Below are 115,343 nucleotides of genomic sequence, written 5' to 3' on the forward strand. Positions count from 1 at the left end.
GCGGCGGGTCTGTACTACGTGGTGATGGCGGTGCGCCTGACCATCGTTGACATCAAGCACAAGCTGCTGCCCAACCGCATTGTGTTCCCCTCGGCGGGCATCGCAGGGGTGCTGTTGCTCTCGGCCAGCCTGTTCATGCTCGACGGCGGCACCGCCTTGCGCACTGTCCTCGGCGCCGTGGTCATGTGGGCCGTTTACGTGGTGCTGCGGTTGATCTCCCCGTCCAGCATGGGCTACGGCGACGTCAAGCTGGCCTTCGTGCTGGGGCTGTACCTGGGCTTCATTGGCTGGTCGGCTGTATTTTGGGGGACCGTCCTGGCATTCCTGTTTGGCGCCGTCTGGGGGCTCGCCCTCATCGTGACACGCAAAGGCACCGGCAAGACCCAGATCCCGTTCGGACCCTTCATGCTTGCCGGTGCCTTGGTAGCGATGGTGGCGGGCTAGAGACCGCCGCTAAACATCTTCACGATGCCGATGACGGCCGGGCTGAGGATCACAATGAACAGCACCGGGAGGATGGTGAAGATCAGCGGGAAGAGGATCTTCACCGGGATCTTCATTGCTTTTTCTTCGGCGCGTTGGCGGCGCTTGATGCGCAGCTCGTCTGCCTGGGTTCGCAGGACCTTGGAAATGGAGATGCCGTACTTGTCCGCCTGGATGATGGCCCGAACGAACGTTTTCAAGTCCTTGACATCAGTACGTTCCACCAGTGCCAGATAAGACTCCGCACGGTTTCGGCCCATCTGGATGTCTTGCAGGGTTCGTCCCAGCTCATGGGCCAGTGGCCCCTTGCCAGTTGATGCGGCCCGTGCCATGGCCGATTCAAAGCCCAAGCCGGCCTGGACTGCAATCAACATCTGGTCCAGGGTGTTGGGCAGCTCCATAGTTATGTTCTCTTGGCGGTCCTTCGCCCTGGAATCGAGAAGAACGTCCGGCACAAAATAGGCCAAAACGGTGGCAACGATCAACAGGACAAACCCCAATTTTCCTGGAGCCCTCACAACAATCAAGAGTCCCATAAGAAAGATTGAAAGCGCCAGCAGCGGCTTAATGACCAGCAAGCGTTCCAGCGGCATCCCGGCCGGCCTGCCGGCACGGCTCAACAGCCTGAGCAGCCAGGCAATGTAGGACTTGGGAGCCAATTTGCGGCCCAGTTCATTCATTCGTTCATTGCTGGTCTTGGCGGATTTTGCCTTAATGGCAGAAGGGCCTTCCACAAGATTCTGGCGGATCTGTTTGCGGGTGCCGGTGTCGGCCGCCAATGTGGAGAACAGCAAGAATGAAAGTGGAAGGGTGATCAGCAGGACAGCGAGCAATGCTATTGGTGACATGACATTCCCCTAGAACTTAATCTTGACAACGGCTCGGAGCCACAGTCCGCCGAGCCCCATGAGAACCAAGGACACTACGAGCACAACAAGACCGAATGGCGATTTGAACAGCGGGGCAAAATAGCTGGGGCTGATGAGGGCCATGGCTGTTGAAAGGACGACCGGCAGACAAAACAAGACCAGCGCAGATGTTCTGCCCTCCGCACTGAGGGAATTCACTTGCCGTCGGATCTGGTTGCGGTCCCGGATGGTGTTGCCCACGTGGTCCAGGACTTCCGCCAAGTCGCCGCCCACCTCGCGGTTGATTTCAATGGCTTGGGCAACCCAGCTGAAATCTTCGCTGTGCATTCTTGCCGCAGTCGCCATGAGGGACTCTCCGGTGTCCCGCCCAAGCCGCGTTTCATTGACCACCCTGGCCAATTCTTCGGACATGGGCGCGTCCGAGTCCGCGGCAGCGGCGTCGATGGCATGCATCATGCTGTGTCCGGCGCGCATGCCGCCGGACAGCAGTTGCAGCGTGTCACCAAGTTGATCGTCAAAGGCGGTCTGCCGGCGTTCGGTGCGGAACTTGAGGAAGGCCCAGGCCAGGAGCGGGACCACGCCCAGCGCCAAGAATGCCAGGATTGGCAGTTCCAACAATGTCAGCATCACTGCTGAAAGCGCAGTTACCGCGGCCACCCATATGATGAAATCAGCCGGCCGGGCCTTGACCCCGGCCAGTTCAAGCGTTGTGCCAAGGCTGTAGCGCACGCCTCGTCGCTCAAGGAGGCCGTTGATAGCTTCAGTGGCGGAACTGGTTGCCTTGGAAAGGGTTCCGGCGGCAGCATCACCTGTTCCTGTCGCCTTGATGGTGACAAGCTGGGAGCGGGGAACCTTGCTCTGCCGTGGCCGGAACACCACAAACAGTGCCACCAGGAGGGCGGCGAGGCACAGAAACACCCCCAACAAGATGACTCCGGCATTCATCGTGGGCTCCTGGAGGTGGGAACGTCGAAGATGCTTGGGGAAATCTTGATGCCAAGTTCCTCGAAGCGCTCCACAAAGCGTGGCCTTACGCCGGTGGCAACAGGCCTGCCCAGGAATCGGCCGTTGGCATCCACGCCCGCCGAATAGTCGAACAGGAATGCGTCCTGCAGGGTCACCATGTCGCCCTCCATTCCCTGGACTTCGGTTACGTGTGTGACCCTGCGCGTGCCATCGCGGAGGCGGGTGATTTGGACGATCAGGTCCACGGCAGAAGAAACTTGTTCCCTAATGGCTCGCAGGGGCAGTTCCATGCCGGCCATCATGACGAGTGTTTCCAGGCGGGCGATGCAGTCGCGCGGGGAGTTGGCGTGAACGGTTGAGATGGAGCCGTCGTGGCCTGTGTTCATGGCCTGGAGCATGTCCAGGCTTTCCCCGCCGCGGACCTCGCCAACCACAATCCTGTCGGGGCGCATGCGCAGCGAGTTTCGCAGCAGGTCCCTGATGGCGATTTCACCTTTGCCCTCAATGTTGGGGGGACGGCTTTCCAACCGGATCACATGCTCCTGCTGCAATTGCAGTTCCACGGAATCCTCGATGGTGATGATCCGGTCGCCTGGGGGGATGAAAGAGGACAAGACATTGAGCAGGGTTGTCTTTCCTGTTCCCGTGCCGCCGGAGACGATGATGTTCATGCGGGCCCACACGCACGCATGGAGCAATTCAGCCATTTCGGTGGACAGGGTGCCGAAATCAATCAGGTCCTGGACGGTCAACGGCACATGGCTGAACTTGCGGATCGTCACGGTGGGGCCATTGACCGCCAGCGGCGGAATGATCACATTGACACGGGACCCGTCGGGAAGTCGTGCATCCACCAGGGGGGAGGACTCGTCGATCCGGCGGCCTACCTTTGAGACAATCCTGTCAATGACGCGCCGCAACGTGGCTTCATTGCTAAACCGGAAATGGGTTTGTGAGATTTGGCCCTGCCGCTCAATGTAGATGGGGTCGGTCCCATTTACCATGATCTCGGTGATGGTGGGGTCGTCCAACAGGCGCTGAAGCGGACCATAACCCAGAACGTCGTCCGAGACTTCCTTGATCAGTCGGCGGCGTTCTTCTTGGGAAAGAGCTGCCTGTTCGTCCTGGATGATGCTGGCCAATTCCTCAGCGGCAAGCTTGTTCAGCTCTTCCTCAGCCATGTTTGGATCGCTCAACCGAGCACCCAGCCGCTCGAACAGGGCCTCGGAGGCGCGCTGCTTGAGTCCGGCCAGGCCGTCAGTGAGCGGGCGGGAAGGGTCCGCCTCCAGACTGCCTCCGGGTTGGCCCGGACCCTGTGGATTGGGGGGAAGCATCAGGCCGGGATGCGTGTACTGTGCCGGTCCCGTGGATTCCACGGGGGGCTGGGGTGCGGCATGGCTGGGCGACGCGCCGCGAACTGCGGCCAGGCGTTCCGTGAGGTTCATGAGATGACCACCCTCCTGTGTACTTGCTTGTGCGGTTTGGATTGGCTTGCCGGGTCAAACCGGGCCACGAGCTTGCGCAGGCCCTTGGCTGCTGCATCACGGACATTGTCCTGCAACAGCGGAACGCCCCTGTTGGTGGAAAGGGGGATGGTTTTGGACCTGGGCAGGATGACGTCCACGGGGACGCCTATCGTCTCCTCCACGTCCTGGACCCGCAGGCCGCTGTACTTGTCGGCGAAATTCAACACAACATGGCGTCCGGGCGGCAAAAGGTTGATCTCGTGAAGAACTCCCAGCCCAGCCCGCAGTCCCTTGATGCTGGGGATGTCCATTCCACATACCCAAACCACATCAGTGGCCTGTTCCAAAGTTGCAAGCACATGCTCTCCCAGGCCGGGAGACGTATCCACCACAACAAAAGCAAACTCGGAGGCCAACTGGGCCAGTACATGCCCCACCTGCTCGCCGGAGATGTGTTCCGAATCGGCCGGATTTGATGGGGCAGCCAGCACGTAGATGCCTGCCGGGTGAACAGTTAGATACGCTTTCAGCACCATGGAGTCGTTGGCTGCTGAGCCCCCGACGGCGTCGGAAAGATTGTGTTCCGGGTTGAGCTGCAGCCCGGAAGCCACATCGCCAAACTGGACATCGAAATCAACCAGCACCACAGACATCGGAGCAAACTTGGCCAAGCCAATTGCCAGATTGGTGGCCACGGTAGTCTTGCCGACTCCTCCCTTGGGCGACATGACGCTGATAATCCGGCCAGTCTGGCGCTCCGGCTCATTGGGCGGGACCAAGCCCCGCCGCCGGCTTGCAGCAGCGAGGCAGGCCCGCTCCAGCATGACCCGAATGGCGTCGGCGTCGGCGTCGGGGCTCAACAGGTCCCGCACACCGCTGCGCATGGCCTGCACCGCCACTTTTTCTGTCGTTTCATGGACCAGGATCACGCTGATTTCCGGGTACATGAGGTCGAACACAGAAGCCAGCTTGATGGCCTTGTCCACGGGGATGCCGGGCCCCAGAACCAGAACCTCCAGTGGCTCTCCGGTCTGCCGGGCCAGGATTTCCTCGGGGCCTGCCGGGAAGGGGACGCTGGGGATTGACTGTACATTTCCCGTCAGGGTCCCTCCCGCCGCAGTCCTGAGCTTGCGTTCAAACTCTGGAACAGTGGTGACCACATTGAAGCGGCTCATTTGAACACATCCCCCTTGAAGAGCGGTGCCGGAGTGTTGCCTGCTGTTGTAGCTTCCTTGGCGACCCAGATGTGGCCGAATTCGGCGGCATGGACGAGTTTGATGCCGTCCGCCGGAGCCAAGGCGACCGTGACCACCCAACTGTCCGCCGCCACCGTCTTGGGTGCCAGGCCGGTGTCCGGCGACGTTGATGTCCCCGGGGCCTCAGTCTGGGTCTGACCCGATGCCTGCATGGAGACCACCAAGGCCTTGCGGAGCGTCAACTTGCTTGCAGGTACCTCTGCGGTCCCCGGTTCGATGCCGGCGTTGTAGGACAAAAACAAGGCTGCGTAATCGCCTGGTTGGAGTTGTCCACCTACCACGCGATCGGAGGTGACGGAGAAACTGAGTTGCTGCATGGTGTCCGGCACCTTGACAGGATTGGAACCCTTGAATGTGGCAGCATCTGAAAGCCGTGCCGCCGAGAGCTGGTCTCCGGGCAGAAGTGGCATGGCCGCGACCTTGCCCTCAACATCCCCCAAGTTGGCAAGGGCACCCTCAACCACCATTGCGGCGGGTACCTGCTTGGTTTGCACGGAGTCACCGAATTTGGATACTTCGGTCCCAGCTGCGATGTCCTTTGAGACGACAAGGACCTCTTTGGTGTCGGTTCCAGCCATCGCTCGGCTGTCGGCACCGCCTACATAGTTAACCAGCAATACTGTGCCAATAATGGCAAGGAGGATAGCTGCAATGCCCCCCAGAAGGCGTGCTTTCACGGTACATCTCCTTCAATTTGATTATTTGATGAGTTTCACTTGAGTGAGGCCATACTCAGTGGGTCCGCCCCAGGTGAAACCGTCCTCGAAACTGATTTGCTTGGTGAAATGGCCGTAGAGGCCTTTTACCCCGCTCCCAAAAGACCAATTCTCTGTACTGGAGGGGAAATTCCAGCCTTGGATAATGAACACTCCCCATCCCAAAATCTTGTATTTGCCGCTGGCGCCGGTTCCATCGGCGAAACCAAATATTGGCACCAAGACGGTTTTGCCCTTGAGCGAGGGGACAAACAAGTCCTTGCAGTCCTTGGGAATGTTGATTCCCGTGTCGGAGTCAACCCAAGGATCAGAAATTGTGATGTTGGGATGGCATTCACTCGTGGCGTCGAGCCAGCCGAAGCCGCCCGGCATGTTTAGGCCGGCCGAAGGATTCCAGGAATCACACTTGACTTCCTTGTCAGGCCCGCTCTTCTTGGTCCCATGAGAAATAAGCAGCCTGTCGGGCGGGCCCATCGGGTGTTTCACAGGATCCAGTTCGCAGGCTCCGAAGGTCAACGGCAGAATGGGGGCCCCGGATTTGACGCCGCCCCAGGAGGCTTTGGCCACGGCCTTTATTTCGGCAGTGTCAAAACCTGTAAGGGTCGCCAGAGGAAGGGACAGGAAATGCTTTCCGCCACTGATGGTTGACGTTGTTGCCGTGATGACGCCAGCGCTGTTATTCAGAACTACTTGGCTTTCGTCGTCGTTTGAATTGCCGTTGGCCAGATTGTGGGCGATCAACTGCTGGGCTGAACCCAGACCGCTTCCGGGGCAGGCGCTGGGCGTGCCGACTTTCTTGCCGCAGTCGCCGGCGACCGCCATTGCCGCTGCATCTGCACCGTTTTGGAGCTGGGCCTTCTCGGCGTAGGCTAGGCCAAAGTCAGCCACCATGGCCACCATTACCAGCAGGACAACCATGCAGAGCGCAGTGAGCACCGTAATGGCGCCTCGTTCCTGGTTCTGGGAAGCAGCTGGGACGGACGTCCCTCGCTTGCCGAAATCTATCCGCCGCATCGCATGCTCGCTTTGCTGCTTATGGGGATGTCAGGAATGACCCAAAAGCCGGTCAAGTTGTATGAAACCGTAACCACCATGTCCAGATCCTTTGCACAAGAAGTCGGAGAATAGGAAAATCCGGCTGAATCGAGGCCAACAATGTTGAGTCGGCCCGCTGCTTCGGCGCTGGCCTGCGAGTTCTCCACGGCCATGCTGCGGGCTGCTGCCCGGGCTGCCTGCGTCAGGCTGATCTGGACGGAAAATGCGTGGCCAAACAAGATGATTCCAAAGATCAGGGTTAACAACAGCGGTACGACCAAGGCAAATTCAACGGCCGCCGCACCCTTTTCCTTGTTTTCTGCATTCACGGTTCCCTGCACCCCCTTCGTTTCTTCATTACTTCAGGTGGGCCGCGGTGAAACGGTCCGGAAAGTCGTGTGGCTGGTGTGGCGAAACCCTCGACCACACCAGCCACACGGTACTGCGAGACTTCGGAGACTTAGGACGTCGGCCAACCACCAACGGTGGTGGCAAGTCCATCGAAGAAGTCGTTCAGGGCCCCGCCAAAGGCCGTGACACCGAGGATGAGTGCGAAGGCGATGAGGGCCACGAGGAGTGCGTACTCCGTTGCGGTTGCGCCGCGCTCGCTGTCGCCCTTGAGACGGTCGGCGCCGGCGATGAACATGGTCTGCATGGTTACGAAGAGCTTCAACATTTTGATGTTCCTAACATTCATAAGGGTGGATAGGAACCCAAAAGCCCGCGACAAAAGAACCAAATGGTGCGCTTGAAGTGAGACCTTCGGGCGAAACCCCGGTGAAATATTTCCCCCGGCTGATGACAACTAAACGTCACGCCGGCATACGGATTCTAGAGTGGTGACACTCTAATTTTCGAAGATTTTTTGGGGCGTCGGGATCGCCCAAATTTTCCGCTAGAAATCAGGGATGACCAGCGCTTTTGGACGCTGCACTCGAGTGGTCCCGGGGCTGTCACACGTTCCAAGTGCCGCAATGTGAAAAATAGACGATTTGCTACTTGTTTTTGTATCCGAGTACTCACTTTTCGTGCATGTGAGTATTGCCTTGGTGGTCCTGGGACCGCCAAGAGGCCTTTGTTTGCCTAGTTTTTGCCCACTCCATGGCGCTGCAGCTGGGCGCGAACGTCGGCGGCGCGGACGGCTGCGGCGTCCATTCGACGGAGCTCACGCTCACGGCGCTCGGCGATGAGGGACGCAAGAAAAACTGTCGGATCCGTTCCAGGTGCCGGCAGGGGAGCAACGAATTGGCTCGCCTCGGTGGCCAGCTCCACGCCCATGGAATGGCGGGACGCCGGCGCCATGGCCGCACCCTGCCGCAGGAACATGGAAATGCGGCGGGCCAGCGGATCCGGCAGCCTGCCGATGTCGGCCAGTGCCGCCCATGACGCCAGTTGCGGGGCTACGGAAACCTGCAGCGGCCTGGTCTTGGGCGCACGGTCGCGGATTGCATAGGTCCCGGCAAGCATGTCGCCAAGCCGCTTGGACTTCTCGTTGAACAGCGAGACCAGGCACGCCACGGACCCCAGTGTCATGTAGATCTCCAGCACAGCCAGCAGCGCCCGGATCATGGCGTGGCGGAAGCGGATGGAACCGCCGTCGTCCCGCACAATCCGCAGCCCCATGGCCAACTTGCCCAGGGATTTTCCGCGGCTCAGTGTCTCCACAGTTATGGGAACCACCACCAGAAGGCCCACCAGCACGGCAATCACAATGGCCCTCACGGCGGCCCCGTCAATGACAAAGGGAAGCGCGCCCAACAGCAGGATCAGGCCGATGCCAACCACCAGCGTCACGGCAACGTCAATCGCCGTCGCCAGTGAACGGGCGGCAAAGGAAGCCGGTCGGAGCTCCAGGACAACGGCTTCGCCGGTGATGATTGCGGACATGTTTTCAGTCTATCGACGCCGCACCCCTTGCGGACGCTAGGCTGGGTCGGATGGACATGGATGCGTTTACAACGGTGCACGGGCCCCAGTGGGAACGGCTAAAGGTGCTCGGCCGGAAGAGGCGCCTGGACGGGGCAGAGGCCGACGAACTTCTGGAGCTGTACCAAAGTGTTTCCGCCCAGCTCTCGCTCATTCGGTCCGTGGACGGCGAAAGTGCCCTGTCGGCCTCCCTCTCGGCAATCCTGGCCACGGCGCGCACCCGCTTCACAGGCGCCAGGTCCAATGTATTCGTGGACATTGCCCGCTTCTTCGCCATCTCCCTGCCCGCCGCGTTCTACCGCCTGCGCTGGCTGACGGTGGCGGTCGGCGCCGTTTTTACCCTGATTGCCGTGCTTTTCGGCGTGTGGACGGCCGGCAACCCCGGGGTCATGGCTGTCCTGGGCAGCGACGCCGATCTTCAGCAGCTCGTCAACCACGACTTCGTTGACTATTACTCGGAAAACCCAGCTGCCTCATTCGCCGGCGCCGTATGGACCAACAACGCCTGGATCGCCGCCCAGTGCGTGGCCTTTGGCATCACAGGCGTCTTCGTTCCCTATGCGGTGTTCGCGAACGCCCAGGGTGTCGGCATGACGGCCGGCGTCATGTTCGCCTACGGAAAGGGCGACGTCTTCTTCAGCTATATCCTCCCGCACGGCCTCATGGAACTGACGGCAATCTTCATCGCGGCTGCCGCCGGGCTGCGGATCTTTTGGTCCTGGGTCAGCCCTGGACCGCGCACGCGCCTAGACTCGCTGGCACGCGAGGGGCGATCGCTCATCACAGTCGCCGGCGGGCTTGTCCTTGTCCTGCTTGTCTCCGGCCTGGTCGAGGGTTTTGTCACGCCCAGCCCGCTGCCCGTCTGGGCCAAGATCAGCATCGGCGCACTGGTCCTTGCCGCGTACTGGACCTATACGCTGGTTTTGGGCGGCCGTGCCGTGCGCGCCGGCGAGGTCGGCGACCTTTCCGAGGACGACGCCGGAGCCTCCGTCCGCTCAGCCTGAGGCTTGCGCCGCTGGTCCAGCCTGTGCCGGCGGTCGATCCTGCCCCGTTGGTCGAGTTTGTCGAGACCGTGCCCCCGGTCGTCGAGCCTGCCCAAGCCACTACCGACGCCGCATCACTTGATGCTGGTTTTTTGCCAACGCCGCATCACCTTTGACGTGGAATTGGGTGTCCCTGTCGCCGTCGCTTCGACGCCGGGCGCCCCGGTGGTCGAGCCTGTCGAGATCCCTTTCCTGCCCCAGAACTCAGAAGAGGCTGCCTGAGGTGTTGAGCTGGAAGTACATGAGCCACGCAACTCCACCAGCAAGCAGCAACGTGTAGGCCCAGCCGATGATGACGGCTGCCAGGGCCAGTCCACGCCCATCCTGCCCTGTCCGCTTGATCTGGGCCAGGGCAATGTGGCCCATGACCAGCCCGGCAATGTTGACGAAGAAGACCGTGATGAAGGCTGCGATCGCTAGCCCGTTCGTCCCGGACGGTGCCCCGTACACCTGCTGGGAAGGATACGCGGCCAGATACGCCTTACGGGATCCTTGTTTCCGGCGCACTGCGCGGTCGACCATGCAGGCGATCCAGCATCCCGGGACAACGCTCACGGCCGTCACAACGGTCAGCCAAGCCAAGTGCCGTACCAAACGGGAGGATTCGCCGTCAGCAATGAACGCATTTTGCATTGCAACAACAGCCAGTGAGGCTATATCCGTGGTGTGCATGGCAACGAACAGGACGATGGTGGCCGTGCCGCCAGCCAGCACGCCAAAGATATGGCGCTGCCGGCCTACGGCCCAAGCGGCCGTGAAGAGTGCGAAGAACAGGAAGCCAAAATACTCCTGAAAGCCATAAGGCTGCATGGACCACAAGAGAATCTGCAGACCTGCCAGGCCAGCGGCCAGACCCCGGTGCCGGGTCGTGGCTGGCAGAACGAATGCCGCGAGGAGGGCCACCAGCAAGGGGATGCAGGCTGCCACCAGTGGGCGGTTCAGTTCTAGCGGATTGGCCAGTGTCAGCATGACCAGCAGCCCCAGCAGCACGGCCAGCGATTGGCGCAGCCGCCATGAACCCCACTTGAGTTGGACCAGCTTGCTGGTCTCCAGTTCCGCCGCCTGGGTGGGCCCGGCATGGAGATAGGGAAGTTTGGGAGGCGGAGGAGGTGCGTAATATGCCTTCGACGATGCCACGTGTCCGCCTTGTGTTAGGTGGGTTGGATGCTGCTGTTGCTTCAAGATAGCCAGCAGACAGCTCTGGCGCGGTTTGTGGTTCCCGGAATTGCCTACTTGTCACCTCAATAGGGGACATGCCCGCCCGGTGGTTGGGCCTTTCGGGAGCCAGGCGTTGCCCGGGGGTCGAGCCTGTCGAGACCCGCTCGTCCCATGCTGGGAAAATATGTATGTGAGTTTATCAACAACCCTGTTTTTACTGGTCTTTCAGTTCTATAATGGGTGTATGGGCGGTTCGGTGAATTTCCCGGTCAACCGGGAGGGTTTCTCCACCACAGATGCTGTGGCGGAACTACTGAATGCCTTTACCTTTCCTTCCATCATTCCCTTGGGGTCTGACATTGCGGCCCTGGCTGATCTGCCCGAGCTGCCCACGCCCGTGCCGGCACCTGGGGTTGCCGCCGAGCAAGACGAACCCGGGCAGGGCCCTGGCTCCCGATTGCAGGGTGTCCGTGCCCTTCAGGACAGCACCACCACGGCCCTAGCCGCGGTGCACCGGCACAAGAACCAGGGCGCAGCCCTGACAGCCGTGTTGGTCGAACGCATGGTCTCCGCCGCCGAGGCCGAAGCCACCTTGTTGGGGCTGGATCCGTGGCAGCGCGAAATCAGCAAGGCCGGGGTGCGGGCCGAGATCGCCGGGTTGTTCACCATTACGGAGGGTTATGCCGGGGCGCTGATGATCGATGCGGCCACCCTGGTCCGGAACCTCCCCGCCACCCTGGCCCAACTGTCGGAGGGGGTGTTGGGGTGGGAGCATGCGGTCATCATCGCCGAGGAAACCACCCTCCTCCGCCAAGCTCACCTGCCCCAAGACACCATCGACGCCTTCGAACAAGTGTTGTTGGGTAAGGCGGAGCATGCCACGCTGCCGAGTTTCAGGGAGAAGGCCCGCCGGGCCCGGGAACGCTCCTACCCGGAAACCCTGGCACCCAAAACGAGGCGGGCGTATGAGTACCGGCGGATAGGGATCAGCCGCTCCCGGGACGGCATGTCCTGGTTCAACCTCTACGGCCCCTCACCCACCATTGAAGCAATCTGGGCCCAATGCACCGCGACCGCGCAGGCAGCCCAAGGACCCCACGAAGACCGCACCCTGACCCAGCTCCGTGCCGATATCGCCGCCGCCCTCCTCCTCTGCCAAACCCTCGAGGCCAACAACATCCACGCACCCGCGCCCGCACCCGCACCCGCCAGTGACAGCGCCACCAACACCCCGGGCGGCAGCACCGAAAACGGCACCGCCAGTGCCAGTGACCCCGTCGCTGGCGTAGGTACCGGACGGGCCTTCACGGCAGGCGCCACAGCAGGCTCCTGCACCGTGCCGCAAAGTTCCTGGTTCAGCCGAGTCGAGCAAGAACCCGACCTCTGCCAGGGCGGGGGCTTCCCCGACCCCGACACCCTCGGCCCGTACTTCTACTCCTGGCAACTCCCCACCTTCGACGACCCCGATTACGAGAATCCATACTTCAGGGAACCGGACCCTAGGAACCAGCCCGACTGGCCGGTCCCCGGCCAACCACCCACGCTCACCCCCACAACCACCAACAGCGCAGCCGCGCCCGAAACCAATTCGAAGGGGAGCAATGTGTCCGGAACCGGTTCTGAGACGTGGCCTCCGCTGCCCACCGTGACCCCAATACTGTTGGTGCCGGCGTTGTCACTGCTCGGGTTCACGGACGAGCCCGCGTGGATGTCAGGAGCAGGACCCATCAGCATTGAGGTCGCCAAATACCTCACCGCCAATGCGCCGAGTTTTTACCGGGTGTTGGTGGATCCGATATCGAACCAGCCCCTGGACGCCGCTCCGGATGTCCACCGCCTCACACAGGCCATGAAAACCAGGCTGCTGATCCGGGACGAGTACTGTGTGTTCCCGGGCTGCAACGCCAGGGCGGTGAACTGCGAAGATGACCACATCCAGGCGTTCGCCACCGGCGGGCGGACGATCCTGGAGAACCTTGAGATTTTGTGCAGCTTCCATCATCGGCTCAAACACCACGGGGACGATAGAACCCGCACCGGCGGAGTGCGCACCGACCAGTCCTTTGAACGCCAGCTCGTCCACCCCCGCGCCTGGACACCCCGCATGACCGAGAACGGGATCGAATGGACCAGCCCCGCCGGCTACCACTACCCACCCGAGCAACAAGACACCCAACCACCGGTCTACCCTGATTCACTCAAGATTCTCATCGACACCGTCCTGAAAGCACTCGAGCAGCGCCAAGACCAGGACAATGCCCAGGACAGTGACAGTGACAGTGGCGGTGAGGGAACGCTCGGAGACTGCCCCTGCGAGCAATGCCAAGGAATCTGCGACACACCCGACCCATACCAAGACCAGGACCATGACTCCGACCCCGAAGCCCACCCCGACTGGATCTTCGAAGAAGACATGGACCCCCAGGACCCCCGCTGGGACAGCTACCACTGGGACCGAGGCAACCTCCCCGAACCACCAGCCCGCAGCCAGGAAGAGGAAGAAATGCTCGGGCGTATGTCCATCGAAGAATACCTACGCCGCCACCACGGCGAGGCCGCCTGACAAGCTTTCCGCGGGACCACAGGGTTGGCACACATAGACTTCAATGAACATTTGTCCATCCGGGGGAGAACAGTGGCAATCCGCAGGCGCCGATCATGCGGCCGGCACAACAATCAGAGCAGGCACATCAAGCAAAACCGGCACGGCATCATGGCCTGGCTGGCAACCATCCAGCTGGCATTGGTGCTTGCAGTCACCGCTTGCGCCGGGCCTCCGTCAACGTCGTCGGACTACGTACCAGCAGACGCGCAAGCTGCGGCCCAGGAAGTGGCGGACCGCGCCCGGGGTGTGGACGGCATCACCGGCACAGAATTGAGAGTCTCACCGCCGAGTGAGGCCAGCCGAAACGGCATCCGGACCGCCCGCCGGGGCATCTGGGAAATCACGCTCAAGGTGCAGCTTGTCTCCGGCACCGCGGACGCCCGCCCGCTTCCAGCTGGTGGAGATCCCGGACATTGTGGACGGAACCGAGATCAAGGTCTCCGCCTGGTCCTGGCCGGACGCGGCGGCTTTTAGATAAGTTGCCCGGCCCTTGCCCACGGCCCACCACTTGGGTGCAGTATGGGGACATGGGACTCCACTTTGAACCCGGAAGCAATGGACTGCCACAAGCGGTCCCGGCGCAAAAACAGCCAGCACGTGCAAACTCAACCGAGCTGGCAGCAACCCAGGCAGGCGCTCCCTTGCCTGCCCCGCCGCATCCGTGGCAGCGGTTTGTGGTGCTGGGCGACTCCTTCTCGGAAGGCTTGGATGACCCCGAACCGCGCAGTCCCGGCGGCTACCGCGGCTGGGCGGACAGGGTCGCCGAGGAGCTCGGAGTTGGCGTCCCGGATTTCGCCTACGCCAACCTGGCAGTACGCGGCCAGGTCCTGCACCAGGTGGTCGAGTCCCAGCTGGGCCCGGCGCTCACGCTAAAGCCCGACCTGGTTTCCATTCAGGCCGTTGGCAACGACCTTCTCCACCCGGGCGCCGATCCGGACAAGCTGGCTGCCATTCTGGAACGGGCCGTGGAAACGCTGCGCTCCCAGGGCATCACGGTGATCATCTTTGCGGGGCCGGACTCCGGCCGCTCCACTGTGCTGGGCCAGTTCCGCACCAAGATCGCCATCTTCAACGAGAACATGCGCAGCATCGCAGAACACCATGACGCCCTCATTGCGGACCTGTGGGCCATGACGGAATTGCACGACCCCCGCATGTGGAGCCCGGACAGGCTCCACCCGTCGTCCCTGGGCCACCACGCCGTGGCCGGCATGGTGCTCAATGCCCTCAACGTCCCCCACACCCTTGTCCCCAATGTGCCCAAGCCGCTGCCGGACAAGGGGTGGCGGGAGGCCAGGGTGGGTGACATTCTGTGGGCCCGGGACTACCTGGTTCCCTGGGTGCTTCGGGGCATCCGCAGGGAATCGCCCAGCGGCGGCTTTGGCGCCAAGCGGCCGGTGCCGGCACCGGTTCAGCCCGAGCTGCGGGAGTCCGGGCCACGGGAGCCGGTGTCCGGGCGGATTTTCGGCAATCCGGTCCCGCCTGCTGCGCCTGAATCCGGCATGGTGCCGGGCCGCAATAGCTAGTCAATCAAAGGGCACCTTCATTTCTGGGCATCCGATGTCAGTTTTGCATCAACCCGGGGTGGCACACGGCCGGTGTGGGGGCCTGCCGGTAGGGTTTCGTTTTGTGAGCGAGAATTCAAAGCAGCAGGATCCAGAGCGCACCGCCGGACAGCCGTCCCAGCCAGACACGGTGGCCCATGCAGCGCCAGCACCGGCCGGCCCCGTGCCCGAAAGTGCCGGCGCGGCTGATGCTGCAGCCACGGCCGAGCACGCCACGTTGGGGGGAAGGCCCGGGCCCCGTCGGGCCGCCGCGCCGCTGTGGGCAACCCCGGCCAGCAAGGTCAAGCTTGACCCCGGATTCGACCCCGAGAGGGACCCCATGCGCCCCGCAGCCCGCCTGCCGCTGCTGCCCAGCGACGAGGAAATTGCCGAGTCCCTGTCTGCCACCGACGGCCAAGCGGCCGATGACGTCCATGTGGAGCCAAGCCCCACAGCCATGATCAGCATGCGCCCCCCGGCCGAGGAGGTTGCCCGTCGTCAGGCGGCCATGGAAAAGGCGGCAAACACCAAGCCCGTGCTGACCCGCGTCTTCCAGGTCCTCATCGCAGTGTTCTACCCGATCGTGATCCTGGTGCTCGCCATCCGGCTCGTGACCTCCTCGGTGTTCCTGTGGGTTGAATACCACCGCCCCGGCTTCCCCGCGGATTCCTTCGGTTTCAGCACCGAGGACCGTCTCACCTACGGCTCCTACACAGTTGACTACCTGCTGAACTTTGCCCCGCCCAGGTACCTGGGCGGCCTGGTCAACGACATTGGAAACCCGCTGTTTCTGGCTCGCGAGGTCCAGCACATGGCGGACGTGAAATCCGTGATCGTCATGGCCTTCCTGGCCGGGCTGGTGCTCGCCGTCGTCATGGTCATCGGCATGGTCTACCTGGCCCGCCGCAGCTTTGGCGGAATCCGCCGCGCCCTGTTCGCCGGCTCCATCGCCACCCTGGCCGTCATCATTGGCCTGGGCGTGTTTGCCGTGACCGGCTGGGAAGCCTTCTTCACCGAGTTCCACAAGATCTTCTTCAAGGACGGCACCTGGACGTTCTACACCGACGACACCCTCATCCGCCTGTTCCCGAGCCAGTTCTGGATAGACGCCGGAATCTTTATCGGCGCGTTCGTCCTGGTGGTCTCCTCACTGACCCTGGCCTTCACCTGGCCCACCCGGGAACGCCGCCAGGCCGTTGCCGCAGCCCAGCACCCGGGCCGCCGCGCCGCATAGATCGGCCCTTAAAGCAGTACGACGGCGGCCGCGTTGGCCGCCGTCGTACTGCTTTAAAAACGCTAGATCCAACTGGGCATCCACATGTGCTGGCGCCAGTACGTCTCGGGGATCATCTCCGCAGCCCACAGGGGGTAGAAGTAAGCGCTGAGGGCAACGGCCAGGACCAGGAAAATGCCCACGAACAAAGCTCCCTGCTGGCGGCGCCACGGGGGATCGGCCAGCTTGCCCATGACCATGCCAAGGACCAGCACAATGGCCAGGATCATGAAGGGCTCGTAGGCAATGGCGTAGAAGAAGAAAATGGTGCGTTCGGGGTAGAACAGCCACGGCACAAAGCCGGCCGCGAAGCCACACAGGATGGCACCGGCACGCCAGTCGCGCTTGGCGATCCACACGCCGATGATGAACAGGATGGCCAGTGAGCCGGCCCACCAGATAAGCGGGTTGCCCAGGCTCGTGATGGCCGCCGTGCACTTGTCCACAGCGCAGCCGCCATCGCCGTTCTCGTAGTTCTTCACGTAGTAGGACGTGGGCCGGCCCATGACAAACCACGACCACGCATTGGCCTTGTACGGGTGGTCGGAGCCCAGTCCCGTGTGGAAGTTGTACGCCGTGGAATGGTAGTGCCACAGTGAACGCAGGGAATCCGGGACCCAGCCCCAGGGGCCCGCGGGGTTTTCCGCCGCCCAGTTGCGGTCGTAGGCGTCCTTGGACAGGAACCAGCCGGTCCAGGTGGCCAGGTAGGTGGCCCCCGCAGCGGGCACCATGCTGATGAATGCCAGGATCCCGTCCTTCCAGACGGCCCCCAGCACCCAGTACTTGATGCCGGCAATGCGCCGCGCACTCATGTCCCACAGGACACTGAGCAGGCCGAACGCGGCCAGGAAGAACAGCCCGGACCACTTGGTGCCGATGCACAGGCCCAGGGCCACGCCGGCGGCCAGGCGCCACCAGCGGATGCCGAGCCACGGCCCGTACAGCAGTTCCTTGGCCGGGACCCTGCCGTCCGGGCCGGTGAGGGCCGACAACTTCGCGGCCAGCCGGCGTCGTCCGTCATCACGGTCCATCAGCACCGCACCAAAGGCGAGCAGGGCAAAGAACATGACAAAGATGTCCAGCAGGGAGGTGCGGGACTGGACAATGGCGTGCCCGTCGACGGCGAACAGCAGGCCGGCGGCGACGCCCAGGATGGTGGAGCGGAACATCTTCTGGGCAATGAGCGCCAGGATGAAGACCGAGAGCGTGCCCACGAGGGCCGCCGTGAAGCGCCAGCCAAAGGTGGAGTCCGAGCCGAACAGCCACATGCCGAAGGCAATCATCCACTTGCCCACTGGCGGGTGGACCACGTATTCGGCGGTGGATTCAAGGCTCGTGAAGATGCCCTGGTTGAAGAGGTCGTTGGCCTTCTCGGCCCAGTTGCGTTCGTAGCCGCTCTGCAGGTAGCTGTAGGCGTCCTTGACGTAGTACGTCTCGTCGAACACGAGCGACGGCGGCTGGCCCAGGCGGACGAACCGCAGCAGCCCGCCCACCACTGCCGTCAGGGCCGGGCCCAGCCAGAACCACAGACGCAGGCTGGCCGGGGTGGTGGAAAACGAGAAGCGGTTCCCCAGGAGCCGGGCCGTCAGCGCCGCACGGGTGAATGCCTCCGCGGGGTCGCGCACCCACCGCAGGGGCGCCGGTCGGGAGGGTTCCGGCGTGCCGGTTCTCCCGCCGTCGGGCACGGGCGGAGTGTCTGTTTCCGGGGCCGCCGGGGCGGTGTCCATGGGGTGGGGTTGCACGCTGTCCATGCTACCCAAGTGGGCCCCCGATGCCGCGGCCCACTACGCTGGTGTCATGGAAGATGACTTTGGCCAGGACGCTGCAACACAAGACGATGCCACGGAAGCGGCCGAAGGACCCCTCGACTCGAGCCTCGCGCCGGCACGCACGCCCGGAGAGGGCTGCATAGTCCTCGCCGCAACCCCCATTGGAAACATGGGCGACGCCACCGCGCGCCTGATCACCTGGCTGGAAACCGCTGACATTGTGGCCGCCGAGGACACCCGCCGCCTGCACCGCCTGGTCACGAGCCTTGGCATCAAGGTGGGCGGGCAGATCATCAGCTACCACGAGCACAACGAGGCCGTGAAGACCGCCGAGCTGCTCACCCAGGTGCAGGCGGGAAAGACCCTCGTCATGGTGACCGACGCCGGCATGCCGTCAGTCTCGGACCCCGGCTTCCGCCTGGTGTCCGGCGCCGTGGAAGCGGGCGTGCGCGTGACCGCCGCCCCCGGGCCCTCCGCCGTGCTGACGGCACTGGCCCTGTCCGGGCTACCCACGGACCGCTTCACCTTTGAGGGCTTCCTGCCGCGCAAGTCGGGGGAGCGCTCCGCCAGGCTGCACGACCTTGCCCTGGAAAAGCGCACCATGGTGTTCTTTGAGGCCCCGCACCGGCTCGAGGCCATGCTGCGCGCCCTGCACACAGCGTTCGGCCCGGCCCGGCAGGCTGCCGTCTGCCGCGAACTGACCAAGACGTATGAGGAAGTGGTGCGCAAGCCGCTCTCCGGGCTGCTGGAATGGGCCGAGGAAACCCAGATCCGCGGCGAGATCGCCATTGTGGTGGGCGGCGCGCCCGACTCCGACCCCGGCACGCCCGAGGACCACGTGGCCGCCGTCAAGGAGCTCATGGAGCAGGGCATGCGGATGAAGGAAGCCGTGGCCGTGGTGGCCCACGACCTCCACCTCAGCAAGCGCGAGCTGTACAGCGCGGTGCTCGCGGCCCGGTAGGCGTTCGACGGCGCCAGCCGCTGCCGCCGGTTGTGCAGCTGCACAGCGAAACACGCGGCGGCAGTGCGCACATGCCTAGACACCCTTGTTTGCCGGGAACTACCGTTCTTCTATTAGCAAGATTCGCCGCCGCACCGCCAGCTGGCCGCGCCAATCCCCGGCGCTCAGGGCCAGCCATGGCAGCGGCACAAGACAAAGGAGTCGCCATGACCGCGAGCCCAGCCACCGAACTCAACGAAGCCGTTGTCACGCTGCTGGCCAGTGTCCCCACCGGGCTGTTGATCGACGGCCAATGGCGCCCCTCCGCCTCGGGGAAGACCTTCGAGGTGGAGGACCCCTCCACCGGTGAGGTGCTGCTCAGCGTAGCCGACGCCGGTGCCGCCGACGGTGCCGCCGCCCTCGACGCTGCCGTTGCCGCGCAGGAAGAATGGGCCGCCACCTCGCCGCGCTTCCGCGCCGAGATCCTGCGCCGCGCCTTTGACATGGTCATTGCCCGCGCCGACGACTTTGCCCTCCTGATGACCCTGGAAATGGGCAAGCCGCTGGCCGAGGCCCGCGGCGAGGTCACCTACGGTGCCGAATTCCTGCGCTGGTTCTCCGAGGAAGCCTCACGCTCCTTCGGCCGCTACTCCTCAAACCCCGAGGGCACGGCCCAGATCCTGGTCCAGAAGAAGCCCGTGGGCCCGTGCCTGCTCATCACCCCGTGGAACTTCCCGCTGGCCATGGCCACGCGCAAGATCGCCCCGGCCATCGCCGCCGGCTGCACCATGGTGCTCAAGCCCGCCAACCTGACCCCGCTGACCAGCCACCTCTTTGCCCAGGTCCTGATCGAGGCCGGCCTGCCGGCGGGCGTGCTCAACGTTGTCTCCACCACCGACGCCGGGGGAGTCACGGGGCCGCTGATCCAGGACAACCGCCTGCGCAAGCTCTCCTTCACCGGCTCAACCCCCGTGGGCAAGCGCCTGCTGGCCGACGCCTCCGCCAACGTGCTGCGCACCTCCATGGAACTCGGCGGCAACGCCCCCTTCCTGGTCTTCGAGGACGCCGACCTTGACGCCGCGGTCGACGGCGCCATGGCCGCCAAGCTGCGCAACATGGGCGAGGCCTGCACGGCCGCCAACCGCTTCCTGGTGCACGAATCCGTTGCGGATGAATTCGCCACCAAGTTCGCCGCCAAGATGGCTGCCATGACCCTGGGCCGCGGCACCGAGCCGGAGACCAAGGTTGGCCCGCTCATCGACGCCAAGAGCCGCGACAAGGTCCACTCCCTGGTCAGCGACGCCCTGGCCGACGGCGCCCGCGCCGTCACCGGCGGCGCCCCGGCTGACGGCCCCGGCTACTTCTACCAGCCCACAGTGCTGGCGGGCGTCGAGCCCGGTGCCCGCATCCTGACCGAGGAAATCTTCGGCCCCGTGGCCCCCATTGTCACGTTCAAGAACGAGGACGAGGCTGTGGCCCTGGCCAACGACACCGAGTACGGCCTGGTGGCATACGTCTTCACCAAGGACCACAACCGCGGCCTGCGCATGGCCAACCGCATCGAGACCGGCATGATGGGCCTGAACGCCGGCGTCATCTCCAACGCCGCCGCGCCGTTTGGCGGCGTCAAGCAGTCCGGCCTGGGCCGCGAGGGCAGCCTGGAGGGCATCGAGGAATACCAGTACACGCAGTACATCGGCTTCCCGAACCCCAACAACGCCTAACAGCCAAACAACACGAAACCCCCGGGACCACTGGTCCCGGGGGTTTCCTGCATCCAGCTCAGCGTGTGAAGAACGACGCCGGCACCAGGGTTGCGCGCAGCCGCTGCCACGGCGTGGCCCGGGTCCGCAGGCGGGCGTGCACGGTTTCCACGGCGTCCGCGAGGTCGTCGCGGCCGGTGCCGGCGGCCGCATTGCTGTACACGGCCTCCTCATAGGCGCCGCGCACCAGCGCCAGCCCGGGCGGTGCGCCCGTGCCGAGCATGGCGGCGATCCGTTCGGCGTGGAGCGCCGGGGTCAGTGACGGCTCCGCAATGTAGCCGTAGTCAATGGCCGTGGCGAGCAACTCCCTCCAGGCCAGCACTCCGGGCACCCGCCCAGGGTCCGGTGCAGCGCCGGCCACAGCCCCGGTGCCGCGGCGCACCAGGGCCAGGCGCCGGCGTCGTCCGGCCGAGCGCACCAGGGCCGGCGCACCCAGCAGCAGCAGGACCAGCAGGCCCAGGCCCGCGCGCAGCAGCCATTCGCCGCCGGTGGGGGGAGCCGCGGCCCCGTCGTCGGCCGCGCCCGTGGTGGTGGGCGCGGCACTCGTGGCAGTTTCCGGTGCCGTGGTCCGGTTGGGCAAGGGGATGTTGCCCGGGTCCGTGCCGGAGTCGGACTCCTCCTGCGCATAGGCGGGGACGGAGCCGCGGGAGGGCGTGGGCTCGAAGGGGACCCAGCCCAGCCCCTCAAAGTACAGCTCGGGCCAGGCGTGCGCGTCGCGTCCGGCGGCCTGGTAGCCGAACAGGGTCACGCCGTCGCGCTGCACCACCTCCAGGTTGGCGGCACCGGGCGCGTAGCCCACAGCGATGCGGGACGGGATGCCCAGCTCTCGCGCCATGACGGCCATGGCGGCGGAGAAGTGCACGCAGTAGCCGCTCTTGACCTTCAGGAACTCGGCAAGGACCTGCATGCCCGAGCCGTCGTAGCCCTCTGCCGCGGGGGTGTCCAGGCTGTAGCTGAACGCGTCCGAGCGCAGGTACTCCTGCAGCGCCATGGCCTTCTTGTACGGCGTGGCCGCCTTCCCGGCCACCTCCTGGGCGGTGGTGCGCACCAGCTGCGGGACGTCGTTGGGCAGGGTGGAAAAGACGGGATTCAGCGTGGCCCGCGGCGGCAGGGTTGCGGCCTCCAGCAGCGCCGGGGTCAGCACGGGCATTTCGCTGCGCACAGTGTATTCCTGTCCCTCAGTGGAGGCCCCCTGGCCCAGGATGGTCTGGGTGGACGGGTTCCACAGCCACCTCCCGTTCACGTCGCGCACCTGCGTGGGGGAGAGCGGCGCGGGCAGCCACTCGCTGTCCAGGCTGCGCGCCGTGACCTGTGTGATCGTTTCGGTGCGGGGCACGGCGGCGTTGGCATCGGCGGCGGGCTTGAGCGCGTCCAGCGAGGAACTGAGCCCGCCGGGCAGCGGGGTGGGCTGCCACGACTTGCCCGTGAAATCCTCCAGCGTGCTCAGGCGCAGGTACTGGGCCGTGTTGGTGTTGGACAAATACGTCAGGTTGATCCGGCTCGACTGCGTGCGCAGGTCCGAGCCCAGCGCGATCATGGGATCGAGCCTGGTGGGGCCGTTGCTGCCGTTCAGCCGCGACCCCTGGGGGAAGCTGCCCTGCGTGAAGCCGGGCACGGCCGCCGGGACAATCGCCATGAGGAGCACGACGGCGGCACCCAGGGCCGCGCCCCGGGCGAGCGTGCCGCTGGGGGCGGCATTCCCGCCGTTGCGCAGCCTCCCCTCGGGGGCGTACCAGCGGCAGCAGCCCAGCAGGAGCAGGTACCCGGCGGCGGCGCCCACGAAACCCGCGGTGCCAATGCCCTTGTCCGTCATGAGCGCCGCCGGGAGCATGATGAGCACAATGCCCAGGGCCCCGGCGGCCGGCATGGCCACGGTGACGGCCACGGTGTCGATCAGGAGCGCGGCAAAGCCCAGCCCTGCGGCCGCCAGGAAAATCATGGGCAGCACCGTGGGGGCCGGGGCCACGCTGCCCATGACCACGGCGGAGGCTTCGGCGGAGAGGTCCAGCGCGGCGCGCACGGTGCGGGTGGTGGGGATGAAGCCAAGGATGGCCGTGCCGGGAAAGAACATGAGGGTCAGGCCGAGGAGCCAGCCAGCCAGGGCGCCCAGGGGTGCGAACGGGCCCAGCCCGGGACGGCGCCGCAGCAGGGCCGGGATGAACAGGGTCACGGCAACCACAATGGATGCCCGCGGGAACCAGCCTGAGTTCGCCAGCACCCCGCCCAGGCTGAGCGAGGCGCCCATGACGGCACCGAACACGGCCACGGCCAGGACCCAGCGGGCCGGGCCCGTGCTGGGTTCGCCCAGGGCCCGGGTCAGTGACCGGCCGCCGCTCACCGGACCACCCCCGCGGTGCGGGTGCGACCCAGTTCCGCCCAGGCATCCTCGAGCGGGGTCTTCGGGGTCAGCGCCGCAGCCTGCCACCCGGCCTGGCGCAGGATCTCCAGCGCCGCCGCGGCCTCGGCGGGCTCGTAGCAGACAAGGATGGCGTAGGCGCTTTGCGTCGATTCGGCAATGCCTGCCAGCTGCCGGGCCTCGGCGGCACTGAGCATCCCGGCCACGGCCACGAGCGGCCCGCGCCGCCTGCCGTGGTGCAGCTTCTCCGCAAGCGATTCGCCGAAGGCGGAAGGGCGTGGGGAGCCCGGCGGCGGGGTGCCCGCCCCCGGCGTGGCCTCCGCGGGGGTGGGCACATCGGCGGCACCCGGCCCGCCGGCGTCGTCAGTGGCATCCGCAAGCTCCAGCGCGGCCAGGGCCGCAGCCACCTCAAACACGCCCTGCGGGCCGCTGAAATCCTCCACTGCGGGGTCCAGCGCCGAGGGGGAGGAGGCGAAGCCCGGCCGGCCCCGGTGGTCCAGCACCCGGACGGCGTAGCCGCGCTCCAGCAGGTGCGTGGCGATGGAAACCGCCGCAACCACGGCCTTTTCAAACGCGGCAGTGGTCCGCATGGGCTGGGCAGCGGGCGTGCCCTGTGAATGGCCGGCGGGGAAGGGCGTGTGGAAGGCAAAGCGCGACGCCTCGCCAAACGCGAGCCGGCGCTGGTCCAGGACCAGGGCGGCCTCGGGCGCGGTCACCGATTCCTCGGCGCGCACCATGAGCTTGCCCTGCCGTGCCGTGACAGGCCAGTGGACGCGGCGCAGCGGGTCCCCGGGGCGGTACTCGCGCGTCATGGCGTCGTCGTGGCTCGCGTGGGCCAGTTCGGCGGTGCTGCGTGTGCCGTCCTGGCCGCGGCCGTCCGACAACGGGATGGCGGGCAGCTCCACGGCGGCCGGGGCCACCGTCAGCTGGTCACCGCCGTCCAGGGCACGGCGCAGGAACGCCACATCAAAAGGGTCGGCAAACAAGCCGCGCAGCGGGCCCACCTGGACAACGCCGCGCTGGGTGGGCAGCGCCCGGTACTGGTAGCGGCTCAGCAGGCCGTGCGGCACCGCGGGGTGCGGGTGGCTGAAATGCGGATTGTCGTGGAAGCTGGGCGGCAGCTCCTCCGTCAGGGCCGTGCGCGTGCCAGCCGGGCCGTGCCCGCGCACTTCCAGGACCACCGACACGGGTTCGCCCACGCGCGCCAGCCGCGGCGAGACCAGGCGGCGGACAGTGAAGCCGGACTTGAAGCCGTACAGGCCGGCGCAGGCCGCCGCCGGCAGGGCCGCGCAAAACACCGCCAGCACCAGCAGATCCCGGCGGCCCAGGGACCAGGCCAGAAGAAGGGCAAGCGCGGCTGTACCCAGTAGCACCCAGCCGCGGGGGCGGAAGGGCCGCAGGAATTGCATCGCGGGCCCCTAGGTGTTCCGGGCGCCCTTCACGGCGCGCCCGTCCGGCGGGCCCGGGACCGCCACCGTGGCCAGCAATTCCCCAATCACTGAGGCAGGCGTTGCCCCGGCGCTCGCAGCCCCGCGCTCCACGAGCAGGCGGTGGGCCAGCACGGGGACGGCCAGGGTGCGGATGTCATCGGGCAGCACAAACGCGCGGCCGGCCAGGGCGGCGGCGGCCTTCGCGGCACGCAGCAGCTGCAACAGGGCACGGGGGCTGGCCCCGAGCCGCAGCTCCGGGCTGGTGCGAGTGGCCTGTCCCAGCGCCACCGTGTAGGCGCGGACCGCAGGTGCCACGTGAACGGCGGCAACCGTGGCCACCATGGCCGCGACGTCGGCCGTGGTGGCCACGGCCTCCACGGCGTCCAGCGGGTTGGCCGACTGGTGGGTTTCCAGCATGGCCAGCTCGGCCTCGGTGTCGGGGTAGCCCAGGGAGATGCGCGCCATGAAGCGGTCCCGCTGCGCCTCGGGCAGTGGATAGGTGCCCTCCATCTCAATGGGGTTCTGGGTGGCAATCACCATGAACGGCTCCTGCAGGTGGTACGTGGTGCCGTCCACGCTGACCTGGTGCTCGGCCATGGACTCCAGCAGGGCCGACTGGGTTTTCGCCGAGGCCCGGTTGATCTCGTCGCCTATGACAATGTTGGCGAAAATGGCGCCGGGGCGGAACTCAAAGGCACGCGAGGACTGGTTGAAGATGGAGACGCCCGTGATGTCGCTGGGCAGCAGGTCCGGGGTGAACTGGATGCGGTTGACGGTGCAGTCCACCGTGCGGGCCAGCGACTTCGCCAGCAGCGTCTTGCCCACGCCCGGCACATCCTCCAGCAGCAGGTGCCCGCCGGCCAGCAGCACTGTCAGCGCCAGGCGAACGGCCTCCTCCTTGCCGTCAATCACAGTGTTCATGACGGCCATGATCCGCCCGCTCAGCCCGGCGAAGGTCTCGGCATCCATGGGCTGTCCCCCCTCCGGGCCATCCTGGCCTTCCGCGCCGGAAAGCGGCACGCCGTTGCTGCTCGTGCGCGGCCGGACCGCCGGTGCAGGCGGCCCCGAGGCGGCCTCGGTCCCTGACAGCAAGGTCTCCTGAGGGTGCATGCGCCACCTTTCCGTATTTCCCCAATATGGTGCCGGGCGCATGGCGCACCGGCTGCTGTGACCTACGCTACTATCTTGGGCGGGCAAATGCCCGTCCCCGGCCGGGAAAAGTCCCACCGGGCGGCGGTAAACTGGGGAACCATGTGCACCGACGCTGTCCCGTTCCCCTACCGCCCCGATTCCGTCGCCACCAACGACGCCGCCGCCCAGCGGGGTGCCTACGCCGCGGCCCCGGAGCCGCTGCCCGTGCCGGTGTACGACAACCACACGCATTTTGACTTTGGCGACACCCCCGTGGAGCTGGGCGCGGCCCTCGATGCGGCAGCAGCCGTGGGCGTGGCCGGGGCGGTCCAGGTGGGCTGCGACCTGCCCTCCTCCCGCTTCACGCTCGAAGCTGTCGACGCCGATCCGCGCCTCCTGGGCGCCGTTGCCATCCACCCCAACGACGCCCCCGAGCTGGCCGCGGCCGGCGAACTTGAGGACGCCCTGGCCGAGATTGACGCCATGGCCGCCCACCCCCGGATCCGTGCCATCGGCGAAACCGGGCTGGACTATTTCCGCACGGGCCCGGACGGCATGGCCGCCCAGCACCACTCCTTCCGCGCCCACCTGGACATTGCCAAGGCCCGGGACCTGTCGCTGCAGATCCACTGCCGCGACGCCCACCCCGACGTGCTGGACATCCTGGCTGAGGTGGGGGCGCCCGGGCGCCTCGTGTTCCACTGCTTCTCGGGCGACGCCGAACTGGCCCGCATCTGCAATGAAAAGGGCTGGTACATGTCCTTCTCAGGCACCGTGACGTTCAAGAATGCGCACAATTTGCGCGAGGCGCTGGCCGTGGCCGATCCCGCCCTGGTCCTGGTCGAGACGGACGCCCCGTTCCTGACCCCGCACCCGTTCCGGGGCCGCCCCAACGCCAGTTACATGCTGCCGTACACGGTGCGCGCCATGGCGGAATTGACGGGCCGCGACGTGGCTGCCATGGGCCAGGTTCTGAACCGGAACACGGAAGCCGTCTACGGTACCTGGTCCTGATCCGGCTGTACCTTTGGTCACCAATTTGTGATGAAACCTTGTCCAAAAGGTCACGATCAGGTTACGCTGGGGAACTATTAGCCGTGGTCGGGGAAGGCCAACGGATTACTGGCTGCCGGGCCCACCGTTCAAAGGGGCCCGGCGGCAACCGTTCGCAGGAACAAGCCCTTGGTGGTGCCCGCCGCAATATTTTGCGGCCGGAAACGCTTGGGGGTTTGCTCTTTGCTTCCCCGTGCCCGGGTGCTCTAGTAGTTACGGGAACCCGTGTTTTCAACTTTCACCTCCAAGGGCAAGCTGAGCTATTTGACGCTCGCCTGCCAGGCCGCCGTCCTGCTGGCACTCGTCGCAGGCCTTGTGGCATTCGCCACCGCCAACAAGTCCCTCACCCTCGTGGTTGACGGAAACTCCACCTCAGTCTCCGCCTATGGCGGATCAGTGGCCGATGTCCTCAAGGGAGCAGACGTATCCGTCACCCCGGCCGACCACATCACCCCGGCACTTGACATCCCCGTGGCAGACGGCGGAACCATCACCGTCAACAAGGCTAAGAACATCACAGTGAGCCTGGACGGGGCGGAACAGACCGTCACCACCACCTCCACCCGCATCAGCGGCTTGATCAGCCAATTGGGCATCGCCGCAAACGCCAAGATTTCAGCCCCTGCCGACGCACTCCTTGCGGCCAGCGGCAGCATCAGCATCATCACTCCCAAGACGGTCACCCTCGTGGCCGACGGCAAGAAGACTGTCACCACCACCACGGCCCGCAACGTCGCGGACCTGCTGGACGAGTCGTCACTGACCCTCGCCGCCACCGACCTGGTCTCCGCCCCCAAGACGGCCACCGTGGTTGAAAACATGGTCCTGAAGGTCACCCGCGTCAACACGGCCGGAACCGCAGACCAAACCGTCGCCGTGCCTTTCGAGACCGTGCAGAGCGTTGACGCGAACTTGTTCAAGGACGAGAAGAAGACCGTCCAGGCAGGTGTTGCCGGCAGCGTGAAGAAGACCTTCCGCACCGTCTCCGTCGACGGCGTCGTGGTCAGCCGCACCGAGACCGGGTCCACCCAGACCCTGGCACCCGTTGCGGAAAAGATCTCCGTGGGCAGCAAGGAACGGCCCGCCGAGAAGCCGGCCGCCGCTGCCGCCGGTTCCAACACCGGTGCCGCCGCCCCTGCCATGTCGAATGAGGCCATGTGGGACGCAATCGCCCAGTGCGAGTCAACCGGCAACTGGTCCATCAACACGGGCAACGGCTACTACGGCGGCCTGCAGTTCGACATCCCCTCATGGCTGGCCAACGGCGGCGGTGCCTACGCACCCAACGCGAGCCTGGCCACCAAGGCACAGCAGATTGCCGTGGCGAACACGTACTACGCCAAGGCCGGCCTGGGCCCCTGGGGCTGCGCCCACGTGGTTCAGTAACCACGGTTCCAGCCTGGCCAGCGACACGGACCGCGGGATAGCGGATACCATTGTTGCGTGAGCAGCCCAGAACCGAGCCCCGCCACCCAGCCGCTGCTGGGGGCCACCGAAATCCGCCGACTTGCGGAGGAGATCGGTGTCCGCCCCACCAAGACGCTGGGCCAGAACTTCGTCATTGACGGCAACACCATCCGCCGGATCGTGGCTGCCGCCAACGTCGACCCCGGGGAAACCGTCCTGGAGGTGGGCCCCGGACTGGGCTCGCTGACCCTGGGCCTGCTCGATGCCGCAAAGCATGTGGTGGCCGTGGAGATCGACCCCGTCCTGGCCGCCAAGCTGCCCGAAACCATCGCAGCCTTCCGGCCGGAGCTGACCGGCAACATCGACGTGGTGCTCTCCGACGCCATGCGCGTGCTGGAACTGCCCGCCGAGCCCACCGCGCTGGTGGCCAACCTGCCGTACAACGTGGCCGTGCCCGTGGTGTTGCACCTGCTGGAACATTTCCCCTCGCTGCAGCACGGCCTGGTCATGGTCCAGGACGAGGTCGCGGACCGCATGGTGGCCGGCCCCGGCTCCAAGACCTACGGCGTGCCCTCCGTCAAGGGCGCCTGGTACTCCGAAATGCGCAAGGCCGGCGTCATCGGCATGAACGTGTTCTGGCCGGCACCGAAGATCTCCTCGGGCCTGGTGGCCTTCACACGGCGCGAACCCCCCGTGACCCGGGCAACGCGCGAACAGGTGTTTGCCGTGATCGACGCCGCCTTTGCCCAGCGCCGCAAGACCCTCCGGGCAGCCCTGGCCGGCTGGGCCGGGGGAGCGGCCGATGCCGAAATTTACCTGCGCAAGGCCGGCGTTGACCCCAGCGCCCGCGGCGAGACCATTGACGTGGCAGCCTACGCCCGCATCGCCGAAGCCAAGCTCCCGTTCACGGCCTGAGATGACATCCATGGAGACGGCGGGATCCACGCCGGGCGGTCTGGACGCAAGCGATCCCCTGTGGCAGGCCGCCCCGCGCCGCGTGAAGGTCCGCGCGCCCGGGAAGATCAACGCCTTCTTCAAGGTGGGGCCGCTGCGCGAGGACGGCTACCACGCCGTGGCCAGCACCTACCTGGCCGTGTCCCGGTATGAGGAAGTGGCTGCCACCGCGCGCCCCGGCACGCCGCCCAGTGACATCACGGTGTCCATCGGGGCCGGCAGTTCCCTGGACCCCGAACAACTTGCCGGCATCCCGCTGGACGGGAGCAACCTGGCCGTCCGGGCGGCCCTGCTCGTGGCCGACATTGCCGAGAACCCCACCGGCGTGCACCTGGAGATCACCAAGCACGTGCCCATTGCCGGCGGCATGGGCGGCGGCTCGGCTGACGCCGCCGCGGCCCTCGTGGCGTGCGACGCCCTCTGGCACACTGGCCTGTCCCGCGAGGAGCTGTCACATCTCGGCGCGGAACTCGGCGCGGACGTGCCGTTCGCGCTGCTGGGGGGTGCCGCCGTCGGGCTTGGCGTGGGGGACCAGCTGACCGCGGCCCTGGCGCCCACCCCGCTGCACTGGGTCCTGGTCCCCGCGGACTATGGCCTGTCCACGCCCGTTGTCTATGGGGCGCTGGATGCGCTGCGTGCCGCCGCCGGAACCGTCGCGGACGAGCCCGGACAGGTGGAGGCCGGCGTGCTGGCCGCCCTGCGGGCCGGCGACGCCCGGGCCCTGGCGCCGTGGCTGCACAACGACCTCCAGGCCGCAGCCGTGTCACTCGCACCGTCGCTGGCGGACGTGCTGGCCGAAGGTGATGGGCTTGGGGCGCTGGCGTCATTGGTGTCGGGTTCCGGCCCCACGCTGGCCTTCCTGGCCGCCGATGCGGACCATGCGCAGGAACTGGCCGATGCACTGTCCGGCCGCGGCCACCGCGCCTGGGCCGTGGAGGGCCCCGTGCACGGCGCCCACATCGTGCCTTAAATTTTTTTGCATTCAACAGTTCTAGGAAAGTGGTACCACGTGGCTCATCTGCTGGGCGGGGAAAATCTAAGCATTTCCTTCGCCACCCGAACCGTGCTCGACGGCGTCAGCGTCGGTCTTGAGGAAGGCGACCGCATTGGCATTGTGGGGCGCAACGGCGACGGCAAGTCCACGCTCATGCGCCTGTTGTCAGGGCGTCAGACCGCCGATTCCGGCCGTGTGACCGTGCGCGGCGGCGTGCACGTGGGCTACCTGGACCAGTCGGACGTGCTGGACGGCGACCACACAGTGGGCTTCGCCATTGTGGGTGAGGCGGCCGACCACGAGTGGGCCTCCAACCCCAAGATCCGCGAAATCATGGGCGCCCTGGTGGGCGAGGTGGACTGGCACGCCAACATCCACTCGCTCTCCGGCGGGCAGAAGCGCCGCGTGGCCCTGGCCAAGCTGCTCATTGGCGATGACGACGTCATCATGCTAGACGAGCCCACCAACCACCTGGACGTGGAAGGCGTGGCCTGGCTGGCCCGGCACCTGAAGGCGCGCTGGCGTGCCAATGAGGGCGCCTTCGTGGTTGTCACCCACGACCGCTGGTTCCTGGATGAGGTGTGCACGCGCACCTGGGAAGTCCACGACGGCATCATTGACCCGTTCGACGGCGGCTACGCGGCCTATGTGCTGGCCCGCGCCGAGCGCGACCGCATGAACTCCGTCATTGAGTCCAAGCGCGTCCAGCTGGTCAAGAAGGAACTGGCCTGGCTGCGCCGCGGCGCCCCGGCCCGCACGGCCAAGCCCAAGTTCCGCATCGAGGCCGCCAACGCGATCATCGCCGACGTCCCCGAGCCCCGGGACACCGTGGCACTGTCCAAGATGGCCACGGCCCGCCTGGGCAAGGACGTCATCGACCTTGAAAACGTGTCCCTGAACTATGGCGAGAAGGAGATGTTCAAGAACATCACCCTGCGCCTGGCCCCGGGCGAGCGCCTCGGCCTTGTTGGCGTCAACGGCGCAGGAAAGACCACCCTGCTGCGCCTGCTCAACGGCGAGGTTCAGCCCACCTCCGGCAAGGTCAAGACAGGCACCACCGTCAAGACAGCAGTGCTGACGCAGGAGGTCCGCGAGCTGGATGACGTCCTGGACATGCGCGTCATTGAGGTCATCGAGCGCGAGAAGCGTTCCTTCGACGTGGGTGGCAAGGACATGACCGCCGGGCAGCTCGTGGAGCAACTTGGCTTCACCAAGGACAAGCAGTGGACCCAGGTCAAGGACCTCTCCGGCGGTGAGCGCCGCCGCTTGCAGCTGCTGCGCCTGCTGGTGGGGGAGCCCAACGTGCTCATGCTCGATGAGCCCACCAATGACTTGGACACCGACACCCTGGCCGCCGTGGAGGACGTCCTGGATGGCTGGCCCGGCACGCTGGTTGTGGTCTCGCACGACCGCTACCTGCTGGAGCGCGTCACCGACCACCAGATGGCGTTGCTGGGCGATGGCAAGCTCCGCGGCCTGCCGGGCGGCGTGGACCAGTACCTGGAACTGCGGGAGAACGCCGGCCTGGCGCCCAACAGCTCGGCTGCAGCACCGGCTGCTGTCCAGTCCGGCCCCACCGAAGCTGAAAAGCGTGATGCCCGCAAGGTCCTGAACCGCCTGGAGCGCCAGCTGTCCAAGAACTCCGCGGCCGACGCCAAGGTGCATGCCCAGATGGCCGAGAACGTGGGCAACTACGACGTCCTGGGTGAGCTGCAAACCAAGCTGGCCAAGCTTGCCGACGAGCGCCAGGGCATGGAGCTTGAGTGGCTCGAGGCCTCCGAGATCCTCGAGTAGCCTGCCGGTTCCCCGAGCCACGTTCTGAGCTGCGTACGACTCGCAGCGGGTTTGGCGCATGACACTGTTATGCGCCAAACCCGCTTCCAGCTCCGCGCAGATCAGAACCGACCATGGCCCTTCAGCCAACAATTCCTCCACAGCCGCCCCTGCCACCTGCATAGTCCCCAAAAACGACGCCGGTGCTGCCGCAACACGGGCTTTTGGCCAACCATGGTGCCATGAGCATTCGGGCCAGCATCTCGCAGCAAACGATCCAAGAGGCTGTCGCCGCCCTGGGCGGAATTGCCCGAAACAAGGATTTGTTGGCTCGCGGATATTCCACAAGGCAGGTCAGTGAAGCCGTTGCCGAAGGGGTGATCCATCGGATTGCCCGCGGGTACTACGCGCTTGCTGAAGCCTCGGAAACTGAAGTATTCCTCGCAGCCCACCAGGCGCGGCGCACCTGTCTGAGCAAGGCCGCCGATTTGGGGCTGTGGGTCTTGGAGGAGCCGAAACAGCTGCATGTTGCCGCCGCGCACGGACGCCCGATTCCCGGGTGCGTGGTCCATCGTGTCAAGGGTGGCCAGAAACTTATGGACATTCTGCGCCAGTGCGTGCGTTGCGGCACTGAATTGGAAGCCCTCGCCGTCCTGGAGTCCGCGGTGGTAACAAACAAGTGCTCCATCAACTACCTGCGCACCTCATTCAGTGGACGGCAAGACCAGGCAGGCCGGGCCATTGTTGAGCTGATTGACCCACAGGCCATGTCGCTTCCGGAAACGTGTGGCCGCTACCACCTGCGCAAGGCCGGTTACAACGTGCAGGGACAGGCCTATGTCAGAAATGCCGGGCACATCGACCTCTTGGTGGACGGAGTCCTGGGCGTCGAAATTGACGGCCAGGAGTTCCACAACAATTCCAAGGCCTGGCGCGAAGACTTGCGCCGGGACACCATGTACGTGGTCCAGGGGATGTGGCGGCTCAGGGTTCCCGCAGCCATTGCAATGTACCAACCCGACATCCTGTTGCGCTGGGTGGAACAGGCCCTGGCCAGGATCCGCTCAACCCAGCGGCCCCAGATGCAATGAACCCCACCGCGGCTTCGCCCTTGTGACCTTGGCCACCACGCCGCGGAAATATGCCCGCCCGCCCCGCGCCCCAAATGGCGCAAGGGGCCGCCGCCATGGCACACTATATTCTCGTGGGTTGCCGGTGTGAGCGGGCGGCGCATGGTCCGCCCTGGTGTAACGGCAGCACCCCAGCCTTTGGAGCTGTGGAGTATAGGTTCGAATCCTATGGGCGGAACCGGTTTTGCAGACGAAGGGTCCATGCTGGCACAGGCGGTACCATGGAACTGATCCCCATTGCGTACGTAAGAAAATCGGACTGCGGTCCGGGCAGGAGTGCCACTTAGTGAGCCCCCAAGACATCCCCACCGACACCCCGGCAGCAGTCATCGTCCTGGCGGCAGGTGCAGGCACCCGGATGAAGTCGCGGACCCCCAAGATTCTCCACACCATCGGCGGCATCTCCATGGTGGGCCACGCCCTCGCCGCCGCCAAGGGGCTCAACCCTGAGCGGCTGGCCGTGGTGGTCCGCCACGAGCGCGACCTCGTCGCCGCACACATCACCGCGCTCGATGAAGCCGCGCACATTGTGGACCAGGACGAAATCCCCGGCACCGGCCGCGCCGTGCAGCAGGCCCTCGAGGCCCTGGACGCCGCAGCCCCCGTGGCCGGCACAGTGGTTGTCACCTATGGCGACGTCCCCCTCCTCACGGCGGAACTCCTCGCCGAGCTCACCGCGACGCACCAGGCCGACGGCAACGCCGTGACCGTGCTGACCGCAGTCCTGGACGACGCCGCCGGCTATGGCCGCATCCTGCGCCATGAAGATGGCACCGTGCTGGGCATCCGCGAGCACAAGGACGCCACGGACGAGGAACGCGAAATTCGCGAGATCAACTCCGGCATCTACGCCTTCGACGCCGCCGTTCTCCGCGAGGCACTCAAGGCTGTCACCACCGACAACAACCAGGGCGAGATGTACCTGACAGATGTCCTGTTCCTGGCCAGGAACGACGGCGGCCGCGTCGCCGCAGTCTCCACGACCGACCGCTGGCAGGTTGAAGGCGCCAACGACCGCGTGCAGCTCGCCGCCCTGGGCGCCGAGCACAACCGCCGCATCGTCGAGGGCTGGATGCGCGCCGGCGTGAGCATCATCGATCCCGCCACCACCTGGATCGACTCCACGGTGCAGCTGGCCGAGGACGTCACCATCCTGCCCGGCACCCAGCTGCACGGCAAGACCACAGTGGCGCGCGACGCCGTCGTCGGTCCCGATTCCACGCTCACCGACGTGCAAATTGCCGAAGGCGCCGAAGTGACCCGCACCCACGGCTCCGGCGCCATCATCGGCGAGGGCGCACATGTTGGCCCCTTCACCTACCTGCGCCCCGGCACAGTGCTGGGTGCCGACGGCAAGATCGGCGCGTTCTACGAAACGAAGAACGTCACCATTGGCCGCGGCTCCAAGCTCAGCCACCTGGGCTACGCCGGCGACGCCGAGATCGGCGAGGACACCAACATCGGCTGCGGCAACATCACGGCCAACTTCGACGGCGTGAACAAGCACCGCACGGTGATCGGCTCGGGCGTGCGCACCGGCTCCAACACCGTGTTCGTGGCCCCCGTGACTGTTGGCGACGGCGCCTTCACGGGAGCCGGGGCCATTGTGCGCAAGGACGTTCCCGCGGGTGCCCTGACCCTGACGGTGGCCCCGCAGCGCAACGCCGAGGGCTGGACCGCGGCCCACCGGCCCGGCAGCATCTCCGCGCAAGCGGCCGAAAATGCCGGCAACTAAGACTTCTCACCCACCCCACCACCGCGAGAAAGAACATCATGAGCGAACTTAGCCGTAACGTCGACAGGAAATTGGTGTTGGCATCCGGCCGCGCCCACCCCGAGCTGGCCGAGGAAGTGGCGAAGTGCCTGGACACGGAACTGCTGCCCATGTCCGCGTACGACTTCGCCAACGGCGAGATCTACGTCCGCTCCGGTGAGAGCGTGCGCGGCAAGGAAGTGTTCATCATCCAGGCCCACCCGGCCCCGCTGAACAACTGGCTCATGGAACAGCTCATCATGGTTGACTCCATGAAGCGCGCCTCCGCCAGCGCCATCACGGTGGTTGCCCCGTTCTACCCGTACTCCCGCCAGGACAAGAAGGGCCGTGGCCGCGAGCCCATCTCCGCCCGCCTGGTTGCCGACCTGTACAAGACGGCCGGCGCCGACCGCATCATGAGCGTTGACCTGCACACCGCACAGATCCAGGGCTTCTTCGACGGCCCCGTGGACCACCTGTTCGCCATCCCGCTGCTGGCGGACCACATCCGCAGCATCGTCGGCGAGGACGAGGTCACTGTCGTTTCGCCCGACACCGGCCGCGTCCGCGTTGCCGAGCAGTGGGCCGAGCGCCTGGGCGGTGCGCCCCTGGCGTTCGTGCATAAGTCGCGCGATTTGACCGTGCCGAACCAGGCCGTTTCCAAGACTGTTGTGGGACAGGTCGAGGGACGCACCTGCGTGCTCATTGACGACATGATCGACACCGGTGGAACCATTGCCGGCGCAGTCCGCGTCCTGAAGGACGCCGGCGCCAAGGACGTCATCATCGCCGCCACGCACGCCGTGTTCTCGGACCCGGCCGCCGAGCGCCTGGCCAACTGCGGCGCCCGCGAGGTTGTTGTGACCAACACGCTGCCCATCCCGGCAGAGAAGCGCTTCGAGACCCTCACGGTCCTCTCGATTGCACCCCTGCTGGCCCGTGCCATCAAGGAAGTCTTCGAGGACGGCTCCGTCACCTCGCTCTTCGACGGCGACGCGTAAGCAGTAAACGGCACAAGCACGACGGCGGGACCCGGTTCATGTGGACCGGGTCCCGCCGTCGTTCTGCTAAACTTATGCAGTAAACCTTGGCGAGGGACACCATGTGTCCGTGATCGACTGGGTCTTCTACGCTCCTTGCATTTGTGCAGTGGTTTGTGTTGACCTGTTTAGTCCACGCCCACCCCACACTATGAAGGAGCTTTTTTCATGACTGAATTGAACCTGACCGGCGAAGCCCGCAACGAATTCGGCAAGGGCGCTGCCCGCCGCATCCGCCGCGCCAAGCAGATCCCCGCGGTCATCTACGGCCACGGCGTTGCCCCCCTGCACATCGTCCTGCCGGAGCGCGAAACCGTTCGCGCCATCCGCGGCGCCAACGCACTGCTGACCGTCACGGTCGATGGCGTTGAGCACCTCGCCCTGGTGAAGGATGTCCAGAAGGACCCCGTACTGCAGATCGTCGAGCACATCGACCTGCTGACCGTCCAGAAGGGCGAGAAGGTTGACGTTGACGTTCCCGTCGTCATCGTTGGCGAGCCGGCTGCCTCGGTTGTTGTCAACCAGGAGACCATGACCATCAGCCTCTCCGCAGATGCAACCAACGTGCCGGTTCACGTTGAGGTTGACATTGCAGGCCGCACCGCAGGCGCGCACATCCACGCCTCGGACCTGGTCCTGCCGGCCAACTCCGAGCTGGTCACCGAAGGCACCGCGCTGATCGTGCACTTCGCTGAGCCCGCTGTTGCAGCCGAAGCTGAAGCAGCTGCCGAGTAATTTCGAAGCACACATCACATGAGTGATACCTGGCTTGTAGTCGGGCTCGGAAACCCCGGGCCCGGCTACAGCCGCAACAGGCACAATATTGGCTACATGGTGGTTGAGGAACTTGCCTCCCGCCTGGGGGCCAATTTCACGAGCCACAAATCAAAGGCCCTCGTGGCCACCGGCCGGCTCTCGGTTGGCGGGCACAAGCTGATCCTGGCCAAGCCCACCACGTTCATGAACCTCAGCGGAGGCCCGACGGCGGCACTCGCCAAGTTCTACAACCTCCCGGCCGCAAACGTGGTGGCCGTCCACGACGAAATTGACATCCCCTTTGACACCGTCAAGCTCAAGCTTGGCGGGGGCGAAGGCGGGCACAACGGCCTGCGCGACATTTCCCGGGCCCTGGGCACCAAGGACTACTACCGCGTGCGCGCAGGTGTGGGCCGCCCGCCCGGCCGCGCCGACGCCGCAAGCCATGTGCTGCGCGACTTCTCCACTGCGGAGAACAAGTCACTGCCGTTTTTGATCGACAACTCCGCAGACGCCGTTGAACTGCTCGTCACAGGCGGGCTGCTGGCGGCGCAGGAAAAATTCCACTAGGGCCAACTGCGCCAAACGCCCCCTTCTGGGCCGTGAAAATCCACCACGGTCCAACGATTCCCCGATCTGTCCGGGACGGCTGCAAACGCTGCTAGAATCAGCCTAATTGCGGCAGGGGCACCTCGGGTGCCTGTCAAATCTCCGGAGGTATTAGGGATACGGTGATGACAAGCGTCTGGGGTGAATGGCCAGCCCCTCGAGGCGACAGGACAGGGCCCGGCTCTGGTCGTCGCGAGATGGGTGCAGCCGAACGCCGTCGCTGGTCCTCCTTCATTCGGCAAGACCTCGTTGGCACAGCCGCGGACAGGCTCGCCGACGCCCAGACCAACGGTGTGGTGGTCATTGGACCCCGCGGTGTCGGAAAAACCACGCTTGCACGCTCCGTGGAGCACCACCTCGAGGGCACCACCCACTTCGTCAAACTGTTTGGCACCGGCACGGAAACGGCAGTGCCCTACGGGATGTGGGGCGTACAGTTGGCACGCCTGGACGGTACAAGCCTCCAAAATCCCAACTCCATCATCCAAGGAATCTCCGAGCTGGTAACGGCCGACGCCGCCGGCCGCAGGATTGTGGTGGTCCTGGATGACCTGCAGGCCGTGGATACATCCAGCATGGGCGTGCTGATGCACCTGGTGTTCAGCGGTGTCGCAAAGGTCATGGTCCTGGCCCGCAGCACCACCGAATTGCCGGAGGACTTGATGTGGCTGCTCAAGGACCGCCTGCTCTCGGAACTGGTGGTGGGTGCTTTCACGCTGCATGACGTCCACGAGTTGATCACCAAGGCCATGGGCGGGCGGGTGGCTGCCGCCACCGTGGTCTCCCTGTTCGAGTCCAGCGCCGGCAATCCGCTGGTGCTGCACACGTTAATCCACGAGGAAATCAACCGCGGCCACCTGATGCAGCACAATGACACCTGGGTTCTCAACGGCGGTCGATCCGGGCCGCCCTCAGGCCTCTTGGCGGAACTGGTCCAGGAACGGCTCGGACGCGAATCTCCCAGCATCCGGCACGGGGTTGAAATGATGTCGCTGGTTCAACGAGTGCCTTTGTCGCTGGTGCTGGATGTTTTGGGCGCCGACACCGTGAACGAGATGGAGGAACTGAACTACCTGGCCATCAGCCGGAAGCCCGGACGCTACACTTCGCTGGCCGAACCGTTTTTGGCTGAAACCGTCCGGGGCATGATGGGAACGGAACAAAAGGCCAGCCTCTACGCCGAGCTGACGGAGACCGTGTCCTTGGAGTCGCAGGTCCTCACCCGGCAGGAACTGCTGGTTTTTGCCGCCTGGGCGCACGATGTGGGAATCCCCCTCAAACCCGAGGTGGCGCTTGCCGCGGCCAAGACTGCCTTGTTGTATTCGGATCCCTTGCTGGCCCTGACATTCACCGACGCGGTTGAGCCGGGCACGCCCTACGCCGTCTATGCCGCGCTGGAACGAAGCGCAGCGCACGCCCTGCTTTCCGACTACCCACGGGCCGTGGCTGAAATCCTGGACACCAGGGAGCTGGCCGACGCGTGCCTGAACATTGGTGACCACTCGGGATGGATGGGGGAACTCTGCAACGCCCTGCTGTGGGTGGACGGGGGAGCGGAGCAGATTCCCGGCCTGCTCGTGGAAGAGTCCGCCAGGATCGATGCCAGCGACGGCGATCCGGGGCAGCTGGAACTCGCCAGGAGAAACGTGAATCTCGCGATGTTCCAGCACCAGGTTCAAACGGGCCTGCTTGCCCAAACTGCGCAGGCGCTGGAGGCCGCCTACCTGGAAATGGAGGATGTGGACTACAGCCTTTTTTGCGGGAGCCTGCTGGTCATGGCCTGGGCCGCCACCGGACGGGAAATGGACGCCGTGGAGCTGGCAGTTGAGATTTCACCGCGGCTTGAGGGCCAATCCAGGTTTATTCGCCAGCCGGACCTCCACATCCAGGGCCTGGTGCTTGCCCTCGCCTGGTCAGGACAGTGGCGGCGGGGCGTTGAGGTGCTCACCCAGATGCTGCGCACCATGCGAAGCCGTTCGGAATATCTGGGCGGGATCATTGAATTGGGACTGGGCATTGTCTACCTCTTTGCCGGCAGAAGCCAGGAGGCCGTGGAAATCCTGACGGTGGCAGTGGCGCAAATGGAAATCCGGGACACCTACCGCTGCACGCAACTGGCCTATGCGTCCCTGGCCTGCGCCTTGGCCCAGCTGGAGGACGACGCCGGGAGCACAAAGTTCCTTGCCCTCGCGGACGGCCTGGCACCCAACACCGAATGGGTCTACCTGGACCTGACCCGGTACTTCAGCCTGGTGGCCCGGCGCATCATGGGCGACCCGCGCGCGGCGGACGCCCTGGCTGTTTCGGCGCAGGAGGACGCCGCAGCCGGCCGCCACACGCTGGCCTCCCTGAAGTTGCTGGGTGCCTCCGCCCGTGCCCGGGAACAAGACATGCCGCTGTTGTTGTCCACTGCGGGCAAGCGACAGGGCCCCCTGGCCTCACTGTCCCAGCTGATTGCCCAAGCCGTCCTCGCCAAGGATGCGGACAAGGCCTTGGCTGCGGCAGCCGACGCGCAGGAGCTGGACCTCGCCGACATGGAACTGCGCTGTGCGTTGCTGGCCCTGGACCTGTCCCGGTCCGGCGGCCTCGCCCGGCAGGCCAGGGAAGCCCAGGTAAGAATTGACCGCCTGGCCCCGCGGACCCCGGGTTCCCCATTGATGGCGGCCAACGAGGGGGTTAAGCTGACTCAACGGGAATTGCAGGTGGCCAAGCTCGCTGGCCGCGGACTGGCGAACCGTGACATTGCGGAGCAGATGGGGGTGTCCATCCGCACTGTGGAGGGGCACCTGTACCAGGTTTTTGCCAAGCTGGGACTCAGTTCGCGCAGTCAGCTGTTTCAGATGGGTGAATTCTGGTGAAGCACGAGGAGCACAAGCAGCACGGGGAGTCCCCGGTGGTTCCCGCACACACGCCCTTTGTGCGCACGGCCGAACTTGCCGACATTCAAAGCGCCATTGACAATGAGGACTGCCAGGCTGTCATCCTTCGCTACGACACCGGGCAGGGTGCCTCCAGCATTCTGCGCCGCCTTGCCGGGGATGCCGGCAGCACCAGGGCCGTGATGGCCCTGCACGGCACACCTTCGCTGAGTTCGGTGCCCTATGGGGCGCTGGCGCCGCTGCTGGGTGAGATGAAGGGCGACGAAGTCAGCCTCCGAACCACCGTGTTTCGCGCCGTGCTGGCCGCGATGGAGAGAAACGGCGGAGGGCTGTCAGGCAGCGGCAGGCGGTCACTGGTCATAGTTGACGATGCCCACGCCATTGACCCGGCGACGGCGGAATTGCTGGTCACGCTGGTGCTTTCCGGGACCATTCAACTCGTGGCCTCGCACCGGCGCAACAGCCGGCTTCCCGAGCCCCTTCCCCGGCTGTGGAGCAGCGGCAGTGCCGAGACCCTTGAGCTGGGTCCGCTGAGCCGTGAACAGGGGCACGAATTTTGCCGTGCCGTGCTGGGTGCCCCCGTTGCCCTGCCTGCAAGCTGGTATTTCTGGTCGCGGTCGCGCGGCAACCCCATGCTGCTGAAGATTCTGCTCGGCGAGGCCCTGGACAACGGACTGCTCACCCAGAGCCGCGGCACTTGGGTGTACCACCTGGGGCGGCGTCGGGTGGGCCGCACCCTCCGAGACGCGGTGCGGCAACAAATCCGCGGGCTGAGCGATGCTGCCGAAATGGCCCTGGACCTGGTGGCCTTGGCGGAACCCATTTCGCGCGAGGTGGTTGAGCAGGTGTCCGGTGTGGACGCCGTGGCGGAATTGCTGGGCCGCAGCCTCATCCAGGAGCAGCGTGGGGTTGAGCCCCAGCTCCAGCTGGCCAACCCCATCTATGGGGAAGTCATCCGGCAGATGGTTCCCCCGGCGCGCAGCCGCATCCTGCACGACAGCCTGCTGGGGAAACTTCAGGCCCACCCCTCGGGCACCGACGCCTTGCTGCGGCGGGTCAGCTGGGCGGTGGACAGCGGACTGGAGGTCTCCACGGACCAGCTCATGCGCGCGGCCCTGATCGCGTGCAAGCTGTCCCAGCCAACTCTGGCCCTGGAACTTCTTGACCACATCAACGGCCAGGACTTGACCCTGCGGGTGCGGGCGGTTCAGGCCAGGGCCCACTACATGGTGGGCCGCTACGAACAAGCCGCGGAACTCCTCGAGGATGCGTTTGACCAGGCGGAGTCCCTGGATGAGCTGCTGTTTGGCTCGCTGCTGCGGGCCACCACCAGGCTCGCCCTGGGCATGCCGGCGGCCAGCATGGAAAAGGATGTGGCCAGGCTGCTCGCCGCCGGCGAACGGCTCAAGGCGGCACAGCCTGAGCAGGCAGCGACGATCACCGAGCACGTTGCCCAAAAGGCCATGCTGCTGGAATTGATGAAGTTGTCCCTGGACGGGGACTACGGCCGGATGCTCCCGCTGATCACATCCGTGCTGTCCGGAGGTTCCGGGCTGTCCATGGAGGAACGCCGGCTCAATGAATCTATTGCCTTGGCCATGGATGCCGAGAGGCTGTGCGCCCTGGGTCTGGCCTCGCAGAGCCAGGCACGCTCGGCGGAAGCCTTCGCCATTGAGCATTCCGAGGTGCATGATGTTTTCTTCATTCCGGAAATGATCGTCTTCCGCCAGTTGACCACGGCCCTGTGCTCCGGCGACCTGAACCTTGCGGCCAAACTGCTGGACCAGTTCTTTGTGGACACGGGGCCCGTCATCATCACTTTTGGCGGCGGCGCCAACGTTGCCCGCGGGATGGGCCTGATCCGGCAGGGGCAGCTGGGGGAGGCCCTGGAGGCCCTGCTCCCGGGCATTGAATCCCTGCGCGACAGCGATCCCCAGCAACTACTGGGCTTCTGCATCTCCATGGCTGCCTATGCCGCCGCCAAGTTGGGCCGGCAGGACGTGGCGGCAGGCCTCATTGCAGAGCACAGGGAGAGACCTGCAATGTTCCTGGTCACGGCGCACGAGCGGGCCTTCATGGCAGCGGCGCGCGAGTACCAGACGCACGACGGCGCTGGGCTGGCGGAACTGCAGGCCCTGGCCGGGAGTGCCAGGATTCAGCAGGCACCGCTCTTGGAGCTGAACGCCCTGGCGATGGCCGTGGAACTTGGCGACCTTGGCCCGGTTGACCGCCTCCTGCAGATCTGCCCCACGGTTGAGGGCGCCTGGTCCGAATCAATCCTCCAGATCTGCCAACGGCTGCACTCCGGCACCGACGGGGCCGGCCCGGGGCCGGCGGCGGCCCGATTGCCCAAGCTCAAGGATGCTGCACAGGGGCGCACCACGGTCTTTGGCACACTTCCGCTCCTGCCGCACCAGTTGGGTGCCGCAACCGGCCCATCGGTTGCCCAGGGCATGCCGGCAAAATCGGGGAACATACTCCTGACCCGCCGGGAACGGGAAATCACCGCCTTGGTGGTGGAAGGGTTCTCGGACAAGGAAATTGCCGAACGCCTGCAGCTTTCCGTGCGCACTGTGGAAGGCCACCTCTACCGCTGCTATGCAAAGATGTCCATCAGTGGCCGGCACGAGATCATCGGCCATGAATGGACCCTTGAACCAGGCACTTGACGGGCCGGCACAGGTAGGTGACTGAGTACTCAAACGGGTAGTACTTGCGCGTTTGCCCCCTGCGAGTACTGGGAAATAGAGTACCGACTACTCATGTGCGGCTGTGACCTGGCTCCTAGTGTTGAAGTACTGGAGTTGGCAGTACATTAGGGAAGGTCTCGACCCATGTCTCATACGGTCTTGGAATCGGCGCGCATAGTGACGCGCCCAATAATGTCTCAGCATGGTCCCGGCAAGGGTGGCGACGCATTCGCAGCAGTGCGTGAACCCATGCTGGAAACCATCATGGGAAAATTGCGCCACAGGGACAGCTGTGGCGTTGTCTTGCTCGGTGAGTACGGGGTCGGAAAGACCTGCGTGGCCAAACAAGCGCTGCGCCTGATCGATCCGGAGTGCCTGGTGGTCTCGTTGCGGTGCAGCGCCAGCACCGTCAGCATCGACTACGGCGCCTTGGGCCCGTTGATGGGCGGGATGGCCGCCGACGCCGTCGACAGCCCGATGTCGGTCTTCCGTGCGGTGTCGAAGGAGCTGCAGCTGCGTGCCAGCCGCCGGCCCGTCGTGCTGTTCATTGACAACGTCCAGGACCTCGATGACCACTCGGCCCTGATCGTGAGCCAGCTGGCGGTGGGCAAGGCAGTCCGGCTGCTGCTGACCGGCGACACGCTCACCTCCATGCCGGCGGAGATCCTCGGCCTGTGGCGGGACGGACTCATCACCCGCATGGACGTGCTGCCCATTTCCGAAGTCGATGTCCGGCCATGGCTTGAGGAATTCCTGGAAAGGCCTGTTGCCGCAGCTGCGGCCAAGGCCCTGTACGCGGCCGGCAGTGGCAATCCCAGGTTCTTGACCGTTGTTGTTGAAGAGCAATTGAATGCCGGCAGCATCGTCCTGAACGAGGGTGTCTGGGTGCTGTCCGGCAGCCCGTTTGTCTGCGGGCGCAACAGCGTTGACACCGTGATGACGGCGCTGATGTCGCTCTCCGACCATGAGCGCATGGTGGTGGAGACGCTGGCCCTGTCCGGCGGGCTGTCCGTCGGTGCCCTCATGTCCTTTTGCGACGGCGCCGCAGTCGATTCCCTGCAGCAGCGCGGTTTCCTGACCATCGGAAAGGGCGATCAGGCCGTTGTCACACTCAGCAACAACCTCATTGTCCAGGTGGTGAGGCAGGAAGTCCCCGCCGGCCGCAGCCGCGAACTCCAGCGGCTTGCGGCGGCATCCGCCGACGGCCTGGGCGGCGGAATCGCGGACAATTTCCGCCTGGCGGTCTGGGCCATCGACTGCGGCCGGCCGGAGGGCGGGGACCGTGCCCTGGCCCAGGCCCAGGCGGCGAACACGGCCGGATGTCCCGAGCTGGCCATGCGCATCCTTGAGTCGATTCCCGGCCACGGTTCCAAACCGGCCATGATGATCGAGAATGCCCGGGCCCTGCTGGAACTGGGCAAGATGGACAAGGCCAGGGCTGTTCTTCAGTCGCCGACGCTGCGGGACACCGAGCTGCCCCTGGCGCAGTGGGTGGACGTCATGCTGCTGCGCATGGCAGTGCAGGGCGGGGCGCAGGCCGGCGCCCCAGACGCCCCGGACATGCTCCAGACAATTCGCCGACGGCTCGACAATGAGCAGGAAGGGCAAGGGGCAGGCAACGCAGACCTTCAGGAGCGGCTCCAACTCGCCGAAATTGACCAGATGTTGAAGAAGGGCCGGTACGCTGAAGCCGCACCGCAGCTTCAGTTGCTGCACACCACCGGCATAAGCCCCTCCACCCGGCTCGTGGCCGGCCTGTGGCTGATAGAGGTGTGGACCCTGACAGGCCGCGCCCTCGATGCGGCCGCCATTGCCGGGGAGATTGAACTCGACGCCATCGTCCGGGACGATGCGGGACCCTTTGACGATCTCGCAGGATCCGCGCTGGGCACCGCCATCACGGCCCTGCTGATTTCCGACAACAACGGCGGCCCCATGTTTCATGCTGCCCAGGGCCCCCTCAAGAGGGTTCAGGCCGCCACACTGGGACAGCTTGTGGAAGGGCTCATGCACGCCTATTCCGGGCGGGCCGACAAGGCCCTGACGTCACTTCTGGCGGCGGCGAGCCAATTTGACCAGCTGCACGAGACCGCCCCGCAGGCGCTGGCCTATTCAGCCCTTGCCTACTCCTATGCGCTCAAGGGAGACGATGAATCGGCAGCCACGTTCATCACCCGGCGCAGTGCCCTGAGCTTTGGCGCACCCCGGCTGATCCTGCTGGCGTGCGAATCATTTGAGGTGTTGGCATCCGCCGAGATCTCGTCCCGTGAAAAGGCCATCGTGGCCCTGTACTCAATGGCCGATGAAAGCCGCCGGGGCCAGATGGCTGCCTTGGAGATGGGGTTTCTTTGTGCGGCCGTCAGGCTGGGGAGCCTCTCAGGTGCCCAGCGGCTCATGGACCTTGCCGCCGGTGTGCAGGGCCCGTGGGCCAGGTGCTGTGAAGGTTTTGCCCAGGGCATCAGGACAGGAAACGCGCCCCAGCTCCTTGCCATGGCGGAAGCGGCCAGCGACTACGGTGACGATCTCTTTGCCCGCGACATCGCCCGGGCCGCACTCAAGATTGCCGGTGACGACGCCGACAAGAACTCCCTGCGAATTGCCCACCAGATCATCAGGAATGGCGTCCTGAAGCTGGGGCACGTCAAGCTCAGCAGCGACGATGGCCAGATGCTGACGTTCCGGGAGCAGGAGATCGCGTCCCTGGCCGCCCGTGGGGCCAGCAACAAGGCCATTGCGGCACAAATGCACATCTCGGTCCGCACCGTGGAAGGCCACCTCTACCAGGTCTATTCAAAGCTTCAAGTGACCTCCAGGGCGGAGCTGAGGGAAAGCCTGACCTGAACTATTCGTGGGGCCGGGCAACCGGTGTGGTCCATGTGTGCAGGTTTTCGGCAATCTTTTCCACGGCCTCGCCAATCGCCATGAAACTGGTGTCGATGCTGAAGTCGGCGTCGGTGGGGACCTCGTAGGGGGAATCAATGCCTGTGAATCCCGGAAGTTCCCCCCTGCGGGCCTTCGCGTAGAGTCCTTTGCGGTCCCTGGCTTCGCAGACCTCCAAGGGTGTGCAGACATGAACCAGCACAAACTTCCCCACAGATTCGGCCATGTGCCGGACCTCCTTGCGGGTGCTCTCAAAGGGCGCGATGGGGGCGCACACCACGGTTCCGCCAACCCGCGAGACCAGGGTGGCAACCCAGCCAAGCCGCCGGATGTTGGCCTCCCGGTCCTCGGTTGAAAAGCCCAGCCCGGGCGAGAGGTTTCTGCGGACGTCGTCCCCGTCGAGCAAGGTGATGGCCGTGGGGCTGTCTTGCTGCAGGCGTTCCGTGAGGGCACGGGCCAAGGTGGACTTTCCGGAGCCGGACAGGCCGGTCAGGAAAATGACTGTGCCGCCCTGGACGGAGGCGGCCGTGCCCCCTGCGGGCCGTGAAGATCCGGCTGCGCCAGTGGTGAAATCAAGCGTGGCATCCCCGCCCAGATTGCTCAGGACATGCCCCAGCAGGCCCGAATTTGTGCAGACACCGTCAGGTGCGGGCAGGACAAGCAGGCCCACCCTGGCGTCGGCGACCACACGCTGCGCGGCACGGAGCTGCTCCAGCAGGGGCATCACGGAATAGGCACCGTGCGGCTGCGTGCCGCACAGGGCAATCAACCACGGCACGGCATCCAACTCCCGGGCCGTGTCCAGGCACTGCGCCAGCTCGGAGGGCAGGGGAGGTGCGGAAAAGACTGCAATGACCGCGGCCCGGCTGCGCCCTGCGCGGGGCAGGGGAGAGCTCAGGCGAATGTCCCGCGCGGGGGGATGCTCCGCGGCCCGAATGGTTGCCACAGAGCCGGCCAGATAGCAGCGCCCCCCGTCGCCGTCACTTTTGCCCGTCACGTCCATGCGGACCAGCGGGGTGCCATCAGGGTCTGTCAGGAACGCGCAGCTGCTCGCCAACGCCTGTTTGCCCAGATCATCGGGCACCTCGAGGGTGAATTCACAGGGCCATGAATCCGGGGCAGCCCCGGGGAGCGCATAGCCGTCTGCCGGGGCGAGCAGGCCGCCAACCAGGAGCTCAAGCTCATCCAGTGGGGCGCCGGACAGCGCGAAGTGCGGCGGTGCGGGGGACGTGCCGGGTGCAGAATTCATGTGCGCCACAACTTTCAGGTAAAGGTCAACGGTTTGACAGCGTCTTGCGCACCTGGCGGATGTCCGTCACGGCCAGGGCCGGCAGGCCGTGCCGCTTGCGCAGCAGCATCCAGGTCAGCGGGGCCAGGATGAGCATGGCCACGAGGACAATCGCGGTGGTCTGGTTGTCCACATCGAGCATCTTGAGCCCCGATGCCACCAGGACAAATGCCAGTGCCTTCCTGATGAATCCGCCGGTGAGGCGGCTGGACAGCTGGGCGCCGAGGTAGACGCCGGGGATGCTGCCAACCAGCAGGGGGAGTGTCAGGCCCAGGTCCAGGTCGCCAAAGAACATGTGGCCCACGGCCGCCGAGGCAACCAGTGGGACTGCCTGCAGCAAATCCGTGCCGACCAGCTGGTTGGCCTTCAGGACCGGGTAGAGGGCCATGAGGCCAACAATGATGATGGAGCCGGACCCCACGGAGGTCATGCCCACAACCACCCCGCCCACAATGCCAAGGCAAATGGTGGGCAAGGGCCGGATCTTCAGGGGGCCCGATTCTACTTCGGCGACCGAGGTGCCGCTTCTGCGCTTGGCCCGCTCGGCCATCTTCAAGTACTGGCGAAAGACCATCAGCGTGGCCGAGACCAACAAGGCCACTCCCAGTGCCACGCGAACCGCATCCTGGACGCGTTCCCCCGGGCCCATCCACTTCAGGATCAGCACCCCGGCAAATGCGGCCGGGACAGATCCCACAACCAGCCACTTCACCACCTGGAAATTGACTGTCTTTTGCCGCCAGTGCACCCAGGATCCGATGGGCTTCATCACGGCGCTTGCCACAAGGTCGCTCGACACGGCGGCCAGGGGCGGGATGCCGAAAATGAGCACCAAGGCTGGCGTCATGAGGGCGCCACCGCCCATTCCCGTGAGTCCAACAACCACGGCAACCATAAACGCCACTGCAACAACAGATAGGTCCATGCCTATAGATCCTGCCACCGGGTTCTCCGTGTGGACACGCGTAATTTGTCTGCCCGCCACGTGGTTGCCGTGGAACCAAAACAGTAGCCGGGCAGGTAAAAACAGTAGTGGAAATCGTTGCAATTCAAGGGTGTGCCGGGCCTGTGGCAGCCAATGGCGCAGGGCAACCACCTGGTGGTCCAGGCATGGGGAGCCACTGTCAGTGGTGGGAGCGCAACTGCCGCATTCGCCGCAGGGCCATGTGGTGCGGGTGGTCGTCCAGGCCGGCTATGGCCGCCCCCAGCAGGCTCGCGGACGCCGCCGGCGTTGCCAGTCGCGGAGCTGTGCGCATGCTGTCGGGCTGGCTCATGGCAAGATCCAGGGCCCGCATGAGTTCCACCTCGGATTCGGCGTCAATCGCCTGGCCATGGCTGGCCATGGTCCGGGTGAAGGCGACCTGGTGGCCGTCCACCACCTCGTTGAACTCGGGCAACCGGGGGACGGCGATGGGCATGTGCCCCACCGAGCGCGCATCAAGAATGGAGCCGGGGCCCCCCTGGACCACAACGATTTTTGCGCCGGCATAGAACTGCAGAAGGTCCTCGCGGGGCATGCGCAGCACTCCCCGCGCCAGGGTTGGGGCCTTGCTGGCCCCGTGCTGGATCAGGCAGGTGGGATGGTCGGGGCGTGAATCCAGCCAGTCCTCGACCCAGTCAATCAGGCGGTCAAAGCGGTGGTGGTCGGTGCCCACGGAAACCACCACAGTGGGGCTGTATTCGCCGCTCACAGTATCGGCCCAATGTTGATGGCCTCGGGGTAGTAGCTCAATTGCTCTTCCCACTGGACGCAGAACACATCCGACATGGGGTAGCACAGCCGTCCGCTGAGTGTTGGCATGGTGATCCTGTCGAAACACTCAATGTAGACCGTGTGGATGTGCAGCAGGCGGGCCACAATAAAGAAGGGAACGCTGACGCCGGCCCCGGTGCTCACCAGGACATCCGGACGCTTCGCACGCAAGGTGGGCCACGCCAGGAAAAAATTGCGGATCGCGTTGGGTATGTTCCTCGTCGTCGGAAAATAGCACCAGGTGACGTCCTCGTTGGTCAACGCTGCCTCGACTTCCGGCCGGCGAAAAGTTACCCATGACCTGTCCATGTCCTTCCACCAGCTTTCCAGCGGCAGAAGTTGTGCCAGGTGCCCACCAGCCGACGCGACAAACATTACTTTCACTTGGTGGTCCTTTCAGCGAACATGAAAACATGCATCCAATGTGGGCGATGACATGAAGCCTAGGAGCGGGCCCGGGGCGAAGGCACGAGTACCGAGTACCTAACTTGCCGTTCGGAGTACTTGCCCCAGGGCCGGCCGGCCCCACCACCGTAGTCCGGATGCCAGGTCAAGTAGTTGCCGGGAGAATCCCCGTAATGGCTACGCGTGCACAGCGGGCAGCTAGTTTTCTAGGGTTAACGCAGTAGGCAAATATGGGCCCGAAATCAAGAACCTGGCTCCTGGTGCCTGCACCAATAGTTGACGTCGTGCCTCATTCGCAGTGTGGATGATACGACGGCGTCGGCCCCCTAATCGGAGTCGGCGGCGAAGGCGTTGTCTGAGACCACAACGTCACCCCCAGTCGCCGTCGGCTCCCTTCGCGGAGCCGGCGGCGAAAGCGTTGTTCGAGACCACAACGCCCCCCAGTCGCCGTCGGCTCCTTGCGTGTTTAATGGCCAACTACGTAGCCCTACTCAGTCGATTCAAGTACTTGCTACTCGTGTGCAAGCAAACCCCGCTCAATAAGCTGATGGCAGATCCGCAGGCATTTTCGCTGTGCGGATGAATCTTTTCCACTCACACCGAATGAACACTGGGGGAAATGTTGAAGCGCTTTGCTGACACGTCGACACTCTGCGGAAGGCAGGGCGCCCCAGGCCGTTGCGCAATGCGCCTGCAACGACTCCTCCCGCCCCGGATTCATCAGCCAGTTGGGAAGCATTGACATGAAACCCCTGGGCCACAGCAGCCAGAACGGCGGAATCCGAAAACTTGTGGGCGATGTTTCCATTTCCGGACTCGGCCCCCCGCCGGTGGCGGTGAGTGGGCCCAGTGCGGCGAAGACCGTAGTGGCCGTGCCGCCGCACCGGCCGGCCAAGATGCGGCGCCGGCATGAGAATTCGGAAAACTATGCCCTGCCTTGGGCACGGAAGTACCGCATCAAGCTGCGGATCACCGACACCGTGCTTGTCCTGGCCTGTGTATTCTTCAGCTCCGATGCCATCGCCGACAGCCTGGGCATCACCTCGGGCAGGCTCATGCAGGCCAACATCGGCATTGCCACGGTGTGGCTGGCCTGCCTTTGGCTGTGGCGGACCCGGGACCCGCGCCTGGTGGGTGTGGGGCCCGGCGAATACAAGAAGCTGATCAATGCCAGCACAGCCGCCTTTGGCTGGCTCGCCGTCATGTTCCTGATCTACGGCGCACACCGCATGTCGGTTGTTTTCCTTATTACCATGCCCGTGGGAACCCTTGCGCTCCTGCTGGGCCGGTGGGGGTGGCGACGCTGGCTAACCCGCCAACGGGCGTACGGCCACTACCTGTCCCGGGTCATTGTGCTGGGAAACAGGGAAGACGTGACCTATGTGGTGGACCAGATCGACAAGAAGACCGGTGCCGCCTATGAGGTGGTCGGCGTGGCCCTGGAAGACGCCGGGACCGAGCGCAACATCGAGGTTGGCCGGAAAAGGCTTCCGGTTGTCGCCGGACTGGACGACATTTGCGACGCTGTCCTGGAGCACAAGGCCGACGCCGTCATTGTTGCCGGCCAGGTGGCCCGCGGGGGCAGCTACCTCCGCGAGCTGGGCTGGAAGCTTGAGGAGAGCGCCACGGAACTCGTGGTGGCCCTGGCCCTGACAAACGTGGCCGGCCCGCGCATCCAGGTGCGTCCCGTGGAGGGGCTGCCCCTGATGCACGTGGACCTGCCACAATTCACCGGCTACAAGCACCTGCTCAAGCGGTCGCTGGACGTGGTTGCGTCCGCAGCGGGGCTGTTGGTCCTGTCCCCCCTGCTGGCAGTGCTGGCCATTTTGATCCGAAGGGACAGTGCAGGGCCGGTGATCTTCAGGCAGGAGCGGGTGGGCCGCGACGGCAGCGTGTTTGAAATGTTCAAGTTCCGGTCCATGGTGGCCGACGCCGAAGAGGTCCTGGCAACGCTGCAGGACCAGAACGAAGGCAGTGGCCCGCTGTTCAAGATGCGCGAGGATCCAAGGGTCACCAAGGTGGGTGCCTGGATGAGGCACTATTCGCTGGATGAACTGCCGCAATTGTTCAACGTCCTCAAGGGTCAAATGTCCCTTGTTGGCCCGCGGCCGCCGCTTGCCACCGAGGTGGAAAACTATGACGGCCACACCTACCGCCGGCTGTACATCAAGCCAGGCATCACCGGCCTCTGGCAAGTCAGTGGCCGTTCGGACCTGAGCTGGAAGGAAAGTGTCCGCATGGACCTCTACTACGTGGAGAACTGGTCCATGACAGGGGACTTCATGATCATGTGGCGAACGCTTCAAGTCATGCGGGATCCAGTGGGAGCCTACTGAGATGCCGGGCCTCAACCGGACCAACGTCGAATATTTGCTTGATTAAGATCCATATCAAATCCTGGGGGAGCTAGTATGAACCGCATCAATGACACGGCCGGTCAGTCCGACCAGCAACTGGCCAGCACTCTTGCCGGCAGGGCCGGTGGCATGCTGCTGGCCCTGCAGGCCGATTCGCTGGGCAACGGCCTCCCTGCCCGGGAGCTGAAGGACCTGGGAGACAGGCTGTCGGAGCAAATGCTCAATGCCGCACTCCGCGAGTTCCGGCCGGCGGACGCCATCCTTTCCGAGGAGGCAAAGGACAGCCCCCACCGCCTCGGGGCAGAGCGGGTATGGATTGTTGACCCGCTGGATGGCACCAAGGAGTTCTCCGAGGGACGCCACGACTGGGCCGTCCATGTTGCCCTGTGGAACCGCGGGACGCTGACAGCCGGCGCAGTGGCCCTTCCGGGACTGGGAACGGTGCTTGACAACGGCACCCCCCGGCCAGGGCCTCGAAGCCCAATGCAGCCCCTGCGGCTCGCGGTCTCACGGAGCCGGCCCTCTCCCATGGCCCAGGCGCTGTCCGCCATGATGCACGCCGAACTGGTGCCCATGGGCTCTGCCGGCTACAAGGCCGGAGCCGTGATCCGCGGCGAAGTCGACGCGTACCTTCACAGCGGCGGGCAGTACGAATGGGATTCGGCGGCACCCGTTGCGGTGGCAACGGCGCTGGGCCTGCACGCCAGCAGAATTGATGGAACACACTTGAGCTACAACCAGCCGGATCCGTACCTTCCGGACCTGCTGCTGTGCCGCCCGGAAATAGCCGCGGACTTGCTCCGCGCCCTTGAACTTCTTCTGGAAACCAATGACAGCCTTCAACCAACAGGTCTCTCCATGGACGGGATGCATCAACCATGAACACATTCGAATCCGGCGGGAACTACTCCCTGAGCCAGCTGCAGGCGCTTGAGTCCGAGGCCATCTTCATTATTCGTGAGGTGGTTTCCGAACTTGAGCACCCGGCACTGATGTTCTCCGGCGGCAAGGACTCCATTGTCATGCTGCACCTGGCCGCCAAGGCATTCGCCCCGGCGCGGGTGCCCTTCCCCGTCCTGCACATTGACACAGGCCACAACTTCGCCGAAGTCCTTGAAGTCCGGGACCAACTTGTGGCCCAACTCGGCGTCAACCTGGTGGTTGGATCCGTCCAGGACGCCATAGACCGGGGGCTGGTCCAGGAGGAACCCAGCGGTTCCCGCAACCGGCTCCAGACCCGCGTCCTGCTGGACACTGCCGACAAGTACGGGTTCAACGCGCTCATGGGCGGTGCCCGGAGAGATGAAGAGAAGGCGCGGGCCAAGGAAAGGATTTTTTCCTTCCGAGACGATTTTGGCCAGTGGGATCCCAAGAACCAGCGGCCGGAGCTGTGGAACTTGTTCAACACCCGCATTCACATCGGGGAGAGCATCAGGGTCTTCCCCATCTCCAACTGGACCGAGCTGGACATCTGGAGCTACATCGCGCAAGAGGGCATCACGGTGCCGTCCATTTACTACGCACACCAGCGCGAGGTTTTCGAACGCAACGGAATGCTGTTCGGCGTCCACGAGGTGTGCCAGCCGCGCGCGGATGAGCCCACGTTTGTGGACACTGTCAGGTACCGGACAGTGGGCGACGCCAGTTTGACGGCCGCCGTGCGCTCCGAGGCAACAACGGCCGCCGACATCGTCGCGGAAGTCGCGGCCACCCGAATCACCGAGCGCGGGGCCACCCGCGGCGACGACCAAGTCAGCGAAGCTGCGATGGAAGACCGGAAGAAGGAGGGGTACTTTTAATGGACCTTTTACGATTCGCGACGGCAGGGTCCGTTGACGACGGGAAAAGCACACTCATTGGGCGCATGCTGTACGACTCGAAGTCGATCTTCACCGACCAGCTGGAGTCCATCGAGAGGACCAGCCGGGAGCGTGGCGACGAGTACACGGACCTGGCCCTGCTGACGGATGGCCTGCGGGCTGAACGGGAACAGGGCATCACCATTGACGTTGCCTACAGGTACTTCTCAACCCCCAAGCGCAAATTCATCATCGCCGACACCCCCGGCCACATCCAGTACACCAGGAACATGGTGACGGGGGCATCGACCGCCGATGCCGCCATTGTCCTCGTTGACGCCCGCAAGGGCCTGAGCGAACAGAGCCGGCGCCACACCTTCCTGGTGTCCCTGCTGCAGGTGCCGCATCTGGTGCTGGCCATCAACAAGATGGACCTGGTGGACTGGTCGGAAGAAGTTTATGAGTCGATCAGACGCGAATTCGTGGACTTTGCCGCCAAGCTGGACATCTCCGACCTGACGGTCATCCCGGTGTCCGCACTTCAAGGCGACAACGTGGTGCAGTCCTCCACCAACATGCCGTGGTACCAGGGGGCCACGCTGCTTCACCACCTGGAGACCGTCCACATAGCCAGCGACCGCAACCTGGTGGATGTGCGTTTCCCCGTGCAGTACGTCATCCGGCCCCACCAGAGCAGCCACCACGACTACCGCGGCTACGCCGGCCAGGTATGCGGGGGAGTGCTGCAGGTGGGAGATGAGGTGATAGTCCTGCCGAGTGGCATGCCGAGCAAGATTGCAGCCATCCATGCGCCCAGCGGCCCTGTCGACTTTGCCTTTGCACCGATGTCGGTCACGATCTGCCTGGAAGACGACGTGGACGTCTCGCGCGGGGACATGATTTGCCGGCAGAACAACAGGCCAACAGTGGCCCAGGACATCGACGCCATGATCTGCTGGATGGGAAGCACACCCATGCAGCCGGGGCTTCGCCTGGCAATCAAGCACACCACCCGAAATGCCAGGGCCCTGGTCCAGGAACTGCAGTATGAGCTGAACATCAACTCGCTGCACAGAAACTCAGGTGCGGGCGAACTCAAGCTCAACGAGATTGGCCGCGTCCGGCTCCGCACCACCTTGCCGCTGCTGGCCGATGAGTACCGCCGGAACCGCCAAACAGGCGGGTTCGTGCTCATTGACGAGGCCACCAACAACACAGTTGCCGCCGGCATGATCCTCAACGCCAGCTAGCTGTTCTCCGCCCGGACCGGCACGACGAGGGGGCCCGCACCATGCGGGCCCCCTCGGCGTGTCGGGGATGCCCTGCCTACCAGTGCCATTCCCAGCCGTAGGAGCCTTCAAAGCCGCCCACCACGAACGCGGCGGAACCGGCACCCGCGGGGACATCCAGGATGACCAGGCCGGACTCGCTGTTGCCCGGCTCGATGGGAGACTTCAACAGATCAGAGGCCTTGACGCATCCCATGCTGTTGCCCACCGGATCCAGCAGCTGCTTGCCGGAAGCGTCCCAGCCCCTGAACTCGGCATTGGTCAGGGCCAGGTTGGGCCACCCGGAGTCGGCAAAGTTGGCGCCGGTGGTGACATTGATCGTCAACGCAACAAACTGCCCGTTGACACTGGGGGCAGCCGAGGGTTCGGTGCACTTGAAGTTGGTTTGGATCTTGGTGGCGGTGAGGGTCGCAAATTTATCACCTGTTGCCGCGCCGAACACGCTGGTCTGCCCCACCTGCTGGGGTTCGTTGCCGCGGCTGTTGAGATCAATGGAAGACAAGGGTGAGCCGCTGGCCGGGGCAGACTGGGTGGGTTGCACCGGAGCCGCTGATGATGCAGCCGCCGTGGGGGCGGCAGTGGTGGCGCCAGGCGTTGGGGAAGCCGTCCCCGAGGGGCGCGGTGAACTGCTGCTGGTGGCGGGGGGAGACGTTTGTGCCGTCCCCTGCCCATCATTGGGTGTACATCCTGCGGCAAGAACCAGTACTGTCGATGCCACCACAATGCTGAGCAGTTTTTTCATGGAATTCTCCGATGAGATTACGCCTGAGACTGACAACCCGTTGATTTGTCTGCCTTGATCCTAATTGAATGCATGCGTCATAGGTAGGTGCAAACAGGGGCTGTTGCGAAGACGTTAGAGAGCCCTAGCGAAGTTTGTCCCGGCAGCTCGGGGAAGAGAAAAAGTACCCATTGTTGGCGAATTTGCGGAACGCCTTGTTGACATCCGGGTTGGCGTTTATGGCGGTGTCGTCAATTGTCCAATCGCGTCCGCCGTCGTGGAGCCCGGACCGGTTCCAATAGACAAGGGCACGCAATTTGGGAAACTTTGCCATGTCCTGCGCAGCAGTTGCATAAAAGCTGTCAATGTAGGGGGCGGTCAGGACGGAATTCTCCACACCCCATTCGGCGAGCATCTGGGGAACGTCCGGATACTTTGCGGCTGCCCATGCATAAAACCCGGGCCAGGAACCGCTGGGCTGGTTGATCAACGCGGACATGGTGGGTGTTGCTGCCGGATTGAACATATACGGATCCTGGGCGATCCAGTCCACCACATCCCGCCCGGGGAACAAGTCTTCAAACCAGGGCTGCTTTGCCCACTTGGCCGTGCCTGCGTAGTTCAGGACGATGATTGACTTGTCGTTCGGGTCGGACCGGAGTACGTGGACCACGTGGGTAAAGAAGTCACGAAAGTCTGCCGGTGTTTGCCCTGACCCGGGGGCCGGGTCCACGAACCGCTCAAACTCCGCATTCAGCGAGAGGAAATACGGCTGTGAATACGATTCGCCGAGGTGTTGGGCCAATTGATGCAAATACGCATCCGCAGCCCCGTCGGCAACCTGGCGCCATGTCAGTCCGTCCGGCCGCCAGTTGTGAAAGGGAATGATTGACTCGCCGGGCCCCGACACCATGCCGATTTCCGCGGGACTCGGGAAAAGCTGTTCCTGCCCTAATTCATAAAAATGGGCCACGTCGACCTTGCGTCCGGCATCCGTCTGGAATTGCGCCAAGGCCTGGGCTGGTGTCTGTTCGGCTCTCAAGGGGGCCGCTGCCACGCCGAAGAGGACGTTGCATTCGTTGGGGACACCGGCTCCCGGCAGGCACAGCGCCAAGCCGACAACCAGGACAATGGTGGACACGAGGGCAGAAGGTGGCCGCACTGCATCTCCTTTCCACTCGTGGCACCCCCGTGCTTCCACCCTAGGAGACTGCCGGGAACAATGTAAGGGGTCACGCGTCCGGCGCAGGGAAATTAAACGCCCAAGCGCCGCAACACAATGTGCTGCGGCGCTTGGGCGTTCGTTGCGCGGGCGTCTACTTGAAGTAGCTGTTCCGTGCCTGGTTCATCACGTCAGTTGAGATGTAGCTGCGGAAAGCAGCCAGTGACGATGCCTTTGAATCGATGTTCGTGATCCCCACAGGCAGCTTGGTGCCGTCGGGCGTGTAGCCCGTGGAGTCCCAGTAGACCAAGGCCTTGAGCTTGGGGAACTGCTTCAGCTGGCTTGCTGCCGTGTTGAAGAAGTCTCGCTTGTAGTCGGGGTAGGTGGTGTCCTCGTCCACGCCCCATTCGCCCAGCATTTGGGGCTTGCTGGGGTGGTTGGTTGCAGCCCAGTTGTAGAAGCCGGGCCACACCTTCGGGTTGCTGGTGCGGTTCACCATGCCGGAGAAGTCGGTCAACCAGACCGGCGGCTTGCCGAACGCGTACGGGTCCTGTGCAATCCAGTCCACAACGTCGTCGCCGGGGTACAGGTCATTGAACCAGGACATGGTGCCCCACTTCTCGATGCCCGTGTAGTTCATCACCGTAATGGCATTGGTGCCGCCACTGGCGCGCAGCACCTGGGTTGTGTGCCGGAAGAAGTCGCGGAAATCGGTGGCAGTCTGCCCGGAACCGGGGGTCTGGTTCACTTCGTCTTCCATCTCCGCGTTCAAGGAAAGGAAGAACTTCTTGGAAGCGTTGGCCTTCATGTAGGCGCCGAGCGACTTCAGGTAGGGATCAGCGGCACCGTTGGCGACCTGGCGCCAGGTCAGGCCGGAGGGCTTCCAGTTGTACAGCAGGATGCGGTTCTTGTTGGTCTCGTTCTGGCGGCTCAGCTCGTTCGCCGTCGGGAACATGGCGCTCTGGCCACGCTTGTAGTAGTGCGTGATGTCCATGGTGCGGCCAGAGTCTTTTTCAAAACGGGTCTGGGCTGCGTCCCATGATTCGCCGCCCTCAGGGTTGCCGGCGGCGCCAAACCAGGTGCCACAGCTGGGCACGAGCGTGACCGAAACGGTGCAGTTGGTTCCCGGCGTCGTCGGGGGAACAACGGGAGGCTCCACGGGGGGAACAACCGGAGGAACCACGGGAGGCGTGGTTGAAGCGGTGACCTCAATGGTGGGGCGCTGCGCTGCAGCGGCCTCACGCGAGGCAATGCGGCTGATGCCGCCGGCTTCGCGGGCCAGGCCGATGGAAACTGTTCCGTCGGTGCTGGTCAAGCCGGTCAGGGACAGGGTCACTGACTGTGCCCCCGCGCCGATCTTTGCCGTTCCCACGGTCTTGACGCCAACAGGGGCGTTGGCGTAGGCAATGCTGGTCTCTGCCCAATTGTTGGACTGCAGCTGGGAAGCCTTGATTGTTCCGGCAGTGCCACCAGTCACTGTCAGTTTCAAGTTCAGGGTGTCCGTGGCCGCAATGGCGCCCAGGTTGGTGAACTTGAGGTATCCGTTCTTGAGATCACTGTTGTCCGAGCCAACGGCGATCTTGGTTACTGCACCATAGTTCCGCGTGGGCAGCGTTGACACCGTGTAGGAATCGGCTGACGCGGTGGTTGCACCGGCGGCCTGCGCAGGCAGCACCGTGGCGATGGCTCCAATGCCACCCAACAGGGCGGCGGCTGCGGCCGTGGCCACAAACTTCTTTGTTGCCGGGAACTTCCGGCGGGTGCTCACTGCGGGTGAGCTAAGGGAATAACCTGACGAAGATTGGTTCGTCATACAAAAAACTCCAATTCGGCGGCTATCTTGGCCCCAGCCAACAAGCTAACTGCGATAATAGTTACTTAACCGTTACAAGAGCCTAGCTGAAAGTTATGGATCACGTAAATTTGACTCGGGGGTAGCGGGTGCTGTACGGCAGGCTAGGGTTTCGGGGAAACCAGGTGCCGCTTCCAGCCCAGGATGCCTGCATAGCACAGGCACGAAAAGCCCAGCATTGACGCCTGGAATGCGAGACGGTCGGGCAAAAGCCCCCGTCCCAGGGCAGGCAGCAGCAGGAACATCACCACCGTGGCGCAAATCATGAAGACCGCGCCACGCGACATGGGCGTAACGTGGACGGTTTTCCGCACCTGGAAGAAGCACAAGGTGTTCCGGACGCAGATGGCTGCCGCCCACGCTGTGGCAGCGCCAAAGATTCCCCAATGGGGAACCAGCAGCAGGCACCCCACCACGTCCAGGGCCAGGGCTGTGGTGGTGTTGACCAGTGACTGTGTGCTCCGCCCGGCCATGTTCAGCAGGGTGTCCAGGGGGCCCATGGCTGTGGAAAAGAGCATGGCCAGGGCCAGGATGCGCAAGGCCGGGGCGCCTTGTTCATATTCAGGGCCAAACAACATGCCCAGCACAACGTCCGCGAACACAAACGCGGTCAGGTGGATGGGCCACGTGAGGGCAACGGACCAGAGGGTGAGTTGCTGGGTGACCCTGCGGGTCCCCGGGATGTTTGCGTTGGCCAACAGGCGGGCCAGCTGCGGCTCGCTGACCTGCTGGATGGCGGTGTTGGCCAGCTGGCCCAGGACCAGGAAGCGCGTGACGGCAGTGTAGATGGCAGCCTCCGCGGGCCCAGCCAGGACAGTCACCAGGGCAATGTCAGAGCGCTGCAAAGCCACCAGCGTCATGCGGGAGAGGCCGCGGGGAATGGTGAAGCGCCAAAACTCGCCTCTCGCCGCACGGTTGGTGGACCGTGTTCCCTGGGGAAACGCCTCCGGACTCCTGCGCGCGATCCGGGCCACGGCCACGCCTGCACATGCCGCCGCCACCACGTACGGCCCCGCCCACGCAATGGCGAGCCACACCAGGTTGGCATGGGCCAGCGCGGCAACAACGACGGCGCCCACCTGAAGCAGCGGCCGCACAATGCGCTCTATGTATATAGTGGGCCGCATGTGCGCAAAACCCCGCGCAATGGCCAGCATGAGCTCGTAGCCTGCGGCAACGGGCAGGGCCGCCGCAAAGACCACCAGCATGCCCACGCTCTCCTCCGGGGCGTCCCCGCCACCCAGCAGTCCGTTGAGCGCCGGGGCAAGGAAGATGGCGGCCACCCCCAGTGCGCCGGCGACACCCAGCGAAACCGCCACCCCATTCCTGACCAGGTGGCGGTTGGCGGAGGACTCCTTGCGGGCGGTGTTCCACGCCAGAAAACGCACCAGCCCCTGGTCAACACCAAGCTGGGAGATGGCAACGGCGATGAGGAAAATCGAGGACGCGGCGAAAAAAAGGCCTGCCGTTGCAGGATCCCAGCGGCGTGAGATCACCACCACAAGCGCAAATCCGGCAATGGCCGAGAGTCCGGAACCCAACAGGTTGGCGCCGCCGGACCGGGCAATTTGCTTCATGGAACGGCCGGCATCCGCCCGCTGTTGTTCATGGTCCGGCGGCAGCTGTGCGGGGACAGCCGGCTGCCGGTCGGCGGATTTGCTCACAGCAGGCTAGCCGCGGCGCTCGTGGACCACTTCAAGGGATGGTGTAGTGGCGGCGGGATCCTCCACAACTGCAGGGGACGCCTGTGGCCCGCCGCCATCCCCGGCAGCCACCGAGGTGCGGCGCCGCGTACGAGGGGCATAGCGGCTTGGCTGCCTGTACAGGACGGCTCCGGCAAGCTCCACATGGATTTGCCGCAGGAAGTCCCGCGCCCGGGCCAGGTGCGCCACCGTGGCTGTCTTGCCATCCACCACCAGCAGGACCTCGCGGGCGTGGCGGGCCATGGCAATGCCGGCGCCCGAGTCAAGTGACGGGCCTGCGACAATGACGAGTGCCTTCTCGCTCAGGGCCTGGAATAGGCCTGTCAGCCGTGGGCTCTGGACCAGCCTGGCAAGGGATTCGGCCTGGGTGCCGGCCGGCAGTGCGGAGTGGCTGCCGTCAAGTTCCAGCAGGTCCCAGCAGTCAGACACCGGGGTGCCGCCGGCAAGGATGTCGGTGAGGCCCTGGGGGCCGGGGGTTGAATCGCTGCCGTCCCGGGACTCCGTCTCAACCACCACTGTGGCCGTGCCGATTTCGTCAAAGGCGCTGGCCAGCCCGGCTGCGATGGTGTGGGTGTCCGTCCCGGCCGGGGTGCCGGCCAGAAACAGGACATTGCGCCGGCTCGGCTCGGACGCGGCGATGACGTTTGCCAGCTGCCTGAAGCCCTCCATGTCCACCAGGGCGGTCCCCCCTGAAGTCCAGCGGCGGATGCTTCCCCGGAAGGGTTCGACGCCGGCCGAGACAATGTCCTCGGGCTCGCGGATCCGTTGATCAAGGTTCTCCCGGGCCAGCGCAATCATGACGGCGAAGGCTGCAGCCACCAGCCCGATCGCCAAGGCAATGAGGAGGGGGTTGACGCCGTCCTTGGTCTCCGGAAGGCTGGCCGGGCTGATGATGTCGCCAGGAGAGATTGAAGTTGCGTCCGCGCCTGTCTGGTCCACATTGACAGTGGCCAGGTGGGTGGCATACAGCGTGACTTGTTGTTGCAGCTCGAGAATTTGGGCCTGGTCCGCATTGGTGATCTTGGCGGCATTCAGGCGGTTCGATGCGTCGCCCAGGAGCTTTTCAAGCGATGCCTGCTGCTGTTTCCGCAATTCCGTTTGGGCGGCCACCACGCGGGTTCCCCTGTCCTTGCGGTAGGCAAGGTAGGCCTCGGCAAGGGCCTGTGCGCCGGCCTGCGCCAACTTGGCGTCGGGCTGCGTGTAGGTAATTTGAACCACTGTGGAATTCGAGGGGACTTCAGTGAAAATGTCGCCGCGCATTTCCGGTCCCAGCACCGTGCCACGCGAAGCCCCGATGGCCACTGCGGACTTGATGACGGAGTCCGTGTACACCAGCCCGGCTTCGGTGGTCAGTGCAGCCAGTTGCTCGGTGCGGGATGGTGGCGTGGCCGGCGAAAAAGGATTGCCGGCCAGTGGATCCAGGAAAACGATGCTGGTTGAGGAATAGCTCGGTTTGCTCTGCACAAGAAATCCGGCAGCCGCGATCACGCCAATGGCCAGAACGGCCACGGCGGATATCCAGTGATGCTGTAACGCCCTGAAAAAGAAGTTTTGACGCGGTGCTGGTTCAATCAACATTGTTCACCTTGTATTGAAAAAACGAGGTTCGGTTCGCGGTGCCACTGTATTGCCCATCATTGCATAGCAGGCCCGGAAATGCGTAGCATTCACGGTCAACTTTCAGGAACGGACACGGCATGGACGGTGGCGCCAAAGGGGTCCGGCTGACTGGCTGAGCAAGTCTTGACATGCTGTGGAAGACTGTCGTTGAGAGATCTCCGGACACGTCCACAACAGGGTGGGAGCAGCCACATGAATCAATCGCCAATGCCGCCCAATGCAGGTGTGGCGGCCGGGGGGAACCGGCCGAACATCTTGATGCTCGGGGGCTTTGGCCGCAGCGGGTCAACACTGCTGGAGCGCTGCCTGGCCGAGTCCCGCGGCGTGGTCGGCATGGGCGAGGTCCTCCACCTCTGGGAGAGGGGCCTGCGCGATGACGAGCTGTGCGGGTGTTCGCTGCCGTTTTCACAGTGTCCCTTCTGGCTCGACGTTGGCCACAGGGCGTTCGGCGGCTGGGCCCACGTCGACGTCCAGGAAGCAGTTGCCGACCGTGCGGCTGTGGTGCGGAACAGGTACCTGCTTGAACTGATCACGGGGGTAACTCCCACACGACGCAGAATCCGGCGAGACCGTTTTGTAAAACGAATAAATGCACTTTACCGGGCGGCGGCGGACAGCGCGGCTGCCAGCCTAATTGTCGATTCAAGCAAACACCCGGCCTATGCCTATTTTCTGCGGCACGCCGATGTAAACCTTAAATGCGTTTTGGTTGTGCGTGATCCACGCGGGGTGGCATATTCCTGGTCGAAGGTTGTCAAGCGCCCGGAAACCGGGTCGGCCGGGGAATTGATGCCACGATATTCAACGGTATCTGCCGTCACCAATTGGACCGTTTATGGTTTGTTGTTTCACGCCCTCAGCCTGTTCAAGGTGGAAGTCAAAACTGTCCACTACGAGGATTTCATGGCGTCCCCCCGCAGTGTTGTGGAAGACATTCTGCGCTTCGCCGGCCTTGAGCCGGTTCCCGGGGACCTGGACCACATCCAGGCTGATGCCGTGGAACTGTCCGCCCACCACACGGTTGCCGGCAACCCCATGAGGATGGTGACCGGCAGGCTCGGGATCAAGGCGGATGCGGCCTGGAAAGTTGCCATGCCGTCCAGGGACCGGCGGGTTGCGGGAGTCCTGAGCTTTCCCCTCCGCCTGGCCTACAGCGTGCGTCGCAGATAGCCACTAGATGCCCCGCCCCCTCCGGTTGAGGGTGCGGACAATGAAGGCGGGTTTCACCAGGTGCAGCACCACTGCCAGGGCCAGATACCCCCGCGGTTCCACGGCACTGAGCCGAATTGACCGGAACGCCGTCTTGATGGCCTTTTTGGGCTGGGTTCCCAGCGAGGCCAAGGCAAACGCCCGCTGCCCTTCCATCCAAGCGGTGCCGCGGCCGTTCGCCGCAATGCCCGGGTGCTTTTGCATGAGATATTCAAGTCCGTCGGCCATGGCCTCCCACTTGTGCGAAAAGAATGAGCCCTCCGGGTACCACAGCACGTCGGTAGCCACCGCAGGGAGCACCACCACATCGCCCGCCGAGGCAGCACGCATCAGGTAGTCATAGTCCTCGCCGTAGCCGTAGGGCAGATCCTCATCAACAAGGCCCACCCTTGCCAGCAAGGGCTCCCGGGCAAAGACATAGGTGGATGGATGGGCGCCCGTGAGCCGGCTGCCCGAGAGTGCCTCGGCAGTGACCAGGTCGGCGTCCGGGATGCGGACCAGCCGTTTGTCGCCAAAATGGACTTCTATGCCGCCCACGCAGCCCAGGGCCTGCCGTTCTGTCATCAGGGCGAGTTGCTTTTCCAGCTTGTCGGGCCGCCAAGTGTCGTCGTCGTCGCAAAAGGCCACCATGGGGGCCGTGGCCGCCAACAAGCCAGTGTTGCGGGCTCCCGGCAGTCCACGGGTGCGTGCGTTGCTGCACACCCGCAGTTCCCTGGACGGCGTGGCGAATTCCAGTTCCTTCAGCTCGACGCTGGCATCGAAGACCACAGTGATCCGGATGCGGCCGGCGTACGTTTGGTCAACGATGGAACGGATGGTCTTCTTGAGCAGTTCGGGGCGGTCGTGGGTTGCAACTATGACATCCACGGGGTCAGCGGCGGTCGCTGGGGGCTTTTGCACTGATGTCCTTTCGGCGGTGGCTGCGGAGAACCAGGTGGGCGGCGGACTGGGTGCGGCGGAAGCGCTTCGAATATGCCATCAGGCAGCCAAGCAGCAGCCCGACGGCGGCGGATGAGGCGAGGCTGATGACAAACCCGGGACGAGTGCCTGAGGTGGGCAGGGTGCCCGCATGCGTAATGTAGCCCGGGTCCGGGTCAATGACTGTGAGGGCAATCAGTTCGGCCTGCAGGTCCGACTGCAATCGGGTCAGGGCCGGGTTTGAGCTCTCTGAACCCACGGCCTGTTGCGGGTCAGTGGGGGTGGGGCGGTCCAGGGAAGCCGTCACTGTCGCAAGCTGGGCCTTGATGGCAGAGATCCTGGCTTCCTGTGCGGCGTTGAGCGACTCCTGCCTGGCGTCCAAAAAGTTGCGGGCCAGCACGGTGACAGCATCCAGGGCCTGCTGTGGGGTTTGGGAGGAGACATTCAATTGGAGTATGCGTGAATTGATGAGCGGGGAGATGGTCAGGTCATCGAGCAAACCGCTGGAGCGGCCCGGGTAATTGGTCTCCCGGGCGGTTTTCCCCAGGACCTGGTCCGAGAGCAGGACCTGCACGGCCGAGTCAATGGACACGTCGCGCGGGACCTTTCCCGCCTTGGCCAAGTTGGTGGTGGCCACCACGGCAATGTCCGTCCTGGCCCTGTACTGCGGCGGCAGGACCAGCTGGACGGCGATCCCAACCAGCAGGCTCGCCACGAGCGCGGAGCCGATGATTGCCCAGTGCGCGCGGACAAACTGCACATAGTCCCCGAATTGCAGCTCGCGGTATTTCTGCCCCGCCGGTTCGCTGCGGCGGTGCGACGGTGCCAATTGTGTTGGGGTTGCGGTCATCGGCGCCAACTCGGAACGTAGCCCAGCAGCTGGGCGAGCCGCACGTCGTCCTCCTCGAATTGGGCTCGCAGCCCGTCCCGCACGGCATCCGGCATGGCATCACTTGGCCGGGCATTGGCGCGGATGACGTCGGCCGGCCGCCACCCGGATATGCCCAGGTACTCCGTCAGCTCCTGCCACTGGGGCAGGCCGGGCACCAGGAAGTCGTCGGCGTCAATGACCATGACGCGTTCGCGTCCCAAGATGGAAAAGGCCCGTTCCAGTTGTGGGGCATACCGGCCCCTGGCCACGTAGGCATGGTGTTGGTGCGAGAACGACTGGTAGTTGGGATCGGCAACAATCCGCTCCTCCTCGCCGAGCAGGCGGGCCGCCTCCGCGTTGAGCGCGTCCTGGAACGGCAAGTCCTCGAATCCGCGCTTGGTCTCCTGCTTGTAGGCGGAGAAGGCGCGTTCCACGGGATCCCGCAAGAGCACCAGCAGCTTGACGTTGGGCAGTTCCGCGCCGATGCGCTCCATGGCCAGGGGGTGGAAGAGGTAGTACGGGCTGCCCTCACCCGTGATGCGCGTGGTGCGGTTGGCGCCCGCATTGAGTGGAAAGTGCCCCAGGTAGTAGTTGGGCCCGCGCCGGAACCGCTCTGCCGTGTCAAAGTAGTGGATGCCCTTGTTGAAGGCGGGCGGTTGAACCTGCGGGTGCTGGGCCAGCATGCGGTACAGGCTTGTGGTGGCGCACCGTTGGGCCCCGGCAATGATGAACGTTGGGGACATGCGCAGGGGTGCGCTGAATTGCCCGACGGCGCTCACCAGCGAACGTGCCCCTCCGCGGGCTGTGCGGCGGATGGTTTGGGCAACGGTGTCCATGGCGGGTCTCATTTCTTCCGGCTTCCCGGCAAGGAATTCCTGTGTAGTTGGTCGAAAATCAGGCGGTGGTGCCAGGCCGCCAGGGCCCGCACGGGGGCGCCTGTGGGTGACAGCCCGTCCAAGGTGAATCGTGTTGCGATTGTCAGCAGGTAGCCCACCACGATGGCCCGGATCTGCTGCGGGTCCGGATCCTCAAGCAATGAGGAATCGGACAATGTCTTGACCACCGCACTGTAGCTGGCGCCTTCCAGGATTTCCCGGGCCGCGATGTAGTCGCCGCGCAGGCGAAGTTTCTGGTGTGCTGTGTAGTGGACCACATCCGCCCCCGCAGGGACCGGATGGGCATACCGTTCCCAGTCCCAGATCATGGGAACCGCGGCCGTGTGCGCCAGGTTCCAGGGGCCGAAATCGCCGTGCCAGGCACCGAAGGGAATCTCAACATCGCCAAAGTCCTGGCGGTAGCGGTCAACGAGATACGGGAGCTCGTTCCCGGATTGCTTCCGCAAGGGGGCAAGCTGGGCTTCCAGCTGGGCCAGCCACGGGCTACCGGCAATGGCCACGTGGCTGACGGGACTGCTTTTGATGATGGCCGCGGCTGCTTCATGGGGGATGCCGCCGCGGCGTGGCTTGCCGGGGCGCAGCGCACTCATCAGCAGGACGCTGTTTCCCTGCCAGGATCCGGCATGAATGGCGTGCGGAAGCGTGAACGCACCTGCCGTTGCGTTGGCCAACTGCCCCAAAACCTCCGACTCCCTGTCCACCAGCTGGTTGGTCAGGGCGTTCAGCCCCACCTTGGCAAAGCCAATCTCGGCCCCGGACGGTGAATGCACGTTCAGGATTGGCTTTCGGTTGGCCCGGGCAGAACCCACTGTCAGGGACAAGAGCACAGGGTGGCCCAGCACGCCCGCCAGGTAGTCGGCAATGGAGTCGGGCGCGTCCGGCCCCTTGCGCAGCGTCAAACCGTACGGCATGGCGACGGGCCCAAGCCCCGACGCCAGAACTGCCGACAGCAGTTGCCTTGGCGCGGAGCTGCGGAATGTGTCGCCGGCACTTGGCCGCACCAGGGAACCGGCGGCGGCGGAGCGGTGGCCGGCCGTCACCAGCATTCTTGGATGCCTCCTCCCGGGAACCAACCGGAAGGATGAATCACCTGAGGAAACCCTGGAAAGTCCCACCTCGGTCTCCGGAAAGAGGCACTCGAGAGTTGCCACGAGGTCCTCAAGCATGGGTGAGGTGCGCGGCCCGCTCATGGGAACTCCCGGGGGGACAACAGCTGGCTTTGCAGCAGGCGGAGCTTCCTGCCCTCCTGCTCGTGGCGCCAGATCAGCCCCAGGGCAATCGTGACGATCATCAGGGGTGAGCCGATCAGGTCATAGACGGGCAGCACGCAGAAGAAGAAGACCACAGGGTACAAAAGCGGTGTGGCCCAGGACTGGCTCCGGCTGATCACGGGCAGGGTGCGCCGGATGATGAATGCGCAAAAAAGCGCGGCACCGAGAAAACCCGTGCAGAAGACAAGAAACCACAGGGAGCCCTGGGTGCCCAGCTGCGGTGGTGAACACTGGTGGCAGTCCGCGGTGGCACCGGAAGCGATGGAAAAGAAGTTTCCCTGGCGACTGCGGGTGGCCCCAAAGCCAATGAGCGGCGAATAGTGGAGGACGGTTTCCAGGGTTATGCCGGCCAGGTTTGAGCGGCCCTCGTTGCTGTGCGGGTTCTCCAGCCGGGTCTGGATGGTTTCCCAGAGGGGCGTTATGAGCAGCCCCATGTACAGCACGGTTGCCGCGGCCCCGGCCCCCACCACGGCGAACCACCGGCCCATGATGGCCATGCGAACCACAATGACAAGCGCCATGACGCCCAGGCCGGCCCACAGCCCCCTGTTGAGGGAGAAGATCACGGGTGGAATGGCCAGGAGGAGGACAAACACAAAGGCCATTCGCTGCCCGGCATTGCGCGTGTACCTGTAGGTCATGAGGAAGAAGGGGAGCAGCAGGCCAAAATTGGCCCCCCAGGAATTCGCATACTCAAACGGGGCCTTGGGCCGGGGATCGGGGTAGCCCAGGATGTCCTGGAGCTGCGCCAGGCCGGGGTGGATGAGCGAATTGAGGAAGACATTGGACCGCATGGACCGCGGCAGCAGGATTTCCAGCAGGGAGGGGAACTCATGCTGCCACAGGTACTGGCCGGCGTAGCCGCCCAGCACGGTCAGGATGAACATCCAGCCCATGAGCATGATGAGCCACTTGCGGGGAAGCACTTTTTCCGAGGTGTTGCCGATGAAGAGAAGCACAACTGTCACGGCGGCGAACCATGCAACCCGGTACGACCAGGGCAGGATGCGTGCAATGCCCGCTTCGGGCACCAGCCCGGGAACCGGTGTCCACAACACGCCGATGCCAATGAGCAGCACGGCCAGGAACAGGAGCCAGAGCCCAAACCCGCGCGGGACCAGGATCTTGCGCTGGCGAAGCAGGTGGTATCCCAGCGGAAGTGACATGACCAGAAAGCCCAGGATGCCCAGGCCCATGGCCCACCAGAGCGGGAAGCCGGCAAAGAACACGATCAGCGGCAGGGCGGGGGAGTGGGCCAGGTGGGATCCGATGTCCCGCAGGCGCCCCCGCCTCCTGGGGCTTGAGGGCGCGGTTGCCCACGCCTGCCTCAGCCGACTGTTCAACGGTGTTCCCAAGATGCGCCCCAACACTTCCGGTCAATAAGTGGTCCACAAAACCTTCCTTGGCAGCCAGCCTAGTGGCGATGGAATCATTCGGGGAGGGGCTAAACAGCTAAACAGCCATAGACAGGTAGCGCCGGGAGCGGGAACAAGTAGCCCTTCCGGCACGGGCCGCGGGCATCTTGGGACAGGGCCCGATCCCGGAAAACCGTGAATTCGGCGGCTGCCCAGTAGTGGCGGAGCGGGACACAAGTAATTTTGCCCAAACTCCTAGTATTTGAGGGCTCAATAGAGTGTTTCCAGTGGCCTTGGTGGAAAGCCATAATGAGGCATCCGAGTCCAAATCTCGGTCTCAGAAGTAACAAAATCATGTGGAGCCGGGCCCACAGTGTGCTGTGGGGATGACTCGTATCTCAAGAATGAGGAATGTCCATGCGAAGATACATAGCAGTCTTTGCCGGGGTTCTGATGGTTGTCGCTGCGGGATTGGCAGTTCCGAGCGCCGCGACGGCATCAGATCAAACCCTAACAACAGTTGTCAGGTCAACGCCTGTAAATTACACGCCCAATGTCTTGGACGGCACTGTTTTCTCGATCGCCCAAGCTGGCAACATGATCGTGTTGGGAGGGCAATTTACCCAGGTCCAGGCAAGCACCGGCGGTCCGGTGCTCACACGCAACAATATTGTTGCCTTTAACAAGGACACAGGCGTAATCAGCACCACTTTTGCGCCGCAATTCAACGCCACCGTGCGCAGCGTGGTCGCTGCAGCTGACGGGAACAGCGTCTACGTGGGCGGCCAGTTCGGCACGCTCAACGGCGCATCCGTGACGAAGGTGACCCGGCTTGCCATCAGCAATGGAGCCAAGGTGGCGGGCTTCAATCCCGGGCTCGTTGATGCCGTGGTGCACGACATGAAACTGGTGGGCAGCCGGCTGTTCATTGCCGGCGAGTTCACCGAAATTGGCAACGTGCCCCGGTCCAAGCTGGCCGAACTTGACCCCGCTACCGGTGCGCTGCGCTCGAATGTCAACGTGGCATTCGCCGGGACCCACCTGGGCGGCACAACGTTTGTGCACAAGTTCGATGTCTCCCCGGACGGGGCCACCATGGTGGTCACCGGCAATTTCCGCACCATGGACGGGCTGGACCGTGTGCAGGTTGGCATGATCGACCTGACCACCAATCCGGTGACAGTCAAGAACTGGGCAACGGACCAGTGGAAGCCGAACTGCTACTCTTCGTTCGCCTACTATCTCAACGACCTTGATTTCTCTCCTGACGGGAGCTTCTTTGTCCTTGGGTCCATGGGCGGCTATGGCAGCGGCCCGCCGAGCCTGTGTGACAGCATGTCACGCTGGGAGATTGGTGCCTCGGGAGCAGCTGTGACCCCAACCTGGGTTGACTACACGGGCGGCGACAGCATCTACGCCCTGGAAAACACTGGCAGCACCGTCTACTTCGGCGGCCACAACCGGTGGGTCAACAATCCGTTTGCAGCGGACAGGGCTGGGCAGGGTGCAGTTGAGCGCGAGGGGATTGGTGCCCTCAACACAGCCAACGGCATGCCCATTGACTGGAACCCGGGCCGTGACCGCGGCCGTGGCGTCTTTGACATGATGGCCACCTCGCAGGGTCTCTGGGTCGGTTCCGACACCGACAGAATTGCCAGGTACCTGTACAGGGCAAGGATTGCGATGTTCCCGCTGGCCGGGGGCACCACCATTCCAACGGCCAGCGCCCCGGCACTGCCGGTGGACGTCATGCAGAGCGGTTCCCTGAACACAGCCCTGGACGCCCGCTACCTGTACCGGGTGAACACCGGCGGTGACACCATTCCCAGCATTGATGGCGGAATGGACTGGATCGGTGACATTGCCCCTCCGGGCAGCACGTACCGGAACACCGGAAACGCCGCCAGCTACGACACCGTGGGTGCAACCACCGCTGCCGTGCCGGCAACCACGCCGACGTCGATCTTCTCCACGGAGCGGTGGGACGCCAACGGCAACCCTGAAATGATTTGGTCCTTCCCGGTTCCCGCCGGCAAGCACCTGCAGGTCAGGATTTACCTTGCCGACCGTTGCGGTTGCACCTCGACCGCCGGTTCACGCGTATTCACCATGAAGGTGGACGGGGTGACGGCGTTCCAGAACTACGACATCAACGCCTCCGTTGGCCACAATGTTGGCACCATGCTTTCCAGGAACATCACCAGTGACGGAACGGTCAACATCGAGTTCGACCACGTGGTGGAAAACCCTGCAGTCAACGGCCTGGAAATCGTTGACCTGGATGCCGCCGCACCACCGCCCGGGCAGGTGGACCAGATGAAGACCTTGTACTTCGATGGGACAACAGGATCGGGCAGCATCGCGGCAGTCACGGGCAGCGTTCCCTGGGACAACGTCCGAGGCGGATTCGTCGCCAACGGCAGCCTGTACTTGGCCACCTCAACGGGAGAGTTCCAGCAGCGCTCCTTCAATGGGACCCAAATTGGCGCACCCACTGCGCTGAACCTGTACGGGCTGACCAACTTCGGTGCCGACATGCAGTCCATGACCGGCATGTTCTTCTCCAACGGCAGGATCTACTACACGCTGACGGGGCAGAGCAACCTCTACATGCGGTACTTCGATCTGAGCAGCCAAATTGTGGGCTCGCAACGGTTCACAATCACAGGACCCACCGGCGGCATGGATTGGAAGAACGTCAAGGGAATGTTCCTGGCAGGAGGCCACCTGTACTGGGCCTCCATTGATGGCAACCTGAACACCATGAACTGGGCCGATTCCGCTGGAAACGGCGCCGTGAGTGGCACCTCAACCGTGGTTAGCGGTCCGGGACTTGACGGCACCAATTGGGCCGCAAGGTCCCTGATTGACAAGGTTGGCACAGGATCCGTCATCCCGCCGCCAAACCAGGCACCGACCGCAGCTTTTGCACCCCAGTGCACGGGCCTGGCCTGTACCTTCGACGGCAGCGGGTCCACGGATTCAGATGGAACCGTTGCAGGGTATGCGTGGACCAGCTCGGACGGCGGCAGCGGCAGTGCTGCAACGTTCGGCCGCACCTTCGCAGCCCCCGGGACGTACACCGTCAACCTGATGGTGACGGACGACGACGGCGCAACAGGGACTGTCAGCCACGATGTCACCGTGGCGCAGCTGCCCCCGCCCAATGTGGCGCCGGTGGCCTCGTTCACCAGCGACTGCACGTTCCTGGCCTGCACCTTTGACGGTTCGGGCTCCACCGACAGTGACGGGACGGTGACCGGGTACGCTTGGGTGCTCCCGGCCGGGGCAACGGCGACGGGGGCAGTGACGTCCTATACGTTCGCTGCCGCCGGAACCTACCCCGTCAAGTTGACCGTCACCGACAACCAGGGTGCCACCGGTGTAATCACCACCGATGTCACCGTGGCTGCGGACCCGAATCCGCCAGTGACCAATCCCGTGGCGTTTGTGGCCTCGGCCGCAAGCAATGCCACGGGTTCGGTCAACACGCACACCGTCACCATTCCGGCGTCTGTCCAAGCCGGCGATGTATTGGTGGCGGCCTTCAGCACCAACTCCGGCACCGTTGCAGTGACGGGGCCGGCCGGATGGAATGACTTTGCCAATGCAGCAACGGCATCCATGCGAGGGGTTGTCTACTCGAAGGTGGCTGTCGCCGCCGACGCCGGAGCCACACTGACAGTGGGGACCGCGACTTACAACCGCGGCACCTTGGTGGTCAGCGCGTACCGGAACGCCACGGTGGCAGCAGCGTCGTTTGCCCTGCAATCGGAAACGGTGAGCAGGGCGGCGCACACAACGCCATCCCTGGCTGCACCAACCGGATCCTGGGCACTGTCCTACTGGGCTGACAAGACAGCTGCCACCACCAGCTGGGCCGCACCTGCCGGGCAAACAGTCCGCCAAACGGGTGCCGGCACAGGTGCAGGGCACATGAGCTGGCTCTTGGCTGACAGCAACGGAGTGCTCGCAGGACCCGCTGCGGGTGGCCTCGTGGCAACGGCGGACAGTGCGTCCGCCAGTGCCGTCATGGGAACAGTGGTGGTTGCACCGGCCCCGTAGCCGAACCGCTTGACCCTACTTCAGGCCCCGCCACAGCAAATTGGCGGGGCCTGAAGTGCGCCCGCCATGAGTGGGTCTGGGGGCCGTGCGGACGTGCGAAAATAGAAGAACAGAAACGTGGCGTAATTAAGAACCGCGTTTGCGGTTCCGGCTAAGGAGCAGAGAAGCCAAGTGGCATCACATGCACATCCCACCCACCCATCCGCCCAGGCACTGGGCGATGCTGAAGTCCTGCGCATTCGCAACGACTTCCCCATCCTGGAACAGGACGTCAACGGCAGGCCGCTGGTGTACCTTGACTCCGGCGCCACCTCGCAGAACCCGCAAAGCGTCATGGAGGCCGAGCAGGAGTTCTACGAGCAGCGCAACGCGGCCGTCCACCGCGGCGCCCACACCCTGGCCGTGAATGCAACGGACGCCTTTGAGGACGCCCGCGCCACCGTGGCCGGCTTCATCGGTGCCGCGGAAAACGAGCTGGTGTGGACGCAGAACGCCACGGCGGGCCTGAACTTGATTGCCTACTCCTTTGGCAACGCCAGTGTGGGCAAGGTTTCCGAGGCAGCCAAAAAGTTCGCCCTGGGCGCCGGCGACGAGGTCCTGGTCACCGAGATGGAGCACCACGCCAACCTCATCCCCTGGCAGGAACTGTGCCGCCGCACGGGCGCAACACTGCGCTTCATCCCCATCCACGACGACGGCACCCTGGACATGGCCGCCGCAGCGGAGCTCATCAACGCCCGCACCCGTGTCCTTTCCTTCACCCACGTCTCCAATGTCACCGGCGTGATCAACCCGGCCGCCGAGCTGGCCGCCATGGCGCACCAGGTAGGTGCACTCGTGGTCCTTGATGCCTGCCAGTCCGCCCCGCATCTGCCCCTGGACGTCAAGGCGCTGGACGTTGACTTTGCCGTGTTCTCGGGCCACAAGATGCTCGCGCCCACCGGCATTGGCGGGGTCTACGGCCGCGCAGAATTGCTTGACGCCATGCCGCCGTTCCTCACGGGCGGCTCCATGATCACCACCGTCACCATGGAGGAGGCCGGTTACCTGCCCGCCCCGCAGCGTTTCGAGGCCGGCACCCAGCCCATCTCCCAGGCCGTGGCCCTGGCCACGGCCGCCAACTACCTGAGCGAGACGGGCATGGAGCGCATCCACGCCTGGGAGGCGGAACTGGGCCAGCGCCTGGTGCGGGGGCTGGAAGGGATCGACGGCATCCGTGTCCTGGGGCCGGCGTCGGGCATTCCCAGGGCAGGGCTGGCAGCCTTTGAGGTGGAGGGGGTGCACGCGCACGACGTCGGGCAGTTCCTTGATGCTGCCGGCATCGCCGTCCGCGTGGGCCACCACTGCGCCCAGCCGCTGCACCGCCGGCTCGGGTTGAATTCCTCCACCCGGGCCAGTGCCTACCTGTACAACACAACTGCCGATGTCGATGCGTTCCTGGCCGCCGTGGCCGGGGTCCGTGCGTACTTCGGCGTGGAAGGGGCGTAGGCCTTGAGTTCACTCGATTCGCTTTACCAGCAGATCATCTTGGAGGAGTCCAAGGCCCGGCGCGGCGGCGACCTGCCCGCCGAGCAGCTTGATGCCACCCAACTTCCCGCCAATGTTGGCCAGTGCCACCAGCTCAACCCCGTATGCGGCGACGAGATCACGCTGCGCCTGGAGACCGAGGGTGATCAGGTTTCCGGCATCCACTGGGCGGGGGACGGGTGCTCCATTTCGATGGCGTCGGCGTCCATCCTCAGCGACATGGTGGTGGGCCTGGACAAGGCAGGGGTGCAGTCGCTCATCGACAGCTTCCGCGAGGTCATGCGCTCCCGCGGCAAGCACGAGGCCGACGAAGATGTCCTGGGGGACGCTGCGGCACTGTCTGGCGTCTCCAAGTTTCCGGCCCGCGTCAAGTGCGCCATGCTGGCCTGGGTTGCGGCAGAGGACGCGTTGAACCAGACCCGCTAGCGGCGGCTGCCGCTGCGGCTAGGGTGCCCGGCGAGCCATGGCCAGCGCATGCCTGCGGCTGAGCGACCACAAGACCAACACCAGCAGGGCGCCAATGAAAGCGCCAAAGGTGTTGGCGACGATGTCGCTCCAGGCGGGGACACGCTCCGGCAGGAAGATGCCCTGCGCCAGCTCAACGGCCCCGGACACTGCCGCGGCAATGACCACCGAAAGCCACCAGAGCCAGCGGTGCAGCCGCAGTGCCAAGATGGCCCCGAACGGTACAAAAAGCAGGATGTTGGCCGCGAACTCCACCTTGCGGTACGTGATGAACCATTGCGGCAGGCCGCGGTTGTGCAGCCACTCAATGAGTTGCATGAGCACGCCGTCAATGGGCCGGTCCACGGGGGACGGCCACAACAGGATGCCGGCCAGGGCGGCAAAGTAAGCCACCGCAAGGAAGACGGCGATTCTATGGCTGGTTGTGCTCACGCTGCCAGTCTATGGGAGTACGCAAATGGCCCGGAATGCAGTGATGGCCCGAAGCAAATGCTCCGGGCCATCACTGCATTCCGGGCCAGCCGGAAAGAATCCTAAGTGCTATGCGTCCTGGCGGCTGCGGCGGCGTGAAACCACCACGGTGCCAACGCCTGCGGCAAGTGCGCCGGCGCCAACCAGGGACCAGACCAGCACGCCGGTGTCGATGCCGGTGTTGGCCAGGCCACCCTTTTCGCCGTCAGCAACGGTGTTGCCGTCGCCGGCACCGGTGCCTGAACCGCTGCCCGGGAGGCTGGTGACAACCTTGACTACCTGCGAGGCCTTGTTGCCCGAGGTGCGGCCAACGGCCGTCAGGGTCCAGGTGCCGTTTGCGCTCAGGGTGACGGGCAGGGAGAAGGTACCGGCTGCCGTTGCCTGCGTGGTGAACGTGGACGGTGCCACGGCCTTGACGATGAGCGGCTTGGACATGGAGATGCCGCCGCCGATGGAGCCAATGGCTCCGCCTGCCACGGCGCTGGTCTGCGTGGCAGTGACGTCGATGGTCTCACCCGGGGCGAAGCCCGAGCCTGCGAAAGTTACTGCCTGACCCGGGACCACTACGGTGTCTGAGACGGTGGCCGAGCCTTCGGCGGGGTAGTCAGGTGCGGCCTGGGCCGCAACTGTTCCTACCGAAAGGGTTAGGATGCCGGCAAGTGCCAGGCTGACGAGTGTTTTTTTCATTGAGGTTCCCCCACTAAATTTCCTGCGAAAATGGCTGTGTGCCCCCGATGAGCTGAGAAGCCTGTTCGAGACTATCAGCACTTCATGGTACAAACCAAGTTCAATCCAATTGATATACATTCTTAATGTTCGCGTCAACAGGTGTTTGCAAAAGACTTGTTGACGCCATGAATTTGACTATTTTGTTGCGGTTGTGCAGGTGTCAGCCATCTCCGGCGGCAGGATGACGTCTGCGGGGTTTTGCACAGTCGGTGTGACGTCCAGTTTGGCCTCGCTAGACTGGACAACCTTGCCGAAGTCCAACTCAACGGTGGTGCTCTGGCCTGGCGCAAGGTCCACCCGGATCACGCCAACAGGGCGTTCAGCGTGCGTAAAGGAACCCACTGGCGTGGGTTTGCCGTCGACGCGGGCAGCCTCTGTACGGGCCTGGGATGGACCATAGGCAATCACATTGGTTGCTACGTTGCCACGGGCTACCCCAAAGACTGCGTCCCCCGTGACGTACCTTGGCAGGGACGTGGCTGCGTCGGCTGGCGCCGTGTTGGTCAGCGTGATGCGTGCCGTGTACTGGCCGTACTCGCCTGCACGGCACTTTTGGACTAGTTGGACTGTTCTTTTGACGTAGTAATCCATCTTGGCGCCCGTGCCGTCATTGAAGTAAACACCAAAAGCAGCCGGAGCAACGCTGGGCCCTGAGATGGCGCCACCTATGCGCTGGGAAGCCAAGAGATTCTGTTCATTAGCATGGGAGGACCAAATCTTGATTCGGTTTTCCTCAACGCCCTGGCCCAACGCCGAGATGAGTTTTTCACCCGAGGTATCCCCGGAGGAGACTTCAGCGAAAATCTTCTTGGCCACCTCAGCGAAGTAGGCGTCCTGCAGCTTGGGGTCTTGGATGTTGGCATACACATCTGACAACAGGGCCTTCACCAGGTTTTGGCTTGTCAAGGTGGTGGGCAAACTGCCAATGTCCACACCTTCGGGAATTGCGGAGCTGACATCAACGGATCCGGTGGCCTTCAAGACCATGGCCAGTGCCGGGGGATCCAAGGTTATGACACCGTCAATGACGTCGCCCGGGTGGCGCTCCTGCCACATGGTCCGTGCTGTGCTGGCTGCCGTGGGGAAATCTGGCGTCATGTTGACGTTCTGCATGTAGCTGCCCAGACGGTTGGTGTAGATGGCTTCCTGTGCTGCATCCACATTGAGGGCGGGATCAAAGACACCCATCCTCGAGGCTGAATCTTGAGTGGTGAGCGCGATCTTCCCTTGCTCAGTTCGGAGCAACGCCAACGCACCAGGGATGCCTCCCGTGGCACGGACTTCTGCGCTGTTTTGAATAAGCAGCAGGTAATTGCGAGGCTCGCCGCTGCCCATCATGGCCGGCAACAAACGAACAGTGCTTGACGCTACATTGAGTGTGCCGCGTAAGTCGTCGAGCTGTTGTTCGGCCTGCTCAAGTGGTTTGGCGATTTGCGGCATGAGTTTGGACTTGTCTATGTCCGCCAGCCTGTCATAGGAGAGCTGGACCGTATTTGCAGCTGCAACTACGTTGGGGGCAGCAGAGCTGATGGCTTCAAGCCCCACGGCGCCATTGGCGGGTGTGAGTGCTTTCCAATTGAGGGATTCAAAGGAGCCCAATAACGGCTTGGCTGCAAGCTGGACAACATCATCCGCGGTGACCGTGACGGTAGTGGCCGCAGAAAAATTGGGTCCAACCCACGGGAGTGCGCCGGCAGCCTTCCATACTGGGTCTGTTCCCGCAGACTTCGCTGCGGCGGTGTGGCCTGCCAATTCCTCAACCGTTGCCGCAGCTCCTGCTTGATCGTTGGACGTGAGTTGCTTTTTCAGCTGAGGCAGCAGCTCGGTTGTTGACTGCAGGTTGTCCTTGACGATGCCAGCCTTCAGGCCGAGCCAAGCGGCAGCTCCACCGAAAATCGCCAGCGCGGCTACCAGAGAGATGCCTACCCACATCAAGCGCCGAAAGAGTTTGCGTTTACGCGGCACCTGTTTCGTGCGTCGTCGACGCTGGGAATTCGGTGATAGCGCCACTGAGTGACCCGAGGAACGATTCACTTGACAGCCTTTCCGGCAGGGAAGCGACACTTTTGGCTGGACAACGGTCCAATTGAGCGCAGGGAAACCGACAACGCTGGGCTAGACCGCACTAATACGCACCATCCCGCTTCGCAACTGCTTGAACTGTCCTAAAGACAATGGCCAGATCCCCGGCCATTGACCAATTCTCGACATAGTAAAGATCTAAACGCACTGAATCTTGCCACGACAGGTTGGAGCGGCCGCTGACCTGCCAAAGTCCAGTGAGGCCAGGCTTGACCAAAAGCCGTCGCCGGACGTGTTCTTCATAGGCATCAACTTCGACGGATAGAGGGGGCCGAGGGCCAACCAAACTCATCGATCCAGAAAAGACATTGAAAAGTTGTGGCAACTCATCCAAGCTAAACCTTCGAAGGATGGACCCGACGCGAGTGACTCGTGGATCAACTTTCAATTTGAAAAGCAGCCCACTTCCCTCATTAATTTTCTGCAGTTCGTGCAGTCGCTGCTCAGCGTTGATTTCCATGGATCGAAACTTGTGCATAGTGAATGGATCGCCTAGCATACCGACACGCTCTTGTCGGAAGAACACCGAACCGGGGCTGTCCAACTTTATGCAAAGGGCAATTGTGAGCATGACGGGGGAGAAAATTACGAGCAGCAATGACGATGCAAGAATGTCAAACGCCCTTTTTGCGACTCGCTTGCCACCTTCGAGTCGTGGCGTCGTCACATGGATCAGCGGCAGCCCAGCCACCGGCTGCGTGTGGATGCGCGGTCCGGCAATGTCGGTGAGTGCTGGAGCCACTATCAGGCCGATGTTCACTGCAGCTAGTTCCCAGCCCAATTGCCGCATGGTCACTGGATTTAGGTGAAGACCCGCGGTAAGTGCAACGGTGTCAGCGCCACTGGTCCGAACGGCTGCCAAAATATCTAGGGCAGCATTGTTGCCTTGGTAGATCGGAAATTCAAATGACTCGTCTATTTGAGGATCTGTGAGACCTTGGACATAGGCGCCAACTGGTGAATATCCCGCCTGTGGGAAACGTCGCAGAGCGTCAACCAAGTGGGCTACGGCTGTTGGACCACCTACGATTAAAACATGCGCTGTGCTTCTGCCTTTGACTCGTTCGAGAGCCAGATGCTGCCGTAGGATCCATCGGCCAGTGATCAGTCCCACGACGCCAATCGGAAAAGCGATGCCTACGTAACCCCTAGCCAAGTCCATTTGAAATGCATATGAAACGATTGCCAGGGCGCCGAACAACCACAACGCTGAGGCAAACACTCTCTTATATTCATCTGCACCAGAACCGAGAATTCGGGGTTCGCGGCTTCCCCATGCTCCGAGCATGAGCCACCATGCGATGGGTAGCAATACAGTTATGATCACATATGGTGCACCAGCCACATGGTCGTCACCATCCAAACCGAACCGAATTAGGTGCGCCCCCAATACGGACCACACAACAATGGCGGCGTCAGCAATACCAATTCGCCGCACGTAGTTTGCCCGCCAATTTTCGGAACTCAACGATTTCCCCCACAATAAAAATTGAATATATCTTAGGTTGGCGAACGCCAATCGACTAACGAAGCCGTAGCTCAGATCATTTGCATGGCACTATTGACCGCGACGTGACGTTCTGCCCTGAATGATGTCGTCGAAAGCATCGCCCGTCGTATTCACGAGGGTCGGCGTGACATCCTTGGAACCCTTTGACCGGCGTGGAGGTGTTCCAACCACTGGTGTATAGCCGTAGTAATTGTATGAATATGCGTCAGGGCCCTTCGTCGGCACGCGATTCAAGACGACACCGAGCACATCAGCGTCAACAAGGTCCAGCGTTGAAATAGCCTTCTCCACTTGAGCCCGTTTGGCCGTGTGGCATCCAACGACCAAGAGGACACCGCCAACTTGCTGGGACAAAACAGCAGCATCCGTTACGGGCAGTAGCGGCGGAGCATCGATAATGACTGCATCGAAGACTTGCTCAAGTCGTTCTATCAGTTGTTTCATCTCCATGGAACCCAACAATTCACTGGGATTCGGAGGAATTCGTCCGGACGTTAGTACGTGAAGTTCATTCTTTCCCCAAGGTTGCATGAGGTCTTGAACATCCGCTTGACCAATGAGCGCAGTAGTCAAGCCAGCTTGCCCTTCGAGGCCTAGATAGGTGGCCACCATGGGGCGGCGGAGATCCGCGTCAACTAGGGCGACCGACTGGCCCGCTTCCGCTATGGCAATGGCCAAATTCGTTGCCGTGCTGCTTTTGCCTTCGCCAGGAAGTGAGGAGGTAACCAATACGGTCTTGCTCTTGTGACTTACATGAGCAAATTGGAGATTCGTACGTAGTTGGCGAAAAGACTCAGCTCTTTGGCTATGAAGTGAATCATGTGACACCAGAGGGCTCTTCGCAGCGTCTGGATCGAAAGCAATGCCGCCTAGGACTGGAGCTTGCGACACGACTTTCAGATCGCGCTCGCTTCGTATACGTGTGTCCAGCGTGGTCCGGAGAACTGCGGCAGACAAACCTAGCGCCAATCCAACGATGAGTCCTAGCGCCAAATTGACCTTTAAGTTTGGGGCTGATGGTGACACCGGCGCGATTGCGGGGGTTACCACTGAAACCCTGACGGGAGAGACGCCGCCAGTCGTAGGCGTTTCCAAAGTGTCGACTGCCTTAATGAGACTATTGGCCACGCCTTGGGCGATCGAGGCGGCTTGTACCGGAGAGCTATCGTCCACAGAAATGGTGATTAGAACTGTTTTCAGATCGGAAGAGGCTGAAACTTTGGAGGAGAGCTGCTGCGGAGTTACATTCAGTCCCAACGTATCGATCACAGGTTGCAAGACTGTTGGCGTGGTTGCAGTCTTGACATACGAGGAAACTCGAGCCTGTATGAAACTATTGCCAGTCTGAAGATCCTGCACCGACCCAGAGTTCTGCGTTGCCACGAATAGCTGAGTTTGAGCTGTGTAGATGGGCTTGATCAGTATCGACGCCAGCCCTCCGAACAATAGTCCGACCAAGGTCAGAGCAACAATGGCTATCCAATTGCGCCGCAAAATGAGCAGGTAGTCCCGAAATTCCAAGAGCAGATTCCCCCGTGTTGATGAATTGAATGCATTGATGACAGGAAGTGCCTGGACCAATTTTCTGCGAGTCTATTTGTTAAATATGTCGCCTATGGCTGGCTGCTAACCTCGGAGCTGACTCCTGTTGGATCTGTACCATTCCACCGTATTCTGGACGCCGTCTGCGAGCCGGATTTCAGATCTCCAGCCGGCACTTTCCAACTTCGAGACGTCTAGTAGCTTTTGTGGCGTCCCGTCGGGTTTGGAGACGTCCCAGAGCATTTCGCCTTTGTATCCGACCGCATCCGCGACCAATCCAGCGAGTTCCTTGATGGTTACGTCTGTACCTGTCCCTACATTTACTTGATCCGGGCCATCATAGTTCTCCATGAGGTGGAGGCAAGCGGCAGCCATATCGTCGACATGAAGGAATTCGCGGCGCGGTGTCCCGGTTCCCCAATTTGTAAGTGACTGCGCGCCTGACTGAACGGCTTCGTCGTAGCGACGGATAAGAGCAGGTAAGACATGGGAGCCCTGAGGGGAAAAGTTGTCGCCAGGCCCATAGAGATTTGTGGGCATTGCAGAAATCCAAGGCAGCCCGTACTGGCGCCTCACAGCCTGAACTTGGAGGATTCCGGCAATTTTGGCGATGGCGTACGCATCGTTGGTGGGTTCCAGGTGGCCGGTAAGCAACGAGTCCTCACGGATCGGTTGTGTGGCCAGCTTTGGATAGATGCACGACGAGCCAAGAAACAAAAGGCGCTCGACGCCATGTTCGCGGGCTGCATCAAGGACATTGACCTGTATGCGCAAGTTGTCGCTTAGGAAGTCGACGGGGTAGTTGCTGTTGGCAAGAATGCCACCAACCTTGGCCGCCGCGAGAACTACATAGCGAGGCTTAACTTCGGCGAAGAATGCGAATGTGGCTTCTCTGTCCTTGAGGTCAAGCTCGGCTGAAGTTCTTCCGACCAAGTCGGTGAAGCCTTCGGATTCCAGTTTGCGCATGATCGCGGAGCCCACTAGGCCGCGATGGCCTGCAACGTAGAACTTTGAGCCACGATCAAGTCCGCCAGGCGTGAATTCTATCTTCATTTTAGTAGTTCCAACTTGCCAAGTTTACGGGGTCTACCCAATGGCTGCCAGCATTCTTCAGAATTTCAATGTCGGCATCAACCATGATGCGGGCTAGTTCAGGAGTTTCAACCGTTGACTTCCATCCGAGTTTCGCGTGTGCCTTGGATGGGTCACCGATGAGCGCGTCGACTTCCGTCGGGCGCAGGTAGCGCTCGTCAAACCTCACGTGATCCTCCCAATTAAGCCCAGCGTGATCGAAGGCTGTTTGTAGGAAATCCTGAACCGTGTAGCCTACACCTGTCGCGAGTACAAAATCTTCGGGCTCGTCTACTTGGAGCATACGCCACATACCTTCAACGTATTCTGCAGCGTATCCCCAGTCGCGTACTGCATCAAGGTTGCCCATATAGAGTTCGGTTTGCTTGCCAGCCTTGATGGCGGCAACGGCCCTGGTGATTTTTCGAGTTACGAATGTTTCGCCTCGGCGAGGGGACTCGTGGTTAAAAAGAATGCCATTGACGGCAAAAAGCCCGTAGGCTTCGCGGTAATTCTTGGTGATCCAGTAACTGTAAACCTTAGCGGCACCGTAGGGCGAACGAGGATAGAACGGTGTGTCCTCGCCCTGGGGAGGGGGAGTAGCCCCAAACATTTCAGAAGTTGATGCTTGGTAGAAGCGGGCGTTCACACCTGACATGCGCAGGGCTTCGAGTAGACGAACGGTGGCAACACCAGTGGTATCCGCAGTGTGCTCTGGCTCATCGAAAGATACGCGGACATGCGACTGTGCTGCCAGATTGTAGACTTCGTCAGGTTTGATCTCCGCCAGCAGGGTCACAAGCCGAGCTGCATCGCTAAGGTCGCCGTAGTGAAGGAAAAGCTTGGCGTTCGGATCGTGGGCATCGACATAAAGGTGGTCAATACGAGTCGTGTTGAACGTCGAAGCTCGGCGAATTAGTCCGTGGACTTCGTAGCCCTTCTTGAGCAGTAGCTCGGCCAAGTAAGACCCGTCTTGGCCGGTAATGCCGGTAATTAGTGCTCGCTTAGTCAACGCGTGTCCCCCTGGGAAGAAATAATGTCATGAATTGGCTTTATTGTGATCGAAATCACTTTACTTAGCTGTGGCTAGGTCGCGCAGCCACGCGCTGTACTTGATTATAGCGGCTTCCTCGGAAAGCGCGTTCTCGGCGTAGAGTTTGCCCGCTCGGCCTAACTTTTGTGACAAAGCCGGATCGTTGGCGAGTTTCAATACTACCTCGAGTAATTCGTCTGGCCGATCTGGTGCGATTCTGACTCCAGCCTCAGAAGATTCTATTTCACCTGCCGTAGTACTATCGTGTTCTGTCGCGGCAATAATCGGAAGTCCTGCAGAGAAATACGAAGTCAACTTGCTGGGTACCGCCATCTCACGCAGTCCACTCATTTCGTTAACGAGTAGGATGTCGGCCGCGTGCAACGCGGCCTGGAACGCCTCGTCGGACAGTGGCGAGATGAATTGAATCCGGTCGACGTCGCTCGAAAGCTCCTGAATTCTGTCCTTTTGATTCCCGCCTCCGAGAAGCACAAACCTCACGTTAGAACTAGAGTCATCGGCAGCCCTTGCTGCATTAACAACGTTTCCGAGGGCTTGTTTGACACCCATGTTTCCCGCATGGAGGACCACGGTCTCATTTCCCCAGCCCAACTCGAGGCGCGTTGACTCGCGGTCAATTTGGTGGCGTTTCTTCAGGTGGGTCCAATTACCAATTACTCCTATATCTTCGTACTTAACTCCTAAATCGTTAACGAGATACTTTCGGAAACGTTTGTGTATGACTGTAACTTTCGTAGCCGATCGAAAAACGAGTCCTTCAAACTTCTTCATGATCCGCGTCTGAAGAGAACTCCCGGTGCCGGTCTCTTCGAGTCCACGCGAATAAATGTCTTGAACCCAGACTCCCGTTAGAGTTCGCCCGATTCCGATTTTTGATCGAAGGAGGACCAGCGCGGTCGCGAATAGAGACGGACTGACAATAAGTACGACGTCAGGACGATGCCAACGCGCAAAGAGTAGCCTCACGCCGAAACTGAGCTCCAAATGCATACGATTGACATTGGATAGTCGGTTCGGGATGAAGTGGCGAAGTCTCTTGACTTTGACCGAATTCACTATCTCTGTCTTCTGCCAACCAGAGTAGCCATCCTGGAGCTTCCACTCCGGGTAATGTGGATAGCCTGTTAGGACATGGACGATGTGTCCTTCGGTGACCAGCATTTCGGCCAAGCGTGTGGTGTATGGGGCTATTCCGGTGGGCTCAGGCGCGTAGTTAAGGCCAACGATTGTGATGCGAAGATTCTGGTGAGTCACACACACAAGAGTAGCGGTATCCCGAGCGCGCGAAGTTCCTTCCAAGCCGATCCTGCAAGTGGAAGACCCAACTTAAGCCGCAACGTGGTGCATGTTTGGGCGGGCGCTGACCACAGTTACCGATTGCTGTGGGCAACAGGGTATCGTGAACTTGCTGCAGTGGATCAACCTCTGGTTTCATCACTCTGTGTTCGATCGACTCGGAATCTTGGGTGACGAGAACGACGACTCAAAGCCGACATAATCGTATGAAAAGCCGGGCAGACTCTCGCGGGTGATACCCGAGGAAGTCGCCTGTGTAACGAAGAAGGTCGAACGAGAATAGCGTGCGGGAGCATGGTCGTTCCGAGCCTCAGCCGATAGGACCAGATTGAAACGTTCAATGAAATCGATCGCAATCTATGCGATCGGTGTGATAGTCATGGGCCTCCTGGCGCTTGTCAGCATTCCGGCGATGATCCAGCTCGTTGGCCCCACTCGCTGGGGGCATATAGGTGTCATGCAAACGGCAGGGCTCTGGGCTTCAGCAGTCATCTATTACGGATGGAATGTCAATGGCCCGGGTGAAGCGGGTCGTCGTTCATTGTCTGCTCATCTAACCCTTATTCTTGAGTCCCTCAAGATACGTATCCCGCTATTCGTTTTATTTATCGCCGTACTTTGCTGGGTGGCAGCACAAGTGCCAGGTTATTCGTCGGATTCACTGCTGGCATTCGCTTCTACAGCTTTCCTCGGACTCCGTGTTAGTTGGCTTTTCATTGGAACCAGCCGGCCCGGAATGTTATTTGTTTGTGAAACACTGCCTCGAATAGTTTTTATTGCGATTGGAATCATTTTGGGATTGTCATTCCAAGATATTCAGTTGTTGCTACTGGGGCCTATCGTTGGGCTTTTGAGTTCAATGATCATAACGATTCTAGTAACACTCAGATACAGTAGGAATATGAGGACAACGAGAACCTTAGGGCAGTTGTTCGTATCCAACAAGCATGCTTTCGTCAGCTCAATCGTTGGAGCCACGTACTCCACTGCGCCAGTGTTTATAGTCGCGGGGGTTTCTCCTCAATCTTTGCCTTTGTATATTTTGGTGGACCGAGTATGGAAACAGGCTAACACTGCATACTCTCCAGTTATGGATTTCTTGAGATCACAAATGGCTTCGGTCTCTAATCAAACCAAATCACGAGGCAAAAAGGTTGCAAAGATTTCAATCGGTTGTCTAACTTTGGCTGCGATTGGTTTCTTAGTTTTTTCGCAAGAAATCATGTCCAGATTGAGTCACGGCCAGATCCACGTGCCAATGCTGACCGCCGCCGCCCTTGCAATCGTGTTTATCGCGAGCAACATGACCGTAACAATGATTGATATTATTCTAGCTTCGCTAGGTCAGTTAGGAAGAACTACCAAAGCTACACTGATTGCTTTCCTATTCGGACTACCACTTTGTTATGTATTGGCTGGCCAATTTGGTGCAAACGGAGCCATTTATGCACTTACCATTGGTTATGTGATTCGAATTTCGAGAGGCTACTGGGTCCTTATGCGCTACGGAGATGAGGTGCTAGGGAAATGAAGCTCTCTGGAAATGGGATTTTCATTTTTATCGGCGAGTATTCGTTTTGACTAGAATCAGGTGTTGGCAAAAGGAAGGACTCGGCTTTAGAAGCTCCGATACCACTGCCACTTCCACGGAGCTTTCGTCAGCAACTCCACCTTTCACCCTCATGAGCTGAACACTTTGTGCCATCGCGAAGGCCGTGACAAGGATGTCATTGGTAGGGCTCGTTTTCTACTCTTGGCTGTCTTGTCTTTATTAGGAACCAACAGGATGCGTGATTCGCGAAAATGCCGTCTACGGCCGTCTGCGGAATATCTAGATTCGACAATTAGGCCTTGTGTTGCGTGTCTGGAAAATCAACCGATACGGGATAATTTCGCCACCGACAATAATAATTCGCCCTATCCGCGACAAGGTCAAGTTCGCCCTGCCTGCTGGGCATTGCCCCACGGCCCCAAGACAAGTTATCGGCAACGGGCGGTTTGTCCGGGCTTTGACTGAGGGCCTGATCGAATTCAGTGAGCAGTTTAGACATGCCATTGTGCCGCACGTGGGATATTGATCATATTGGGCCTCAGGGCTATTTCGTGTGACCACCGGACCCGGCACCAGTGGCCAGATCTGGCCGGAAAACCGGTCCGGTCCGGATTCGCTACTCCTATGTCACAGTCTGTTTCTTCGATCGCGGCACACCTGGCTCCTGTGGCCTTTGCTGGACGACATTGGCTGCCGTCACGGTCGGTGTGGGCCGAAGCGGTCTACGTGCCTTTGACTGTGGCAGTCCCTGGCAGGAGAGATCTGACCCACCAGTGATCATTTGTACGACGCCTTGCCTGAGCCACGAATACACAGATCTCACCGGTACTGGGCCGCGCTTTAGAAGTATCCGAAATTCTGGCGAAGTTTGGACACGGTCCCTGTAGATGAGTCGGCCGAGATGCTCATTGACATTCTCTCCTGCGGTATGGGTGGCCCTCGCAAACGTTTCAACGGGGGTTGTCGTTCAGATCGGCTCGCCCGGCGACGACTCGACCCAGAACAGCGAATGAGGGGGTTTGCCGGGTCCCCCATAGTAGATCAGTCTTGAACCCTAGTCGACAAAAGCCATTGCCAAGCTCCGCCCGCTCACGGCCAGCAAGGTAGGACATGGACGGGGGCTATGGAAGTGGGTGTGCCGTTGCTATTGGCCCCATCAGCCTGGGGCTGTCTCCAGTCACGCTCCAGTCCAAGCCATCAACTTGGCTGGGGGAAATCGTCGGAATCCGTCTGCACAGAGTCAGACTGTATGCGGACAGCCGCCATGGACTCGCTGGCGACTCGATCTCCAAGACGAGTCGAACGGCAGTCGCGTACCAGGCGAGTCTTCTACCAAACTAAACGCTAAAAAGACGGTGACAGCTGGATCCCCTCGCTGCCGATGCCCAAGTTACGTTGGAGACAAACCGGCGCATTGTCCAGTCGAGAATCAACACTTATGCGAGTCGTATGTCCATCAAGATAGGCTGCCGACCTAGGTCGTCGTTGAATCAGCCGATACCTGCGTCTCCGTCAGTTGGCCTGTACTCATTGAACGCCGGCCACCATTCAAATAGTGGGCGGCAATCATGCTCGAAAGATTGAACAGGCTCGGATCATCCAATGGCTCCACCGGCGCCATCAACGAATACCAGCAAATCTCCGTGGCCCAGCCCGAGCCTCAGAAGCCACACCGACAGTTTCGGCCGCTGGCTCATTGACTTCGGCGGCTTCTGGCCGAAACTTCACTTCCGATCCTGCAGCCCAAAGATAATTTAACACGCGAATAGCATATAATTAATGTATATACCCTGATTGAGCGTTCGTCGCCTATCAAACCTGAACACTGTACGGGAAAATAGGCGGCATCTTTGGAAGAAGGACAATGGTAGCTAGCAAGTTCATTCCAGTCATCCCCCTGCGAGATGCGCCAGGTGCGCGCGACACATGGGAAAGACCGAAGATAGTGGTGTACGCATGGGGTGCTATCCAATTGTTATTGGTTTCGAGCCATTGGCAGATTAGCTCAAGACTTCGGGCAACTGCACTTCGGCTATTTGGGGCGTCGATTGGCCACGGTGTAATCCTCCGCCCCGGCCTAAAAGTCGCTTTTCCTTGGAAACTGACTATCGGAAATGATTCCTGGATTGGAGACAGCGTTTGGTTTCACAATCAGGACGCCTTAACTATTGGCTCGGATGTAGTAATTTCACAAGGAACATTTATTACGACGGGTAGTCATGCTCTGGCCAAAGACATGGCTCTGATTACTAGGCCAGTTGTTATTGAGGACGGCGCGTGGATCACAGCCAAGTGTGTGGTGCTGGGAGGTTCACGTATCGGTAAGTCAGCACTTGTGGCGCCAGCTTCTGTTGTTTCTGGCGTCGTTGCGGATGGCATAGTTGTTCGTGGAAACCCTGCTCAATTCGTTCGCAATAGGTTTCCCGAGTCTGAAGAAATAGGCTGAGATGAAGATAGTACATGTTGTTACTTTGATTTCCCCCGAGGGAGCCTACGGTGGTCCGGTTCGAGTTGCCCTAAATCAACTGGGCGAGTTGCAGAAGCAGGGTCACGAGGTGCTCTTGGTCGCATCCTATAGAGGATATTTACCATCTCAAGTGCCGAAATTTATCGATGGTGTTCCTGTATCGCTTTTCCCGGCTGTCACGTTTAGCCGAAAGCTGGGTTTTGCCGGGACCATTTCTCCACGCATGATTTTGGCTCTTCCAAAAATCTTTCGAAATTTCGACGTAATTCACATGCACTTTGCGAGAGATCTAGTGGTCTTGCCGGCAGGTATATTTGCGACCTTGAATCGAAAAAAGTCGGTTTTCATTCAAACGCATGGAATGATCGATGAATCAAATTCACAACTCGCACATATTATTGACTGGTTGATGACAAAACGAGTCATGAAACGTTCACGTCGCGTTTTCTATCTGACTGACGTAGAATGTGCCAGTCTTCTACATCTATTTCCTTTTATAGGTTGCAAAATTCACTATCTTCCCAACGCGGTTCCAACTGCTGCAATAGTTTCTCCGGAAGAATCAGACGTCGTGGAGTTCATCTTTCTAGCGAGACTTCAATCGCGAAAAAATCCGGATGTATTTGTCCATGCGGCGAAATTGAGAATTGAGAATGGATCGAAGGCGCGTTACACCGTTGTGGGCCCCGATGAAGGCATGGGTAAAATGGTTGATGACCTCATACGAGAAGCCGCCACTTCCATGATAAGTCGCGAAGCGGCCGTGGCTATGACAGCCGCCAGCCTAAGAATTGGACGCGCGGACGTTTACGTTCTACCGTCAGTCAACGAACCATTTCCGATGTCTGTTTTGGAGGCCCTAGCGGTCGGTGTGCCTGTATTAATAACGGAAAGCAATGGATTAGCGGATTTTGTTAGGCAGGCCAATTCTGGAATAATCGTCGAACCGACCGCCGATAGTGTAGCCAAGGCCATGAAGATCATGGAGGATGATGCTGCCCTCCGGAGCTTGTACGGGTCAAATGCTACAAAATTGGCCCAAGATGAGTTTTCGATGTCTAAGGTTGGCAGCCAACTAATTGCAAATTACGGTCAATAGCATTTCGAGGGAGTGTGATCGTCGTTGTGAGGTGCCTTCAACTCTAAACTTTTGTCGATCTAAGTTTTGTCCGACGCTAGGGTGTCTTTTGAGGTAGGCGACCAGCCGGAAATTTCGGTGCCACCCATTGGCATGCTCGGAGCAGATACGGACGCTGGAATTCTTCCCGTCACCCGTGATTTCAAGTTCCACCGATGACGAGTACTAATGTTGATCTCACACTTCCCTGTCCCCTGGCGGATGGGACAGCCCCGGGTTTCACTGACTCTCGGGGTTTAGTGTTGCAAGGCGGCTTTGAATCCGGTATTCATTGCCCCAACTCGATTGGGGTTAGCCGGCTAAGTCGGCGTTTGCGGTGGTAGGTTTTCTCGATCCAGGTCACGATCGCCAGCCGCAGCTCCTGCCGTGTGGCCCAGCGTTGCCGGTCCAGAACGTTCTTTTGCAACAGCGCGAAGAACGACTCCATGGCGGCGTAGTCAGCGCACCTCCCCACCCGCCCATCGACCCGGTCAACCCGCTGCGCCTCAGGTTTCGTACGTAGGCGTTGGTGGGAAATGGAGATCCGCGGTCCGAATGCAGCACGGTTCCCAGTGCGAACCTGAGGGACACCGCGTTGCGTGGCGCTGCCACGGCAAGGGTTGCCTTCATGCCTGAGTCAATTGAGTAGCCGACGATCCGGTTCGAACGCACGTCCGTGATTGCACACAGGTATAGTTTGCCCACGTCGGTGCGGTGCTCGGTGATGTCCGTCACCCACAGCCGGTTGGGTTCCGTTGCGGTGAAGTCCCGCTTGACCAGGTCGTCTTGGACGGGCCAGCCTGCTTTGCGCGTCAGGCCGCGTTTCCTGGCGAACGCGGACCAGATTCTCTGGCTGCTTCACGGGCGCTGGACCTGGTTCTCACCCGTGGCCAGGCCTTGGTCCTTCAACTCGTCGGCAATGAACCTGTACCCGAACGCGGGGTTGTCCCGGTGCACGTCCAGAGCGCCGTTGATCAGGTGTGCATCAGCCCAATCCCGGTCCATCACCGGATCCGCCTTCCAGGTGTAGGTCGCCTGTTTGAAGAAGCCGAGCACCGAAGCAGGCCACCGCGGCGGGAACTCCGTCCGCGGCTAGGTCAAGGACCAGAGGGAACGTCATTTTGGGGGCAGCTCGCGGGTGAAGAACGCCGCAGCCCAGCGCAGGATCTCATTCTCATGGTGCAGCGATCGGATGCGTTTCTTCGCATCCCGCAGCTGGGCCGCCTCAACAGCGCTTACTCCCGAGCGGGTGCCGTCCTCGATATCGGCTTTCTTGAGCCGGTTGTGGAAGGTCGCTTCGCAAGATTACGAAGTCCCTGGCGATCTGCGCGATCGGAGTTTCGTGCTTGCGGGCCACGGCAATAACATCGCGGGGGAACTCGGCGGGGAAAGGCTAAGGCATATCAATATCCTTGCTGCCAGGAACATATCCCCACAAGTCAGGAGTCAAACAAACCCGGGGCAGTCCCCATCCTGCACAACGACACCATCATGATGTTCTTCTACGACCAAGGGATCGAGATCATCAGCCATCCGATCCCCCCAAGGGAACCATCTACATTGGCAACGGCACTCGTCCCAGACTTCCTAGCCCGCTACCAGCACAACTACTCAAAATCAGAAGTGTCCACGAAGTCCTGACACATCAACCATCCACGATGTCCTGAGACACAAAACTCATCCGCTATTTGGATTTCATCAGGCCTCGGAATATCGAACTTAGCTGTGAACATACGTTTGACGGAAGCTCACATTTCGGAGGATCGCTCCAATGTAGGGCTCTAACCTAGAGTCGCCCTCTCTTTGTCGGTGCAGCGGGGTTGGTATGCGGTCTGTCTGTTAGACCGGTACTGCGAGGAGTCACGAAGGCTACACATAACAGGATGACAAGGAGATAGGCCATGGACGTCAGCAATGAACCTCGTAGGACGATTAGCAAGTAGAAAGGCAGTATGCATCCAAGCAGAGGCGGAATTCTCGAAGATTCCAGGAATTGCTCGGCCCGAACATCAAATGTCCGCAGCAAATAGCCGAGTGCAAACATCCCCACTACTAGGAAAATCCAACCGCCATTGATGTAGAACTCGGCCCATATAGGCGCCGAAAGATTTTCGAATGAATACCCTTTGAAACGTGCTAGCAAGATGCCCGTGTCAACCGGCTTACTTTCCCATAAACTTCGAGGGACCCAAAAGAGCAAAACGCCGAGCAACTGATTCCCCCATGTAATTCCTTCAACATGTACATACTCGACGGTATTCACCAACTGGGCAAATGCGTCGAAGTCACCGGTGGTCATTGCCGAGATCGGACTGTCACTCTCAATGTTGGCATGTGTGGAGTGACGGAAGGCGTCCATAATCGGGAACAATGTTACTAGTCCGACCATTGCTGACAAGGAAACAACCTTGAACCTATCGACAGTGGCGTATGCACCCATTGAGGCAAAAATGGCCAATGCAACTGTGCCGAAAATATAGCGTGGACTACTAATTGGATTTACAACCAGCAACAAGGCACCCATAAGCGTCAGTGGCAGTATTAGTGGTTTGGATTTCTCGGCGAACCTCCGTTGCTGTCTCAACTGCATCTGGGCAGCAAATGCTACCAGCAGGCTCATGGACGCCGCGCCGGTAATTATTACATTGGTCGTTGGGTCTGGCCATACATAGGATCGAGCTAAGGCGAGTTCCGACAGGCTTAGCAGGAAGTTTGAGGGACCAATCTTCAAGACGTAATAGGCAGCAAAGCCCAGCGCTCCAGCAGCAAGGGCGTTGGCGCGTAAATCCGAGACGACAGACGGTTTCGCTGATGCGACTTTCCCACGCCGATTCGCTAGCCAGCTCCCAAGTATGAATACGGTATTGCCAATCAACACAATTGTGGTGGCAATTCCGAACAAGCTCTCATCGATGCCAAGCGTGGTACCTGGAACGATTTGAAGTCGCTGTTGGACATAGGGAGCCATACCCATGAATATGTATGTGAAAAGCCAGTACACCATTTCGTACAAATGCCTAGTGCGGGAACCCATCAGCCAAGCAAACCTGATACCCGCAAGTCCCATGACAAGAACGTGTGGAAGAGCACTTCGAACCGAAAAGCTCGAGTTTGTTGTTTGATGTAACCAGATGGGGACCAGGACGCAAAGCCCGAGCGCCACAAAAGTTGCCAGTAGCGGGCGAGGCATCACCGAAGTCGGCTTGGACACCCACCTGTCGGACCCAATTTTCCGTGATGACGGCAATATTTATCCCCAAGTAGTAAAAGTCATTGGACAGGTCTATTCTATCGGTTTATGGCCGAAATCGTGTTTCCTCTATGTGTTCAATGAGCACACCGGCCGTGGCTCATCATGGAACATAGAAAGTCGATAGTTGTAGATTCTAGTAGAATGCTGCCAGAGGCAAGGAATTTATTGTCTGCAGCTTGCGTTCGCGGTGTCATACGCCAGCATGCCCGAACTGGGGCCGTACTTCATTCTAGCGAAAACAAAGAATGAAAACCGTCGCCTTGGAGTCAGGGAATGATTGCACAATTACCTTGTTGTTAATAGCGTTCTTTTAATCGCACCACCGCTGATGGCGTACCCACAGTTAATGTACGTAGAATTAGTTATTCGAAAATTGCGATGAAAGTATAGATTTGGCTCGACGCGCGGCATCGTCAAGTGATTCTGCCATTTCTACATGGGTAAAAGTATTGAGATAGTCTCTAAAGATTCCCAGCACCTTACCGTTTGCGTTATCTATGGCGATTGTAGGGAGGCCGAGTAGGGCCCCAAGGAACATTCCATGTAGCCTGTCCGTCACCAAAACACGTCCCATCGAAACGGTCTTAATGCCTCCGCGGAGGTTGAGGTTTGCAGCCTTGACATATGACCACTGAATTGCATTCAGAAGGTGTGGACGTGATATCGGCAATACCCGCGCAATGTTTTCTGGTAGCCTGTATATATGCCACATGAACTGGCTTTTGAGATCAAGATGCCAATCGGTGAGTTTATATTCTAATTCAGAAAAGGCAGCTACGTCTCTACCCGCAACGGCTTCGGAGTCTTCACGTAGCAGCAGCACCACATCATGTGCCGCTTGGCCGTTTTTTTCCAATTTTCCGAGCCCAAGTGCCAAATCAGGACAGAATATATGCTCGGAGTTTGGGAACCATTCTTTAGCCCGAGCCATATCAACTGACTGCCGCAACAGAATTGTTAGGTCCGGGTGCCCATTCAATGCAATTTGAGCCTTTTCAAGTCCGTCCTTCGATTCGAAGTCGAGGCTCTGAGGGAGCTGGATGATCTGTCGATCAGGGAAAGAAGTTATTAGCATTTCACGAAAGTTCTGATGTTCTGTCCAACGGTCACCGAAGTTGCCTCCCCCTGTGATGAGGATCGGTCCAGTTGGAACGCAACGACGCAAGTCGGCGATGTCAAAACAGTGAACGTCTGCTACGTAGTCAACTGACACCCCAATCTCTTTGAGGTACATGAGAGTGCCTAGCCAGATGAAAGAATCGCCGGCATTCTGGTGTCGCGGGAAATCGAGCAATGCAACATGGGTACCAGAGGGCAACAAACTCGACAGGATCTTTGTTGCATCACTTTGTAGCGCAAGTAAGGGGTTCATATTGTCAATACTAGGGTGTCGTTCGTCCGAGACAGAACGTTCCCCAGACGGCGCGGATACAATTGCGGGGTGCGTCGGGTCGCCCACACCGTGATGACGCGCGGCTACCTGCGAAGGCCAAGCTTGCGGCGACCCATTCAGATGTAGTGACTGGAATGATGGCGAGCCACGGGAATCGACCATGCTGCTTGGGCCCAGATCGGTTCAACGACTGTCCGTCCATTGGATGAAACCGGTGCAAGCAAGGTTCCATTGAGGCGCGGGGCGAATCGCCATCACTAGCCTTCAACGCCGTGATGCAACGGATTTGGCAGTTGCCATCCGGAGCTGTGGAGCGCATCGACAGTGAACGCCGAGAATTTGGCGAATCTCCGCAGGCGACTAGAGACTTCCAGGTGACTCTGTCCGGTGCTGGACACGATATAGTAGACCGTAAACGCACCTTCTTAGAGTCCATTCGGTCGATTTGCTTTGGATTGGGCAGTAAGTGCACTTAGTGAATTTGTGAGCATGAAGCTATTGTGCTTTATGCTGAATTATTGCGCGCATTGTTCCCTTGTAGGCGAGAATACAGTAATCTGTCAGGATGAAATCAATTGATCAATATTGTTAATAATACTCAAGTTTTCTAATTTGCGTCGGCGAAACTCATGGATAGCGGGAGTTGGCGCCGCAAGCCTTGGGTATGGTTCTGAACTTGAATGTCTGTGACATATTTTTTGGAGAAAAATTGGGAACTCGATTTGCTGTCCTAGCACATGACGACGCGAACATGCTTCGATTGCTGGCCGAGCAACTTGGTCAGAATGAGATTTGGGTCCACCTCGATAAATCCGTTGATATGGCGAAGTATCTGGAATCAGCAGGCGGGCTGATGCCCGAGAATATGCATTTCGTAAGCCGTCGTGTCAATGTTCGCTGGGGGGGATATTCTGTTGTCCAAGCTATGCGAGCCTGTGCAGTCGAGGCTATGGCGTCCGCTGAAAAGGATGACCATATCGTCTTTATCTCAGGGCACTGCTACCCAATCCGTCCTGTCGAGCAATTGTTGGCATATCTTGAGTCGGCTCCCAATGTGCAGCACGTTCGGGCCTATCGTCTGACGGACTATCCACGATGGCACACGGACCGCTATGCGCGAAGCCATTGGTTCGATTTAAGGCTGCCGAGATTTACGGCAGCTTCAATGCGGAGGATTGTGAGGAATGCAGTTAAATACCTTTCCTTTGCCCTACCTCGTAAACGGACGGGCCTCGATGTCGTCGCCGGTTCTCAATGGATGGCTTTAACCAAGGAATGTCTCCAAGAGGCATTTGAGGCACTTGACACAAAGGAGTATCGAATATTTCGCAATTCTTTCGCTCCGGATGAAATGGCGATTCAGACATTCATATTTAACTCACGCTGGGCGAATGCTACCAGCATGAAAGGGATCGAAGAAATTAGTAATGACGATATTTCTTCGATTCCAAATTTTCATTTCCTTCGTCCGGGGTTGAGTGGTCTTGCAACGCAAGACGATGTTAATTCTGCATTCGCAAGAGGCTCCTTTTTTATAAGAAAAATTGACTCATCAAACATTGCAAATACGATTAAATCCATAATCGCTCTTACCATCTAGGCTTTCGCTAGTACATCTAGAATTATTCTTGTGTATTGGTTCGTTGTTTCTCGTGGGCAGTGGCCTGCTCTTGATTTTAATTGGTGCCACACTGTTCTGCGAATTGTCGCTCACAGTCACCGTCCTATGATTTGTTGAAGCGACCGTTCATCGTAAGTTGTTCGCAATCGTTGCGGTCCATTACACGATGCTTCAGGGTTTGTGGGCCAGCCGTAATGCAGGACTTATGGGTAGGGAATCCGGAGAGAGGGACTTCACCACGAACCACGGAGAGTCAGATTATGTTGCCGGGATGATGACCTCGCGGGAGCGGCTTTCCCCGGAGCAGGTCAGTGCACGACTACGCATTGATTTCCCGGATGATGTATCCATGCGAGTAAGCCCAGAGACGATCTACAACGGAATCTACCACCAGGGCGCGGCGGGCTCCGCAAGGGCTTGGACCTGTACCTGCGCTCCCGCAAGTCCTACAGGCGCCCCCAGCATCAAATGGATGCCCGCAGGAAGCGGGTCCCCGAGGAGCTGCTGATCGGCAACCGCCCCGAAGAAATCGAGGACCGCCTGGTCCCCGGCCATTGGGAGGGCGACTTGATCCTGGGCAAGGAAGGCAAGAGCGCCATTGGAACCCTGGTGGAGCGCACCAGCCGGTTCGTGCTGCTCCTCCACCTGCCCAACGGCCATACCGCCCAGGATGTGGCACAGGCGATTCAAGACACGCTTCCCACACTGCCGGAACAGGTTCGCAAATCCATCACCTGGGACCAGGGCTCAGAGATGGTGGGCGCCCACGAGCGAGTGAAAATCGACACCGGCGCGAACGTCTACTTCGCCGATCCCCACTCACCCTGGCAACGCGGCAGTAACGAGAACACCAACGGGCTGCTGCGCCAGTACTTCCCCAAAGGCGTCGACCTGAACCAGTTCGGCATCGAGGACCTCGACTACGCGGCCGCCGGACTCAACGGCCGGCTCCGCAAAACACTCGACTGGAAAACCCCAGCACAAACCCTCGAGAAGATACTGGCAGAATCAATACCCTAAGCCGTGTTGCAACAACCACTGGAAAACGCCATCATTCCCCGCTCATTTGCAGTGTGCGGTCCACTAGGCCGATGGACTTAGTCCTTTGAACCCGGAATTTCCGTTGTGCTGCGTGTATTAGCCCAAGCAGCCAAAACGCCGATTGCCGTGAGGACGTCCCGTCTCATCTGTTCATATATATCATCAGAACGACGGTATGGATCCACCACATCATCTTCTTGAGGAGTCGAACGGTGCAAACTTCTTGCACGTAGCGCGAGCGGAACCATGGATTCCCACCGGGCTCGGGGGTCGGTGACATGGTGGATTTCAATGTTGGGGAGGATTCTAGCCAATTCGAGAAGTGTGAACGTCTTCTTCAGCAGCGCCGGTTGCAGTTCAACGATACTGCTGCGGTGTGCGCGCGTGAGAGCAATAACAAGATCCTGTTCTTTCAGGACGTCTGGTGTGAGTTGGCGTGATTGAAAATCTGCAGCCGACGCGCCCATAACGCGGATGAATCCCTCGACGTGTGGTTCAATTCCATGGCCAATCAATGCCCCGGTGCCTGCGCTCGTTACCCTGAATCCGCCGGGAGACACCTCATCCAGTTCGGCTTGCAGTAAGCGCTCAACCATGGGGGAACGGCAGATGTTGCCGGTGCATACTGCCAAGATGCGGAATGGGGGAGTGGACGTCATTTTGATCGGTATTCCTTTGAGGTCTTGACAAGCTCGACCACCGATTCCTTCGAGCTCTGGCGAGGCTCGACTGCCAGCCGGCGGTGTGCAAGAAAGTAGATGCCAGCGCCGACTGCAGCGCCGAGTGTATTGGCAACGACATCCAGCACCGACGGGACCCTAGCCGAGAGAAACAGGGCCTGGCTCAGTTCGATGATGCACGAGGCCAGGAAACCGATGCCCACACTCAGCCAAACGCTCTTCAGCCGCACCGAGGCAATGACGCCCATGGGCACAAACAGAAGGATGTTGGAGGAGAATTCAATTTGTGCATAGCCAACGAATTTTGGCATGCCGTGGTGATGCAGCCACGAAATAGTCTGATCAAGGAATCCGGCCGCCGGTTTGTCCACCGGGGTGGGCCAAAAGACTATGAGTGCAAGTGCCACCAAGTAGGCAGCCATCAGCCCAACTGCAAGGCGGTGGATGGTCTTTTGGGAAAGTGTCACATGGAAACGTTACGCCACGTTGACGTAGCTTGCCGTCAACTGGCCTGCGGTTTGGTTTCCGCACTTGCGCAGCGCCGTCAGTTTCTTGTTGGCTGCAGAGTTACAACCGGATTCAAGGTCCCGGATGAGATCGCTGGTCAGCTTGCCCAGGCGGGCAGCGCCGACCATCATGCTGGAGCTGCGGAGACTTAGCGCTGCGTCCAGGGCGTCGTCTTTGTCTCCCGAGGCTACGGCTTCAAACAGGCGAACAAAGCGCCCAGGCCACATGTCAACATAGCGGCAGACAAAACTGCGACACAACGCATACTCGCCGTCGAGGGATTCCTCCAGTGAGTGCAGGGTCTCGGTGCAGACGAGTGGCAATGCGGTGACTGGCATGGTCTGCTCCTTCCTGCTGCCTGCCGAAGTACGGGACCTGTTGGTACCCGCTAACGGTTCAAGACTATCGGCAGCATGCCGGAATTTGACTGGTTTTGACAGAAATCCTGGAAACTTGACCAAACCTTATACGAAAGGACAGTCTTTTATGCCTCGTGCGTCACTCGACAGGCCCGTTGGTGCCGCAGAATCAGCGAAGTGACGCTGAATCGAACAGGATTTGATGTTTCATCGCGTTTGTGACTTGTGGACAAATCTTGTGCATTTCTTGTGCAAATATTCCGGATTCTCGATGCTGTTTCTTGAGGTGCCTGCGGCATTGTTGATGCCGCCGGAAGGCAAGCGAGGCGGGGCGGAATGCCCCCGAATGCAGGTGGTGTGTTGGTTCCCCCGCCAACACACCACCCCTGCATGGGGTGCGCGGAGTCTGCATGCGGTGCCTGAATACCTGGCGTGATTATGGGGTGGAGTCCAGCACAGACTCAGGCATGTCATCGCGGCCGGCCGGCCTGTTGTCGGTGGACAAACATCCGGGCAGAACGAATCCGATGGTGGTTCCCACGCCGGGCTCGCTGTTGAGGCTAATGGTGCCTCCATGTTTGGCAACGATGGTTCGGGAAATCATGAGTCCCAGCCCGATTCCCGGAATGGACCTGGCCATGGCGGACTTGGCCCGGAAGAACTTGGTAAAGGCCTCGGCCTGTTCCTCGGAGTCCATGCCCATCCCCGTGTCTTGGACCTGGCAGATCAGGTCCTCGCCTCGGGCCCAGGCCCGCACAGTGATGGTCCCGCCGTCGGGGGAGTACTTGACAGCGTTGGAGACAAAATTGTCCAGGACCTGGCCTATGCGCCTGGCGTCAACAAGGGCCATCAAGGAGCCCGCTACCTCGCTTGCCATGCGAAGGTTGTTCATTTCGGCGGCGGGGGCGGCGGAGGCCATGCTGTCCGCGACCAGGGAGGAAAAATTTGTCCGGCTCAGCTGCAAGGTTAGGGAGTCGGTGGTCAATAGATCCGAAACCAGCGCACTGAGCCGGTCTACATTGCGCGAGGCGATGGTCAGAAAGCCTTGGATTTCAGCCTGCGTCAGGTCAGGCTCCTCGAGAACCATGTCCAGATAGCCCTGGATGGAGGTAAGAGGGGTGCGAAACTCGTGCGAAACGTTAGCCACAAAGTCATTCTTGGCGTCCAGCGCCGCCATCATCTCGGTGATGTCATGAAAGGCAATCACAGCGCCGTCAAAGCCACCGTTGTCATCCAAGATGGGTCGCGCTGCCGTGGACACGGCCCGGGCTTTAGCTCCGGCACCCACCCACACCATGTAGTTGGTGAAGGCCTGTCCCAAAATGGCCCGGCGCACTGGACGTTCATCCGCCTCCACGGAAGTGACGCCGTCGACGTTGAAGACCAGCAGCTCCCTTTCTTCCGGGTCTGCAATGTCCTCCGGAAGTGCGTGGACATGCAGCGCCCTTTGCGTCGCATTCATGAGCATGTCGTTGCCGTGGGCGTCGACCACGACCAGACCCACGGCCACAGTGTCGACAATAGTTTCCAAAAGCCGTTCCCTTTGCTGGCTTGCGGCGAGCATAGACCGTAGTTCAACGTCCTTGGCCTCAAGCGCCTTGCGTTGCAAGTTGACGGTATTGGTCACCGCGACAACAGTGCTGGCGTAAGCGAGAACCACCAGGGGGAAGAGCAGCGGCCTGGCTAATTGTTCGGCCGTGAAGCCGCTGGGCGAGGTCAGGATGGGGAACCAAACTATGAGCAGCGCTGCGACCCCGCTGATCGCCACGGTGGTGCGCGGAGCAATGTGCGAGGAAGCAAGCCAGAAGACGGGGAAGAAGATCAGCAGGCCAACTGCAGTAAGGAACTGTTGGTTGCCACCCCGGAAGAGGCCAATGGCCACAAAGTCCAGATAGGGGATCACTAGAAAGGCGCCCCTTGGCATCCTTTCCCACGGGATGGCAATCGACGCGATCAACAACAGCGCATGCAAGGTCAGGGAAGCGATGAACAGCGGTTCCCCAAACGAGGTTGGATAGATCAGCAAGGCAATTGCCACTGCGAACACCATGAGGAGCGATAACGGCAGCTGATTGAGGAACACCCGCCGGCGCAATGGATCGAGCCAGCCCAGCAATCGCGAAGCCTTCTGCTGGTTTCCAAGGGGCATGGGCACTTCCATCCTTCGACGTCGCTACGCGGCTCCTACGCTTGTGCCCGGCGCAGCCTTGTGCTGGCAGACACACTATTGGTACCGATAATCTCACACGCGGCAGTTTGTGGACTTTAGTGACTTGCCGTCGACTTTGCAGAGATCACCTTGAGCGTTTCTTGAGCCTCAGGATCAGTCTCAAGACAGCTGCGAATCTTGAGTTTTTCTTGCTGAAATCTTCCGGGTTTTTGGGGCTGTTTCTTGAGTTGGACGCTGCATTGTTGTTCTCACCAGCAGGACAGCCTGCCGAGAAGAACACGAACAAGGGGTCTCAAAATGAACAAGATTGCTAAAGGCGCTATTGCAACCGGTGTTGGTATTGTCCTGCTGGCAGGTGGCGGCGGAACCCTCGCCGTCTGGAACCAGACAGACATCGGCACTCAGGGCAAGATTTCTGCCGGTGATTTGAACTTGGTTGCGGGCACCGGAGTTTGGAAGAACGCCAAGAACGAGGACATCACTATCGGCAGCTACCGCGTTGTCCCGGGCGAAGTTCTGACCTACACCCAGCCGCTGACCGTGACTTTGGAAGGTGACCTGATGGTGGCCCACTTGACTCTGACGGGAGCCTCGCCGGTCAACGGATTTGTTCCGGCAGACGTCACCACTTCCACCACACTGACTGATGCTGCCGGTGTGACAGTCGAAGGCAACACACCCTTGGACAAGGACCACGACGGTGATTTTACCGCCACCACCACGTTCGCGTTCCGCCTCGGCACCGAAGGACGCAGCTCTGTCAACGCTACGTACGATTTCAAGGACATTGGCTACATGTTGGAGCAGCAGACCCCCAACGCAGACATCGTTGCTCCCCCGGTTGGCCCGTAGGCCTTAGTTTCGTAGACCCCGGCGGCGTGCCGGGTACCCAACCGGCGCGCCGCCACCCCTCAGACGGAAGCAGCCATGAAGACCACCCGCACCCTGAAAGCAACCGGCCTTGTGCTGATTGCCGTGGTGCTGGGATTGCTCACCGTCCAAGGAAGCTACGCACTCTGGAACAAGGTCGCCACCTCCAATGCCGGAACCATCCAGGCCGCTGATTTCAACGTCACTCTCGCGAAGAACCTGACTGACAAGCCGATCAGTATGACTACGGATCAGGGGACTGCAGCGACGCTGCAGCTAACCACCAAACCCCTCGGAGTGGTCAAACCAGGGGACAGCGCGTACGCCGGCGTTCAAGTGGGCAACATGACAAACGCCAGCGCCGATTTCAAGATCCAGGTACTCCTAGGCGCCCCCACCATCACAAACAACAACTCTCAATGGCCTCTGGCACAGTACTTGAGTATCAAGGCTGTAGAAGCACCGTCGCTGGCGGAGTGCGGCTCAGCGTTGTTTTCACCTTCGACACCCGCCTCACCGGCGCCGCTGGAAATTGCCAAGGGCGCTAACGGTGTGTTTTGCTTCCAAGTTTCCCTGGCTGCCACCATGCCGGCAACGTTCAATGGTCAGGCAGCGTCAATTTCCGTTCCGATCACAGTCAACCAATTCTAGGAGCGTTCGCCATGTCTATCTTCAGCCCCGTCTCCCGTGATGCAGCATCGCCGGAGGCTGACGTGGCACCCGAACCGACCTCGCACGGAGCCTGGCGTTCAATCGGCACTTGGGCCGCCTACGTAGCCCTTCTGTTGGCGGCGCTCACCGCATTGATCATGATTGTGGCCCCCATGGCCACGGGCTCACACACTTACACGGTGCTGACCAGTTCCATGGCCCCGAAGTACGCCCCTGGAACTTTCTTGGTGGTCAAGCCAACCCCGTTTGCCGAACTCCAAGTGGGGGACATCATCACCTACCAAATTGAGTCCGGAAAGCCCGGAGTGATCACACACCGCATTACCGCCGTGGCAACCACCCAAGCCGGTGCGCGGGTCATGACCACCAAGGGCGACAACAATTCCCTTGAAGATGCCGCCCCGGTCCAAGAAGCACAGGTCCAGGGCAAGCTGCTGTACGCAATCCCGTATGTAGGCTTTGCCGCCCACGCCGTGGGTGAACAGCGGGGCAAGCTGCTGCCCATCGTCGCTGTTGGATTTATTGCTCTGGGCGCATTCAGCATGGTCAAGGGTGCCGTGGAGAAGAAGCGCGGCAAGAATTCGGATCGACACGGCGAATGACCCACGAAGTCCAACCGTGCAGGAGATCAGGCTCTATACGGGTGGCCGCCACGGCAATCGTGGCAAGCATTGCCCTGGGAGCCTTGCTGGCAGGACCTGCCAGTGCAGAACCGAACAAGAACGAACTGCTTCAGCTAAGCAGCGACGGTGTCAACTTCGCCACCGACGCAATACCAACCATGTTTAGGAGCACAAAAGGTTATGTTCCAGGAGAATCGCGCAGGGCGCTCATTTGGGTCCGCAACGCCAGCAAACATCCAGCACATCTTTCCGTCGCCGTTCGCAACACCGGGATGGCAACAAGCTCGGTCCTACCAAAACACCTCTTCTTCAAGGCCCAGTCCCAAAATCGCAGCCCCGCAGCCACCTCTCTGCCCGCTTCCGGCACCTGCACCCCGCTCATCGATGATTGGACTCTGGCCGGAGGCGCGGTTCTGCCCCTGACAGTCGACCTAGGTCTCTTGGTGGATGCCCCCAACTCGACCCGAAAACAGTCTGCAGAATTTGCATTGACGTTCCTCATGCAGGAGCAGGGCCCCGGAAAACTGGTTAATGCCTGTGCCGGGACCACTGATAGCCCGCCCGCCGGAGAAGGAGTTGCCTCCGTGGTGGTTGGTGGCGGTACATCCGTTACCACCAATGGCGGCGGGGCACTGAACAGCAATGGAGCCGTTGCTGGCGACGACGAGGCCACCGCCAACCCTAGTTTGGCCCCTGATCCCTCCGGTGCCGAACCCTTGCCGGAGGCCCGGCCGTTGCTTCCCCAACTGCAAAGTAATGTGGAAGCCACCAGCTACAACCCATGGGCGTGGATTGTCCTGGCCAGTGGGTGTGTGTACATGTTCGCCATTTCCCGGAAACGGAGCACGACCAGATGAGTTCAGCAGGGCCACAGCATGCAGGGGGAAACCAAGGCAACGGCTCGCAGCCATCTGGCCGCGGGCTGCGTAGTTTGCCGGGGTTCACCGTGGCAGCCGTGGTCTTTGTTCTCATTGTTTTGTTGGGTGTTGGCGGCATAGCCATCGCCAACTGGAACCAAAGCGCGACAGTTGCCATCGCCGTCACGGCGGGAGCCGCGGCACCCACAAGTCCGCCGCCTACGACCGCTCCGCCGACGACGAATCCTCCTACGACCGCGCCTCCGACAGCCGGTTCCGGCATAATTAGCACTGTGTTCAGCATCGCTCCGAGGCCAGGAAAAGTTGTGGTCGACACGGTCACGTGCGAGCCCCACGCCTCAAACGGTAGGTTCAATATTTCGTGGCCCAAGGTATCGCCGGCGGCCGATAGCTATACGGTCTCGATAAAGTCTCAGACGTCAAAGACGGCATTTCAGTCCACCGTGGATGTCAGGCCCACAACGAACCCTTTGGTTTCGACAACCTTTGATATTGGCAACCAGCCTGAACAATTTGGGCTCTACCTGCTTCGAATTCAAGGCATTAAGAGTGGTGCTGCCGGTGACCCGATCTACAGGACGTTAAACTACTCCGCAAAAGGGAAAGGGGCTTGTCAGTGGGGCGCCTCCGATGGGCTTCCTCCGTTGGGTGCTTTTTCCGTAGATGCGGGTCCGCAGAGACAAACAGCCAACGCGGATGCCAATCTCAACCCCAACGCAAACCGAGTCAATCTCGGCTTTGTGGGGGCGGCCGAAGCCACTGAATTTGTAGTCAGCGTTGAGTCACTCAGCTCAACGTCCAGTTACGGGGCCGAATACAAGGCAAACGCCGGTGGCTCCACGTTGATCTTCCCTCTTCGGACGATTCAGGGCTATGAACCTGCCGCATCGGCTGCATTCTACGGTCAGTACAAAGTAAGGATCATACCGATGAACGGGCAGGTCGCAGGAGATCCAGTATACAAGACTGTCCAATACCAACAGTGGAGTACCGAGGTTTGGGACTGAGTCGATTGGTCCTAGGGCATGGAGGACAATTCCGGGTTGATGATGCACACCGGGATCGTGAAACTCATGGTGGTTCCCTGACCGGGCTGGCTTTGCATGGTCAGGAAACCTCCGTGCTTGTCAATGATGGTCTTGGAAATCATGAGCCCCAGACCAATACCGGGGATGCCGCGTTCCACCGCTGATCCAGCCCTGAAGAATTTCTGGAACACACCTGCCTGCTCGGCACTGCTCATGCCGAGTCCAGTGTCCGCGACTTCGCAGTTCAAATCAGTACCGCTGGCCCAGGCACGGACGGTGAGGGTTCCGCCGTCGGGCGAGTACTTGATGGCGTTGGAGACCAGGTTGTCCAGCACCTGGCTGATCCTTCCGGCGTCAATCCTTGCCGCAAGAGGTAGCTGGCAATCTGTCTCCACTGCCACTTTGTTGCGTTCCGCTGCCGGCCTGGCAGATTCAACGGATTCGGAAACCAATAGGGCAAAGTCGGCCACGGATCGTTGCACGGTCATTGCGGTGGTGGTCAACAGGTCAGAAACCAGGCCGTTGAGCCGAACCGCATTGCGCTGGGCGATTTCCAGGTAGTTGGCGATCTCCGCTGGCGGGGCACCTGGCGTCTCGCGGGCCATGGCCAAGTAGGACTGGATGGCGGTCAGGGGAGTGCGGAACTCATGGGAAACATTGGCGACAAAGTCATCTTTCGCGCTCAAGGCATTGACCATGTCTGTGACGTCGTGGAAGGCGATGACGGCGCCGTCGGACTCACCGCCCTCGCCCTGGATGGTGCGGGCAGTTGTTGACAGCGCCCTCGCGCGATCGCCGGTGCCAATCCAGATTTGGTAGTTGGTGAACGATTCTCCCAAGATGGCCCGGCGGACCGGCCGTGCGTCGGCTGGCAACGCCCCCTTGTTTGGCCCAAAGACCAGCAGTTCACCTTCGTGGGGATCGGCGATGTGGTCAGGGACTCCCAGGGCATGGATGGCTTCCTGGGTTGAGTTCATGAGGCGGTCGTTGCCGTCCGCATCCACCACCACAACGCCAACGCCGACCGTGTCCACGATGGTCTCCAGCAGGCGCTCACGTTGTTGGCTGTCCAACAGGTCTGCCTTGCGCCGCCTGTCTTGTGAGACTAGGGCTTGACGCTGCCTGTCCATGCTGGTGGTCAGCACCACCATCCCGATGGCGAATGCGAGCATCATGAAGGGAAACAGCAGCGGACGCAACAATTGTTCTGTGGTCACAGGCCCGGGCTTGAGGATTTGAGGAATCCAAACAATCACCAGGCTAGCAAGGGTGCTTGAAATGACCGCCGTTTTGGGCGCGTAGCCGGATGAGCACAGCCAAAACACTGGGAACAGCACCAACGCGGTGCCAGATGACAAGACAGTGCTGCTGCCATCTCGGAAGAAGGCCACGGCCACGAAGCCAAGGTAAGGGATAACCAAGAAAGAGCCGGGCGGCAGCCTGTCCCAGGGAATGGTCACAGTAGCTGCCAGCAAGGCAATGCTCATGACCAAGGCGGTGACCAGCGTTGCTTGGCCGAACAGCGTCGGATCCAGGAAGGCAATCAGGGCGGTGGCCAGGACCACGGTGAGCGTGAAGGGCAGCTGGGCCAGAAACAGCCGTGTCCGCAGGGAACGTTCATAAAAGTAGCGTCGCAGGAGTTGGCCTGCGGAAGCGTCGCTGGAATTGGCAGGGGCGAAGGTCAAATTGGTGTCTGTCACTGGTTCAATTCCGCCAAATCCCCAAATAAGTTGGTAATGATGGGCCGTGCATGTGGCCCGGGCCCCGGTGATTGGCCGACTCTCTCACGCCGCAGGGAGTGAAACATCCGCGGGCACCGCTATTGATGATGCCATACTGTAAGTTGCAACTGGGTCCGGGGGCCCTGAAGTTCAGCAACAAGTATGGTTCTTATTGGTCTTGCAAGTGTAGTGGGGTAGAGATGGACAATTCTCGTATAGCAGTCATCGTTGAAGACGACCAAGATATCCGTGAACTTATCAGCGTCATTCTCTGCCAAGCCGGTTTTGATGTTTACACCGCCAGCAACGGGGCTGATGGTGTTGAAGCCGTTCGGAAGCACAACCCCGCCATTGTCACCTTGGATCTTGGCCTGCCGGACATGGACGGTTTTGAGGTGGCCAGGCGAGTAAGGCTCTTCAGTGATGCCTACATCATCATGCTGACAGGGCGTGCTGATGAAATGGACACGCTGCTGGGCCTGGAAACCGGGGCCGATGACTACCTCACCAAGCCCTTCCGCCCCCGTGAGTTGCGGGCCAGGATCAGCGCCATGTTGCGCAGGCCGCGCCTTGGCGCGTCCACCTCCTCAGTTGATGCGGAAACTACCGGAGCAGCCACCGCACCAGCGGCTCCCGGCCAACCTGAAGCCGCTGCCACTGTATCCACGGGTTCCACCGCTGCGGCTGTCGAATCCACGGGCCCCAGCATTGATGCGCCGCGGGCCATCAACGGCCTGGTTCTCAACGACGGAGACCGCACAGCGGAAGTGGACGGCACCGAGCTGGAGCTGACCCGGACCGAATTTGACCTGCTCCACGCGCTGGTGGACAGCGGCAAGCAGGTGCGCAGCAAGTCGGACCTGGTGCGCTGGCTGCGAGGCGAAGAATACGACGTGGGCACCTACATCAGCGAAGCCGACGAGCGCACCATCGAGGTGCACATGACCAACCTGCGCCGCAAGATGGGGGACAACCCCCGCGATCCCCGCTGGATCAAGACCGTTCGCGGCGTTGGCTACCGGTTGGTCCACTAAGGCCATCCATCCGTTCCTGACAGCAGGGCCCCAGCCAACATGGATTTGGGGCGGGTTGATCCGTGCCAGCAGGCGGCCGAGCCGGGCTGGCTACGCGTGGAATTTGTAGTACAGCGTGTCGCTTTCGGCCACTTATGATCCAATCGGCTCAGGTGCCGCGGCTGCCGCCGCATCGGAGCCACTTACCGTTTCGGGTAAGCGCGCCGTGCGAAAAGATGAGTTGACCTACAATGCGTTGGACCACGGAATCGTAGGCGACGGAACGATAGATGATGTCGCTGCCATCGAGGCGTTGGGTTCCCTTGTCTCAGCGGCAGGCGGGGGAACGATCTACTTTCCTCGCCGAACATACCGAGTCTCCCGATCCATTCGCTGCCGCAGCAATGTCCGTTACCGGGACGACAAGACTGTCATCTACAACAACACCACTTCAACTTCACCCATTGACAAAGGGGCGTTCATCCCTGGGTATATTCACGGGGCCGGATTCTATGCACCCAACGGTGCTGGCAAGGTTTTTAGCAGCGTTGCGATATCTGACGTTGCACTGGGCAGCACCACCATCACAGCAGCCTCAGTAGGCGGGCTCTCCGCCGTATCAGTGGGGGACTTCATTGCAGTCCGCAGCGTGGCGAACTATGTGGCAAGCGCGGTCGAAGTCCCAAATCAGCTTTACTTCAGCAAGGTACTGTCAATCAGCGGGGACACTCTGACCCTTTCGGACGCCTCGCCCTATGCCATTGCCGGCGCTACCGTTCACCCCCTGAAGGGCAACCCTGTGGATGGGCAAAACGCCGTAATGGAGATGATCGAGAACGTCGCCATTGAGGGCTTTGACATCGACGCCATCTTCCCGGTCTGGGGCGGCGGTTGCTACGGATTCCGGATGTCAAATATCAGGCCACACAACCGAGAAAAGGTCTCCAGCCTCGTATCGCTCAACGCCATGTGCAGGTTTGAGATTACAGACTGCCAGGCGGACTGGTACTACACTTTTTGTGAACTTGCCCTTGGCTGTGCTGACGGGAGAGTGCACCGGAACGCTGGCACCTTCCGCGTGGGGACAAGCATTTTCAACCCCATCAGCATCGTAGAGTCGTCGCACAACATCAAGGTCGAGGACAATACCCTCACAGTGCCGTCTGCCTTCACGGAAGCAACCAAAGTGTTTGCCAACCTTGGCCACTGCCAAGATGTCTGGATCCGAGACAACAAGTTACTTGCTCTCGGTTCAATGGATGCCGTCTTCGGGGTGTCGAATGGTGCTGTTGCTGAACGGGGCGTATCTGGCCTTCGGGTGAACAATAACCAGATCACCACAGGGGCAGGGGTGAACCGCGTATTCAGCATCGGCGGAAACATTGGTGCATACGTCCCTAGACGATTTACAGTAAGGGATAACTTCCTCAGCGGCGTACTAAATCCGGCTGTCAATGAGTGGATGATGCTTCTGGCTGGTGAAGACTTCGTCGTTTCGGGCAACGTCGTTCCCGATGGAGCGGGGCAGCGCGTTGGACCCAGCCCGCGAGGTCGGTTTGACGGTGGAGAGCCGACGACAGCGACCTCGGGGCATATGGTAACGGTCACGGCCATGGCAGGCAACGTCCTTCACTGCAACCTGACAAAGACCATAGGACGGATTCTCTATCGGGGCTCTATCACCGCCGTTCGAGTCGAGGTGATTACCGCCTACAACGCAGGCACGAGCAACACGTTGGTGGTCGGACACTCGGCAGTTGATAACGCCTACGCCACATCAATCAACGTGGGCTCAACGGGCGTCTTCTACATCTACCCTGGGCACGCAAGTGCGGGCACTGGAATGGGTAAGCGTCTGGCCACCCAAGACAGGGATGTGCTGGCCACCTACACGCCGTCCGGCACGGCACCAAACCAGGGCCTCGCACTCGTCACTGTTTTCTACGAGCCGAACACACCGCCTTCGTCGTAGGTATCAGCGGCGCAGGATGGCTTTCTTGATGGTACGGGCGGCATCCCATAGTGGGGCCGTCCGTACCATCCATGTAAGAGCAGCGGTTAGTTCTTTGTCTTCGATGCCGTGGGTTTTCATTGCTTCAAGATTTTGCTTGGCAAATATGGCCGATCCATGCTCGGGCCGGAAGGAGCGGAGGCGCTGTATATCAATTGCATCAGGAAGCGTGCGGCATCTTTCGAGGGAGCCCACTACCCGAAGATTAACCATGGTACGGATACATTTCTCACACTGACCACAGTTGAAGGCGCCACCCGGGTTCTCCCAGCAGATGCGCAAGTGATCCATGGCAGCATCGCTCTTAGAGATCCGCTCCACTTGCTCCGGGCGAGTGGCGGACTCTCCGTGGTGCTCAAAAGTAACCGACGAAGAGTTCCATAGAGAGTCAAGCTCTGGGTGGGAGCCCCAAGGGAATAGATCGCTCGTATGGTAGCTCGCCGGGATGATTACACGTTCCAAGACGTCGCCTAGCAGCAACCCTACGGTGGCCAACGCTGCGCCATGGTAGTGAGTCCCCCAGTCCAGTAAGCCTTCAGACATGTGGCGAATATTGGTCCGAACTTCAACGAGCTCCTTGCCAAGTGACTTGGCCGCGCCCCTGGCGCCATCCAAGGCTTTCTGCGACAACGCCTCATCATCTACGTCGATATCGAACCCTGTTACGAAGATCAAATGCGTGATGTCCTCGGACCGCTCAATGGCGGAGTAGAACGAGTCCGCCCCGCCGCTGAAGAAACTTCCGACCCCGCGCTGCTGGAGGCGCTCTGGAACTGGATCGCTGACTGAGACGATTTCAATCGAGCGGAGGTTACTGTACCAGGAGTCAAGCAGACTCTGAACGCCGGCCGCATTCTCGAGTGCGATCGGGTCCTGGGGCCCAGCTAACCGGAGTTCCATGCCGTGTCTCATAGCCATAGGCAAGGTGGCTGGTAGCCACGCTCCGCTTCCGCCGTTCAGGGGGACGTTGGCCGAGACGTCAATCTGGATGGGGCCTTCGTCTAGTCCGTGAAGAATCGCAGAGGCCGACATTGAGTCGTCCGACGCCAGTGGTTCAGTAGTGAGTACACCTATCGTGCTGGCATTGGCCATGAAAATCCCCCAGAAAAGTGAGCAAGCAAAGTTATCTCAAGTCTAAAGCAGGCTAGGGTCACATAAGGCCGGTAAAGCATCGTCTGCGTCAAGGCTGTCGAAGCATGATCGCCGCAGTGCAAGCTGCGCGGGCCGCCGCTAGGATGTCAACATCTGCGGGCACAAACGCGACGGTGCAGCAAGGGCGGACTGTCTTGCTATGTTCCGCGGCTGGGCGCACTTGGCCATCATGTCGGGGGAAACTGAATCCGGTCTGGCCTTCTCAGACGCTTCTGACAGAAAGTACCAACGAAGTCGTGAGCCTTTTCCGCCTTAGTTCAGCACCAGCACTGACTCCGGCAGTTCGATCCGCATGGTGGTTCCCACATTGCGCTCGCTTTGCACTGTGATGGCGCCGCCGTGGTTGGCCACAATGGCCTTGGTGATCAGCAGCCCCAGGCCCAGCCCGGGGATGGAACGCTCCAGGGCAGGGTCCGCCCGGAAGAATTTGGTGAACGCCTGCGCCTGCTCGGCGCTGCTCATCCCCATGCCGGTGTCCCGGACCTCCAGCACCACATCGGCACCGTCGGCCACGGCACTCACGGTGACCGTTCCGCCGTCGGGCGAGTACTTGATGGCATTGGAGATCAAGTTGTCCAGCGCCTGGCCAATTCTTCCCGCGTCCACCATGGCCCAGAGCTGGTCCGGGACATGCTCGGTCAACTCCACCCCGTTCCGCTCCGCCATGGGTCGCGCGGAGACAACACTCTCGTGGGCCAGTGTGGCAATGTCCGTCATGGCGGGGGTGACCTCCATTGAATCCGTGGTCAACAGGTCCGAGACCAGCCGGTTCAGGCGCAGCGCATTTCGCTGGGTGATGGTCAGGAACTTGTTGATGTCCGCCGGCAGCCGGTCGGCATCATCGAGCACCATGCCCAGATACCCCAGGATGGAGGTCAGCGGTGTGCGGAACTCGTGGGAAACGTTGGCCACAAAGTCGTCCTTGGCGGCCAAGGCCGCCATCACCTCAGTGTTGTCGTGGAAGGCAATGACGGCCCCGGCGGAACTGCCATCCTCATTGCGCATGGTGCGGGCCGTGGTGGAAATGGCCCGGCTGTTCTCACCCTGGCCAATCCACATCTGGTAGTTGGTGAACGATTCGCCCAGGATGGCGCGGCGGACGGGCCGCTCATCCGGAGGCAACGGGACCTTGCCATGGCCAAACAGCAGGAGGTCCTTCTCCTGCGGATCCGCCATGCCCGGCGGCAGGGCCTGGGCGCGGATGGTGTCCTGCGTGGCGTTCATGAGCTGGTCGTTGCCGCCCTCATCCACCACCACAATGCCCACGGCCACGGTGTCCAGGACGGTGGCAAGCATCTGCTCGCGCTGCTTGCTCAGTTCAAGGGCGGTTCTCAGCTCGGCATCCTTGGCTTGCAAGGCCTTGCGCTGGCTGTCCATGCTGGCCGTCATGATGACCACCGTCATGGAGAATGCCATCATCATGAATGGAAAGACCAGCGGCTTGGCCAGCAGCTCCGGGGTGATTTTTGCCGGCCCCAGGAACAGCGGAACCCACACAATCAACAAGGTGCCCAGCGTGCTGGAGACAATGGCCGTCTTCCGCGCGTACCCGGATGCGGAAAGCCAGAACACGGGGAACAACGCCAGCAGACCCACGGAGGTGATGTACTGCGCGCTGCCATCGCGGATGAATCCAACCGAAACCAGGTCCAGGTACGGAATGGCCAGGAACGCCCCGCGCGGCATCCGGTCCCAGGGGACGGCCACGCACAGGGCAAGAATGGCCGCCTGCATCCACAGCCCGGCGATGAAGTGCGGACCCGCCAGAATGACCGGGTAGTACGCCGCGGCCAGGCCCACCGTCAAGAGCACGGTCAACGTCAGCGGCAGCTGCGTGAGCAGCACCCGCATCCGCAGGGTCCTTTTGTAGAAGTGGCGCTTGAGCAGGGTGTCTTGGGCTGGGTTGGTCAAGGGACTTCCGTAATGGGTCAGGGTCATGCGCCGGGACTGGCACATGACAGTCTCTCACCCATCCCAACCCTTCCGGCCGCAACGACACCCCAGCTGTGGCGCTCGGCGGCTGCCCCCAGGCGCTACCTGCCCTGGCCATCCTGCTGGAAGACATCCGGGATGCCGTCATGGTCCTCATCGAGCTCCTCAAGCTCGGCAATCTTGCGGTAGTGCCGGTTGCGGCTGCGCAGCACGACGGCGGCCAGCAGGGCTGCGAGCACGGAACCCGCCAGGATGGCCACCTTGGCATGGCTGTAATGGGGGGAGTCGCTGCCAAAGCTGAGCTCACTGATCAGCAGGGACACCGTGAAGCCCACCCCGGCCAGCAGCGAAAGCCCCGCGACATCCACCCACTTGAGTCCGTCGTCGAGCTTGGCCTTGGTGGTCTTGGTGATGAGCCAGGTGGAGCCGAAGACGCCAATGAACTTGCCAGCCACCAGGGCCACCACAATGCCAATGGCCACAGAATCTGTGAAGGCGCTGCGGAGCCCTGCCAGGCCGCCCAGGGCCACCCCGGCGGAGAAGAATGCGAACAAGGGCACGGCCACGCCGGCGGAAACCGGGCGGATCAGGTGTTCAAAGTGTTCGGCCAGGCCCGGGCCGGCCTCGGGGCCACCGTTCTTGGCGCTGCGCAGAACGGGAACGGCGAAGCCCAGCAGCACGCCGGCCACTGTTGCGTGGACGCCGGATGCGTGGACCAGGGCCCAGGTGGCCGCCGCCAGCGGCAGCAGCAGGTACCAGGCATGGATGCGCTTTTGCACCAGCCACGTGAAGGCCAGCAGGGGCAGCAGTGCCAGTGCCAGGAACTGGAAGTGCATCTCACCCGGGTAGAACACGGCAATGATGGCGATGGCAATCAAGTCATCCACCACAGCCAGCGTCAGCAGGAAGGTGCGCAGGGCGCTGGGCAGGTGGGTGCTGATGACGGCCAGCACGGCCAGCGCGAAGGCAATGTCCGTGGCGGTGGGGATGGCCCAGCCCTTGAGTACCTCGGGGCCGGCACTGAGGTTGACCAGCGCAAAAAGCGCGGCCGGGACTATAACACCGCCCACTGCCGCGGTGATGGGGACGATGGCCCGGGCCGGGTTGCGGAGATCGCCGGCCACAAATTCGCGCTTGAGTTCCAGGCCGGCCACGAAGAAGAAGATGGCCAGCAGGCCGTCGGCCGCCCAGGTGCCCAGGGACAGGTTCAGGTGGAGGGCCTCGGGACCAATGCGGAAGTCGCGGAGGGAAAAGTAGCCATCCGCCCAGGGCGAGTTTGCCCAGACCAGGGCAATGATTGTGGCGGCTAGCAGCAGGGCTCCGCCCACTGTTTCGGATCGCAGGATGGCGCTGATGCGCACGGATTCGCCGTAGCTTCCGCGGCTGAAAATGCTGGGACGGTTTGCTGATTTCATGGGCGCTGCAGCTTTCGGTTGGAGCGGCAAGTGGCTGGACCTTTTGGGTTCAACTATGACATTGCCGACCAGACTTCCCGGCGCACCTGCAAACAAGTTTACAGGATCCGGCCCACTCCCTGCGGCACTGCCGGGCAGAAGTGGACGCAAAGAGCCCGGCACCTCCCCGTTGGGAGTGGTGCCGGGCCCTCTTATCGCCGCCCTGCCTTTAGTGGTCCAGGGGCCGGCGGCTGCGCCACACGGCTCCTGCACCCAGCAGCAGGAACAGCCCTGCCAGTGGAATGCTCCAGCCCGGTCCGAATCCGGTATTGGCCAAGGTGGCACCACGTCCCGCCCCGGCAGCAGAAACCACGGGGCACTTCACGTGGGTGAACTTGACCTTGAAGGTGGCCGAGCCGTCCTTGTGGGGTGCCCAGTTGGCCGTCTTGGCCAGTTCGTAGCCGTTGGCCGGCGTGGCCCGCACGGTGACGCTCTTGCCATTTTCCGCGCTGCGGGAAGCCTTGTAGCTGATCCCAGTGGTGCTGGCCAGGGACAGCGTGGGCGCCGTGAGAGTTCCATTGCTGCACACTGCCTGGGCGGCGGTGGGCACTGCCGGCGATGCCTTGACCATGCAGTCCGGAGTGCTGAACTTTACGGTGAAGGTGGCGGTCCCATCATGCTTGGGCGTCCAGCCCTCGGCTGCGGCCAGCTTGTGGCCGAACTTTGGGCTGGCCGTGACGGTCACCTTTGTTCCAGCGGCCGCGTCCTTGTTCTGGGTGTAGCTGACGCCGGCCGTGGAGGCGAACGTCAGTGTGGGGGAGGAGGCGGTGCCGGGGCCGGTGCACTGTGCCTGGACGGCGACGGGCGCGGCCGGCGTTGCCGCCACTGTGCAGTCCGGAGCGGGGTCAAAGGTGAAGGAGTAGGCGGCGGTGCCGCCCTCATTCAAGACCCAGCCCTTGTTGGCCAGGGGCGCGAAGCCGTTGGCCGGAAGCACCAGCCTGTAGCCTTCCCTGGGCGTGGCCGTGATGGTGACGGTGCCGCCCGGAGTGGCTGCTCCGGCAACGCTGTAGCTGATGCCATCAGAGTTGGCGGGCACGGACATGGAGGGACCGTCCGTGGCCCCGGGGCCCGTGCAGACCTGCTGTGCGAAGGTGGGCGTTTCGGGCGTCGCGTCGACAAGGCAATTGACGGTGTCGAACTCGATCCGGAAGCTGGCCGTGCCGTCCTCGTTCAGGGACCACCCGCTGCCGGCCTTGAGGGCGTAGCCCTGGGCCGGGGTGGCGATGACGTAGACGGTGCTGCCCTGGGCCGCGGTGCCTTGCATGCTGTAGCTGATCGACTCGGTGTCCGCGGGGACGTCCGCCCCCGGGGTGGTGGCCATGCCGGGACCCGTGCACACGGCCTGGGTGGCAGTGGGGACGGCCGGGGTTGCCACAACTGTGCAGTCCAGTGTGCCGAACTCGACGGTGAAGGTGGCGGTGCCGTCTTCCTTCAGCATCCAGCCATCCGCTGCCTGCAGCTTGAAGCCGGAGTTGGCGGTTGCCGTGACAGTCACCGTGGCACCGGCGGTTGCCGGCACATCCTGCGAGTAACTGACGCCGTCAGTGGTGGCGAAGGTCAGCGTGGGAGTGGTGGCAGTGCCGGGGCCGGTGCAGACTGACTGGACCACAGCCGGGTTGACAGGGGTTGCCATGACCGTGCAGTCGAGGGTGTCCAGCGTGACGGTGAAGGTGTAAGTGGCCGAGCCGTTGGGGCCGGGCACCCATCCTGCTGCGGGTGCCAGGGCGTAGCCGGTCTGGGGTGTTGCCGTGACGGTGACGGTGCTGCCTTGTGCCACGGTGCCCGAGACCGAGTAGCTGATGCCGGCTGTTTCGGCGGGTGTCACCGTCGGTGTTGTTGCGGTGCCGGGGCCTGTGCACACGGCCTGGACCACAGCCGGGTTGACAGGTGTTGCGGCGACC

86 protein-coding genes, 1 tRNA gene and 2 pseudogenes (2 of these 89 only partly in view) are annotated in these 115,343 nt (G+C 61.8%); 41 read left to right on the forward strand and 48 right to left on the reverse strand.

Annotated elements, in window-relative coordinates:
* Positions 1-444, forward strand: partial view of a prepilin peptidase gene (locus tag PCK14_RS09375; protein WP_269938208.1) — the 3' portion only. The gene continues 60 nt to the left of window position 1, outside the view; 444 of the gene's 504 nt are visible here — the last part of the coding sequence; its start codon lies off the left edge, out of view; the stop codon is at positions 442-444.
* On the opposite strand, the gene PCK14_RS09380 is transcribed toward PCK14_RS09375, so the two are convergent.
* The 9 genes from PCK14_RS09380 to PCK14_RS09420 all read right to left on the reverse strand — a co-directional run bounded on the left by PCK14_RS09380 (position 441) and on the right by PCK14_RS09420 (position 8,678).
* Positions 441-1,331 (reverse strand): type II secretion system F family protein, encoded by an 891-nt coding sequence (locus PCK14_RS09380; RefSeq protein ID WP_269938209.1) that lies wholly within the window; start codon positions 1,329-1,331, stop codon positions 441-443. The genes PCK14_RS09375 and PCK14_RS09380 overlap by 4 nt on opposite strands.
* A gap of 9 nt (positions 1,332-1,340) precedes the next feature.
* A complete protein-coding gene (locus PCK14_RS09385; protein WP_269938210.1) occupies positions 1,341-2,297 on the reverse strand; it encodes a type II secretion system F family protein in 957 nt (318 codons plus the stop codon).
* Positions 2,294-3,763: a CpaF family protein gene (locus PCK14_RS09390; RefSeq protein ID WP_269938211.1), complete on the reverse strand. Its 1,470-nt coding sequence runs from the start codon at positions 3,761-3,763 to the stop codon at positions 2,294-2,296. Before PCK14_RS09390 ends, PCK14_RS09385 begins: the two co-directional genes overlap by 4 nt.
* Positions 3,760-4,959 (reverse strand): AAA family ATPase, encoded by a 1,200-nt coding sequence (locus tag PCK14_RS09395; protein WP_269938212.1) that lies wholly within the window; start codon positions 4,957-4,959, stop codon positions 3,760-3,762. The genes PCK14_RS09390 and PCK14_RS09395 overlap by 4 nt, the downstream gene beginning before the upstream one ends.
* A complete protein-coding gene (cpaB, locus tag PCK14_RS09400) occupies positions 4,956-5,717 on the reverse strand; it encodes a Flp pilus assembly protein CpaB (RefSeq protein WP_269938213.1) in 762 nt (253 codons plus the stop codon). Before cpaB ends, PCK14_RS09395 begins: the two co-directional genes overlap by 4 nt.
* A 21-nt stretch (positions 5,718-5,738) precedes the next feature.
* On the reverse strand, positions 5,739-6,770 hold the full coding sequence (locus PCK14_RS09405) for a pilus assembly protein TadG-related protein (RefSeq protein WP_269938214.1): 1,032 nt from the start codon (positions 6,768-6,770) through the stop codon (positions 5,739-5,741).
* On the reverse strand, positions 6,758-7,120 hold the full coding sequence (locus tag PCK14_RS09410) for a TadE/TadG family type IV pilus assembly protein (protein ID WP_269938215.1): 363 nt from the start codon (positions 7,118-7,120) through the stop codon (positions 6,758-6,760). Before PCK14_RS09410 ends, PCK14_RS09405 begins: the two co-directional genes overlap by 13 nt.
* Positions 7,121-7,251: 131 nt before the next feature.
* Complete coding sequence (locus tag PCK14_RS09415; RefSeq protein WP_269938216.1) at positions 7,252-7,467, reverse strand: Flp family type IVb pilin; 216 nt, start codon at positions 7,465-7,467, stop codon at positions 7,252-7,254.
* A 407-nt stretch (positions 7,468-7,874) separates the two neighbouring features.
* Positions 7,875-8,678, reverse strand: a complete 804-nt coding sequence (locus PCK14_RS09420) for an RDD family protein (RefSeq protein WP_269938217.1) — start codon at positions 8,676-8,678, stop codon at positions 7,875-7,877.
* A 50-nt stretch (positions 8,679-8,728) separates the two neighbouring features.
* Between PCK14_RS09420 and PCK14_RS09425 the strand changes: the two genes are divergently transcribed.
* Positions 8,729-9,721 carry a stage II sporulation protein M gene (locus PCK14_RS09425; protein ID WP_269938218.1) on the forward strand — a complete coding sequence of 331 codons (993 nt, stop codon included), beginning with the start codon at positions 8,729-8,731 and terminating at the stop codon, positions 9,719-9,721.
* Positions 9,722-9,964: 243 nt separating this feature from the next.
* Here the strand turns inward: PCK14_RS09425 and PCK14_RS09430 are convergent, their stop codons facing one another.
* Positions 9,965-10,897, reverse strand: coding sequence for a DUF4190 domain-containing protein (locus tag PCK14_RS09430; protein ID WP_269938219.1), 933 nt, complete (start codon positions 10,895-10,897; stop codon positions 9,965-9,967).
* Between the two features lie 265 nt (positions 10,898-11,162).
* Between PCK14_RS09430 and PCK14_RS09435 the strand changes: the two genes are divergently transcribed.
* The 3 genes from PCK14_RS09435 to PCK14_RS09445 all read left to right on the forward strand — a co-directional run bounded on the left by PCK14_RS09435 (position 11,163) and on the right by PCK14_RS09445 (position 16,301).
* A complete protein-coding gene (locus PCK14_RS09435; RefSeq protein WP_269938220.1) occupies positions 11,163-13,481 on the forward strand; it encodes an HNH endonuclease signature motif containing protein in 2,319 nt (772 codons plus the stop codon).
* Between the two features lie 683 nt (positions 13,482-14,164).
* Positions 14,165-15,049, forward strand: coding sequence for an SGNH/GDSL hydrolase family protein (locus tag PCK14_RS09440; RefSeq protein ID WP_269938221.1), 885 nt, complete (start codon positions 14,165-14,167; stop codon positions 15,047-15,049).
* A 103-nt stretch (positions 15,050-15,152) separates the two neighbouring features.
* On the forward strand, positions 15,153-16,301 hold the full coding sequence (locus PCK14_RS09445) for a TIGR01906 family membrane protein (RefSeq protein ID WP_269938222.1): 1,149 nt from the start codon (positions 15,153-15,155) through the stop codon (positions 16,299-16,301).
* 62 nt (positions 16,302-16,363) lie between these two features.
* Here the strand turns inward: PCK14_RS09445 and PCK14_RS09450 are convergent, their stop codons facing one another.
* Entirely contained in the window at positions 16,364-18,091 is a 1,728-nt protein-coding gene (locus PCK14_RS09450; protein WP_442864692.1) for a dolichyl-phosphate-mannose--protein mannosyltransferase, read from the reverse strand.
* A 46-nt stretch (positions 18,092-18,137) separates the two neighbouring features.
* Here PCK14_RS09450 and rsmI point away from each other — a divergent pair, with 46 nt between their 5' ends.
* Together rsmI and PCK14_RS09460 are read left to right on the forward strand one after the other, a co-directional pair.
* Positions 18,138-19,070, forward strand: a complete 933-nt coding sequence (rsmI, locus tag PCK14_RS09455; RefSeq protein ID WP_269938223.1) for a 16S rRNA (cytidine(1402)-2'-O)-methyltransferase — start codon at positions 18,138-18,140, stop codon at positions 19,068-19,070.
* Between the two features lie 206 nt (positions 19,071-19,276).
* Complete coding sequence (locus PCK14_RS09460) at positions 19,277-20,773, forward strand: NAD-dependent succinate-semialdehyde dehydrogenase (protein ID WP_269938224.1); 1,497 nt, start codon at positions 19,277-19,279, stop codon at positions 20,771-20,773.
* Positions 20,774-20,831: 58 nt separating this feature from the next.
* Here the strand turns inward: PCK14_RS09460 and PCK14_RS09465 are convergent, their stop codons facing one another.
* Genes PCK14_RS09465 through PCK14_RS09475 form a run of 3 tightly spaced genes read right to left on the reverse strand, consistent with a single transcriptional unit; the run spans position 20,832 to position 25,708 of the window.
* Positions 20,832-23,150 carry a transglutaminase family protein gene (locus PCK14_RS09465; RefSeq protein ID WP_269938225.1) on the reverse strand — a complete coding sequence of 773 codons (2,319 nt, stop codon included), beginning with the start codon at positions 23,148-23,150 and terminating at the stop codon, positions 20,832-20,834.
* Complete coding sequence (locus tag PCK14_RS09470) at positions 23,147-24,577, reverse strand: DUF58 domain-containing protein (protein ID WP_269938226.1); 1,431 nt, start codon at positions 24,575-24,577, stop codon at positions 23,147-23,149. Before PCK14_RS09470 ends, PCK14_RS09465 begins: the two co-directional genes overlap by 4 nt.
* A 9-nt stretch (positions 24,578-24,586) precedes the next feature.
* Entirely contained in the window at positions 24,587-25,708 is a 1,122-nt protein-coding gene (locus PCK14_RS09475; protein WP_269938227.1) for an AAA family ATPase, read from the reverse strand.
* Between the two features lie 141 nt (positions 25,709-25,849).
* Here PCK14_RS09475 and PCK14_RS09480 point away from each other — a divergent pair, with 141 nt between their 5' ends.
* The 14 genes from PCK14_RS09480 to PCK14_RS09545 all read left to right on the forward strand — a co-directional run bounded on the left by PCK14_RS09480 (position 25,850) and on the right by PCK14_RS09545 (position 45,608).
* Positions 25,850-26,743 carry a TatD family hydrolase gene (locus PCK14_RS09480; RefSeq protein WP_269938228.1) on the forward strand — a complete coding sequence of 298 codons (894 nt, stop codon included), beginning with the start codon at positions 25,850-25,852 and terminating at the stop codon, positions 26,741-26,743.
* Between the two features lie 264 nt (positions 26,744-27,007).
* Entirely contained in the window at positions 27,008-28,168 is a 1,161-nt protein-coding gene (locus tag PCK14_RS09485; protein WP_269938229.1) for a resuscitation-promoting factor, read from the forward strand.
* A gap of 57 nt (positions 28,169-28,225) precedes the next feature.
* Positions 28,226-29,104, forward strand: coding sequence for a 16S rRNA (adenine(1518)-N(6)/adenine(1519)-N(6))-dimethyltransferase RsmA (gene rsmA / locus PCK14_RS09490; protein WP_269938230.1), 879 nt, complete (start codon positions 28,226-28,228; stop codon positions 29,102-29,104).
* Between the two features lie 10 nt (positions 29,105-29,114).
* Positions 29,115-30,113, forward strand: coding sequence for a 4-(cytidine 5'-diphospho)-2-C-methyl-D-erythritol kinase (locus tag PCK14_RS09495; RefSeq protein WP_269938322.1), 999 nt, complete (start codon positions 29,115-29,117; stop codon positions 30,111-30,113).
* Positions 30,114-30,152: 39 nt separating this feature from the next.
* Complete coding sequence (locus tag PCK14_RS09500; RefSeq protein WP_269938231.1) at positions 30,153-31,931, forward strand: ABC-F family ATP-binding cassette domain-containing protein; 1,779 nt, start codon at positions 30,153-30,155, stop codon at positions 31,929-31,931.
* Positions 31,932-32,152: 221 nt separating this feature from the next.
* Positions 32,153-33,001, forward strand: a complete 849-nt coding sequence (locus PCK14_RS09505; protein WP_269938232.1) for a type IV toxin-antitoxin system AbiEi family antitoxin domain-containing protein — start codon at positions 32,153-32,155, stop codon at positions 32,999-33,001.
* 145 nt (positions 33,002-33,146) lie between these two features.
* Positions 33,147-33,218: transfer RNA gene (locus PCK14_RS09510), tRNA-Gln, on the forward strand.
* A gap of 108 nt (positions 33,219-33,326) precedes the next feature.
* Positions 33,327-34,775, forward strand: a complete 1,449-nt coding sequence (glmU, locus tag PCK14_RS09515) for a bifunctional UDP-N-acetylglucosamine diphosphorylase/glucosamine-1-phosphate N-acetyltransferase GlmU (protein WP_269938233.1) — start codon at positions 33,327-33,329, stop codon at positions 34,773-34,775.
* A 38-nt stretch (positions 34,776-34,813) separates the two neighbouring features.
* Complete coding sequence (locus tag PCK14_RS09520; RefSeq protein WP_269938234.1) at positions 34,814-35,794, forward strand: ribose-phosphate diphosphokinase; 981 nt, start codon at positions 34,814-34,816, stop codon at positions 35,792-35,794.
* A gap of 207 nt (positions 35,795-36,001) precedes the next feature.
* Complete coding sequence (locus PCK14_RS09525) at positions 36,002-36,568, forward strand: 50S ribosomal protein L25/general stress protein Ctc (protein ID WP_269938235.1); 567 nt, start codon at positions 36,002-36,004, stop codon at positions 36,566-36,568.
* 18 nt (positions 36,569-36,586) lie between these two features.
* Positions 36,587-37,159 carry an aminoacyl-tRNA hydrolase gene (gene pth, locus PCK14_RS09530; RefSeq protein WP_269938236.1) on the forward strand — a complete coding sequence of 191 codons (573 nt, stop codon included), beginning with the start codon at positions 36,587-36,589 and terminating at the stop codon, positions 37,157-37,159.
* 164 nt (positions 37,160-37,323) lie between these two features.
* Positions 37,324-40,056: a LuxR family transcriptional regulator gene (locus PCK14_RS09535; RefSeq protein WP_269938237.1), complete on the forward strand. Its 2,733-nt coding sequence runs from the start codon at positions 37,324-37,326 to the stop codon at positions 40,054-40,056.
* Positions 40,053-42,746, forward strand: coding sequence for a LuxR C-terminal-related transcriptional regulator (locus tag PCK14_RS09540; RefSeq protein WP_269938238.1), 2,694 nt, complete (start codon positions 40,053-40,055; stop codon positions 42,744-42,746). Before PCK14_RS09535 ends, PCK14_RS09540 begins: the two co-directional genes overlap by 4 nt.
* A 213-nt stretch (positions 42,747-42,959) precedes the next feature.
* Positions 42,960-45,608, forward strand: coding sequence for a LuxR family transcriptional regulator (locus PCK14_RS09545; protein WP_269938239.1), 2,649 nt, complete (start codon positions 42,960-42,962; stop codon positions 45,606-45,608).
* Between the two features lies 1 nt (position 45,609).
* On the opposite strand, the gene cysC is transcribed toward PCK14_RS09545, so the two are convergent.
* The 4 genes from cysC to pssD form a co-directional block, all read right to left on the reverse strand.
* Positions 45,610-46,896, reverse strand: a complete 1,287-nt coding sequence (cysC, locus tag PCK14_RS09550) for an adenylyl-sulfate kinase (RefSeq protein WP_269938240.1) — start codon at positions 46,894-46,896, stop codon at positions 45,610-45,612.
* A 25-nt stretch (positions 46,897-46,921) separates the two neighbouring features.
* A complete protein-coding gene (locus PCK14_RS09555; protein WP_269938241.1) occupies positions 46,922-47,860 on the reverse strand; it encodes a sulfite exporter TauE/SafE family protein in 939 nt (312 codons plus the stop codon).
* Positions 47,861-48,059: 199 nt separating this feature from the next.
* Positions 48,060-48,626 (reverse strand): hypothetical protein, encoded by a 567-nt coding sequence (locus tag PCK14_RS09560; protein ID WP_269938242.1) that lies wholly within the window; start codon positions 48,624-48,626, stop codon positions 48,060-48,062.
* Complete coding sequence (pssD, locus tag PCK14_RS09565) at positions 48,623-49,063, reverse strand: PssD/Cps14F family polysaccharide biosynthesis glycosyltransferase (protein WP_269938323.1); 441 nt, start codon at positions 49,061-49,063, stop codon at positions 48,623-48,625. The genes PCK14_RS09560 and pssD overlap by 4 nt, the downstream gene beginning before the upstream one ends.
* A gap of 773 nt (positions 49,064-49,836) precedes the next feature.
* Here pssD and PCK14_RS09570 point away from each other — a divergent pair.
* From PCK14_RS09570 to PCK14_RS09585, 4 genes are all read left to right on the forward strand, one after another.
* Complete coding sequence (locus tag PCK14_RS09570) at positions 49,837-51,429, forward strand: sugar transferase (protein WP_269938243.1); 1,593 nt, start codon at positions 49,837-49,839, stop codon at positions 51,427-51,429.
* Positions 51,430-51,504: 75 nt separating this feature from the next.
* Complete coding sequence (locus PCK14_RS09575; protein WP_269938244.1) at positions 51,505-52,332, forward strand: 3'(2'),5'-bisphosphate nucleotidase CysQ; 828 nt, start codon at positions 51,505-51,507, stop codon at positions 52,330-52,332.
* Complete coding sequence (cysD, locus tag PCK14_RS09580; RefSeq protein WP_269938245.1) at positions 52,329-53,249, forward strand: sulfate adenylyltransferase subunit CysD; 921 nt, start codon at positions 52,329-52,331, stop codon at positions 53,247-53,249. The genes PCK14_RS09575 and cysD overlap by 4 nt, the downstream gene beginning before the upstream one ends.
* Positions 53,249-54,499, forward strand: a complete 1,251-nt coding sequence (locus PCK14_RS09585) for a sulfate adenylyltransferase subunit 1 (protein WP_269938246.1) — start codon at positions 53,249-53,251, stop codon at positions 54,497-54,499. The genes cysD and PCK14_RS09585 overlap by 1 nt, the downstream gene beginning before the upstream one ends.
* A 76-nt stretch (positions 54,500-54,575) precedes the next feature.
* Here PCK14_RS09585 and PCK14_RS09590 read toward each other — a convergent pair whose 3' ends face one another.
* From PCK14_RS09590 to PCK14_RS09610, 5 genes are all read right to left on the reverse strand, one after another.
* Complete coding sequence (locus PCK14_RS09590) at positions 54,576-55,040, reverse strand: hypothetical protein (protein WP_269938247.1); 465 nt, start codon at positions 55,038-55,040, stop codon at positions 54,576-54,578.
* Positions 55,041-55,404: 364 nt separating this feature from the next.
* Positions 55,405-56,373, reverse strand: coding sequence for a hypothetical protein (locus PCK14_RS09595; protein ID WP_269938248.1), 969 nt, complete (start codon positions 56,371-56,373; stop codon positions 55,405-55,407).
* A gap of 202 nt (positions 56,374-56,575) precedes the next feature.
* The gene (locus PCK14_RS09600) at positions 56,576-58,189 is read right to left on the reverse strand and encodes a CBM96 family carbohydrate-binding protein (RefSeq protein ID WP_269938249.1); all 1,614 of its coding nucleotides are present in this window, start codon (positions 58,187-58,189) and stop codon (positions 56,576-56,578) included.
* Positions 58,190-58,377: 188 nt separating this feature from the next.
* Positions 58,378-59,937: an oligosaccharide flippase family protein gene (locus tag PCK14_RS09605; RefSeq protein ID WP_269938250.1), complete on the reverse strand. Its 1,560-nt coding sequence runs from the start codon at positions 59,935-59,937 to the stop codon at positions 58,378-58,380.
* Between the two features lie 6 nt (positions 59,938-59,943).
* The gene (locus tag PCK14_RS09610; RefSeq protein WP_269938251.1) at positions 59,944-61,485 is read right to left on the reverse strand and encodes a hypothetical protein; all 1,542 of its coding nucleotides are present in this window, start codon (positions 61,483-61,485) and stop codon (positions 59,944-59,946) included.
* A 369-nt stretch (positions 61,486-61,854) separates the two neighbouring features.
* On the opposite strand from PCK14_RS09610, the gene PCK14_RS09615 reads away from it, so the two are divergent.
* Positions 61,855-62,766 (forward strand): sulfotransferase, encoded by a 912-nt coding sequence (locus PCK14_RS09615; protein WP_269938324.1) that lies wholly within the window; start codon positions 61,855-61,857, stop codon positions 62,764-62,766.
* A 3-nt stretch (positions 62,767-62,769) separates the two neighbouring features.
* Here PCK14_RS09615 and PCK14_RS09620 read toward each other — a convergent pair whose 3' ends face one another.
* The 5 genes from PCK14_RS09620 to PCK14_RS09640 are packed head-to-tail and all read right to left on the reverse strand — an operon-like array spanning position 62,770 to position 68,104.
* Entirely contained in the window at positions 62,770-63,705 is a 936-nt protein-coding gene (locus tag PCK14_RS09620; protein WP_269938252.1) for a glycosyltransferase family 2 protein, read from the reverse strand.
* A complete protein-coding gene (locus tag PCK14_RS09625; RefSeq protein WP_269938253.1) occupies positions 63,677-64,573 on the reverse strand; it encodes a Wzz/FepE/Etk N-terminal domain-containing protein in 897 nt (298 codons plus the stop codon). The genes PCK14_RS09620 and PCK14_RS09625 overlap by 29 nt, the downstream gene beginning before the upstream one ends.
* Positions 64,570-65,430: a sulfotransferase family protein gene (locus PCK14_RS09630; protein ID WP_269938254.1), complete on the reverse strand. Its 861-nt coding sequence runs from the start codon at positions 65,428-65,430 to the stop codon at positions 64,570-64,572. Before PCK14_RS09630 ends, PCK14_RS09625 begins: the two co-directional genes overlap by 4 nt.
* Before the next feature lie 8 nt (positions 65,431-65,438).
* Positions 65,439-66,680 (reverse strand): hypothetical protein, encoded by a 1,242-nt coding sequence (locus PCK14_RS09635; RefSeq protein WP_269938255.1) that lies wholly within the window; start codon positions 66,678-66,680, stop codon positions 65,439-65,441.
* Entirely contained in the window at positions 66,677-68,104 is a 1,428-nt protein-coding gene (locus PCK14_RS09640; RefSeq protein ID WP_269938256.1) for a hypothetical protein, read from the reverse strand. Before PCK14_RS09640 ends, PCK14_RS09635 begins: the two co-directional genes overlap by 4 nt.
* 609 nt (positions 68,105-68,713) lie before the next feature.
* Here PCK14_RS09640 and PCK14_RS09645 point away from each other — a divergent pair.
* From PCK14_RS09645 to sufU, 3 genes are all read left to right on the forward strand, one after another.
* Positions 68,714-72,181: a PKD domain-containing protein gene (locus PCK14_RS09645; protein ID WP_269938257.1), complete on the forward strand. Its 3,468-nt coding sequence runs from the start codon at positions 68,714-68,716 to the stop codon at positions 72,179-72,181.
* 171 nt (positions 72,182-72,352) lie between these two features.
* Positions 72,353-73,669 (forward strand): cysteine desulfurase, encoded by a 1,317-nt coding sequence (locus tag PCK14_RS09650; RefSeq protein ID WP_269938258.1) that lies wholly within the window; start codon positions 72,353-72,355, stop codon positions 73,667-73,669.
* 3 nt (positions 73,670-73,672) lie between these two features.
* A complete protein-coding gene (sufU, locus tag PCK14_RS09655; RefSeq protein WP_269938259.1) occupies positions 73,673-74,134 on the forward strand; it encodes a Fe-S cluster assembly sulfur transfer protein SufU in 462 nt (153 codons plus the stop codon).
* 18 nt (positions 74,135-74,152) lie between these two features.
* Here the strand turns inward: sufU and PCK14_RS09660 are convergent, their stop codons facing one another.
* The 8 genes from PCK14_RS09660 to PCK14_RS09695 form a co-directional block, all read right to left on the reverse strand.
* Positions 74,153-74,605 (reverse strand): VanZ family protein, encoded by a 453-nt coding sequence (locus tag PCK14_RS09660; RefSeq protein WP_269938260.1) that lies wholly within the window; start codon positions 74,603-74,605, stop codon positions 74,153-74,155.
* A gap of 108 nt (positions 74,606-74,713) precedes the next feature.
* Positions 74,714-75,331 carry an LPXTG cell wall anchor domain-containing protein gene (locus PCK14_RS09665; protein WP_269938261.1) on the reverse strand — a complete coding sequence of 206 codons (618 nt, stop codon included), beginning with the start codon at positions 75,329-75,331 and terminating at the stop codon, positions 74,714-74,716.
* 177 nt (positions 75,332-75,508) lie between these two features.
* Positions 75,509-77,305 carry a DUF4012 domain-containing protein gene (locus PCK14_RS09670; RefSeq protein ID WP_269938262.1) on the reverse strand — a complete coding sequence of 599 codons (1,797 nt, stop codon included), beginning with the start codon at positions 77,303-77,305 and terminating at the stop codon, positions 75,509-75,511.
* A 193-nt stretch (positions 77,306-77,498) separates the two neighbouring features.
* A complete protein-coding gene (locus PCK14_RS09675) occupies positions 77,499-78,923 on the reverse strand; it encodes a sugar transferase (RefSeq protein ID WP_269938263.1) in 1,425 nt (474 codons plus the stop codon).
* Positions 78,924-79,013: 90 nt separating this feature from the next.
* On the reverse strand, positions 79,014-80,546 hold the full coding sequence (locus tag PCK14_RS09680) for a polysaccharide biosynthesis tyrosine autokinase (RefSeq protein ID WP_442864695.1): 1,533 nt from the start codon (positions 80,544-80,546) through the stop codon (positions 79,014-79,016).
* A gap of 45 nt (positions 80,547-80,591) precedes the next feature.
* Complete coding sequence (locus PCK14_RS09685) at positions 80,592-81,560, reverse strand: GDP-L-fucose synthase family protein (protein WP_269938264.1); 969 nt, start codon at positions 81,558-81,560, stop codon at positions 80,592-80,594.
* Between the two features lies 1 nt (position 81,561).
* Positions 81,562-82,590: a GDP-mannose 4,6-dehydratase gene (gene gmd, locus PCK14_RS09690; protein ID WP_269938265.1), complete on the reverse strand. Its 1,029-nt coding sequence runs from the start codon at positions 82,588-82,590 to the stop codon at positions 81,562-81,564.
* A 60-nt stretch (positions 82,591-82,650) separates the two neighbouring features.
* Positions 82,651-83,892, reverse strand: a complete 1,242-nt coding sequence (locus PCK14_RS09695; protein WP_333474354.1) for a glycosyltransferase family 4 protein — start codon at positions 83,890-83,892, stop codon at positions 82,651-82,653.
* A gap of 376 nt (positions 83,893-84,268) precedes the next feature.
* Here PCK14_RS09695 and PCK14_RS09700 point away from each other — a divergent pair, with 376 nt between their 5' ends.
* From PCK14_RS09700 to PCK14_RS09710, 3 genes are all read left to right on the forward strand, one after another.
* The gene (locus PCK14_RS09700; protein ID WP_269938267.1) at positions 84,269-85,459 is read left to right on the forward strand and encodes a lipopolysaccharide biosynthesis protein; all 1,191 of its coding nucleotides are present in this window, start codon (positions 84,269-84,271) and stop codon (positions 85,457-85,459) included.
* Between the two features lie 1,885 nt (positions 85,460-87,344).
* On the forward strand, positions 87,345-87,926 hold the full coding sequence (locus PCK14_RS09705) for an acetyltransferase (protein WP_269938268.1): 582 nt from the start codon (positions 87,345-87,347) through the stop codon (positions 87,924-87,926).
* 1 nt (position 87,927) lies between these two features.
* Positions 87,928-89,046 (forward strand): glycosyltransferase, encoded by a 1,119-nt coding sequence (locus PCK14_RS09710; RefSeq protein ID WP_269938269.1) that lies wholly within the window; start codon positions 87,928-87,930, stop codon positions 89,044-89,046.
* A gap of 307 nt (positions 89,047-89,353) precedes the next feature.
* Here PCK14_RS09710 and PCK14_RS09715 read toward each other — a convergent pair.
* From PCK14_RS09715 to PCK14_RS09725, 3 genes and pseudogenes are all read right to left on the reverse strand, one after another.
* Positions 89,354-90,427: pseudogene (locus PCK14_RS09715) on the reverse strand (IS3 family transposase).
* 423 nt (positions 90,428-90,850) lie between these two features.
* Positions 90,851-92,068: a hypothetical protein gene (locus tag PCK14_RS09720; protein WP_269938270.1), complete on the reverse strand. Its 1,218-nt coding sequence runs from the start codon at positions 92,066-92,068 to the stop codon at positions 90,851-90,853.
* 607 nt (positions 92,069-92,675) lie between these two features.
* A complete protein-coding gene (locus PCK14_RS09725) occupies positions 92,676-93,689 on the reverse strand; it encodes a polysaccharide pyruvyl transferase family protein (RefSeq protein ID WP_269938271.1) in 1,014 nt (337 codons plus the stop codon).
* Between the two features lie 664 nt (positions 93,690-94,353).
* Between PCK14_RS09725 and PCK14_RS09730 the strand changes: the two genes are divergently transcribed.
* The gene (locus PCK14_RS09730) at positions 94,354-95,310 is read left to right on the forward strand and encodes a beta-1,6-N-acetylglucosaminyltransferase (RefSeq protein ID WP_269938272.1); all 957 of its coding nucleotides are present in this window, start codon (positions 94,354-94,356) and stop codon (positions 95,308-95,310) included.
* Between the two features lie 316 nt (positions 95,311-95,626).
* Positions 95,627-96,351 (forward strand): annotated as a pseudogene (locus PCK14_RS09735) (IS30 family transposase); the annotation flags it as partial.
* Positions 96,352-96,428: 77 nt separating this feature from the next.
* On the opposite strand, the gene PCK14_RS09740 reads toward PCK14_RS09735, so the two are convergent.
* The 4 genes from PCK14_RS09740 to PCK14_RS09755 form a co-directional block, all read right to left on the reverse strand.
* Positions 96,429-97,031, reverse strand: a complete 603-nt coding sequence (locus PCK14_RS09740; RefSeq protein WP_269938274.1) for an arsenate reductase/protein-tyrosine-phosphatase family protein — start codon at positions 97,029-97,031, stop codon at positions 96,429-96,431.
* Entirely contained in the window at positions 97,028-97,519 is a 492-nt protein-coding gene (locus PCK14_RS09745; RefSeq protein ID WP_269938275.1) for a VanZ family protein, read from the reverse strand. The genes PCK14_RS09740 and PCK14_RS09745 overlap by 4 nt, the downstream gene beginning before the upstream one ends.
* A gap of 9 nt (positions 97,520-97,528) precedes the next feature.
* Positions 97,529-97,897, reverse strand: coding sequence for a hypothetical protein (locus PCK14_RS09750; protein ID WP_269938276.1), 369 nt, complete (start codon positions 97,895-97,897; stop codon positions 97,529-97,531).
* A 457-nt stretch (positions 97,898-98,354) separates the two neighbouring features.
* Entirely contained in the window at positions 98,355-100,067 is a 1,713-nt protein-coding gene (locus tag PCK14_RS09755) for a sensor histidine kinase (protein WP_269938277.1), read from the reverse strand.
* Positions 100,068-100,385: 318 nt separating this feature from the next.
* Between PCK14_RS09755 and PCK14_RS09760 the strand changes: the two genes are divergently transcribed.
* The 5 genes from PCK14_RS09760 (at position 100,386) to PCK14_RS09780 (ending at position 104,138) form a co-directional block, all read left to right on the forward strand.
* Positions 100,386-100,940 carry an alternate-type signal peptide domain-containing protein gene (locus PCK14_RS09760; RefSeq protein WP_269938278.1) on the forward strand — a complete coding sequence of 185 codons (555 nt, stop codon included), beginning with the start codon at positions 100,386-100,388 and terminating at the stop codon, positions 100,938-100,940.
* Between the two features lie 75 nt (positions 100,941-101,015).
* Entirely contained in the window at positions 101,016-101,609 is a 594-nt protein-coding gene (locus PCK14_RS09765) for a hypothetical protein (protein WP_269938279.1), read from the forward strand.
* An 11-nt stretch (positions 101,610-101,620) separates the two neighbouring features.
* Complete coding sequence (locus PCK14_RS09770) at positions 101,621-102,232, forward strand: signal peptidase I (protein WP_269938280.1); 612 nt, start codon at positions 101,621-101,623, stop codon at positions 102,230-102,232.
* Positions 102,233-102,273: 41 nt separating this feature from the next.
* On the forward strand, positions 102,274-103,110 hold the full coding sequence (locus PCK14_RS09775; protein WP_269938281.1) for a hypothetical protein: 837 nt from the start codon (positions 102,274-102,276) through the stop codon (positions 103,108-103,110).
* A gap of 89 nt (positions 103,111-103,199) precedes the next feature.
* Positions 103,200-104,138 carry a hypothetical protein gene (locus tag PCK14_RS09780; protein ID WP_269938282.1) on the forward strand — a complete coding sequence of 313 codons (939 nt, stop codon included), beginning with the start codon at positions 103,200-103,202 and terminating at the stop codon, positions 104,136-104,138.
* Between the two features lie 11 nt (positions 104,139-104,149).
* On the opposite strand, the gene PCK14_RS09785 is transcribed toward PCK14_RS09780, so the two are convergent.
* On the reverse strand, positions 104,150-105,859 hold the full coding sequence (locus PCK14_RS09785; RefSeq protein WP_269938283.1) for a sensor histidine kinase: 1,710 nt from the start codon (positions 105,857-105,859) through the stop codon (positions 104,150-104,152).
* Positions 105,860-106,080: 221 nt separating this feature from the next.
* On the opposite strand from PCK14_RS09785, the gene PCK14_RS09790 reads away from it, so the two are divergent.
* Together PCK14_RS09790 and PCK14_RS09795 are read left to right on the forward strand one after the other, a co-directional pair.
* Positions 106,081-106,914, forward strand: coding sequence for a response regulator transcription factor (locus tag PCK14_RS09790; RefSeq protein ID WP_269938284.1), 834 nt, complete (start codon positions 106,081-106,083; stop codon positions 106,912-106,914).
* A gap of 115 nt (positions 106,915-107,029) precedes the next feature.
* Complete coding sequence (locus PCK14_RS09795; RefSeq protein WP_269938285.1) at positions 107,030-108,865, forward strand: glycosyl hydrolase family 28-related protein; 1,836 nt, start codon at positions 107,030-107,032, stop codon at positions 108,863-108,865.
* 3 nt (positions 108,866-108,868) lie between these two features.
* On the opposite strand, the gene PCK14_RS09800 is transcribed toward PCK14_RS09795, so the two are convergent.
* From PCK14_RS09800 to PCK14_RS09815, 4 genes are all read right to left on the reverse strand, one after another.
* Positions 108,869-109,996 (reverse strand): hypothetical protein, encoded by a 1,128-nt coding sequence (locus tag PCK14_RS09800; protein WP_269938286.1) that lies wholly within the window; start codon positions 109,994-109,996, stop codon positions 108,869-108,871.
* A gap of 312 nt (positions 109,997-110,308) precedes the next feature.
* Entirely contained in the window at positions 110,309-111,967 is a 1,659-nt protein-coding gene (locus tag PCK14_RS09805; protein ID WP_269938287.1) for a sensor histidine kinase, read from the reverse strand.
* A 122-nt stretch (positions 111,968-112,089) separates the two neighbouring features.
* On the reverse strand, positions 112,090-113,403 hold the full coding sequence (gene nhaA / locus PCK14_RS09810) for a Na+/H+ antiporter NhaA (RefSeq protein ID WP_269938288.1): 1,314 nt from the start codon (positions 113,401-113,403) through the stop codon (positions 112,090-112,092).
* 208 nt (positions 113,404-113,611) lie between these two features.
* A protein-coding gene (locus tag PCK14_RS09815) for an InlB B-repeat-containing protein (protein WP_269938289.1) crosses the window boundary here: on the reverse strand, positions 113,612-115,343 show its 3' portion. It continues 1,190 nt past the right edge of the window; the window shows 1,732 of its 2,922 coding nt (coding positions 1,191-2,922); its start codon lies off the right edge, out of view — the gene reads right to left on this strand; the stop codon is at positions 113,612-113,614.

Origin of the sequence: Arthrobacter sp. HY1533 (assembly GCF_027568515.1) — a bacterium.
Taxonomy (GTDB): Bacteria; Actinomycetota; Actinomycetes; order Actinomycetales; family Micrococcaceae; genus Specibacter.

What these genes read in the sequence shown, in the direction of transcription:
- PCK14_RS09380 (WP_269938209.1), bottom strand. Translation starts at nt 1,331, where the DNA reads ATGTCACCAATAGCATTGCTCGCTGTCCTGCTGATCACCCTTCCACTT.
- PCK14_RS09385 (WP_269938210.1), bottom strand. Translation starts at nt 2,297, where the DNA reads ATGAATGCCGGAGTCATCTTGTTGGGGGTGTTTCTGTGCCTCGCCGCC.
- PCK14_RS09390 (WP_269938211.1), bottom strand. Translation starts at nt 3,763, where the DNA reads ATGAACCTCACGGAACGCCTGGCCGCAGTTCGCGGCGCGTCGCCCAGC.
- PCK14_RS09395 (WP_269938212.1), bottom strand. Translation starts at nt 4,959, where the DNA reads ATGAGCCGCTTCAATGTGGTCACCACTGTTCCAGAGTTTGAACGCAAG.
- PCK14_RS09405 (WP_269938214.1), bottom strand. Translation starts at nt 6,770, where the DNA reads ATGCGGCGGATAGATTTCGGCAAGCGAGGGACGTCCGTCCCAGCTGCT.
- PCK14_RS09415 (WP_269938216.1), bottom strand. Translation starts at nt 7,467, where the DNA reads ATGTTGAAGCTCTTCGTAACCATGCAGACCATGTTCATCGCCGGCGCC.
- PCK14_RS09420 (WP_269938217.1), bottom strand. Translation starts at nt 8,678, where the DNA reads ATGTCCGCAATCATCACCGGCGAAGCCGTTGTCCTGGAGCTCCGACCG.
- PCK14_RS09425 (WP_269938218.1), top strand. Translation starts at nt 8,729, where the DNA reads ATGGACATGGATGCGTTTACAACGGTGCACGGGCCCCAGTGGGAACGG.
- PCK14_RS09435 (WP_269938220.1), top strand. Translation starts at nt 11,163, where the DNA reads ATGGGCGGTTCGGTGAATTTCCCGGTCAACCGGGAGGGTTTCTCCACC.
- PCK14_RS09450 (WP_442864692.1), bottom strand. Translation starts at nt 18,091, where the DNA reads ATGGACAGCGTGCAACCCCACCCCATGGACACCGCCCCGGCGGCCCCG.
- rsmI (WP_269938223.1), top strand. Translation starts at nt 18,138, where the DNA reads ATGGAAGATGACTTTGGCCAGGACGCTGCAACACAAGACGATGCCACG.
- PCK14_RS09460 (WP_269938224.1), top strand. Translation starts at nt 19,277, where the DNA reads ATGACCGCGAGCCCAGCCACCGAACTCAACGAAGCCGTTGTCACGCTG.
- PCK14_RS09470 (WP_269938226.1), bottom strand. Translation starts at nt 24,577, where the DNA reads ATGCAATTCCTGCGGCCCTTCCGCCCCCGCGGCTGGGTGCTACTGGGT.
- PCK14_RS09475 (WP_269938227.1), bottom strand. Translation starts at nt 25,708, where the DNA reads ATGCACCCTCAGGAGACCTTGCTGTCAGGGACCGAGGCCGCCTCGGGG.
- PCK14_RS09480 (WP_269938228.1), top strand. Translation starts at nt 25,850, where the DNA reads ATGTGCACCGACGCTGTCCCGTTCCCCTACCGCCCCGATTCCGTCGCC.
- PCK14_RS09495 (WP_269938322.1), top strand. Translation starts at nt 29,115, where the DNA reads ATGGAGACGGCGGGATCCACGCCGGGCGGTCTGGACGCAAGCGATCCC.
- PCK14_RS09505 (WP_269938232.1), top strand. Translation starts at nt 32,153, where the DNA reads ATGAGCATTCGGGCCAGCATCTCGCAGCAAACGATCCAAGAGGCTGTC.
- PCK14_RS09520 (WP_269938234.1), top strand. Translation starts at nt 34,814, where the DNA reads ATGAGCGAACTTAGCCGTAACGTCGACAGGAAATTGGTGTTGGCATCC.
- PCK14_RS09525 (WP_269938235.1), top strand. Translation starts at nt 36,002, where the DNA reads ATGACTGAATTGAACCTGACCGGCGAAGCCCGCAACGAATTCGGCAAG.
- pth (WP_269938236.1), top strand. Translation starts at nt 36,587, where the DNA reads ATGAGTGATACCTGGCTTGTAGTCGGGCTCGGAAACCCCGGGCCCGGC.
- PCK14_RS09535 (WP_269938237.1), top strand. Translation starts at nt 37,324, where the DNA reads ATGACAAGCGTCTGGGGTGAATGGCCAGCCCCTCGAGGCGACAGGACA.
- PCK14_RS09545 (WP_269938239.1), top strand. Translation starts at nt 42,960, where the DNA reads ATGTCTCAGCATGGTCCCGGCAAGGGTGGCGACGCATTCGCAGCAGTG.
- cysC (WP_269938240.1), bottom strand. Translation starts at nt 46,896, where the DNA reads ATGAATTCTGCACCCGGCACGTCCCCCGCACCGCCGCACTTCGCGCTG.
- PCK14_RS09555 (WP_269938241.1), bottom strand. Translation starts at nt 47,860, where the DNA reads ATGGACCTATCTGTTGTTGCAGTGGCGTTTATGGTTGCCGTGGTTGTT.
- pssD (WP_269938323.1), bottom strand. Translation starts at nt 49,063, where the DNA reads ATGTTTGTCGCGTCGGCTGGTGGGCACCTGGCACAACTTCTGCCGCTG.
- PCK14_RS09570 (WP_269938243.1), top strand. Translation starts at nt 49,837, where the DNA reads ATGAAACCCCTGGGCCACAGCAGCCAGAACGGCGGAATCCGAAAACTT.
- PCK14_RS09575 (WP_269938244.1), top strand. Translation starts at nt 51,505, where the DNA reads ATGAACCGCATCAATGACACGGCCGGTCAGTCCGACCAGCAACTGGCC.
- cysD (WP_269938245.1), top strand. Translation starts at nt 52,329, where the DNA reads ATGAACACATTCGAATCCGGCGGGAACTACTCCCTGAGCCAGCTGCAG.
- PCK14_RS09585 (WP_269938246.1), top strand. Translation starts at nt 53,249, where the DNA reads ATGGACCTTTTACGATTCGCGACGGCAGGGTCCGTTGACGACGGGAAA.
- PCK14_RS09615 (WP_269938324.1), top strand. Translation starts at nt 61,855, where the DNA reads ATGCTCGGGGGCTTTGGCCGCAGCGGGTCAACACTGCTGGAGCGCTGC.
- PCK14_RS09625 (WP_269938253.1), bottom strand. Translation starts at nt 64,573, where the DNA reads ATGACCGCAACCCCAACACAATTGGCACCGTCGCACCGCCGCAGCGAA.
- PCK14_RS09630 (WP_269938254.1), bottom strand. Translation starts at nt 65,430, where the DNA reads ATGGACACCGTTGCCCAAACCATCCGCCGCACAGCCCGCGGAGGGGCA.
- PCK14_RS09635 (WP_269938255.1), bottom strand. Translation starts at nt 66,680, where the DNA reads ATGAGCGGGCCGCGCACCTCACCCATGCTTGAGGACCTCGTGGCAACT.
- PCK14_RS09645 (WP_269938257.1), top strand. Translation starts at nt 68,714, where the DNA reads ATGATCGTGTTGGGAGGGCAATTTACCCAGGTCCAGGCAAGCACCGGC.
- PCK14_RS09665 (WP_269938261.1), bottom strand. Translation starts at nt 75,331, where the DNA reads ATGAAAAAAACACTCGTCAGCCTGGCACTTGCCGGCATCCTAACCCTT.
- PCK14_RS09670 (WP_269938262.1), bottom strand. Translation starts at nt 77,305, where the DNA reads ATGTGGGTAGGCATCTCTCTGGTAGCCGCGCTGGCGATTTTCGGTGGA.
- PCK14_RS09685 (WP_269938264.1), bottom strand. Translation starts at nt 81,560, where the DNA reads ATGAAGATAGAATTCACGCCTGGCGGACTTGATCGTGGCTCAAAGTTC.
- PCK14_RS09700 (WP_269938267.1), top strand. Translation starts at nt 84,269, where the DNA reads ATGAAATCGATCGCAATCTATGCGATCGGTGTGATAGTCATGGGCCTC.
- PCK14_RS09705 (WP_269938268.1), top strand. Translation starts at nt 87,345, where the DNA reads ATGGTAGCTAGCAAGTTCATTCCAGTCATCCCCCTGCGAGATGCGCCA.
- PCK14_RS09710 (WP_269938269.1), top strand. Translation starts at nt 87,928, where the DNA reads ATGAAGATAGTACATGTTGTTACTTTGATTTCCCCCGAGGGAGCCTAC.
- PCK14_RS09720 (WP_269938270.1), bottom strand. Translation starts at nt 92,068, where the DNA reads ATGGTGTACTGGCTTTTCACATACATATTCATGGGTATGGCTCCCTAT.
- PCK14_RS09725 (WP_269938271.1), bottom strand. Translation starts at nt 93,689, where the DNA reads ATGAACCCCTTACTTGCGCTACAAAGTGATGCAACAAAGATCCTGTCG.
- PCK14_RS09740 (WP_269938274.1), bottom strand. Translation starts at nt 97,031, where the DNA reads ATGACGTCCACTCCCCCATTCCGCATCTTGGCAGTATGCACCGGCAAC.
- PCK14_RS09750 (WP_269938276.1), bottom strand. Translation starts at nt 97,897, where the DNA reads ATGCCAGTCACCGCATTGCCACTCGTCTGCACCGAGACCCTGCACTCA.
- PCK14_RS09755 (WP_269938277.1), bottom strand. Translation starts at nt 100,067, where the DNA reads ATGCCCCTTGGAAACCAGCAGAAGGCTTCGCGATTGCTGGGCTGGCTC.
- PCK14_RS09760 (WP_269938278.1), top strand. Translation starts at nt 100,386, where the DNA reads ATGAACAAGATTGCTAAAGGCGCTATTGCAACCGGTGTTGGTATTGTC.
- PCK14_RS09765 (WP_269938279.1), top strand. Translation starts at nt 101,016, where the DNA reads ATGAAGACCACCCGCACCCTGAAAGCAACCGGCCTTGTGCTGATTGCC.
- PCK14_RS09770 (WP_269938280.1), top strand. Translation starts at nt 101,621, where the DNA reads ATGTCTATCTTCAGCCCCGTCTCCCGTGATGCAGCATCGCCGGAGGCT.
- PCK14_RS09790 (WP_269938284.1), top strand. Translation starts at nt 106,081, where the DNA reads ATGGACAATTCTCGTATAGCAGTCATCGTTGAAGACGACCAAGATATC.
- PCK14_RS09800 (WP_269938286.1), bottom strand. Translation starts at nt 109,996, where the DNA reads ATGGCCAATGCCAGCACGATAGGTGTACTCACTACTGAACCACTGGCG.
- nhaA (WP_269938288.1), bottom strand. Translation starts at nt 113,403, where the DNA reads ATGAAATCAGCAAACCGTCCCAGCATTTTCAGCCGCGGAAGCTACGGC.